This is a genomic window from Candidatus Methanoperedens sp. BLZ2, from assembly GCF_002487355.1.
Classification (GTDB): domain Archaea; phylum Halobacteriota; class Methanosarcinia; order Methanosarcinales; family Methanoperedenaceae; genus Methanoperedens.
On sequence record NZ_NTMG01000067.1, the window covers coordinates 1 to 84421 of the forward strand.

The 84421-nt window shown below is 38.8% G+C and carries 104 protein-coding genes and 2 tRNA genes; 50 read left to right on the forward strand and 56 right to left on the reverse strand.

Annotated features, from left to right (window positions below; all coding sequences use genetic code 11):
* Positions 1 to 64: 64 nt before the first annotated feature.
* The 6 genes from CL181_RS13105 to CL181_RS13130 all read left to right on the forward strand — a co-directional run bounded on the left by CL181_RS13105 (position 65) and on the right by CL181_RS13130 (position 3502).
* Positions 65 to 301: a hypothetical protein gene (locus CL181_RS13105; RefSeq protein ID WP_097299764.1), complete on the forward strand. Its 237-nt coding sequence runs from the start codon at positions 65 to 67 to the stop codon at positions 299 to 301.
* Between the two features lie 170 nt (positions 302 to 471).
* The gene (locus CL181_RS13110; RefSeq protein WP_097299765.1) at positions 472 to 801 is read left to right on the forward strand and encodes a DUF6516 family protein; all 330 of its coding nucleotides are present in this window, start codon (positions 472 to 474) and stop codon (positions 799 to 801) included.
* Positions 782 to 1162 carry an ArsR family transcriptional regulator gene (locus tag CL181_RS13115; RefSeq protein WP_097299766.1) on the forward strand — a complete coding sequence of 127 codons (381 nt, stop codon included), beginning with the start codon at positions 782 to 784 and terminating at the stop codon, positions 1160 to 1162. Before CL181_RS13110 ends, CL181_RS13115 begins: the two co-directional genes overlap by 20 nt.
* A 2-nt stretch (positions 1163 to 1164) precedes the next feature.
* Positions 1165 to 1380, forward strand: coding sequence for a DUF2283 domain-containing protein (locus tag CL181_RS13120; protein WP_097299767.1), 216 nt, complete (start codon positions 1165 to 1167; stop codon positions 1378 to 1380).
* A gap of 81 nt (positions 1381 to 1461) precedes the next feature.
* A complete protein-coding gene (cofE, locus tag CL181_RS13125; protein WP_176505222.1) occupies positions 1462 to 2259 on the forward strand; it encodes a coenzyme F420-0:L-glutamate ligase in 798 nt (265 codons plus the stop codon).
* Between the two features lie 58 nt (positions 2260 to 2317).
* Entirely contained in the window at positions 2318 to 3502 is a 1185-nt protein-coding gene (locus tag CL181_RS13130) for a class I fructose-bisphosphate aldolase (RefSeq protein WP_097299769.1), read from the forward strand.
* Between the two features lie 811 nt (positions 3503 to 4313).
* Here the strand turns inward: CL181_RS13130 and CL181_RS13135 are convergent.
* A complete protein-coding gene (locus CL181_RS13135; RefSeq protein WP_097299861.1) occupies positions 4314 to 4832 on the reverse strand; it encodes a nitroreductase family protein in 519 nt (172 codons plus the stop codon).
* 4 nt (positions 4833 to 4836) lie between these two features.
* A complete protein-coding gene (locus tag CL181_RS13140; protein WP_097299770.1) occupies positions 4837 to 5172 on the reverse strand; it encodes a hypothetical protein in 336 nt (111 codons plus the stop codon).
* A gap of 110 nt (positions 5173 to 5282) precedes the next feature.
* On the opposite strand from CL181_RS13140, the gene ruvC reads away from it, so the two are divergent.
* Positions 5283 to 5765: a crossover junction endodeoxyribonuclease RuvC gene (gene ruvC / locus CL181_RS13145; RefSeq protein ID WP_097299771.1), complete on the forward strand. Its 483-nt coding sequence runs from the start codon at positions 5283 to 5285 to the stop codon at positions 5763 to 5765.
* 238 nt (positions 5766 to 6003) lie between these two features.
* Here the strand turns inward: ruvC and CL181_RS13150 are convergent, their stop codons facing one another.
* From CL181_RS13150 to CL181_RS13165, 4 genes are all read right to left on the reverse strand, one after another.
* Positions 6004 to 6573, reverse strand: coding sequence for a hypothetical protein (locus CL181_RS13150; protein WP_097299772.1), 570 nt, complete (start codon positions 6571 to 6573; stop codon positions 6004 to 6006).
* A gap of 9 nt (positions 6574 to 6582) precedes the next feature.
* The gene (locus CL181_RS13155; RefSeq protein ID WP_097299773.1) at positions 6583 to 7047 is read right to left on the reverse strand and encodes a hypothetical protein; all 465 of its coding nucleotides are present in this window, start codon (positions 7045 to 7047) and stop codon (positions 6583 to 6585) included.
* 1 nt (position 7048) lies between these two features.
* Positions 7049 to 7345: a DUF3467 domain-containing protein gene (locus tag CL181_RS13160; protein WP_097299774.1), complete on the reverse strand. Its 297-nt coding sequence runs from the start codon at positions 7343 to 7345 to the stop codon at positions 7049 to 7051.
* A gap of 439 nt (positions 7346 to 7784) precedes the next feature.
* Entirely contained in the window at positions 7785 to 8249 is a 465-nt protein-coding gene (locus CL181_RS13165) for a hypothetical protein (RefSeq protein WP_097299775.1), read from the reverse strand.
* Positions 8250 to 8549: 300 nt separating this feature from the next.
* Here CL181_RS13165 and ruvA point away from each other — a divergent pair, with 300 nt between their 5' ends.
* From ruvA to ruvB, 4 genes are all read left to right on the forward strand, one after another.
* Entirely contained in the window at positions 8550 to 9128 is a 579-nt protein-coding gene (gene ruvA / locus CL181_RS13170; RefSeq protein WP_097299776.1) for a Holliday junction branch migration protein RuvA, read from the forward strand.
* Between the two features lie 36 nt (positions 9129 to 9164).
* Positions 9165 to 9491 carry a hypothetical protein gene (locus CL181_RS13175; protein ID WP_097299777.1) on the forward strand — a complete coding sequence of 109 codons (327 nt, stop codon included), beginning with the start codon at positions 9165 to 9167 and terminating at the stop codon, positions 9489 to 9491.
* Positions 9479 to 9685: a DUF2283 domain-containing protein gene (locus CL181_RS13180; RefSeq protein ID WP_097299778.1), complete on the forward strand. Its 207-nt coding sequence runs from the start codon at positions 9479 to 9481 to the stop codon at positions 9683 to 9685. Before CL181_RS13175 ends, CL181_RS13180 begins: the two co-directional genes overlap by 13 nt.
* 99 nt (positions 9686 to 9784) lie before the next feature.
* A complete protein-coding gene (gene ruvB / locus CL181_RS13185) occupies positions 9785 to 10771 on the forward strand; it encodes a Holliday junction branch migration DNA helicase RuvB (RefSeq protein WP_097299779.1) in 987 nt (328 codons plus the stop codon).
* A gap of 28 nt (positions 10772 to 10799) precedes the next feature.
* Here the strand turns inward: ruvB and CL181_RS13190 are convergent, their stop codons facing one another.
* Genes CL181_RS13190 through CL181_RS13205 form a run of 4 tightly spaced genes read right to left on the reverse strand, consistent with a single transcriptional unit; the run spans position 10800 to position 14608 of the window.
* Positions 10800 to 11369, reverse strand: a complete 570-nt coding sequence (locus tag CL181_RS13190; protein WP_097299780.1) for a DUF447 domain-containing protein — start codon at positions 11367 to 11369, stop codon at positions 10800 to 10802.
* Complete coding sequence (locus tag CL181_RS13195; RefSeq protein WP_097299781.1) at positions 11366 to 12226, reverse strand: triphosphoribosyl-dephospho-CoA synthase; 861 nt, start codon at positions 12224 to 12226, stop codon at positions 11366 to 11368. Before CL181_RS13195 ends, CL181_RS13190 begins: the two co-directional genes overlap by 4 nt.
* Positions 12227 to 12258: 32 nt before the next feature.
* The gene (locus tag CL181_RS13200) at positions 12259 to 14178 is read right to left on the reverse strand and encodes an AAA family ATPase (RefSeq protein WP_097299782.1); all 1920 of its coding nucleotides are present in this window, start codon (positions 14176 to 14178) and stop codon (positions 12259 to 12261) included.
* Complete coding sequence (locus tag CL181_RS13205; RefSeq protein WP_097299783.1) at positions 14162 to 14608, reverse strand: ATP-binding protein; 447 nt, start codon at positions 14606 to 14608, stop codon at positions 14162 to 14164. The genes CL181_RS13200 and CL181_RS13205 overlap by 17 nt, the downstream gene beginning before the upstream one ends.
* 388 nt (positions 14609 to 14996) lie before the next feature.
* Here CL181_RS13205 and CL181_RS21200 point away from each other — a divergent pair, with 388 nt between their 5' ends.
* The 4 genes from CL181_RS21200 (at position 14997) to CL181_RS13225 (ending at position 16496) form a co-directional block, all read left to right on the forward strand.
* Positions 14997 to 15128: a hypothetical protein gene (locus tag CL181_RS21200; protein WP_255251569.1), complete on the forward strand. Its 132-nt coding sequence runs from the start codon at positions 14997 to 14999 to the stop codon at positions 15126 to 15128.
* Between the two features lie 332 nt (positions 15129 to 15460).
* On the forward strand, positions 15461 to 15535 hold the full coding sequence (locus tag CL181_RS21435; RefSeq protein ID WP_217993176.1) for a tyrosine-type recombinase/integrase: 75 nt from the start codon (positions 15461 to 15463) through the stop codon (positions 15533 to 15535).
* A gap of 70 nt (positions 15536 to 15605) precedes the next feature.
* A complete protein-coding gene (locus CL181_RS13220) occupies positions 15606 to 16097 on the forward strand; it encodes a YecA family protein (protein ID WP_097299785.1) in 492 nt (163 codons plus the stop codon).
* A gap of 63 nt (positions 16098 to 16160) precedes the next feature.
* Complete coding sequence (locus CL181_RS13225) at positions 16161 to 16496, forward strand: hypothetical protein (RefSeq protein WP_097299786.1); 336 nt, start codon at positions 16161 to 16163, stop codon at positions 16494 to 16496.
* A 692-nt stretch (positions 16497 to 17188) separates the two neighbouring features.
* Here CL181_RS13225 and CL181_RS13230 read toward each other — a convergent pair.
* From CL181_RS13230 to CL181_RS13240, 3 genes are all read right to left on the reverse strand, one after another.
* Positions 17189 to 17261 (reverse strand) — tRNA-Gln (locus CL181_RS13230).
* A 61-nt stretch (positions 17262 to 17322) separates the two neighbouring features.
* Positions 17323 to 18354: a histone deacetylase gene (locus tag CL181_RS13235; RefSeq protein ID WP_255251570.1), complete on the reverse strand. Its 1032-nt coding sequence runs from the start codon at positions 18352 to 18354 to the stop codon at positions 17323 to 17325.
* 29 nt (positions 18355 to 18383) lie between these two features.
* Positions 18384 to 18782, reverse strand: coding sequence for a pyridoxamine 5'-phosphate oxidase family protein (locus tag CL181_RS13240; protein ID WP_097299787.1), 399 nt, complete (start codon positions 18780 to 18782; stop codon positions 18384 to 18386).
* Between the two features lie 126 nt (positions 18783 to 18908).
* Between CL181_RS13240 and CL181_RS13245 the strand changes: the two genes are divergently transcribed.
* Entirely contained in the window at positions 18909 to 20183 is a 1275-nt protein-coding gene (locus CL181_RS13245) for an isopropylmalate synthase (RefSeq protein ID WP_097299788.1), read from the forward strand.
* Positions 20184 to 20237: 54 nt separating this feature from the next.
* Here the strand turns inward: CL181_RS13245 and ftsZ are convergent, their stop codons facing one another.
* On the reverse strand, positions 20238 to 21269 hold the full coding sequence (gene ftsZ, locus CL181_RS13250; RefSeq protein WP_176505223.1) for a cell division protein FtsZ: 1032 nt from the start codon (positions 21267 to 21269) through the stop codon (positions 20238 to 20240).
* Between the two features lie 309 nt (positions 21270 to 21578).
* Between ftsZ and CL181_RS13255 the strand changes: the two genes are divergently transcribed.
* The 5 genes from CL181_RS13255 (at position 21579) to CL181_RS13275 (ending at position 27482) form a co-directional block, all read left to right on the forward strand.
* Positions 21579 to 21800, forward strand: a complete 222-nt coding sequence (locus tag CL181_RS13255) for a hypothetical protein (RefSeq protein WP_097299790.1) — start codon at positions 21579 to 21581, stop codon at positions 21798 to 21800.
* 24 nt (positions 21801 to 21824) lie between these two features.
* A complete protein-coding gene (locus tag CL181_RS13260; RefSeq protein WP_097299791.1) occupies positions 21825 to 23408 on the forward strand; it encodes a B12-binding domain-containing radical SAM protein in 1584 nt (527 codons plus the stop codon).
* Positions 23409 to 23570: 162 nt separating this feature from the next.
* The gene (locus CL181_RS13265) at positions 23571 to 24431 is read left to right on the forward strand and encodes a hypothetical protein (protein ID WP_097299792.1); all 861 of its coding nucleotides are present in this window, start codon (positions 23571 to 23573) and stop codon (positions 24429 to 24431) included.
* A gap of 12 nt (positions 24432 to 24443) precedes the next feature.
* Positions 24444 to 25547 carry a matrixin family metalloprotease gene (locus tag CL181_RS13270; RefSeq protein WP_097299793.1) on the forward strand — a complete coding sequence of 368 codons (1104 nt, stop codon included), beginning with the start codon at positions 24444 to 24446 and terminating at the stop codon, positions 25545 to 25547.
* 117 nt (positions 25548 to 25664) lie between these two features.
* Positions 25665 to 27482 (forward strand): VWA domain-containing protein, encoded by a 1818-nt coding sequence (locus CL181_RS13275; protein ID WP_141398911.1) that lies wholly within the window; start codon positions 25665 to 25667, stop codon positions 27480 to 27482.
* 309 nt (positions 27483 to 27791) lie between these two features.
* Here CL181_RS13275 and CL181_RS13280 read toward each other — a convergent pair whose 3' ends face one another.
* The 3 genes from CL181_RS13280 to CL181_RS13290 form a co-directional block, all read right to left on the reverse strand.
* Positions 27792 to 28349, reverse strand: a complete 558-nt coding sequence (locus tag CL181_RS13280) for a CBS domain-containing protein (RefSeq protein ID WP_097299795.1) — start codon at positions 28347 to 28349, stop codon at positions 27792 to 27794.
* An 82-nt stretch (positions 28350 to 28431) separates the two neighbouring features.
* Positions 28432 to 29331, reverse strand: a complete 900-nt coding sequence (locus CL181_RS13285; RefSeq protein ID WP_141398912.1) for a hypothetical protein — start codon at positions 29329 to 29331, stop codon at positions 28432 to 28434.
* Positions 29332 to 29447: 116 nt separating this feature from the next.
* Positions 29448 to 29696: a hypothetical protein gene (locus tag CL181_RS13290; RefSeq protein WP_097299797.1), complete on the reverse strand. Its 249-nt coding sequence runs from the start codon at positions 29694 to 29696 to the stop codon at positions 29448 to 29450.
* A gap of 99 nt (positions 29697 to 29795) precedes the next feature.
* Here CL181_RS13290 and CL181_RS13295 point away from each other — a divergent pair.
* From CL181_RS13295 to CL181_RS13310, 4 genes are all read left to right on the forward strand, one after another.
* Positions 29796 to 29869 (forward strand) — tRNA-Val (locus CL181_RS13295).
* 163 nt (positions 29870 to 30032) lie between these two features.
* Positions 30033 to 30212: a hypothetical protein gene (locus CL181_RS13300; protein ID WP_097299798.1), complete on the forward strand. Its 180-nt coding sequence runs from the start codon at positions 30033 to 30035 to the stop codon at positions 30210 to 30212.
* Positions 30209 to 31354, forward strand: a complete 1146-nt coding sequence (locus CL181_RS13305) for an RNA-guided endonuclease TnpB family protein (RefSeq protein WP_097299799.1) — start codon at positions 30209 to 30211, stop codon at positions 31352 to 31354. The genes CL181_RS13300 and CL181_RS13305 overlap by 4 nt, the downstream gene beginning before the upstream one ends.
* A 3-nt stretch (positions 31355 to 31357) precedes the next feature.
* Positions 31358 to 32014: a class I SAM-dependent methyltransferase gene (locus CL181_RS13310; protein WP_097299800.1), complete on the forward strand. Its 657-nt coding sequence runs from the start codon at positions 31358 to 31360 to the stop codon at positions 32012 to 32014.
* A 96-nt stretch (positions 32015 to 32110) separates the two neighbouring features.
* On the opposite strand, the gene CL181_RS13315 is transcribed toward CL181_RS13310, so the two are convergent.
* The 6 genes from CL181_RS13315 to CL181_RS13340 form a co-directional block, all read right to left on the reverse strand.
* Positions 32111 to 32359, reverse strand: a complete 249-nt coding sequence (locus tag CL181_RS13315; RefSeq protein ID WP_097299801.1) for a DUF5654 family protein — start codon at positions 32357 to 32359, stop codon at positions 32111 to 32113.
* Positions 32360 to 32463: 104 nt separating this feature from the next.
* On the reverse strand, positions 32464 to 33762 hold the full coding sequence (locus CL181_RS13320) for a DUF1015 family protein (RefSeq protein ID WP_097299802.1): 1299 nt from the start codon (positions 33760 to 33762) through the stop codon (positions 32464 to 32466).
* A gap of 100 nt (positions 33763 to 33862) precedes the next feature.
* Positions 33863 to 34612, reverse strand: a complete 750-nt coding sequence (locus CL181_RS13325) for a diadenylate cyclase (RefSeq protein WP_097299803.1) — start codon at positions 34610 to 34612, stop codon at positions 33863 to 33865.
* A 102-nt stretch (positions 34613 to 34714) separates the two neighbouring features.
* Positions 34715 to 35335, reverse strand: a complete 621-nt coding sequence (locus CL181_RS13330) for a DUF2953 domain-containing protein (RefSeq protein ID WP_097299804.1) — start codon at positions 35333 to 35335, stop codon at positions 34715 to 34717.
* 34 nt (positions 35336 to 35369) lie between these two features.
* A complete protein-coding gene (locus CL181_RS13335; protein WP_097299805.1) occupies positions 35370 to 35726 on the reverse strand; it encodes a GerW family sporulation protein in 357 nt (118 codons plus the stop codon).
* A 105-nt stretch (positions 35727 to 35831) separates the two neighbouring features.
* Positions 35832 to 36260, reverse strand: coding sequence for a hypothetical protein (locus CL181_RS13340; protein ID WP_097299806.1), 429 nt, complete (start codon positions 36258 to 36260; stop codon positions 35832 to 35834).
* Between the two features lie 201 nt (positions 36261 to 36461).
* Here CL181_RS13340 and CL181_RS13345 point away from each other — a divergent pair, with 201 nt between their 5' ends.
* The 5 genes from CL181_RS13345 to CL181_RS13365 are packed head-to-tail and all read left to right on the forward strand — an operon-like array spanning position 36462 to position 40760.
* The gene (locus CL181_RS13345; protein ID WP_176505224.1) at positions 36462 to 38021 is read left to right on the forward strand and encodes an ATP-binding protein; all 1560 of its coding nucleotides are present in this window, start codon (positions 36462 to 36464) and stop codon (positions 38019 to 38021) included.
* Positions 38022 to 38408 carry a response regulator gene (locus tag CL181_RS13350; RefSeq protein WP_255251571.1) on the forward strand — a complete coding sequence of 129 codons (387 nt, stop codon included), beginning with the start codon at positions 38022 to 38024 and terminating at the stop codon, positions 38406 to 38408.
* A 35-nt stretch (positions 38409 to 38443) separates the two neighbouring features.
* Positions 38444 to 39289: a response regulator gene (locus CL181_RS13355; protein WP_097299808.1), complete on the forward strand. Its 846-nt coding sequence runs from the start codon at positions 38444 to 38446 to the stop codon at positions 39287 to 39289.
* A 60-nt stretch (positions 39290 to 39349) separates the two neighbouring features.
* Complete coding sequence (locus CL181_RS13360; protein ID WP_176505225.1) at positions 39350 to 40057, forward strand: ATPase domain-containing protein; 708 nt, start codon at positions 39350 to 39352, stop codon at positions 40055 to 40057.
* A gap of 13 nt (positions 40058 to 40070) precedes the next feature.
* Positions 40071 to 40760, forward strand: coding sequence for an ATPase domain-containing protein (locus tag CL181_RS13365; RefSeq protein ID WP_097299810.1), 690 nt, complete (start codon positions 40071 to 40073; stop codon positions 40758 to 40760).
* A 19-nt stretch (positions 40761 to 40779) separates the two neighbouring features.
* Here CL181_RS13365 and CL181_RS13370 read toward each other — a convergent pair whose 3' ends face one another.
* The gene (locus CL181_RS13370; RefSeq protein ID WP_097299811.1) at positions 40780 to 41838 is read right to left on the reverse strand and encodes a DNA-binding protein; all 1059 of its coding nucleotides are present in this window, start codon (positions 41836 to 41838) and stop codon (positions 40780 to 40782) included.
* A gap of 1 nt (position 41839) precedes the next feature.
* Complete coding sequence (locus CL181_RS13375) at positions 41840 to 43105, reverse strand: hypothetical protein (protein ID WP_097299812.1); 1266 nt, start codon at positions 43103 to 43105, stop codon at positions 41840 to 41842.
* A gap of 111 nt (positions 43106 to 43216) precedes the next feature.
* Between CL181_RS13375 and CL181_RS13380 the strand changes: the two genes are divergently transcribed.
* From CL181_RS13380 to CL181_RS13390, 3 genes are all read left to right on the forward strand, one after another.
* Positions 43217 to 43513: a hypothetical protein gene (locus tag CL181_RS13380; RefSeq protein ID WP_097299813.1), complete on the forward strand. Its 297-nt coding sequence runs from the start codon at positions 43217 to 43219 to the stop codon at positions 43511 to 43513.
* Positions 43514 to 43575: 62 nt separating this feature from the next.
* Positions 43576 to 43923 carry a hypothetical protein gene (locus tag CL181_RS13385; protein WP_097299814.1) on the forward strand — a complete coding sequence of 116 codons (348 nt, stop codon included), beginning with the start codon at positions 43576 to 43578 and terminating at the stop codon, positions 43921 to 43923.
* A 185-nt stretch (positions 43924 to 44108) separates the two neighbouring features.
* Entirely contained in the window at positions 44109 to 44426 is a 318-nt protein-coding gene (locus CL181_RS13390; RefSeq protein ID WP_097299815.1) for a hypothetical protein, read from the forward strand.
* Here CL181_RS13390 and CL181_RS13395 read toward each other — a convergent pair.
* From CL181_RS13395 to CL181_RS13415, 5 genes are read right to left on the reverse strand one after another with little or no spacing between them, the layout of a single operon-like run.
* Entirely contained in the window at positions 44419 to 44844 is a 426-nt protein-coding gene (locus CL181_RS13395; protein WP_255251572.1) for a molybdopterin dinucleotide binding domain-containing protein, read from the reverse strand. The two genes, CL181_RS13390 and CL181_RS13395, sit on opposite strands and share 8 nt — an antisense overlap.
* Positions 44845 to 44849: 5 nt before the next feature.
* The gene (locus CL181_RS13400) at positions 44850 to 46061 is read right to left on the reverse strand and encodes a formylmethanofuran dehydrogenase subunit B (protein ID WP_097299816.1); all 1212 of its coding nucleotides are present in this window, start codon (positions 46059 to 46061) and stop codon (positions 44850 to 44852) included.
* 19 nt (positions 46062 to 46080) lie between these two features.
* Entirely contained in the window at positions 46081 to 46539 is a 459-nt protein-coding gene (locus CL181_RS13405; protein ID WP_097299817.1) for a (Fe-S)-binding protein, read from the reverse strand.
* A 51-nt stretch (positions 46540 to 46590) separates the two neighbouring features.
* On the reverse strand, positions 46591 to 47241 hold the full coding sequence (locus CL181_RS13410) for a hypothetical protein (RefSeq protein ID WP_097299818.1): 651 nt from the start codon (positions 47239 to 47241) through the stop codon (positions 46591 to 46593).
* An 18-nt stretch (positions 47242 to 47259) separates the two neighbouring features.
* Positions 47260 to 48777 carry an AMP phosphorylase gene (locus CL181_RS13415; protein WP_097299819.1) on the reverse strand — a complete coding sequence of 506 codons (1518 nt, stop codon included), beginning with the start codon at positions 48775 to 48777 and terminating at the stop codon, positions 47260 to 47262.
* 208 nt (positions 48778 to 48985) lie between these two features.
* On the opposite strand from CL181_RS13415, the gene CL181_RS13420 reads away from it, so the two are divergent.
* A complete protein-coding gene (locus CL181_RS13420) occupies positions 48986 to 49756 on the forward strand; it encodes a DUF5667 domain-containing protein (protein ID WP_097299820.1) in 771 nt (256 codons plus the stop codon).
* 129 nt (positions 49757 to 49885) lie between these two features.
* Positions 49886 to 50800: a transcriptional regulator gene (locus CL181_RS13425; protein ID WP_097299821.1), complete on the forward strand. Its 915-nt coding sequence runs from the start codon at positions 49886 to 49888 to the stop codon at positions 50798 to 50800.
* A gap of 22 nt (positions 50801 to 50822) precedes the next feature.
* Here the strand turns inward: CL181_RS13425 and CL181_RS13430 are convergent, their stop codons facing one another.
* The gene (locus CL181_RS13430) at positions 50823 to 51059 is read right to left on the reverse strand and encodes a hypothetical protein (protein ID WP_097299822.1); all 237 of its coding nucleotides are present in this window, start codon (positions 51057 to 51059) and stop codon (positions 50823 to 50825) included.
* Between the two features lie 396 nt (positions 51060 to 51455).
* Here CL181_RS13430 and CL181_RS13435 point away from each other — a divergent pair, with 396 nt between their 5' ends.
* On the forward strand, positions 51456 to 52502 hold the full coding sequence (locus CL181_RS13435) for a GNAT family N-acetyltransferase (protein ID WP_097299823.1): 1047 nt from the start codon (positions 51456 to 51458) through the stop codon (positions 52500 to 52502).
* Here the strand turns inward: CL181_RS13435 and aroD are convergent.
* Entirely contained in the window at positions 52489 to 53139 is a 651-nt protein-coding gene (aroD, locus tag CL181_RS13440) for a type I 3-dehydroquinate dehydratase (RefSeq protein ID WP_255251573.1), read from the reverse strand. The genes CL181_RS13435 and aroD overlap by 14 nt on opposite strands.
* 129 nt (positions 53140 to 53268) lie before the next feature.
* On the opposite strand from aroD, the gene CL181_RS13445 reads away from it, so the two are divergent.
* Genes CL181_RS13445 through CL181_RS13460 form a run of 4 tightly spaced genes read left to right on the forward strand, consistent with a single transcriptional unit; the run spans position 53269 to position 54997 of the window.
* Positions 53269 to 53541, forward strand: coding sequence for a hypothetical protein (locus CL181_RS13445; RefSeq protein WP_097299825.1), 273 nt, complete (start codon positions 53269 to 53271; stop codon positions 53539 to 53541).
* 35 nt (positions 53542 to 53576) lie between these two features.
* Positions 53577 to 54278 (forward strand): PspA/IM30 family protein, encoded by a 702-nt coding sequence (locus CL181_RS13450; protein ID WP_097299826.1) that lies wholly within the window; start codon positions 53577 to 53579, stop codon positions 54276 to 54278.
* Positions 54275 to 54553 (forward strand): PspA-associated protein PspAA, encoded by a 279-nt coding sequence (gene pspAA, locus CL181_RS13455; protein ID WP_097299827.1) that lies wholly within the window; start codon positions 54275 to 54277, stop codon positions 54551 to 54553. Before CL181_RS13450 ends, pspAA begins: the two co-directional genes overlap by 4 nt.
* A 33-nt stretch (positions 54554 to 54586) precedes the next feature.
* Positions 54587 to 54997, forward strand: coding sequence for a small multi-drug export protein (locus tag CL181_RS13460; protein WP_217993175.1), 411 nt, complete (start codon positions 54587 to 54589; stop codon positions 54995 to 54997).
* 22 nt (positions 54998 to 55019) lie between these two features.
* On the opposite strand, the gene CL181_RS13465 is transcribed toward CL181_RS13460, so the two are convergent.
* Positions 55020 to 55436 (reverse strand): cell wall metabolism sensor histidine kinase WalK, encoded by a 417-nt coding sequence (locus CL181_RS13465; protein WP_141398913.1) that lies wholly within the window; start codon positions 55434 to 55436, stop codon positions 55020 to 55022.
* Positions 55437 to 55705: 269 nt separating this feature from the next.
* Positions 55706 to 56563 carry a DMT family transporter gene (locus CL181_RS13470; RefSeq protein ID WP_097299830.1) on the reverse strand — a complete coding sequence of 286 codons (858 nt, stop codon included), beginning with the start codon at positions 56561 to 56563 and terminating at the stop codon, positions 55706 to 55708.
* Positions 56564 to 56732: 169 nt separating this feature from the next.
* Between CL181_RS13470 and CL181_RS13475 the strand changes: the two genes are divergently transcribed.
* Together CL181_RS13475 and CL181_RS13480 are read left to right on the forward strand one after the other, a co-directional pair.
* Complete coding sequence (locus CL181_RS13475; RefSeq protein WP_097299831.1) at positions 56733 to 58166, forward strand: histidine kinase dimerization/phosphoacceptor domain -containing protein; 1434 nt, start codon at positions 56733 to 56735, stop codon at positions 58164 to 58166.
* Entirely contained in the window at positions 58167 to 59006 is an 840-nt protein-coding gene (locus CL181_RS13480) for a response regulator (RefSeq protein ID WP_097299832.1), read from the forward strand.
* On the opposite strand, the gene CL181_RS13485 is transcribed toward CL181_RS13480, so the two are convergent.
* The 6 genes from CL181_RS13485 to cdhA all read right to left on the reverse strand — a co-directional run bounded on the left by CL181_RS13485 (position 59003) and on the right by cdhA (position 65165).
* Positions 59003 to 59752 (reverse strand): AAA family ATPase, encoded by a 750-nt coding sequence (locus CL181_RS13485; RefSeq protein WP_097299833.1) that lies wholly within the window; start codon positions 59750 to 59752, stop codon positions 59003 to 59005. The genes CL181_RS13480 and CL181_RS13485 overlap by 4 nt on opposite strands.
* Before the next feature lie 316 nt (positions 59753 to 60068).
* Positions 60069 to 60431 (reverse strand): type II toxin-antitoxin system PemK/MazF family toxin, encoded by a 363-nt coding sequence (locus CL181_RS13490; protein WP_176505227.1) that lies wholly within the window; start codon positions 60429 to 60431, stop codon positions 60069 to 60071.
* A complete protein-coding gene (locus CL181_RS13495) occupies positions 60421 to 60636 on the reverse strand; it encodes a DUF2281 domain-containing protein (protein ID WP_097299835.1) in 216 nt (71 codons plus the stop codon). Before CL181_RS13495 ends, CL181_RS13490 begins: the two co-directional genes overlap by 11 nt.
* Before the next feature lie 148 nt (positions 60637 to 60784).
* On the reverse strand, positions 60785 to 62191 hold the full coding sequence (cdhC, locus tag CL181_RS13500) for a CO dehydrogenase/CO-methylating acetyl-CoA synthase complex subunit beta (protein ID WP_097299836.1): 1407 nt from the start codon (positions 62189 to 62191) through the stop codon (positions 60785 to 60787).
* 41 nt (positions 62192 to 62232) lie between these two features.
* Positions 62233 to 62796, reverse strand: coding sequence for a CO dehydrogenase/acetyl-CoA synthase complex subunit epsilon (cdhB, locus tag CL181_RS13505; protein ID WP_097299837.1), 564 nt, complete (start codon positions 62794 to 62796; stop codon positions 62233 to 62235).
* Entirely contained in the window at positions 62793 to 65165 is a 2373-nt protein-coding gene (gene cdhA, locus CL181_RS13510) for a CO dehydrogenase/acetyl-CoA synthase complex subunit alpha (RefSeq protein ID WP_097299838.1), read from the reverse strand. The genes cdhB and cdhA overlap by 4 nt, the downstream gene beginning before the upstream one ends.
* A gap of 228 nt (positions 65166 to 65393) precedes the next feature.
* On the opposite strand from cdhA, the gene CL181_RS13515 reads away from it, so the two are divergent.
* Positions 65394 to 65978: a HemK2/MTQ2 family protein methyltransferase gene (locus tag CL181_RS13515; protein ID WP_097299839.1), complete on the forward strand. Its 585-nt coding sequence runs from the start codon at positions 65394 to 65396 to the stop codon at positions 65976 to 65978.
* A gap of 74 nt (positions 65979 to 66052) precedes the next feature.
* Here CL181_RS13515 and CL181_RS13520 read toward each other — a convergent pair whose 3' ends face one another.
* Complete coding sequence (locus CL181_RS13520; protein ID WP_097299840.1) at positions 66053 to 66334, reverse strand: DUF1699 family protein; 282 nt, start codon at positions 66332 to 66334, stop codon at positions 66053 to 66055.
* A 112-nt stretch (positions 66335 to 66446) separates the two neighbouring features.
* Here CL181_RS13520 and pyrF point away from each other — a divergent pair, with 112 nt between their 5' ends.
* From pyrF to CL181_RS13540, 4 genes are all read left to right on the forward strand, one after another.
* Positions 66447 to 67097 carry an orotidine-5'-phosphate decarboxylase gene (gene pyrF / locus CL181_RS13525; RefSeq protein ID WP_097299865.1) on the forward strand — a complete coding sequence of 217 codons (651 nt, stop codon included), beginning with the start codon at positions 66447 to 66449 and terminating at the stop codon, positions 67095 to 67097.
* A 469-nt stretch (positions 67098 to 67566) separates the two neighbouring features.
* Positions 67567 to 67875, forward strand: coding sequence for a hypothetical protein (locus tag CL181_RS13530; RefSeq protein WP_097299841.1), 309 nt, complete (start codon positions 67567 to 67569; stop codon positions 67873 to 67875).
* A 95-nt stretch (positions 67876 to 67970) separates the two neighbouring features.
* Positions 67971 to 68333 carry a nucleotidyltransferase family protein gene (locus CL181_RS13535; protein WP_255251574.1) on the forward strand — a complete coding sequence of 121 codons (363 nt, stop codon included), beginning with the start codon at positions 67971 to 67973 and terminating at the stop codon, positions 68331 to 68333.
* Positions 68334 to 68498: 165 nt separating this feature from the next.
* A complete protein-coding gene (locus CL181_RS13540) occupies positions 68499 to 68699 on the forward strand; it encodes a hypothetical protein (protein ID WP_097299842.1) in 201 nt (66 codons plus the stop codon).
* Between the two features lie 269 nt (positions 68700 to 68968).
* Here CL181_RS13540 and CL181_RS13545 read toward each other — a convergent pair whose 3' ends face one another.
* Positions 68969 to 69472, reverse strand: coding sequence for a hypothetical protein (locus tag CL181_RS13545; RefSeq protein WP_097299843.1), 504 nt, complete (start codon positions 69470 to 69472; stop codon positions 68969 to 68971).
* A complete protein-coding gene (locus CL181_RS13550; protein WP_097299844.1) occupies positions 69469 to 69774 on the reverse strand; it encodes a UPF0175 family protein in 306 nt (101 codons plus the stop codon). Before CL181_RS13550 ends, CL181_RS13545 begins: the two co-directional genes overlap by 4 nt.
* Positions 69775 to 69863: 89 nt before the next feature.
* Here CL181_RS13550 and CL181_RS20500 point away from each other — a divergent pair, with 89 nt between their 5' ends.
* The gene (locus CL181_RS20500) at positions 69864 to 70010 is read left to right on the forward strand and encodes a hypothetical protein (RefSeq protein WP_176505228.1); all 147 of its coding nucleotides are present in this window, start codon (positions 69864 to 69866) and stop codon (positions 70008 to 70010) included.
* Here the strand turns inward: CL181_RS20500 and CL181_RS13555 are convergent.
* Positions 70007 to 71206 carry an FprA family A-type flavoprotein gene (locus CL181_RS13555; protein ID WP_097299845.1) on the reverse strand — a complete coding sequence of 400 codons (1200 nt, stop codon included), beginning with the start codon at positions 71204 to 71206 and terminating at the stop codon, positions 70007 to 70009. The two genes, CL181_RS20500 and CL181_RS13555, sit on opposite strands and share 4 nt — an antisense overlap.
* Before the next feature lie 100 nt (positions 71207 to 71306).
* The gene (locus CL181_RS13560) at positions 71307 to 71726 is read right to left on the reverse strand and encodes a YkgJ family cysteine cluster protein (protein ID WP_097299846.1); all 420 of its coding nucleotides are present in this window, start codon (positions 71724 to 71726) and stop codon (positions 71307 to 71309) included.
* A 13-nt stretch (positions 71727 to 71739) separates the two neighbouring features.
* Between CL181_RS13560 and CL181_RS13565 the strand changes: the two genes are divergently transcribed.
* Positions 71740 to 72357 (forward strand): MBL fold metallo-hydrolase, encoded by a 618-nt coding sequence (locus CL181_RS13565; RefSeq protein ID WP_097299847.1) that lies wholly within the window; start codon positions 71740 to 71742, stop codon positions 72355 to 72357.
* Between the two features lie 3 nt (positions 72358 to 72360).
* On the opposite strand, the gene CL181_RS13570 is transcribed toward CL181_RS13565, so the two are convergent.
* The 4 genes from CL181_RS13570 to CL181_RS13590 all read right to left on the reverse strand — a co-directional run bounded on the left by CL181_RS13570 (position 72361) and on the right by CL181_RS13590 (position 76266).
* A complete protein-coding gene (locus tag CL181_RS13570) occupies positions 72361 to 72705 on the reverse strand; it encodes a hypothetical protein (protein ID WP_097299848.1) in 345 nt (114 codons plus the stop codon).
* Positions 72706 to 72797: 92 nt separating this feature from the next.
* Entirely contained in the window at positions 72798 to 73838 is a 1041-nt protein-coding gene (locus CL181_RS13575) for a hypothetical protein (protein WP_097299849.1), read from the reverse strand.
* A gap of 523 nt (positions 73839 to 74361) precedes the next feature.
* Positions 74362 to 75732 carry an MFS transporter gene (locus CL181_RS13585; protein WP_097299851.1) on the reverse strand — a complete coding sequence of 457 codons (1371 nt, stop codon included), beginning with the start codon at positions 75730 to 75732 and terminating at the stop codon, positions 74362 to 74364.
* The gene (locus CL181_RS13590; protein WP_097299852.1) at positions 75733 to 76266 is read right to left on the reverse strand and encodes a molybdenum cofactor biosynthesis protein B; all 534 of its coding nucleotides are present in this window, start codon (positions 76264 to 76266) and stop codon (positions 75733 to 75735) included.
* Between the two features lie 93 nt (positions 76267 to 76359).
* Here CL181_RS13590 and CL181_RS13595 point away from each other — a divergent pair, with 93 nt between their 5' ends.
* Positions 76360 to 76656 carry a hypothetical protein gene (locus tag CL181_RS13595; RefSeq protein WP_097299853.1) on the forward strand — a complete coding sequence of 99 codons (297 nt, stop codon included), beginning with the start codon at positions 76360 to 76362 and terminating at the stop codon, positions 76654 to 76656.
* Positions 76657 to 76666: 10 nt separating this feature from the next.
* On the opposite strand, the gene CL181_RS13600 is transcribed toward CL181_RS13595, so the two are convergent.
* The 7 genes from CL181_RS13600 to CL181_RS13630 all read right to left on the reverse strand — a co-directional run.
* Positions 76667 to 77119 (reverse strand): N-acetyltransferase, encoded by a 453-nt coding sequence (locus CL181_RS13600; RefSeq protein WP_097299854.1) that lies wholly within the window; start codon positions 77117 to 77119, stop codon positions 76667 to 76669.
* 13 nt (positions 77120 to 77132) lie between these two features.
* Positions 77133 to 78470: an adenylosuccinate lyase gene (gene purB / locus CL181_RS13605; protein WP_097299855.1), complete on the reverse strand. Its 1338-nt coding sequence runs from the start codon at positions 78468 to 78470 to the stop codon at positions 77133 to 77135.
* Between the two features lie 402 nt (positions 78471 to 78872).
* Positions 78873 to 80021, reverse strand: coding sequence for a dihydroorotate dehydrogenase (locus CL181_RS13610; RefSeq protein WP_097299856.1), 1149 nt, complete (start codon positions 80019 to 80021; stop codon positions 78873 to 78875).
* 62 nt (positions 80022 to 80083) lie between these two features.
* Positions 80084 to 81049 (reverse strand): hypothetical protein, encoded by a 966-nt coding sequence (locus tag CL181_RS13615; protein ID WP_097299857.1) that lies wholly within the window; start codon positions 81047 to 81049, stop codon positions 80084 to 80086.
* Positions 81042 to 82058 carry a hypothetical protein gene (locus CL181_RS13620; RefSeq protein WP_097299858.1) on the reverse strand — a complete coding sequence of 339 codons (1017 nt, stop codon included), beginning with the start codon at positions 82056 to 82058 and terminating at the stop codon, positions 81042 to 81044. The genes CL181_RS13615 and CL181_RS13620 overlap by 8 nt, the downstream gene beginning before the upstream one ends.
* Positions 82055 to 83356 carry an amidohydrolase gene (locus CL181_RS13625; protein ID WP_097299859.1) on the reverse strand — a complete coding sequence of 434 codons (1302 nt, stop codon included), beginning with the start codon at positions 83354 to 83356 and terminating at the stop codon, positions 82055 to 82057. Before CL181_RS13625 ends, CL181_RS13620 begins: the two co-directional genes overlap by 4 nt.
* Positions 83357 to 83407: 51 nt before the next feature.
* Positions 83408 to 84421, reverse strand: a 1014-nt coding sequence (locus tag CL181_RS13630) for a radical SAM/SPASM domain-containing protein (RefSeq protein ID WP_141398914.1), incomplete at its 5' end; no start/stop codon positions are given.

Consider the following 84421-nt stretch of genomic DNA (forward strand, 5'->3'; position numbering starts at 1 on the left):
AATGTAGAACTAGTGATTTTTTTTAAAAATAGGAAGTTTTGGGACAGCCTGTATTAAAGCTGAATTGAAAATTATCTGCAACAAAGAATTATTAAACACAATACATGATAGATGGATTATCTCTGAAAATATTTGTTATAATTTACCGCCAATAAATACAATATATCAAGGTCAATATGCAGAGATTAAACCCACTAAGAACAGTCCTCCTTTTGAAAATTGGTGGACAAACAGCCATGATATTTTATTAGAATGGGAAGAAATAAAGAAGCATTTAGTTGAAAAAAATAATTATAAATAAATTTGCATCAAAATATATGAGGTCTGTATGTAGCCTTTTTTCGGAAATTAGTATAACTAAACTTACGCATTTCCATCTTTCCATAAATGACATGGCACGCTAGGAAAGCTCAAATAAGTTATATGCTGCCACCATATAATTATATATAGGTTAAAAATCCTATTTATACTGTGCCAGAAAGAACCATCAGAGAGACAAGAATACTTGCTGAAGATGAGATCATTGACATCTCAGTGAAGCAGGTACCAATCTCGTCTGAAATCCCGCACGGTGTTAGATACAGTTTCAATTACCGTGTGAGAACCAGCCAAGGATGGAAGACTTTGATACGCTTTGATAATGCACATACAATAAAAGGACACAATAAACGAGATCACAGGCATACGTTTGAAAATGAGGCGCAGGAGATAGATTTTAACAGCCCAAAAAAATTAATTGAAGAGATAATGAGTTTTATAGACGCTAATCGGAGGGTAATCGATGAAATTAAAAGACGTTGAAATTATAGTTATGAGTGATGAGGAATACGGGGAGCACCTTGACCAGTTATTTGAAAGAGTGAAGCGCGGTGAGATTCGCGAACCAGAGCCGCATAAGATAGTGACTCGTACAGCAGAGGATATTGGAAAGATATTAACCCATGAGCGCCTGCGCCTGCTTCATATCATAAAAGAGAAGAAGCCTGAATCCATCAGTGAACTTGCAAGGATGCTAAAACGCAAAGAATCGAATGTGCATAATGATCTTACTTTCCTGGAGGGAATAGGTCTCCTGGAGCTTAAGGAAGGAAAAAATCACGTCAGGAAAGTGCCTGTTGTTGATTACGATGCGCTGCATATTACGGTTCCGTTGACGGCTTAGATATGAAAATCAGTTATAACAGAAAGAATGATATTCTAATTTATGAAGTAAGTGAAGAACCTATAGATTATGCGCAAGAAGTCGGTCCTATCATAGTTCACTTTTCAAAAAAAGGAAAACCTGTTTTAATGGAAATCCTGGATGCAAGCGAGTTCCTTGCAGAGACTTCAAAGATCACAATGAGAGCCTCAGATGAAACTCCTGTGGAAGCTTTATAATAAAACAACATTGAATATTCAGACAAGCTCTAAAATACCCAAACTGGTCAAATAAAACTAACAATAAAGGAAATTAATAACATGCAATTAATCGGGATAAAAACACCTCTTATAATACCGGGCGATGATATTGCAGTGGTGCTGTGCGATGCTATGGAAACAGCACGAATAACACCGCAGGAAAATGATATTTTCGTTCTTGCAGAATCAGCGGTAGCAACCGCAGAAGGTCGCGTTGTGAAGTTAGACACGGTAAAACCCTCTAAAAAAGCTATTGAACTCTCAAAGACATATCAAAATGACCCGCGGAAAATGGAGCTGATCATGAGGGAATCCGATGAGATCCTTGGAGGGATACCAGGTGTGGTTGTGACTATTACAAAAGGTGTGCTCTCACCAAGCGCAGGGATCGATAATTCAAATGCTCCTGAAGGTTATGTTGTGCTGCTTCCGGCTGATCCAGAGAAGAGCGCAATTGGGATACGCAAGAAGCTTATGAAAAAATACAATTGCAATATTGCAGTAATTGTGGGCGATAGCCGAACGCAGCCCCTGCGTCTTGGGTGTGTGGGTATTGCGCTTGGCTGTGCAGGTATCGAGCCGGTCGAGGATATTCGGGGGCGCAAAGACCTCTTCGGAAAACCGCTTTTAATTACAAGGCGCGCCACTGCGGATAACCTGGTTTCTGCAGCGCAAATAATCATGGGTGAAGCTGATGAGAGCACTCCGGCAGTGCTTATTCGGGATGCTCCTGCAGTATTCATAGATGGCAGCGCGGATATCCCGCAGATCCCCAGGGAAGAATGCCTTTATTTTGCCTGTTTTGACAGGACTGGAAATAGAATTTTTAACAAGCCCGGAATAAATGTAAAACAATAAATTTTTAATATCTTGAAACATTTAAGGAAGAAGAGAAAATATCTAAAATGAGGGAATTATGGCATTTGTTCAAACATTAATGAATTCTAAGAAACATATTGATGAAGCTGATCTTAAAATCGATATTGAGAAAAATGTGGCTTTGCGGCCAAGACTTGAGAAAATGCAGTTTTTGGAAAGCGGAGTTGAAGCAAACCTTTACCGCATGCTTTATTCCCATGGCCCTGGGAATGGTACAGCACTTTTCATGCCTTTTGACCAGAAAAGTTCCGAACATGGTCCTGGCCATGAATTCCTGTGGGAAAACGATGAGGCAGGCGCAGATGAAATAAATCTCAGGGGAAAAGGCTCGGCAGACATGCGATCTATTGCAGAATTGGTGAATTGCGGCAATTTTTCAGGATATGTCCTGCACCCTGGCAATGTAAGGCAGTTCAAGCACTTATTCAGGCCTGATATTCCTTTGATATACAAGATCGATGGACACATTTCGCAGCCGCAGAGCGCAGGATTTATGTCAACTGTGGGCACAATTGAAGAAGCGCTTAAATACGGTGCGTCAGCTATCGGTTTGACAATATATCCGGGGGGAGAACACATAAAAGCAGACCTTGAGAGGGCAGCAGAAATCATCAGAAAGGCTCATGATGCGGGTCTTGTTGCTGTGGTATGGGCTTATGCAAGGGGGCTGGGATTGGATGAGAAGACCGGATTCAAGGATAAAGAAGGTGAATTCCAGGGTGTGACGCAGGCTGATAGCCTGTACTGGACACATTATGCTGTTTCGATAGCTTCCGGATTACTGGGAGCAGATATTGTCAAGACCAAATATCCGGCAAAAGTAAAGCCTGACAACCGGAGAGCATACGATTCACATATAGAGGGTCTTGCAAAAAAGAACTCAAGCATGATCGCTTACAAATACCTTGAACCCAAAAATGCACAGACTTCATTGACAGCAGACCAGGAAATATTCAGGGCAAGCATTGTTGTGCAGGCCGCTCCTCATTCTATTGTTATTTTTTCAGGCGGGCCTAAACTGCCAGGTAATCCGACCGAGAGTCTCGTAAAACAAACGGAAATTGTCATGAAAGCAGGTGCAGAAGGCGGCATATATGGGCGAAACATCTGGGGTTTGCCTGTTAAAGACGGATTAGAAGCAGCCCGTGCGGTGAATGAAGTTATAAGCAAACCGGAATTTCATAGGAAGCTGATACAAGCGAGGTTTATGGGATACGAATAAATATTGTAGATAAAGTAAACGAAAAAAAGAAAGTTTAGATATGCAGATTCAATCCAGCAAGATTTTAGACTGCATATCCAAGACTTACATGCTTCTTTTAGTGTGTAAGTTCAAATAAAGTTTTCGTTGTGGTGAATGGAGATTATGATAGTGGAACTCTTCAAGTTTTTACTTAAATCAGAATATTAGTAAAAAATTCATAAATTGGAATTTATAGGAGATGACCATGGAAGAACTTATAGGAAAATTCGAATGGTGGATATTTAGGATAACATTTCTAATCTTTATGTTATATGAATGTTTTAGATTTCTGAAATTTATTTTCGCGCATAAGTGAAACTAACTTCATGATTATCTAAGCATATTTTCCAATCTAGAAATTGTTTATTACTTATTAAACTTTAATGTAACTACAAAAATTCGATACGAACTCGTGAGTTGGTTGTGAGTTCGTTGAATTAGTTGATTTGGGGGAAACCTATAGATTGCGAAAAAAGAATAACAAAAATGGTTTAAAATTAATAACCACTTTTGGAATAAAACCGCATTCCAAAATGTTCACACTGACCGGCTTCGCAATCCTCCTCTTGCCGCTTTTCACAATGTGAAATCGTTAGAAGTCTTATAGCCATATCATGTTTTTGGCAGTATGGTGAAACTATCATTTTATTCCTCCTTTTATGTCAGCGATTATTAATTAATCGTTAACAATATGTAAATAATTCCTATGGTATATATTATTAACCCATAATTATATAATTGTGATTATCATCATCATCATACGATAACAGTTGAATAAAAACGATAAGCTTTACCAGCTTTTTCCGAATTTTTCCCGGAAAATAAGTTGATCAAGTTCTTTCCTTTCTGAAAGCCTTTTCTTATCAACAGGATGCCCCAGGGCGACTACAGCCATTAATTCAAATGAATCCGGAGCTTCAAGGACTTTATTGACATTTTCCTTATTCTCCAGTATCTCGCCGAGCCATACTCCCCCAAGTCCCATGGAATGAATGGCAAGGAGCATATTCTGGATACATGCGCCTATTGATTGTACATCTTTTACATAATGGTACATGTGGTCTTTATCCAGGAAAACAACTATCAAAAGGGGTGCTTTTTTAATAGTAGGGCCATATTTGGTAAGATTTGATAATGCGACCTTTGTTCCGGACTCACGTACTGTAATAAATCGCCATGCCTGGTTGTTCAAACCCGACGGTGCCCATCTTCCGGCCTCCAGGATTTGTAATAATTTCTCATCACTCACATTTTCATCATTAAATCCACGAACACTGCGTCTTGATTTTATTGCTTCTATTGTATCCATTTTATCACCCATACATAAGAGGATCAGGAGGCGCCGTTTGCAGCATAGGAATAAGATTTTCAGCTGAGATCGGGAAAACTGCTTTAATTTCTTCACCGCATATTGGACATTTCCTTGATAAATTCAGGGGAGTTACCCGGATCATTTCCTCGTATATAGATTCGGAAATATATGTACTGACTGTCTGGGTGGTCTGTCCGATATCAAATTCCCCGCCTGATAGAAAATTATAATAAGTAATTTTTTCGGAAAATCCACATTTGCATTTTAACTCGATCTTATTTTTCAAAAAATTGTTTGTCCTGTTTTTTCGTGATAATGAAATAATTGTATCTTTCATCTATCCATAGATTCATTTCCATGTACTAAATTATTTCGTAGTGCTGGACTCAATCCAAAAATTAAATTGCATGGCAAAAGCACATAAAGGTTAAACACTTTTTAAATACCATGAATGTTATCGGAATCGACCCAGGGCTTGCAACTGTAGGCTTTGGAGTGATAAGGACAGAAAACGGGAACATTACTCCTATAAGCTACGGCTGTATCAGGACATCCGCAGATAAACAAACACCCGAGCGCCTTCTGGAGATATTTAACGAAATAACATCTCTTTTTGAAAAATACAAACCAGAGGTTATTGCAGTTGAAAAACTCTTTTTCAGTAAGAATGTCACTAATGGGTTGAGCGTAAGCGAGGCAAGAGGTGTAATTTTCCTTGCAGCACAGCAGCGCAATATCCCGATCTTTGAATATACCCCAAACCAGGTGAAGCAGGCAATAACGGGTTCGGGAAGGGCTGACAAGAAACAGGTACAGGAGATGATCAAGAGGCTCCTTGGCCTTGATGAGATACCAAAACCGGATGATGCTGCTGATGGCCTGTCGATTGCTTTATGTCATATAAACATGAAAAAATTTGCTTTAGATTAAATCGGTAATGGTTAACATGGGGGTTAATAAATCGTTTGTTTTAATCGTATTAGAATAACTGAAACCACATACTCTAACGGTCTGTTTCATAAGTTCGTTCGTACTGTTTATTTATTATTTAGAGTAGAACAACTCAACAACGCCCCAACATACCGATTTAAGGTTAGATTCAGGCGCAGATAAACAACTTGTAAGGATTTCTTTAAGTTAGGGAATATAAAAAATTTGCAAGACTTTGTCATACAACGTTTGGAGTAATGTTTATTTTGAATCTATCAAGCAAGTTTATTTTTGTATCATAAAAATTTACAATAATTATACCAATGATCTCATCTATTGTAATTGGAGATACTTTATAATGTGGTCCATTGTGGTCTAATAATTCTGGAACTTTTTGTATATGGGAGCTATATTCTTTTTTGACTCCAACATGCAAATGATACTGTGGTTTCTTAAGTTTATCAGATAGGCTACTTTTCTCTTTTTTCATCTCATCTATACCCTTTGCCAGCTTTGCAGTATCTGCTTTATCAGCGCTACTTTTTTCTTTTTCCATCTCATAAAAAAAGAAATAACCGGAGTTTCTCTTATACTCATATCCATAGTTCGTTTTTTTGATTTCATTATTATTTATTTCCAAATATTCAAAAGTTTCTAGAATGGATTCATCCTTAAAGACAACTATCCAATTTATAAAAAGATTTTTTGGATCATTTGATATTTCATCTTTTGCAGACTTAACAATTTCGCTAAGCTTTGATCGAAAAATTCCTTTCTGATTTGAATAATAGTCACCAAAAGCTGACATTTTTTCAACTTACATAAAATATTTTTGTTTCCACATCTCGTAATAAGTTGCCCATTTCAATGTATCTAAATTATCTATTGCCTTTCCTTGTTTCCAATCCGAATAAAACTTATCCGAAGTCTTATTATACTTCTTTTCAAAAGCAAGTAATTTGTTTCTTATATCGTTACGAGTGATTATTCTTGGAAGCACGTCTATTTGTCTTGAAGAAGTAGCCGAGGAAAAACGTTCAATTCTTTTTCTTGATAGTGCAGAGTTTGACAACAATATAAGACCTTCCTTTATAGGCATTCGTGAACCAATTTCTAGATGTTTTAAATCATTATTAGTTCTCCCAAAGGTTACAGAGGTAATCTCTTTGGAGTTTTTCCTAGAGATGTTTTCACTGTTTTTAATTTGAGTTGATTTAGGTAAATTATCCAACGTTTTCAAGGGAATTTTATATTTATTTAAAGATTCGATTAATACCGTCATATTATTCCTCACTTCCCGTTTCAACGGGTTCTTCTCCTTTTAATTGTAGTAATAAACTATCTGGAAGAAAAATCTCCTTAAATGTTTCATTATACGATTTTAAACTATTATTTAATAATATACTTAAAGCCAGTGCTTGCTGGGGACTCATTCGAACCCTTAAAATTTCCTTATCAGATGTTGTACCATCGTTTTGAGGGGTCTGTAACCTAAAGGAAATCAATAGCTCATAAACTGTACCACTAACAGTTAAGTTATTTGTATATATATCAGGTATTGAATCATTTTCTTCAGTCATAATTATTCATTCTATTATTTCAATGATATATTAAGCCTTACACTATTTTAAGATATGGTAATGATATTATCAGCTCTTGTTCGTTCCTGAGTACGTACTTTTTAAAAGGTTCTATATGGCTGGCATTGAAATCAAAGAATTGGATAATGTTTGGGTATAAATATAACTACAATTCATCATAACCTGTATAAATTATTCTTAATTTTGGCCACTTATTAAAACCAATATTTATTAAATAGATTTTAAATATCTCACTATTTTCATAACCGAAAGACATAAAAATCTATACGTCTTATTTCGGATTGTATTAAGGCAATCAAGTAAGAGGTGTTGCTGAATAAAGAGGAACGAGTAATTGTTCCTCTTTATTCAGCAACACCAATTTATAACACCATGTATTTCTTTTATTTGTTTATCAAGCGGAGAACATTTAGTTGTCTTAAAGTTTAAAAAGATGTACTAAATATTCATTAATATATTCATTAATAAACCCAACAGTAAACACAAATCCGAAGTTTATTATTATAAATTTTCGAATCTCAGATAATTGTGGACGTGATAAATATATCATTAGTGGACTTATAAGAATTGCTAAAACGAATAAACCACCAAAGGGAAGAATGTTTTCATTTAGAGATCCACCACCACTCATCGTTATATCTACATTCCATTTTATTGCAGCTATGTAATACCCTAACCAATATATAAAACCAAGAAATACTATTGATGCGCCCAGAATTGCTAAGATGTCTGTTACAGATTGTACATTATTTTTAATTTGATTTATTATTCTTTCGTGATTTCCAAAAAGCATATAATTTATGAAAATCAAAAAAACAGCTTCAATTAATATTGCATAACCTTTCAAACTTTCTAGATAAAATATTATACCATTGTGTACCATGATACGTATGATAGTTACAATACTATTTTAAACCTTTCAACATCGATAATTTACAAGTGAATAAAGTTTATATTAATTCCTAATAAAAACCTCTGGGTTAATCTGGATCCAAATAAAAGAGAGGAAATAAGACATACAATAATGGATATTATTATAAAATCATTTTTAAATATGTTAAGCTCCTCTAAACGAAGCTCTAAAATACATGTTTTGTCAATATCATATAAAAAAACAAGTATACTTAGATGACATAAATAATGACATAATTCCGAATTTAATATAAATATAATGAGATAATATATGATTTCCCATGTCTATGGTGATATCGCCCGGAGCGGCGAAGGATTTGTTGTGGTCGATGTCGGAGGGATCGGTTATCAGGTAAATGTGACAAAACCGATATTGAATGAACTCACAGGCAGGAAAGAAAAAGTAAAACTTTATACTTATCTTCATGTCAGGGAAGATGCCCATATACTCTATGGTTTTTTAAACCAGAGCGATCTTGAGATGTTCAAGCTCCTGATAAGTGTAACAAGGGTCGGGCCCCAGATCGCCATGAACATCCTTTCACAAATTAAAATTGAAGAGCTTGCTGCTGCAATAATCCATGAGGATGAAAAAGTCCTGACCCGCATCTCCGGGGTGGGCGCTAAGAATGCCAAGCGCCTGATACTGGAATTGAAGGATAAAATGACAAAGAAAATGGAAGGATTTACGCTTCCTGCCACGAGCAATGTCAATTATGATGCTGTGTCAGCGCTTGTTTCGCTTGGATTTGCGAGGCAGTCAGCTGAACGCGCGGTTGAGGCGGTTTCCGGGGGCGAACAGAAGGTTGAAACGATTATAAAGGCGGCGCTTTTGAAATTGAAGGAATGAGTCAACGGATGAAAAACACACTGAGGAACAAAAATCATGAACGAAAGTGAAGAACTTCTTTTTGAAGAAACCACACCACTTGGGTTTAAGGTTTCAGTCACAAAAAGCTACTGGGAGTACATTACAACCACCAAGCATCCACATTTAAAAGGTATGGAATCAGAATTGATTTTCACTTTGAAAAATCCCGACTTCATCCGCCAGAGCAGGGTTGATAAAGATGTATATCTAATTTATAGGGAAATCGTATACAACAATAAAAACTATCATATGTGTGTAGTGACAAATAAGAATAAAGGATCCGTAATTACAGCTTATATTACTGACAGAGTAAAAGAAGGTGTCCAGATATGGAAAAAATAAAAGTGATTATCAACCGTGAATCAAATACGCTTGATGTATGGTTTGATGATGCTGAAAAAGAATTCATCTGTGAAGAAACAGGCGAAGAAGTAATACTTAAAAAAGATAAAGATAATAAAGTCATCGGATTTGAGAAGCTGAACCTTTTCGCTGATACCAAGGTAAATATCCCAATAGAAGTAATGACTACTTAAGAAGTATATTAAGAGAAGATTTTTTGAGGGAGATTTTTTTAATGAAAACAGGATAAACAATAGTCTGCGCTCATATTTAAAGAAACATCAGGAATCAAAATGGAAGAGCGAATAATCACCCCGATCTCACAAAAAGATGATAAAGAAGAACTAACCATCCGCCCCAGCAGGCTTGATGATTTCATAGGGCAGCATGCGCTCAAGGAGTCTTTGAAAATCTTCATAGAAGCATCAAAGAAACGGGGGGAACCACTTGACCATATCCTGTTTTCAGGCCCGCCCGGCCTTGGGAAAACAACTCTTGCCCATATTATTGCACATGAGTTGGGCTCAAATATCAAAAGCACTTCCGGTCCCGTGCTTGAAAAACCAGGTGACCTTGCGGCGATCCTGACTGCTCTCAAGAAAGGTGATGTGCTTTTTATTGACGAAATACACCGCCTGAATTCAGTTATTGAAGAGATTCTCTATCCAGCAATGGAGGATTACGAGATCGATGTAATGATTGGTGAGGGCCCAAGCGCACGCTCCATAAAATTGACTCTTGATCGATTCACTCTCATTGGCGCCACAACAAAAGTGGGTCTCCTTGGTTCGCCATTTCGTGACAGGTTCGGTTTTATTTCCAGGCTTAACCTCTATTCCGTGGATGAGCTCGTAGAAGTTGTTTCCCGCAGCGCTTCCATCCTTAAAATCCCAATAACCAGGGACGGTTCCATTGAGATCGCAAAACGAAGCCGCGGGACACCGCGCATAGCAAACAGGCTGCTTCGGCGCGTATGGGATTTTGCCCTGGTGAGAGCAGAAGGGAACATCACGCAGGATGTTGCGGATAAAGCACTCACAATGCTTGGGATCGATAGGCTCGGACTTGATGAGCTTGACAGGCGCATACTTGGTATAATCTCAACGGATTTTGGAGGCGGACCTGTCGGGGCCAAGACCATTGCAATATCAGTAGGGGAAGAAGTCAGGACAATTGAAGAAGTTTATGAGCCATATCTTATCCAGATCGGGTTTATCAAAAGGACTCCACAGGGAAGAGAGACAACTGCTGCTGCTAAAAAACACATAAATCTTAAATAATCCTATATTTGCTAAATTGACTTTTCTCTCATAACCGTATCAAGTCATAAAGCAGCTTCATCGCTTCTTTTTCGCCGGGACCACCGCATTTCTGGACAATTGTGTTATAATGATCGATGTGATCAAGATATTTTTGTTCTTTTAACACAACATATCGTGTAGCATGGACTGCTGCCTCGATGACAGCATTGGAACCGCGATTTATGGGCTTGATCTTTCGCTGCAATATTTTTGACTTGACTGCCAGGAGTTCAACTACTGAAATATTTTCACCTTTCTTGATCCTGCAATCAAAGATGATCCACCCCATGGCCCTTTTAAGGACAGGGAATCCTTCAACAAAATCAAATTCCCGGGGTTCAATATCAGAAAGAGCAGACTGCACAAATAAAACCGGGTCATCAACGATATTTGCTGATGCTTTAGATGTCTCAATTATGTTATCCAGTGTCTTTGATTTGTATATCATGGCAAAAAGTCTTCCGTTCTTCATGTGCAAACCAACAGGCGCTGCATTTGGAGTTCCTTCAATTGACATACTTGTGAAAATAACCTCAGAAATCCCTTCCTGTATCCCGAATTCTTCGAGGTCTATCAAAATCTCATCCCCTCAAAAAGCAAAACAAATAGTCCTGCAATAATAATATCAGCAGTTGACCCCGGATTGACACCTTCATTCAGTAGCTCTTCGTCAAATTTGCAAATTCCATTCATAATTCTGTTCATATCGCCCTTTAAAATATTCCCTGCCCGCATTGAAATTTCTTCGGCTTTTTTTGTATCAAATTTTGTCTGGATGAAGGTGTCTTTGTTCCTTGATAGAATCTCCATGAATGTAAGAACCACAGCGTCATTTATCCCATTTTTCCTGATTTTATCTTTTATCATTGTGGCGCATTCAAATGTTTTCTCAAAACCATTTACCCATTCCTCTGCGATCATATCATAGCTTCCGGAAATCTCCATCATATCAAAAAGAGTCAATCCCTGTTCTTTTATTTTTTCAATGGAACCAGTATCAGAAAGGTCAAGGTCATCAACCGGTTTGACTTTCACTTTTGCTTTTGAAAAGGCCAGATAAAATTCAACTGCATCATTAACAGTCGTTTCCCTTACGATCTTTTGAGCCTGCTCTTTCAGGCACGTCGTATTTTCACACCTGCTTCCTGCCATCACAAGCGGAATAAGAAGAATAAATGCCCCAAAATGCGTGTTGCCGCCGCTTTGCCATTTACTGCTTTCTGTTACTGCTTTATGGATAAGCTCTCCAATTCCGGATTCTGAGGCAGCGGCCTTCTCAAGTATGGGATAAACCCCAACAGCGCTTGCCAGGAAGTGTTCAAAGCGGGTGTCGGTATAATTGTGATCGCGGTCGATGTTGCCAGGCTTCGGTGTGGCTGAGACCTCAAGGATCATGGCGAGCTGGGCGCACCGGGCAATGTGGGAGGGATTCATTTGAGGTAATGTTAATTTATTACAACATATATTTATTCAGCATCAATATAATCAGTTAAACGGCTTTCCTTTCTTCTAATTTCCTCCGGCAACAGTTCATCAGATTTAGTAATCCTTTTTACAATATCGCCTACTATCTCTCTTTCTTCTATCTGTAAATTATAATATTTTTGGATGTCTCTAGTTTCAACGATTTCTAATGCCTTAATTATAAATTTGATACGTTCCTCATACTTATTCCCATACAATTTTATAATCTCATCAAGTGCTACCTTAACAACTTGAATATCTCCTGAATCCGCGGCGTTTTTCAAGAAATTGATCGTCAACATGGCAACTTTATCTTCTTTTAGCTCTTTGCTAATTTCATGAACTACTTTCATGAATTTAGTTGAATTTCCACGGTTTCCAGTCGTTAATTCATCGAGGGCAAAATTGAAACAAATTTCTATAGTGCTTTCAATAAAGTCTTCATCTTTGGGGAAGTTCTCAACAGCATTTTTGTAAGCATCAATAGCTTTTTCATATCTTTTTTCGGAAATATGCAAGTTCCCCTCATGTAATGGAATTTTTCCTTCCAAGTCTTTATTCCCGAATTGAGCTGCGGTTTCCTTTAAACTCTGGATTTCATATGCCGCCTCTTCACGTTCCCCCAATTCTATTAGCTTGGGTGTAAGCTTAAGGCGAGCTTCAATTTTGGACTCCATCGGCAAAGTTTCTGTAATATAGCACAGATCCTTCAATGCATTTTTTTCTCCAGCTTCAAGCATCTCGAATTTTGTCCTGAATAGCTCTTTCCGTTCTTCAGAAGTGTACCAATATTGTAAAAACTCCAAAAGAATGGACACTCTTTTTCTTCCCAGAGGCTGCCTCATCTCCCTCCAAAGCCTGAATAGCCTCTCTCTTACTTCATATTTAGTAGATCTTCCCATTGGTCTTGAAATGACATATCCATCTTGTTCAAGTCTGCGAAGCTGGGTTGTGACTGTAGGGAGGTCTAATCTGGCAACTTCTGAAAGTTGTTTGGGTGTAATTGGCGCCTCAGAAGAAATAACAGCATCAAATATCTTTCTTCGTTGCCCTGTTAATAACTGGAATATCTCCTGGTAGTATGGTGTATGTTCATCGATGATCTTGAAAAAAGCATTCTCTATGTTTTCAAGTTCCCCTCTTGTGATCATCTCATAAAATAGTATTACAAGCCTTGGACTTCCCCCTGTAAGGTGCGACATGCCGTGAATTTTCGGTTCGTATTTTTTGAAATCATCAAGAAATTTCTTGTTATTCTCAGCTTCAGCAATTTTCTGTATCAGGTTTTTTATTTCCTCCAATGAAAATTCGCTGAGAAATTGAATTTGGAAAAAATTATAAAATGGTTCATCATGTTCAGATATACCCGGGAATATCATGGGTGCGGAGGCTACAACTGAGAAAAAATCATTCTTTTGAAAGATGGCTCTTAATTTCTGAAGTTCGTGGGTATCTAACTGTTTGAACAATTCATGCAGGTTTTCAATAAAAATAATGTATCTTTTACCATCCCTTTTTGATATAAGTTTAAGTTTTTCAATAGCAGCATGAAGTATCTCATCTTCATTCGCAAGCGAAAGGATTTCTTTAGTATTTTCTTTTTTTTCCTCAAGGATTCGCAGGAATAAGTCAGATGCTCGATAAACAGAATATTCTTCTTCCCTTAATTTTATTGGAATCAAGAAAGAACCAAATCTATTGTTTATTTCATGAAATAATAATACCAAAAAATGAGATTTTCCTATTCCTCTTGGCCCGACTATTAACAAGAACCTTGGGGTTTTTTTCCGTGCGGCATTTTCGATTTCTTTTACCATACTTTTGAGAAGTTTTTCCCTGCCTACAAAGAGCTTTCTAAGAATCTCCTGGGGCATGTTTTCAGGTGAATACCTGTAAAGAATTAAATCATTCGTTGTCGCCATAATACACTCTCCACCAATCTCTCAGCATTTTGGAGTAGAATTTGAGTCCTTTTTTGGGATCATACTCAATATAGAAATCATTGCCGAGGTCTGCTATCAAATCCATGAATTTTTCATAATCATCGTTTCCAGTTTCCTGCTTATAAATTCCAAATGCAAGATTTATTGGATAATAATCTACGCTACATATCCTTCTTAGTAAGGCTCTTGCAGCTTTTTCTTCCATGCCAGACATTCCTTTATAGAAAACGCAAATCTTATCCTCATCCAGGAGTTCTTTTTCTACCCTTTTCATAATGGAAGTTTTTCCAAATCTGCGGGGTGCAATTAAAAGAACGCTATCTTTTTTCAACGCTGAAAGGATGTATTCAACTTCTTTTTTGCGATCAATAAAATCTTCACCGATTGCCGGAGAACCTACTGGTAACATAATATCACGTTCCAATACATAACAATGTTGTTATATAACAATTTTGTTATATAAACTTATTGTTTAATATTAGATAATACCTTTGATATTTGTTTCATTTAATCATCTTTATATTTTGAACTCTCGAATCGTAATTCGTTACAATATTAAGTAATATAGATATTTTTTTCATTAATATAACCTTTAAAAAACTGTTAAAAACTAAAATAAAATTCATAATACCTTTAAAATCAAAAATAAACTCAAATAATTGTAGGATCATTTATATTATTATTAAACGTATTAGTTAAATGAGGAAGCCATGTCCATCCTATCCTATCCACGAAAAGCAACTAGTTTTCTTGGCTTCCTCGACCACCAAAATGCCAGATTAAGGAGAAAAAATAATATGAAAAGGAAAATTATGGCTCCAAATAAGAACGAAAAAATTGGAGAAAAGAATGAAAAATTGACTGATAGAAAGGAAAAGAATGGGGAGAGAAATGCAGGGTTTTTACCTATTTTTTTCTGGACCGACTGAGGTTATATAGATTAATTCATTTCTCCCATATGGATAGCAATGTTGCCGATCCTGGGCATTGCGAAACTTTAAGGATCATGGTGAGCTGGGCGCATCGGAAAATATGGGAAGGATCTTCAACAAACTAAAAAATAAAATGAGCAATACGATTTTTATTAATTAGTTGCTCTGTTGCTAAGCTGGTCCAATCGTCCTCATTTTTCGATAGTCAATACGTTACCAGCGACCCAACAAATGCCACACTTTTACCGCAGATCGCATCGGGCTTCCAGTAATGTTTCTGGACTGTCTATCGGACTTGAGAAACCACGCAATTTCACTCTTCCGACCGTATCGCTCACAGTCTAAGACATAGTTTTGCCACATATCTGTTAGAAAGTGGGGTGGATTTAAGGCATATACAATAACTATTAGGACATAAGAGCAGCAAGACTATAGAATATATACTCTCGTCAGCAATATGGATTTGAGAAAGAGATGGCAAGAATTGGTCGAAATCAACCATGCCCCTGCGGCAGTGGAAAAAAATATAAAAAGTGCTGTTATAAAAAAAATAACATAAGCCAAATACTTTTAGCAAATGGTTTTGGTAAAAATTTGCCTAAAGACATAGTTATAACTACTAATCCCCAAAAAGAAAAAATGTCAGAAATATTCCTTGAATTTGCAGAACCTTTAATCGATAAATGTGAAGATGACAAAACATTTTATAATGCACTCCAGATTTGTGCAATAGCCTGGAATTCTTCATTTTTATCTCCTGAAGAAAGAAATAAATTAATTGATGAGAGTTTTAATAAATATATAAACGATAATAACGAAAGAGAAATAGCAAAAGAAATTTTATCAAAAATGCTGGAGAGAAAAGAAAAGAAATTTCCAAATATAAAAAGAATGATATTGGATTTTGAAATTTCGTATAAGGATGGACAACAGCATTTAAATGTAATATCATCAACAAATGAGTAATAAGATGACTTCAGCTAACAGCGGATAAAAAGAAAATCAAAGATTTCGGGAGAAGGTTGAGATATGGCAGAATACGGGGAATGGAATCGCAAAGGGGCAACCCTCAGTGACGTAACGGCCCAAAAGGAATATGGAGTAAGTCGGGACTTCATTGTGGAGGGCATTAGAGCTGGCAAACTGGAATACAGAGAAGGGGCGATTTGGGGTAATCCGTATCTCAGGATATTGAGAAGTCAGCTTGAGCAGTATATCGTTGAGAAGCTTGGCGCAGACTGCTTATCCAGCAGCAAGAACCGGACAGAGCTGCGTAAGATCAAGAAGGAAAGGGCTGACCTGAAAAAAAGACTGGATGATCTTCAGGCTCGAAGAACGGAAATCGAAACGGCGATGAGGAAATAGAAGACCAAACCAGCCCTTCCAGCGTACTGCGCTGCCGCTGACCAACTCTGATTCAAACTTCCCGTTCTTGTACAGTTTCGAACTAACGAAGATAGGGTCAGTGGTCACGATTTTATCCCATGGGCTGCTTTTATTGGTGCGGTAAATCCCGGACAGCAGGTCGCTGCGGACGATTCTCGGATCAACATTCTAGGTATGTATTCTAATGAGCTTCTCAAGGTTTGATACATAGCCCTCGAACTGCCACATCCCATCTGGTGAGCTGCTGTACTTACATTCAGTAACCGAATGCCTCAGTATGAGAGACTTGTTCTTGACTGATTGTTCCGCTGACTCTAATTTCCAGGGCATCAGGTGATCTGCTTCTTTGAAGAGCAGTTTCTTGAGTGAATCACATTGATGCCGACATTTGAGTTCTTATATTGCTCAAGTTGAGCGACCAAATTCTGAAAAGAAGAAATAAGCAGGGGATAGACACAGAGAGCATTACAAAATCATCCTCTATCATCAGATCCCTGTTAATATAATATCTTGATATGATTTTGTTTGTTACGGCCTGATGTCGTGATTGAATTTAGTTATTGATTGAGAGAGCTTCAGATCAAATCCATGAATATCATCGGTATTTTCATTATACGCCATTAATGTCTCCTCTCATATATTGGCGCTTGGGATTATAACCATTTAGAAGATAGCCCGGCAAGGATTCGAACCTTGGTCGCAGGATCCAGAGTCCCGCATGATTGACCGCTACACTACCGGGCTTCAAACTGCGGCCTAAATAATAGCTTTTTACGTATTAATCTATCGATGGCTTCATTCATCTCTAAAGATCCCAGAATTTTTTCTGAATTTTTTTTACTTCATCTAATCGAGCCCTTACCTGGGGGCTTACTTCATACTGTTTTCTTTGCGCTTCTTTCCCCATGAATACATCCAGAACAGCCGCAACAGAGAGCGCAAGAAGATCAAGATCATAACCTCCTTCAAGAACTGCTGCAACTTTTCCGCCGCAGTTCTCTTTAGCTATCGATTTTACAATAGATGCAAGAACAGAAAAACCTTCCACGCTCATTCTCATATCTGCGAGGCCATCCTTATTGCATGCATCAAAACCTGCTGAAATCAACACGATATCAGGACGAAACTTATGCGCTGCCGGAACAAGTATTTCTTCAAATGCGGCGATGAACCCGGAATCATCTGTTCCTGCAGGCAGAGGAACATTGATGTTATATCCCTCCCCATCGCCCGTACCTGTTTCATCAAGCCATCCCGTTCCAGGATAATGAGGATACTGATGGGTTGAAAAATACAATACCGACGGATCATCGTAAAACGCATCCTGCGTGCCATTCCCGTGATGCACATCCCAGTCTACTATCAACACGCGCTTTTTACCTCTTTTCTGAGCATGGCGAGCCGCAATGGCTATATTGTTGAATATGCAAAATCCCATCCCCCATTCAGGGGTTGCGTGATGACCTGGCGGCCTTACCAGAGCGAATGAAGAATCGAATGCATCGATCACAGAATCAACAGCGGTTATCGCACCGCCTGCTGCAAGGAGTGCTACTTCATATGAATCACTGGATAAAACGGTATCAGGGTCAAGGGGCATCTCAAGTTCAGAATATCTTCTGGCTTTTTCGATATAATCTTCAGGATGGATATACCGGATTTCTTCAATCTTCGCGCTCTTTGGCTCGACCAATTCCAGCTTTTCCAGCATACCTGTTTCTTTCAGGTGGGCTATTATCGAAAGCAGACGCTCTTTTCTCTCAGGATGCAATCCTGTATTGTGTTTCAGGTAATCAGGATGATAAATAATGCCTGTTCTGGCCTTAATGTTTGACAATGGAGTAAAAAGAAAATGGAAAAATATATCTAAGCAAGTTTCTTCCCTGCATTTGGACCATATGTTGCGTCGTATATCTCTTTCACATGGAATACGAATGCGGACTTGCCGGGCAGTTTCTTGGAATCTGCCATCTCTTTGGCGCTTGAAAACCTTTCCCCTTTATTCTCTATATCCACAGTTCCCTTTATCTGGTAGGATTTCTTGGCATCACCATCGTAAGCAACAATCGCCATATTGGGATTTGCTTCAATGTTCTTTCGTGTCTTGTTGAAGAAATTATCCACAAATAATATTGTTTCATCATCCAGTATCTTCCACATTGTAACAAATACTACGTTGGGTTTCCCACTCTTATCTGCTGTCGCTATAGGCAATGGTTTTTGCTTTGCGACAATATCCTTTATATCAGAAGGCATTTTCACCATAAATTATCACCGTTATTCGTTTAGTTTGCATTTATCATAAAGTTTTTGATTTAATTTTGATCCCCCTGTCATTTGAAAGATGAAAAACCACAAGTAATATAAATCCTGATAACAATCAGTCATTCGATGAAAATCTACAGGTCATATGAAGATTTACCAAAGATCAAGCTGCCTATGGGACAGGATGTCTTTATAAGTGACAGTACGATCCGTGACGGCTCGCAGATGCCAGGAATTGTGATGAAAAAAAGGCATAAGACCGAAATATATGAATATCTTCATAAGATCGGGATCGAAAAACTTGAAACTTTTGTCTTTAATGACAGGGACAGGGAAGCTGTCAGGGAAATGCTAAACAGGGGATATGAGTTCCCTGAAGTGACAGGATGGGCAAGGGCAAATCCCAAGGATATCGATTTTGTCCTGAGCATGGACGGAATCAAGGAAACAGGTATATTGATGTCTGTTTCGGACTCACATGTCATTGACAAGATGGGTCTTAAGAGCAGGGAAGAAGCCGAAAAGAAATATACCGATGCATTACAGTATGCTGTTGATCATGGCCTCAAAACAAGAGCGCATATAGAGGACATGACACGTGCTGATAACGAAGGTTTCGTGTTCCCTCTTATCCAGAAACTCCTTGAGATCGATCCTGATTGCATCATCCGGCTTTGCGATACTGTTGGCTTCGGAATACCATTTCCGGGGGTAGATGAGCCATACGGTATTCCTCACATTACACAGCGCCTTTTAGAGATCGGAACGAAAAATATCGAAACCCATATCCACGATGACTTTGGGATGTCGGTAGCGTGTTCTATTGCAGGATACTGGTACGGTGCGAACTGGTCAAGCCTTACTTTCCTCGGAATAGGAGAGCGCGCAGGAAATGCTGAACTTGAAAAGATAGCTCTCTTCCTGATCCAGAGGGTAGAGGGATTCCAGAAATATGACTTAAAATCTATCACTGAATTTGCGCGATTCATGGAAAGGGAGATAGGGATACGAGTCCCGCGCAATAAATCGGTTGTCGGGAAGAATATTTTTGCGCACGAAAGCGGAATTCATGCTGCCGGGATCATCAAGAACCCATTCACATATGAACCTTATCCGCCAGAGATCGTTGGTGGAAAGAGGGAATTGATGATCGGTGATTCCTCAGGACTTGAGGTTATTCGTTTCAAGGTGGAAGAGGCTCTTAATGAATTAATGCACGTTGGTATCAAGATAGAAAAGGACGACACGCGTGTAAAGGCTATCCAGGCTGATATCCAGAAATTGTATAATGAGGAGAAACGCATATCAGCTATCTCTGATGAAGAACTGAAGAAATTTGTCGAGAAGTATTTCATGCTTGAATCGATCATTGATGAACATAGCCAGAACGAAAAAATGTAATATCAAAAAAAAAATAATTATATAAATATATCATGGAATTTTTGGAATAAGCGGTTATTTTGCATAATTGACCGTCAAGATTGGAAGATAATGATTCGTTATTCCATTGTCACTTGCTTTCAATGAGGTGCTTTTGATACCTGTGAGAACTGCCATGATGCGCACTCTGCCAGTAAGAGAGCTGTCCACCTTGGCACCCCATATAACTCGTTTGGTATTAGGCACTTTATCCACTATACGCTCGCCCGCAACTGCAACCTCTTCCAGTGTCATGTCTTCACCGCCCGCGATATGGATCAATAAACCATAAGTTTCTGAAATGTCCGAGATATCAAGCAGGGGAACTTCCATAGCCCAACTGACTGCTCTGGTAATACGGTCTTCACCGTCGCCCTCACCTATACCTATAGCACATATCCCTCCTTGCTCCATCACGGTTCTCAGATCGGTGAAGTCGATGTTGACAAGACTTGGCTGAGTAATGGTCTCGGTAATATTCCTGACAAAGTCCCCAACAAGGGCATTAGCAACTGACAGAGCATCGTTTAGAGGTAGGTCCCCTGCCACCTCACTGAGCTTGATGTTATCGATTACTATGGTAGAATCGCAACTTTCTACGATAGCTTTTATCGCCTCCCTTGCCTTTTCCCTCCGCGCCATCTCCAGCTTGAAAGGGATTGTTACACATGCGATGGTTAATATTCCAAGTTCCCTTGCAACTCCAGCAACTACAGGTATTGCGCCTGAACCTGTGCCTCCTCCCATTCCAGCTACCAGGAATAACAGATTTGCATCATGAAGGGCTGCCTTTATCTCAGGCAGATTTTCCTTAGTTGCCTCTGCTCCCATCTCAGGGGAGCCCCCGCATCCATACCCTTTGCATAATTTTTTTCCAAGTAAAATAAGCTTATCCGCCTTTCTTATCGTGGCAAGATGATTTATATCCGTATTAGCTGCTATGATCCTGCCACCTGCCATTCCCTTCTGTGCGATCCAGTTTATAATATTGCAGCCGGCACCTCCAAGACCTATTACCGCTATTGAGGGTTTTGCAGCTTTCACTATTTTCCTTAAGTCAACTGTCAAATCTGGTGCCTCTCTGTGAACTTGCAATGAGCAAAAATCGTTGCTACTCCCATATTGTCACCAATTTGTATCATGACGCATCCAGTACTAAAACTTTGTTATGCGATTCTTTTTCATTCTACAGAGGGGATTGAAGCAATATTAATACAAAAATATAAGCTCATGAAAATAGAGTGGCAGCACTCCCTGCTTAATTTTTATATTATGACATGAGATATCACATATCTGCTTTATCGATCAAAACTTATTTAAATCATAATTAATATATGTATAAATGTCTGTTTTTAACAGATAAAATGGGAGGTAGTTATGAAAGAGGAAGAAAAAATTTTAAGGCCATTTGAATTGGAGAAAAAATGGCATGGATTTCCATGGCCGCTTGACGGGGACCCTGTGGATATCCTGTGGAAAGATGGATTAATCGAAATAGAGGCTTTCAGGGAACTGGCAAGACTTCAACTCGATGTGCATATCCAGCAATTGAAAGGACGTCTTGAAATTGCCCAGAAAGTGCAGGAAATGTTGAAGTAAGTTCACATAAAGTTTACCCGGAATGTGAAAAATAACGCAACAGAAGGCTGTGAGGTTCTACTCATTGGTTATGAGGACGAGGAGAACCTTGGTCTTCGTTCAATTGCTGCCTACTTGATTGAGAATGGGGTTCGGGCAAAGATTGAACCGTATAATAATTCACAAAAAATCTTAGAACGTATTCTTGTTGAGAAGCCAAGACTCGTGGGTTTCTCATTGATATTTCAAAGGATGCTCTTCAATTTTGCAGACCTGATAGCATATCTTCGAAAAAATGGGATCACAGCTCACTTTACAATAGGCGGGCATTTTCCCACTCTGGAATACAGAATAACTTTAGAGTCAATACCAGGACTCGATACGGTCGTGCGTCATGAAGGTGAATTGACACTTCTGGAATTGTTCCATAATATTGACAGCCCGGATCATTGGAACATGATAAAAGGTCTTGCATATCGCAATAATGGGGAAATAGTGGTAACCCCTCCACGCCCCCTGATTTTTGACCTTGATTCACTTCCCTTCCCGATACGGAATAAAGAGGTGGTTACTTACAGGGGACTGGGAATTCACTCGTTACTTGCAAGCCGCGGGTGTCAATACAACTGTAGTTTTTGTAGTGTTCAACAGTTTTATCGCGGTGCTCCAGGTCGGAAAAGGCGTTCACGCTCACCTTCCAATGTAGTCAGGGAGATGGAAAAGCTTTACTCCGAAAACGGAACCCGCATCTTTCTCTTCAAAGATGATGACCTGGGTTTAAGAAATACCGGACAAAGGCAATGGGTAGAAGAGTTTATAGGGGAACTGAAGAGGAAAAATTTGTCCGATAAAATTGCATGGCGGGTCTCATGCAGGGTTGATGAAGTCGATGCCGAAATGATGAACAAATTGAGAGACAACGGCCTGGCATTTCTCTATCTGGGAATCGAATCCGGCAGCTCACATGGGCTCAAGACATTTAACAAAGGTTATTCGGTTGACCAGATTCGTCCCGCACTAAATATACTTCAAGAACTGGGAATAAAATTCGAATATGGTTTTATGATACTTGATCCCGACAGCACCATAGAGTCTATAAAAGAAAATATTACTTTCCTTGGCGACCTATCCAGAGACGGGAGGGCAGTAGTCCATTTCACAAAGATGTTCCCTTATATTGGAACCACGATTGCCCACCGATTAAAAACTGAAGGAAGGCTAAAGGGACCGATAGCCTCGCCTGATTATGATTTCAATGATCGCCGGCTGCATTTATTGGAACATTTCTTTTTTAAATTTGCCTTCGATTTGTATTTGATGGGGAACGGATTGGCTAACCAACTGGCAATGGCCAAGTTCGATACCGTAATACTTGATAAGTTCTTTTCCGATGAATTTGATACCCGGACTTATTCGATGGCAGTAAGCGAACTTATTCTCCAGAGCAACGATTCGGTTCTGCGTACGATGAATCGTGCAGTCGATTTTATGGAGAATCGCAGTTATGAAGAAATCATTTCTGATTGGGATGACCTTGAGACTATTGTGCGTGATAGTAAAATCATAGAACAGAATGTCACTGAAGCTCTGCGGAGATTGACGATCAATAACCGAAAGGTTTATACATGATGATGATTTATCATAAAACGGAAATGTGGTTGTGGGATAATTATAAAAATTCAGTAGTTTCCCTTAACTATGAAATTTCCTTTCTAAATAGGTGGTGCCGATCAGGGAGATTTAGCTAAACTTAATTTAGATATATTTCAGGAATATTTAGGGAGAGGAAATATGAGGAAAGATAAGTTAGGTGGGACTCAATCCAACAAGGAATGCATGGACATAGAAATTCCAAAGCCTCCAGCTGAAGAGCTGTCGGGTAATCGTGCACCACCACGCAAGAAAGCAAAAAAGGCATTACAAGCATCATCAGAAAAAAAAATAGCTTTAATAATAAATGACGACAATGATATTGATTTTGGAGATGATCAGAGTGTGCCCACATTTACGTCGGCATTTAAGTATATGGGGTATGATGTTAAATTGGAGAAAGCAAGTGAAACTGTATATACAACATGGCATAAATATGATATTGTAGTATGGAGCTGCGGGGATGATTATTCTGCCGTAAATACCATTAAATACAGACAGATGCTTGTAGAATACGTGGAGATGGGAAGGCATCTTTTACTTGAAAGTGGGAATGTTGCGGCATGGGCAAAAGAATTTGGAGGAGAGATATTCCCGAACCGCATGTTCCGTAAAAAGGTGTTGCATGTAACAGGAGACTGGGTCTATCATGATGTTGGGGATTTGAAATTAAAAACAAATCATCCTATTGCCACCACACCAAATGCACTTCCCAAAACTATTGGTTTTACCCCTACAAATCCGGGAGATAACTCAGGAGATGCCAACGCTGTCAGGATTTTATCTGATGCTACAGGCGTATATAGTTGGTCTTCTGTTTCCTACGAAAATATGCTTTTAAATGATAGTATAGCAGAAAAATCATACGGGCTTGTAGCATATGAATCCAGGGAAGGAAATGGCGGTCGAATAGTATATTTTGCCTTTGATATAGATGACATTGAAGATGCTGACATACAGCAGAAATTAATAGAAAACTCGGTAAATTGGCTTAAATCATAGGAGTGAGAAGAAATGTCAAAAATAAGTAAAGAAGAAAAATCAAAAATAAGCGGAGAAGGAAAGCATCAACGGTTATGTTCGATACCTATGGTGCCTGAACGCATCCTGCCAACGGACATCCACCCCACCCGCGCCAGACTAATCCAGATACTGGACAAAAAGTGGGTAAATGGAACAGTACTGCCCTATTGTTTCCTCAATGAACCAGCTAAGTTTAAAGGGGCTGAGGAGCAGAAGAAAGTTGTGCGTGACGGGTTCAACGTGTGGAAGAACGTGGGCATAGGTGTGAAGTTCGAAGAGGTCTCAAATCCTGATGATGCCCGGGTCCTCATAGGCTTCTTGCGGGACGATGGTACCTGGTCCCTCGTAGGTCGTGACATCCGGAATGAAGATTTTAGGAGAGAGTTAGAAGGGAGGACGATGAACTTCGGGTGGGATTTGATTAGGGAGGATCGCAGGGGGGTCGATACTGCGACTCATGAGATAGGTCACACTTTAGGATTTCCACATGAGCACCAGAACCCCAACGCTGGCATAGAATGGAATGAAGATGCAGTTTATGAGTTTATGCGCAGGACCCAGATCCCTCCTTGGGATAAGGATACAACTGATCATAATATCATAAACAAGATCCCACCAGATGAGGTGCAAGGATCGAGTTGGGATCCTAATTCGATCATGCATTATCCCTTCGCAGCCGGCTTAATCAATAAGCCTGCACAATATAAGAACGGCCTTAAACCTGCGGGCGGGCTATCCGAGAGAGATATTACCTGGGTTAAGACCTTTTATCCGCCTGACAAACCGGATATTGTGGATCTCACCATCGACACACCCGTTCCACTCTCCCTAAACCCAGGGGAGCAAAAGGACTTCAGCTTCAGGCCCGGGGAGACACGGATCTATCACATGGCAACAGAGGGGGACTCGGATACTGTGATGGTCCTGTTTGAGGAGAAGAATGGGGAAAGGACCCAGCTAGCAGCTAACGACGATAGCGCTACGGACATCAATGCCCATATTGAGCAGGAGTTGACCGAGGGAAACAAATATATACTGAGCATCCGGCTTTATTATGAGTGGGGACGTGGCGATACTAAGGTGAAGGTGTGGTAGACGATCGGCACATCAGATATTGAAATCGAGAAGGAAGGCCCAAAGTCTGGAAAAGATAATAAAAGCAGCCTCTGGATCACCGATTCATCAGCGAAGGAAAGAAGGACCTCCCTGGAGTTGCCCGCAGGGTCTTGGACAAGGCTGGAGTTGCAGCCTGCTACCGATGGAAATCTCCTTCTCCTATGCTGTTATCCAACAGGATCGATAGATACCATATTCAGCATCCCTGTGGAAAAAGGTTACATCTACAGAACATGGTATCAATCTGAGGCAGAAGGAAGTTATGAAATCTGGTATATTCTTGATGGATACGAAAGCAACACAGTCACATTTCATGTGATTCAGGGAATAGAAAAGACCCCATCAAGCCCGATCGGGTCTATTTCGATGCCTGCGGCCCGGTCGTTTGCACCATCCCGAAGTATCGGCTTCTCAGTTGGTGGGGCCAAGGACATCGGCAATTTCAGGGAGAACATAGAGGCTGGCTACCTGCCCCTGCCTACTGATGTGACATTCGAGGGTATAGCTTATGGATATTATTTCCAGACAGCCCAGGCCGGCGAGTGCAAGAAAATCTTCTGCCCATCCTACAGCTATGCCATATCAAAAGATCCTTTATCCGGGGAACTTCAGCACTACCTTTCTGTTGGCCTTAACTCTGGCATAACAGATTTTCACAGAAGCAAGTTGAATCTGGTTCTTGTGCTTGACCGCTCAGGTTCTATGAGGACAAACTTTGATCAATATTACTACGACCGCTTTGGAAACAAAAGGGAGGCAATGGGAAAGGTCGTAGATGTGACCAAGATGGAGATCGCCAGCCAAACAATAGTGAACCTTATAGAGCATCTGAAAGATGATGACCGCTTTGGGCTCCTCGTCTTTTCTGATAATGCATTGCTGGTGGAACCCATGATACCTGTGAAAGATAAAAACACAGAAAAGCTCGGTAAGAGAATCATGGAAATCGGGGCATACGGTGGCACCAATATGGAGGCAGGGATCAGGAAAGGGACTGAGCTCTTCTCCAGGGTTCGGGGGAAGGTTCCTGCAGGAAATAAGAAATCGGACCAGGAGCAGTACGCGGACAGGATAATCTTTCTAACTGATGCCATGCCCAATACAGGGGAGACAAAAGAAGAAGAGATGCTGAAAAGCTTCAGGGAGAATGCTGCCAACAGCATATATACAACCTTCATAGGTGTCGGGGTCGATTTCAACACAGAACTGGTAGAAAAAATGACCAGGATCCAGGGGGCTAATTATTACTCCATCCACTCTGCTGAGGAGTTCAGAAAGCGCATGGATGAGGAATTCGATTACATGGTCACGCCTCTGGTGTTCGATTTGCAGCTCTATCTGCATGCCTCAGGTTACAAAATCGAGAAGGTTTATGGATCTCCTGAAGCAGATGAAGCCACGGGGGAAATAATGAAGATCAGTACTCTATTCCCATCGAAGGTCGAGGAGAAAGAAATTAAAGGGGGAGTCGTGCTAATCAAGCTGAAAAAGATATCATCTGAGAGAAGTATGAGGCTAAAGGTTACATATAGGGACAAGGAGAATGCGCAGCATGTAGATGAAACCGAGGTGGAGACCACAGAAGAGGAATCCGAGTTCTATCAGGGACCTGGCGTTCGAAAGGCCATCCTCCTCTCAAGGTATGGCGATCTTCTCAAGAATTGGCTCATTGATGAGATAAAGGGGGCGAAGGGAAGAGAGAATGTTCAGCCAACTGTGACCCTGGAAACTGGCATAGTCGCGCCTGTGAAATTGGGGAAATGGGAACGCCAATCTATTCCCCTGCATGTCACAGATCAATACAAGAATATTTTTGAATTGTTCAGGGCCTACTTTGAGAAAGAGATGGAGGCCTTAGGGGATGAAGCCCTGAAACAGGAGCTGGCAGTTCTGGGGAAGCTCGCTGGAGATTAATTTTAGCATTTTGACAAATACTCACTATTCAAAGCAGTTTTGCTGTAACCTGACACTAACTCAGAGATCTCACCCATTGGCTATTGCCGTTGTCCGTCCCCGTTACCCTCGTGTCAGGTAATTTCGCGTGTACCGCGTTGGGGTTGTCTGTACGGTCATCGATTTGGCGTTGCCGTTCTCCCGCAAGGACCTATCAACACGATTTTCCAGATTTCGTAGGTCTGGAAGCTTATAATTGATTTTTAAGTATATAGGCTTATTGTCCAGCAAATCTGATCTCGCGCTATGCGCTGAAATAGAGTTTGAGTTTTACGCCCTTAACATCTTCATAATGTCGTGTTTTGTAACAACACCTATAACCTTCCCCATTTCCAATACCAGGACGGCGGGATTCTTCTCAAGTATCCTTGAAACCGTATTGGCATCTGTTGTTGGAGAGATCGTAGGAAAAGAGTCACCCATGATGTTTCGGACAAAAAGGTGTGACACTTTCCTGAGGTCGTGGTCTGTCATTGAGCGGACTATCTGATCAGATGATATACTCCCGACAGGAACACCATTGTCGATCACAGGCATCTGTGAAAAACTGTGTTCTTCCATGATCCTGGCAGCTTCCTCGACTGAACGATCTGAACTTGTATGAATAACAGAAGGATGCATAATTTTCCTGACATCGATCTTTTCTTTACGTGCTTCATCAAAAACATTGAATATTTTATGAAGCGTTGAAAGCCTGGGATCAACATCTCCCGATTCTATGCGGGCAATAAGAGGCTGGCTTACTCCTGCACGCGAAGCGAGTAGATGCTGGGTCAGGTTTAGTTCAAGCCTCAATTTCTTTATATCATCTGGAGTTGGAAGAAACATTATATTACTATGGGTAATAAGTGGTATATTAGGATTACTATTGATATCATAATTAGTATCCTACGATTTCAGACTCTAATAATTAATTTAATTCATTCGGGTGGGCGAGAAGATCATCGAAATAGAGCTTCCTGTTGGTTCTGGACATATAGAGGCGAACCCACCAGATAGTTGTCAGTGGCGAGATAATAATTAATGAAATTAAAAAGCTGATATACGGCCATATCATTAAGATTATCGGGATTTGTCCCATTATCTGATCAATTATAATGAAAACCAGTGTTATAACCAAAATAAATACGAATAATAGAAATACCTCACCCTTATTCTTTTTAAAAAATGATAGGCCAGTCGCCAGGCTTTCTAATGGCCCCAGATTATCCGCGACAAGGGCGAATCTGAAAACAGCCAACAAAATGCTTAAGATTATTAAATATAAGATCCATAATAAAAACCCACCTGCAAGTAATGCAAAGGCTCCCATATTTTCTGAAGTTAACATTTTAGAAATATCAATATTCATTGCTCCAGGCACAATGAAAATTATGCCCACAAGTGAAAGTAAGCTGAAAAGTAATTCTGCAAGGAACATATTTACAAGGTTCTTTTTCCCTGAATCCATCATTGCGGACAAGTTGGATTTTCCTGATTCAGTAGCCTGTATTGCCATTCCGATCGCCCCTGAAATAAAATATGCCTGGATAAACAAAACAGATAGGACAATTATCAAACCTATGATAGCGATTTCCATTATATTCTGTCCAATAAGTGGAAGCAGAATGGAAACAACTTCTTCAGGGCTTTTGGTATTCCCAATGTTCGATAAAGATGAACCAAAAATACCTGCAAATCCGAAACTTGCCAAAAGTACCACCAGCAGGATCGAAATAAAAAAATTGAGAATAAAAGGTATGCAGATATTAAGATTTTTTGTATATGTCTCAAAGCCGTTACTGATGATTTTTCCGATATCTTCCACCATATTCATTTATCCTTATCAGTTTTACTCAACTTCTTAGTTAAATATTCCTGACAATACTTTAACTATTTCTCATTCCAGATAAAATGACCCTCCCGGCTATGGCCGGGAATTTAATATCACTTTGGCTCTTCTTTCTTTTCTTCCTTTTCCATTTCTTTATCCATCTTGTAATCGTCATAACCCATCCATGCAACGATCAAACCCACAAAGAGAAGGACAAGGCCAATAGTAGCTTTCAATAGATCAAGAAGGTTCTGCCAATATCCGAGATATCCATATATTGAAGGGCCTGTATACCATATAATGCCAATGATCAAAATTACTATACCTATCAACATCTTAATTATATTATTTACCAGAGACATAATTTCACCCTGTTTACATTGTTTTATCTCATATTAAAGTTTTTTTATGAACTATAACTAAAAAACTATATACCCCAACCAACATCTAAGCATCGTGCAGGGCTCGTGGTCTAGTCGGCTATGATATCGCCTTTACATGGCGGGGATCCGGAGTTCGAATCTCCGCGGGCCCATATTATTTTTATGTGTAAGTAATGGAACAATTATATTATCTTAAAAAAAGATAATCACATCGTTGAGGTGCAGGGGTAGAGGAAGCCCCTGATTTATAATCAAGGGAGGAATCGTACCCCGCCTTCAAATAACTATATATACAGATTGAACATTTATATCAATATGAACAGCATTGCTAAAACACATTGGTACAACGAGAATACCCAATCTCCAATATGTGAATCGGCGGGAAATAGTTTTCAATTTGCTGACATTCCAGTAGATGTAACCTGTAAAAAATATTTAGAATTATTAATGGAAAATCGTGGGTTTGTATTAAAACATACTGGATATTTGATATGAAACAAACGCTTGTGGTTAAACTGGATACAAACAAGGAACAGCATAGTGCTATTCTTGAAACCATGCACAGGTTTAACGAAGCGTGTAATTATATTGCCGATATTGCTTTTGAACTGAAAACCGCAAACAAGAGGGAACTTCAAAAGGTTGTCTATTATGATGTCAGGGATAAATTTAAACTTTCTGCACAGCTTACCATAAGGGCTATTGCTAAGGTTTGTGAATCCTATAAACGGGATAAAACCATCAAACCGACATTCAAGCCTACCGGAGCTATCGTTTATGATCAAAGAATCCTGTCCTTCCGAAAGCTGGAAGCCATATCTATCCTTACCAACAGTGGAAGGCTGGCTGTTCCTATCCGTATGGGAGAATATCAAAAGGTTAGACTGGACAGAATCAGGGGTCAGGCTGACCTTATTCTCAGAAATGGAATATTCTACCTTATGGTTGTGGTTGAAGCCCCCGAAGCCTCCAAAGTTGATGCTGTTGGAACTCTTGGGGTTGATTTGGGAATCGTGTATCTTGCTACTGATAATGACGGGGAAACTTTCAGTGGTAAGCAGGTTGATAAGGTAAGAGAGAAAAACGCAGCTCTGCGAACTGACCTGCAAGAAGCTAACACCCCATCCGCAATGCGGCATCTCAAACGACTTTCCGATAGGGAAGCCCGTTTCCATCGTGACATTAATCATATCATTTCCAGGAAGATCGTGGCTAAAGCCAAAGACACAAGACAGGCGATAGCTCTTGAAGACCTCAAGGGTATTCGCAAGTCTGTAACGGTAAGAAGGACTCAGAGAAGCCGTCTTCATTCCTGGGCGTTCTGTCAGTTGAGAAGTTTCATTGAATATAAGGCCACTATTGCTGGTATTCCTGTTGTTCTTGTGAATCCAAGGGGAACTTCTCATATCTGTCCTGAATGTGGACATAACGAAAGAGCGAATAGACCAAATCGAGATACATTCAGATGTGTTCAGTGTGGTTTCTCTGGCAATGCTGATCATATAGCAGCGATTAATATCGCTGCAAGAGCCGTTGAAGTCAATCAGCGGATAGTAGCATGTAATGAAGTCAAAGCCATAACAGGAATTGAGATGGAGCATAGTTACAAGCCCCCGGTTTCAACCGGTGGTAATTGACTTATGGTCTCACCGAAAAAATGTATTCTCTGTAATAATTCCACTTTTTATCCCATAACATTTACAAAAGATTACAAAAGGCTGGGTAAACGAAGTTATTTCCGCTGCCATGAATGTGATCTAATCTTTGTACCTGATGAATTCCATCTTTCACCCAAAGATGAAGAAGAGCGATATTTGCTTCATAATAATACGCTTTCAAACAAAGGGTATGTGAATATGTTCCTGGAAAAAATAAAACTTATACAGCAATATTGTCCGGGCATAAGTTTGATACTTGATTACGGGTGTGGTGATGAACCTGTCCTGACTGAGTTACTGCAACGAGAGGCATATGATTGTGACGGCTATGACCTTTATTTCCATCCTGAGTTTCCAGTAAGATCATATGACCTGGTCATCTCTACAGAGGTTTTCGAACATTTCAGGGACGTCAGGAATGAGTTGACAAAAATACGTTCACTTCTAAAACAGGGAGGATTTCTTGCGGTAATGACATCACTTCATGATCCAGTAGATTTTGAAAATTGGTGGTACCACAGCGATCCGACACATATTTGTTTTTTCAGCACGAAAACGTTTGATTGGATCTCAAAGCAATTTGGATTTAAGATAATTTATTCTAATCAAAAAAATTTTATAATATTAAAATTAAAATAAATTTATTATAACATCTTTATATATTATAAAGATTCCAAAAAATTAAGACATAAGCTTTACTGGCGCTATAGACTTAAAGTAGATGAGGTGGGTATGTTATTGCTTTCCTCCCCATCTGCTCAGCATTATTATTGCGACAACACATATAATTGTTACAATCACAGCCGTGACAACAAAAAGTCCCCATTGACTCCAGGTTCCGCCTGTAGTAGTTAGAGGGATCCCGCCTGTAGCGAACGCTGAGAGTACAACCTGAGTCCAGACCATACCAATAACTATTCCAAATGCAGTACCCAAAGACGTTCCCATAGTCTTCCTGATTTCACTTTTACTCAACTCAACCATATTCCAACCTCAATTATTAGATGTATATAATTCTATATAAAGTAATTGTTTTCTTCAACATCAACCGCTTCAGTCTGTATTTTTCAAAAAATTAACGAAAATAATTAATTTTTTATTTTTCTCATAACGATCCCTTCCGCCACCTTGGGAAGGAAAAGCGTTGACTTCTGCGGGAAATTCTTTCCTTCTATAAATGCCTTTCTTTCAACGTCTTTTATTGAGAATGGATTTAAAAGAAAAGCAACTTTATATTCCTTTGAGTCCACTTTTGTTATGGCCTGCTCAGGACTTGCGTTAAAAGATACATCCTCTACAGGTTTTCCCTGTATGAAGGGATTGATCAGCCATTCATGAAGAACAATAAGATCCAGGCCAACAATCTCTTTTTTTTCTCTTGAAAGGTCATGCACAGCTTTTTCATCAGCTCTGAGGATTCTGAATTTTTTTCCATCGTACATGCCAAGCTTAATATCAAATTCACTTCTGCGTTTCCTGAGCCGGGAATAGAATTCCTCGTCGTTGGTATCGCTTTCCAAGTCTATTGAAAAATTCTCCCGTATTTTTTGTGCAAGTTCCTGTTCATTGAAATTGCGCACTGCCCTGTGCCATGGTAAAAGTAAAAGAGCCCTGTCCCCTCCTTCCATCATCATCATCATCGTATATTCAATACCGTCCCTTTCCCTCAGGAGATTTGAAGCTGTATACCTGTGGTGCCCGTCAAGTATGAGAAGCTTCAGTCCTTTTGTCAACTTCTTGATCTTCCGGATGAATTTTTCATCGGTTATCTCCCATAAAAAATGACGGCTGCCATTCAGGGTAACATCAACAACAGGAGGCTTACCCGGATCCGGCACAAAATCCGGGCGCTTAAAACCCAGGTATTCCTCGAAAAGGTTGTTCAAATCATGACCTGGCATGCTGTATTCAGCAGCGATCGGTGAAAAATTCATCATACTTCCTTTCATCAACCTGTAGCGTTCATTTGAATTTACTTCAAAAATATTCTCATGCCCCACGATATTTCCCTTCCCGAGTTCTTCAACTTTAACAAGTGATACAAGACCAAAAACAAAATACAGGCTTTTCCTGTCTTTTTCAGGAAGAAGGGGTAGTATCTCAGGGGTAAGAGAATACATAATCCCATAAATATAAAAAGCAGGTGTTTCTCTTTCTACGAGTACCTTTGATCTGGTGAAACGATCGAGTTCTTTTGTTGCATATTCAATAAATTCATCCCTATCCATGTCCTTCCTTCTGGTTGTAACATGGATTATGTTATTTTTCTCATGTGCGAATTTCTGGTAATTTGCAGCATCTATAGTATCATAAACCGGACAGATGAGTTTATCTATCTGCATCCGGGGATTAAGTATTGTTGCTTTAAAAGGCCGAATTTCTACCATTAGTGAGCATCCTTAAAGGTCTTTTTTTCGGTTCTCAAAGGTCAATATAGAACATGAATGTTTCGAGACTGTATTCAATGCCATTTGCGATTAGGTTTTTTTAAGGCTTCACGGTTGCAGCGATCTTACCCTGCCTGAAAATCCTTATTGTACCGCCGCTTTGTGAAATTACCACTCCTATTGAATCAGTCCTCTGGGTTATGGCTGCTACTGAAGAGTGGCGCGTGCCAAGACCTTTTTGCAGTTTTACCATTCCCGTATCTATAGTAATGTAACGGCCTGCAGATTCAACAACTCCATCTCCTGTTATCACAAAGACCCCATCCAGTTGTGCAAATTCTTTGATATTATCGCGTATATCCGGGTCTGTTATCAATTTTTCCTCTCTTTTATACCCCTGGAAAGGATTCATTATAAGCTGCCGGGATTTTGCCATGACGTTTTCCGAATCTCCCAACAGGAAAGCCGTACCAATGGAACGGCCTTCTCTTCCTTCTGTACTTATTTCAAGTGCAATTCTAATTACCGCCTCAAAGACCTTCTCATTTACCCCTGTTCCCTTTAATAACTCTGTTATATCATTTTGTGAGCTTTCATTTACCCGGGGTTTTTTGACTTCAATGGAGCCTAAATTACTTTGAAGCAAAGCTAAGCGGTTCTGATAATAACTTATAAGGCTCCTGATAACACTTATTTCACTAAAGTCATCGGTAATTTCAGCCGCATTCTTGAATCTTGCAATTGCCCTGATATATAATTCCCTGGCCAGCTCAAGATCACCTCTGTCATGTGCGCTTTCAGCCCTTTTTACAATATTTCGTCCATCATCGAGAAGAACGTTTTTGCCCAATTCAGATCACTTTAGTATCCATTCGATAATTTCGAGATGATAAGCGTTCTAATAATATAAGGCTAAAGGTCAAAATGAAAAAATACATTATTTATTATGAAATCAATTTCTGATAATTCTCAAACCCGATCTCAAAACCTGCCAATTAGTGATAAACTTTGCCAGATGTGGTAATATTTGAATTGGTGTGATGGCAGCTTCTGCTTTTACATCCCATTCCATGACCGGCCTTGTGAAGTCAGGATTCCAATTGATTGTATAGACTGTACAGGGCGCCCGCAAAGGAAAGAAGATCGAATGCAGGAATCCTGTTATAATGCCAGTATAGGCAGGGTCTTCCAACCCAAATGTGATATCGATATTAAGATATTTTATTCTGAAGGAATAAATTAAATCTTTAAAAAGTCGTAATAGTGGTCCTGAAAGATGAAAGATATCCTTTAAATGCCTTGATTTCTTTACTTTCGTCGATTTTTCTGTTTCTTTAGGCTCAGGGATTTTTTCTTTATTTATCAATCCACCTCCAGCTACCCGTCTTCCCAAAACAAGAATTTCTGTTTTCTTATCTTTTAATGTATATCTGAACAGGAACATTATCCAGCCAATGCTCAAAAATCCATCTATTTTTCCTCCTGCCCTTGCTGAATTGACACTGATATTCATCGGGGATAGCAGCATCGCCACTGCAATAACAGAAAGAATAATTATTATTGCACCGATCATCAAACACTTTTTAGGTTATGCTTTCCTGTGATTCTTAATCGTTGCACTCTTCTTTCATTGATTTACATTTTTCCATTATCTGTGGGATTATTTCAGATACCCGTTCGATCACACCTTTCTCTTTGATAGCGAATAATTGTACTTCTTCCTTTGATACTACAAGAAAAGCAATCGGCTGGACACAGGCTCCTGCGCCTCCTCCACTTCCTGAACCCTGGTCGCCTGATTTCCCTTTCCCTTCGCCAACACCGCTCCCAAATCCGAAACTTACTTTAGTAATGGGTATGATTGTGCGGCCTTCTATTATTATATGCTCACCGATAACGGTCTTTGTGGAAATCATATTGGCGATTTTTTCAGTTAAGACTTTAAGTGTTTCATCTAAATTCATCTGGTACACTCTCCAATTTATTAATTTTCTTTGTTTCTACTTAAAGCTAACCGGATAGGAGGCTTAAGGCTTGCTTTGCAATCCACAGACTTGCTATCGAATGTTTCATTCAAGTTCAAACTTGATAGTACACTCGCCCACTATCCCGGGCTTATCAACGCCTCTGGTGATAACGTTCCTTCCGATCTTCTTAACAGCCGCATATTTTGCTGCCTGGACTATAGGACATGCTGTTGCCATGCCTTCTCTCCTGAGGATCTCATTACCGTGACAAATTGCACATCCTTTGATATCAAGAGTATAATTATTTTCATCGCAGTTGACTTTCACATGTTTTGCGAATTCCAGATCCTTCTTGAGATAATCCTCAAAACTCTTTGCAAATTCATCGTTGCTTTTCAGGTCTCCTGCTTTATCTGCCCAGTTATCGGCAAATATTGAACCCACTTTTGCATTTACTTTTTTGGCATCCTCGCCAAGTGCTTTTATCACAGTGCTGTGATATTGTTTAAAGAAATTCAGACTTGTTGTCATGTTACCTCCGATTTTATGACTGTTTTGACAAAACTATACATAACCATAATCCGATATAAAGATTATGGTATTTCGGTAACCCGGTATTTTCAGGATCAAAAGTGTGACACCTTTTTCACACCTTTAGTTAATATATTGTTCATTCAAAGTGTTGTTTAAAATATCAGGCTTAATTGAATACATTTGATCATGCGATTCGATATGAATAATCCGGGAATTAACATAAAAGGGGCTTTGAAACACCTCCTGAAGTTAATATTGATAATAGTAACAGTTTTGTCCACTGGATATCTAATTGAAAATAGCCAATATATCCATGGGATTTTCAGTCCTTTTGATCTTTTAATCGAGTTCTTTTTTGTTTTTGTATCCTTATCCATTTTTGCTATGACATGGTTTGCATACAGCCAGAACCAGAATGATCATACGCTTTTCATGGGAGCCACTTTTTTAATAATAGGGATTTTTGAACTATTTCATATACTTTCTTACCCTTTCATACCTGATTTTTTTACCCCGAACTCAATCCAGAAAGCAAGGATTTTCAGTGATGTTGTCCAGGTAATTATCGCACCATTATTCCTGATAAGCGCATACCTGTTCAAGGATACTCTCAGGTTGCTCAACAGGAATATTCTTCTTATTTCGGCAGTTATCTTATCAATATTGCCATTTATAACAATGTATTATCTAAGGTTCCTGTTAAATGAATATCCGAAAATATATTCTTCCGAAGGCGGACCATCTGAATTAAGGGTATCATTGATCCTGTCAAGCATATTAATAACATTATATGCAAGTTACCTGTATGCAAAAAGACTTCAACTAAATAAAGATAAGGATATTATCAATCTCATTTATGGGTTTAATATCATAGTATTTAGCTACCTTATAATGAATATATTAGAATTTCCAGGGATCTTATTAAAAGGCGCAGGTTTCTATTTTGCATATCTTGCACTTCATCAATCGTATATAGAATTACCATATAAAAAATTAATGATAGCTGAAGAATCATTAAAAGTATCAAAGGAAGAAGCTGAGCGTGCAAACCAGATAAAATCCGAATTCCTGTCAACGATGAGCCATGAACTTCGCACACCTTTGAATTCCATAATTGGCTTTTCTGACTTGCTGAAACAAAAAATAACGGGGGATCTAAATGAGAAACAGGAACATTATATTGATAATATAGTCAAGAGCAGTAAACACCTTCTTGACCTGATCAACGATATTCTTGACCTGAGCAAGATAGAAGCGGGAAAAATAAATTTGAATGTTGAAAAAATTTCTTTATCCCCAATAATAAATGATACTACAGAACTTATAAAAGCTACAGCCGCAAAACATAATATTGCCTTGAAGAAAGAATTTGATCCCCGGATCGAATTCATTGAAGCTGATAAACAGAATTTTAAACAGATACTTTTCAACCTGCTAAGCAATGCAGTCAAATTCAGCAAGGCTGAAGGCGGGACTATAGTCATAACTACAAGGAAATATGGTGAAATGGTGCAAATTTCAGTATCAGACAGTGGTATTGGCATCAGGAAAGAAGATCTGGACAAACTCTTCAATAAGTTCCAGCAGATCGATTCCGGCACTTCCAGGAAATATGGTGGTACAGGCCTTGGTCTTGCTATTTCAAAGCAACTTGTGGAATTACACGGAGGCAGGATATGGGCCGAGAGTAAATACGGGCAGGGGAGTACTTTTATTTTTCAATTACCGCTAACAGTAAAAAAGAAGGTTGGGAATTAAATGGCACAAATGGCACAAATGAAAGTACTCATTGTAGAAGATAATCCTCTAAATATGGAACTTGTGATTGAGATTCTCAAATCATCAGGATTTTTCGTATCAGGGGCAATTAATGGGGAAGAAGCGATAAAAATGATTGAAAATGAATATGAACACTATGATTTGATCCTGATGGATATAGAGCTCCCCGGGATGGATGGCATATCTGCCATAAAGATCATAAAAAGCAAGCCCGGATATAATAATGTACCAAATATTGCTTTGACTGCTTTTGCTATGAAAGGGGACCGGGAAAAATTCCTGGCAGCAGGGTTTGATGATTATATAGCAAAACCAATTGATGTACCAGGTTTCATTAAAAAAATGCAGAAATATAAACAATCCTGATATGGAATTATATGTGATTTTTTAGGAGGTATTAAATGGTAAATCAAGATAATAGGGCAAAAGTCCTTGTGGTTGATGATGAACCTGCAAATGTAGAGCTTATTTTTGGCTATCTTGAAAATCATTATGACCTGATACCGGCATACAGCGGAAAAGAAGCTCTGGAAAAAGTGATCTCTGATAAACCTGATATTATCCTCCTGGATATTAAGATGCCCCGGATCAATGGATATGAAGTTTGTGAAAAAATAAAACAACAGGATTCTACAAGGTTCATTCCAGTAATAATGGTCACGGCATTGTCTGAAGTGGAAGATAAGATCAAGGCTATAGAAACCGGAGCCGACGACTTTCTTTCTAAACCGGTTAACGTGCTGGAGCTCCGTACCCGCGTAAAATCACTTCTGAAGATAAAGAATTATCATGATGAACTTATCAGGGCCAAGGAACAAATTGAGGCCCAAAATGATTTCAAAACTATTATGACAGACACACTTCCTCTTATTCTCCGGAGTATTCCCCCTGGAAAAATGACTGAAGTAATGACCCTTATGAGTGAACAGGTAGAAGATATTATCTGGGAAAAATATATTCATGAGATCCCCACAGAGAGCATACAAACAGCAAATATCACTTGCAGTATTTTGAATAAAATGGGCGGGAACTTTTCAGTAAAAGAAGTAAGTGAAAAAGGATACATCATAATAAATGATAAATGTCCATGGGGAGAAAATGGATTAAATCCGGTACTTTGCATGATGACAAAAGCGATCTTTGCCAGGATCGGTGTTCATATATATAAAGATATAAATGTAGATATTAAAAAAACCATAGCTGGAGGCGATGATTGTTGCCTGGTAGAATTATTTATGAGAGCCTGACCTGCAATTCAGGGATTGAATTTATTAACAATTAAAACATAATATAAATATAACATGATCATGGAACGAATACATACTGGAATTACAGGGCTTGATGAAATGATAGGGGGAGGATATCCTAAAGGCCGCACTATGTTAATTCTCGGGATGACAGGGTCTGGCAAAACCATACTGGGCTTGAGTTTTATTCATAAAGCCTGCACAGAAGGGCGAAAATCCCTTATAATCGCTAGCGAGGAATTGCCAGGAGATATTATTGCCCAGTCAGAATCGGTTGGTATGGATCTTGAGGAATTCAACAAAAATGGTTTACTGGCAATAGATAAAGTCTATGAAGAACGAACAGTGTATGCTAAGGAATTATTAGCTTACGAAATAACAGATACGGATAAACTGCAATCCAATATTATCGGGTTATTGGAAAGAATACCCAAAGATGTCGAGAGTGTTTTGATTGACAACATAGGTGTTTTTACACTTAATATGTCTGCAAATGAATTCAGGGCACAGATCGACTCATTGGTTGCGGGATTAATGAAAAGAAATATAACAGCCTTACTGATAATGGACCTGTCAGCGGACAACCGCACAGAAAGCATTGCTTCATATTCTGTTTATGGGGTTCTGCGGACTTCAATCAAGGATAATCCCTTTACAGGAGCAAGAGAACGCCTGTTCGAAATCCTGAAGATACGGAATACCAAAATCTCCTTAGCCCCCATCAGATTTGAAATTACTTCCAAAGGTATAGAATTTTTACAGAAATGAACTGGTAAGATCAATGACAAATAAATTATTACCTACAGGGCTTCCAACTCTCGATAAAGAACTGGACGGCGGCTTGCTTGCGGGTTCTTTAGTATATCTTACGGCCGATTCTATGACTATGGGAGAGATTTTCTTATACCAGTTCATCCAGCAAAGACCAAGCTTTTATGTAAATACCGAACGTAAACCTGAATATATATTAAATGATTTAAAACAATTCGGGTTTGATGTATCCGGTATAAAATTCATAGATATACATGAGAAATATCACGAAAATGTAAGCAAATTGCTGGACAGGGGAGAACTCAGGGATTACAGGATCATGGATTTTTTTATTAAACAGCTTGAAATTATCGAAGCTAAGGAAATAAATCTTATTGTTGATACTATAACATTTTTTCAGCATCTTGAAATAAAAAGGAACAAAACCAGGGAAATTATAGATAAACTTTATGATACTGTGAAACGAACAGAAGGGCTCGGATTCCTTTATGGGATCAAAAATGAGAAACGTTCTTTTATTGAAAATGAAGTAATAAATATCTGCGATGCGGTATTTGATATTTCACTTATTAAAAAAGCAGATAAAACAACTACTGAATTGACAATACCAAAAGCAAGAAACCGCCCGATACATGGAAATGTGCTTAAGTTCAAAATAGAGGGCGGAATTATAATGGATACCTCAAGAGAGATAGCATGAATAGACTGAAAAACAGGTATCAGACCTTCCTCAGCACCCCGATCTTTGGCTCGTAGCATCTTCCTTCATCCATAAGCTCTTTTAAGCATAATTCCACACTTTCTGCATTTATCCCTGCTTTCCCGGCAGTTTCAATGACTTTTAAAAAGGACGTGCCTTTCCCGGTATCAAGTTCATCGATTATGGTTGCAAGTATCTCTTTTGGCTTCAATCCAGGTGGTTCTTCTCTGGTATCGGATCTGGCAGGAATTTGTATATCTTCAATCGTTTCATTAATAGTTTCATTAATAGTTTCATTAATAGCTTCATTATTTTCTTCAATACCCATTTCCTCTAAATTTTGTTCATGGGTTTTGAATTCATCTATATTTTTGGGGACATCCTGTTCTTTTGTTAATTCCGGTTTTTGGGGCGGCTTTATGATCCCGCTATCAGATGCAACCGTATCAACTGCATGAATAAGCATTTTTTTAAGTTCCAGTATGGTTTTATCCAGGTTTTTATAATGCTTGATTGCAAGTATCACACCATTGAGAAGTGCGATGTTTGTCACTTTCTTAGAAAGAAATTCCTGCAATTCATTTCCCGAAAATCCCGACTTTAAAGCGTCTTCGATAATGTTGATGCGCTCCAGTGTTCTTTCTGCTGTTTCCAGCACCCACCTGTCCCTTTGCTTTTCATCAGAAGCATTTATTTCTTCAGGCCGCACAGATAAATAAACGGTGCCGTCTTCAGGTTCATATTTCCTGGCTTTGCCTACAAGTGCAACATAAGCGGGAACATGCAGGTCAGAAAAAAATATGGCGGCTTCTGGCTGGTACTGGCTGGCATATACAGTAAATACCCCTGTGGGATCGGCTATGCGCGCGCGCCAGAGATTATTATCCTTGCCGATATTTTCAACCTCAGTGACAACCCCGACAATAAAGAGCCGGTTGCATCTAACACCAGTCGGCGTAATTATATAATTTGGAGCCCGTTCATCGCCTTCACTGACATACAGGTTTGACATGTTGAATTCATGTGCGAAAATGCGCCACGCTATTTCCCTGTCCATTATTTTTTCTGTTTTTTCCATTTTAACCTGTGATCCTCCCGATGAGCTTTTGTGCTTGTTCCTGTATCGTTTGCGCAGGTTCCCAGGCATCGCTTGCTACGAGTGTGATCCCGAACTCACCTTTAGACATATTTCCTCTTGCAGCGAACCTTCTCCCCAGAATTTTCCTTTTAATATCATCTTCCACTGCTCTCTGGGACATATTTATTCTTGCGATCTTTTGAGCTTCTTCGATGTTAAGTCCGCATATCTTCTGGGTAAGCCTTGAATCAAGAACCAGCGTGAGTGCACCGGTTCCATCATCAATTATGGCTTTGATACGCATATCGCTCTTCTCATGGACTTTTTCGTGTACCCTGCACATGCCTTTCTGTATCACACGCGAACATTCGGAGCATCTGGCTATCAATCCCGAACCAGGCCTGATGGAAAGTATATTACCTTCGATCATTATATCATAAGCCCCGTCTTTCATGATCAAGTCCCCGATCTTTAATCCTTCTTTTTCCATGTATTCAATCTTATTTCCAAGCTTTGTTACAATGGTTGATTCATTGATGTTCAAGGTGGGAACACCCCGGAATGACCTTACATAAGCGTTTTTTACATCAATTGAATTGCCCACTTCAAGCGCCGGTGACAATACCCAGGCTGTGACCGGGAGTTTTGTATCCTCATCTGCCGCAATTGCGCCAAGTATCTTTTTTGAGCCATCCTTTGTATTGATTTCATGGATATCAATATTGAGGATAATGAATTGTGTATGAACATTTATATCCCCATCCCTCAGCTCTGCAAGTTTTTTAAGCTTGCAGTCCTCCATAACCTGGATTTTAGTGGTAAGCTTTGTGACTTTCGATCTGGGGCCAAAATTTATCTCAGGCCGTTCCTGCCAGTTCCTGACATAAGCCTGTGTGACTGAGATCACATCACCCGGATTGAGGTTAAAATCAGACCAGGCTGTGAAACTTCGTGATGATGTCTCATCGCAGATAACCCCGGAAAAAAGGATTTTTTCAGAATTTTTAATAGTGACAGTCTTCCTGGTTATTTCAACGACCTGTCCGGTTATCTCGATATTGTGTTCTCCTATCTGGATATCTTTTAGTTTTCTGACAGTACTTTTTTCAGATCCTCCGTATTTTTTTATCAGGCTTCGTTTTGCTTCATTTAATGGTACCCTGTATTCGAGCAGTTTTTTTAAATCCGCAATTATATTACTGTCTTCTATTTCGTTATCAAGCGCCCTTTTTATTTCTTCAACATGAGGCGCAAATTCAATCTGCATAAAGACTCCTTCCAATTAATGGGATACGGGTTATAGGATAATATAAGATAAAAAACCATCGCAGAACAATTTATCACCATTTATCACCATCCAGCTATTTGAGGATGAATTATGGAGTCTGTATATTTCTATGAAGAGGATGTCAGTAAAGATGTTTCAAAAATATTAGAGGATGATTTTTTTAAGCGCCTGGGGTACACGGTAAGGGAATGCAGCCTTCTGGGTTCCGAGCGCAAGGGATATTTTCTGTATATAAAGGCAAATTCAGAAGATATCGACCGTGCAGAAAAGAAATTTGAGGGAATCGGACTTAAAAAACTCATTGGAGAAGAGCTAAAAATAGTCACAGCCGCTTTCATAGCTGAGGAAGAGAATGCCGCCAGTGGGATGGGAATGATTTTCGGTTAAGCTTGCAGTTAAGATATATTTATATAGAAAGATAACATAAAAAGCATAATCGGAGGTACGATATGAGGCTGAGTAAACAAAGTTTAGTTCTGGCGACAATAGTCCCCTTAATATTTGGAATAGTAATACTGTGGAATTTCAAGAGTGCCATTGATATATTAGCACCATTGGGTCAATCCACAGCAAAAATCTATGATCAACTTATTTATATAGGTATTTTTGCATTCCTTGCACTTGCAGTGTACTGGAGCGTAATGGTTTACCTGATATATCTGTTACAGGAAAACCTGTCAACCCTTGATTCAAATCTTGATAAGGCTGCAGATATCGGAGCAAAGCACCTTTCAGATTCAAAGAACCTGTTGAACCAGGTTATAAATATCTTGAAGAGATACGAAACAAGTCAGTAATATGCGCAAAGCATATTACTGATTTATTTTCTCATTTTTTAACAAATAAAAAAGTATAAACACATTTCTCTATCTTGCGGCTGAATTTTATTCTGGAAATGTTTATCTGTGATAAAGCATACACGATATCATCACGATTAAACATTTGGAAATAATACGGTAAAATATATGTTAAGTGGTGTATAATGGTAGAAACAAGATTCTTAGAACTCGTGAATGCAACACTCGGATTGTCAATTCTTTTGATCACGTTTGTTCTGCTAAGAGATTTCAGGAGGCAGTTGCAAAGTAGAGATAATAAATTCAGGATACCTCTTATATTGCTGTCCACAGGCATAATGGTCTTTTCGGTCAGGGAATTTATCAAATACGGATTGACGCAAGGACGTGAAACGGTTCTTGACGAATTACTTGAAACCCTATACCTGTTGTTAACCCTGGGAGCTTTCTTTTACCTCCTGAGGATAAAGGAATTACCCTCAGACAAGATCATACCTAAATAGGCTTAGTGAACGCCTTCATTAGTTTGTCAAGCGTTGTAATTTCTTCTTTTGAAAGGGATATCCTGGCGTCGATGTTTTTGAACTCCGGGATCCCTTTTCCCCGGGTTTCATCTGACACAAGCGAGTTTGACCATGGGCTGTTAACCATGAAAGCCAATCCGCCAGGCTCATCTCTTTTAGATTCCTTTGCTTGAACCACAATGCTTGCAAAATTATTGGATATTTTTACCCTGTCCCCGGACTTTATACCCATTTTTTGCATATCGGTCTTACTCATAGATATTGCAGCAGAAAGCTTTTTGTATTCCTCCCCAAACCTGTCGCTCTCAAGCGCTTCAGCGTGGAAGATATCGCGATATGTGATGATCTTGATATCATATTCCGGGCTTTTAAGGAATTTTCCAAAATCCATATCCATATAAATTAAACCGCCTCCATCAATCGTTTCATGATCTCTTCATCAGTCAAATATTCACTTTCGATGATCTTTGATAATCCAATTACTTTTCCATCCATCCTTACCGCTGTCCCTGCCGATTCCAGTCCTGATGTAGCGCAGGGGATTGTTACTGCGGCAATTTTTGATGTCATGGTTACGCAGGGATCGATACAGATCACCGGTATTGATGCAAGTCGTGACAGTACAGGGCCGGGAAGACTTGAAACAGGATCAGAACCCACAACAACGATTGCATCCGCTGTTTTTTCATTAAGTGACTCCATAATTGAATATTTGATATCGTGAACCGCTTTTCCATTAAACTTTACTTTATTGACAAAACCTGTCTCTTTGAACATAGTTTCATTAAAGCCACGCATATTATAATGGCCAACCATAGGCATTATATTAAAATTAGGCAGTTTTTGTGTAAGTGCGGTCAATACGTCAAAATCATCTTTTATTGAATATGTAAGTCCGATACCCACAAAAATCGCCCCGAATCCGGCTTTTTTCAAAATGCCTGCAAGCTCAAGCATTTTTTTCGTGTCATACGCAGGTACTTTTCCGGATAGCGCTTCGATCAATGCCAGAATAAATTCCCGGTCTCCTTTTGGGGATATCCTGTAAAAATGTCCTTTGCAGATCTTTGCAGTATTTGATTCCCTTACATCTATGGCTATTGCTATCCTGTCTTCCTCATATCCGCGCTGTCGTAATTCTCCCCGCGGGAAATATGAGAACCTCGAAAGATGGCGGGGCTGTGAGTCCTGGGCATCAGATCCCCAGTAAACAAGTACATCGGCTTTGTTCCTTATATCATCAAGCGAGCATGTCCTGAACTTTTGCGCAAGCACCCTTTCGATAAGAATTCCCTGGCAAAATGAGGAGGTATCATCCAAAATTCCATTTATTTTTTTGGCAAATTGAATTCCTTTTACCTGGGCTTCACATGTTGAGTTATCCAATCCAAAAAGCATAGGCGCTTTTGAATTACGGATGATTTGCGCGGCTTTCTTTATGGAACTTTCAATATCGGTGGGTTTTTGATCTATGGAAGGAACAAGCCTGTTTGAACAACCTTTCATTCTTGCTGCGCCGCGCCTGCATGCGTTCTTTATCTCTTTTATCCTGTTATTCTCGACAATTGCTTCAATGTCATCACATAACAGCGCGCATCCTGTGCATGTAACCATATAAACCTCCTATACAAACTTATACAAACTCTATTGCGCCTGTTGGGCACGGGTCTATGCATGCATAACACAAAACCTTATTTTTCCCAAAGCGTCGGCATTCTTTGATATTTGAAGCCAGTACTTTTCCATCAACTACTTTGAAGATCACCTTATTATTTGTAGGAGCACAGCCCATACCTGCGCCATGCGGATCATTTGCTACGTCTACAGGGCATGCCACAACACAATTTCCACAACCTGTACATAATTCAGAATGCACAATCATTCCTGTTTCCTCAGCTCCGGCAGCTGGTAAAAGAAGTGATTCAAGTTTCTCTTTTTGCTTTTTGAAATTTGCTTCAAGAAGAGGTGTACATTCTGCCACGTTCTTTTTTCTTCCTAACATTGCAACCGCAAACGCCATGCAGGTGGATTCCCCGCATTTCTTGCAGTTGGTTCTGGGTAAGAGCTGGTATAGCTCCATAACTGTAACCATGACTGGTGAATTGATTCTAATAAGGGATATAATTTATGGAAATATTGTTTGTTATTCAAACGTGCTAAGTTTATCAATATCAGGTTTGGTTAGCCTGAATTCAGTGCTCCATCCTCCAGTAAGATCATTCGCCTGCGAAGGGTCATCAGCAATATAAATCCGGGTAGTATAAAAATCACTGGTCGTGCCGTACCAATTACCGCCGAAATAAACATCCTTTTCAAATATTACAACCCGGGGTACCGTGGATTCTATGAAATAATAGTCGACGCCCTTTACTGTCCAATTCAGGTACCTGTCGGTATCTCCTGCATCCTTGACACGGACCGCCAGCCATGCATGTTCCCTGTTTGGCGCAACGATTATTTTCGATGGGATCCTGTATTTTGTCCTTATATAGTCCCACATGAATGTGGTCATCCTTGAGCAGTCAAATTCGTTTGTTTCATAAAGCTTATCCCAGCCCTTTTCATTAAAATCCTTAAGATCACGTGAAATGTTATCTATCAGGAGATTTTCAGATATTCCAGGAGTTGGAGTGAGTGTGGGAGTCTGGATTTTGTCGTATTGAGGCTTATAAATAGTACTGGCAGGTTGCTCTTTATCCCCGGAAGGATCATTTACATTTACGGGTCTGCCGATACAACCTGAAAGCATGATTATTGCCAGTATTACACCAGTAATAACGATAGTATTTTTCATCCCTGCTTCACTAATGTTTTAGAATACCTTGTAGGTCTGTACCCTTTCAAGAAGCATACCTTCAACTATTATCGGATAATCCTTTTCTGCGCTTTTTAATGCATTTGTCAATTTCCAGCTCTTATCCGCAAAAATCGTTATCAGTGGCTCACCTTTCTTGACCATTTCACCCTTTTTCCTGTGTATCCAGACACCTGCACCATTATCAGCCGGAGCCCCTGCGATCCTTGCCAGCTCTACTATGCGCTTGTTATCGAACTCAATGACATAACCATCAGCCGGGGATTTAAGTTCTCCTCTGTGCTCCCCGGGTTTAATATCAGTATGAACGATATTCGGATTTCCGCCCTGGACTTCAATGATCTGTTTGAGTTTTTCAAATGCTTTCCCCGAGCGCAGCGTCTCCATGGCCATCTCCTTCCCCCGGCCTCTTGTCGCCACACCCCCCATTTCAAGAAGAATGCCAGCAAGCCCGGTACTCTTTTCAATAAGGCTGTTCGGACCCTGCATAGTTTCCAATACTTTCAAAGCTTCTCTTACTTCAATTGCCGGACCAATGGTTCTTCCAACCGGCGATGCACCGTATGTCATGGCACATTCCACGTTCATTCCCAGACGCTCCCCAAGATCGATCAGATCCCGTGCAAGTTTTTTTCCTTCTTCCATCGAGTGAATTTTTGTTCCGCTGCCAACAGGGATATCGATAACGACGCAATCCGCACCGACTGCACCTTTTTTAGCCATTATTGAAGCAAGAAGCTGGGAGCGCGGGTCTATTGAGAGGGGATATTCGGCGCGTATGAGCTTATCATCAGCCGGAGCTATATTTGTAGCTCCTCCCCATACAATCACACCTCCAACTTTCTCAGTCATGGTCTTTATCTCATCTGCTGTAAATTCCACGGGCGCAAGTACTTCCATCAGATCAGCCGTTCCTGCAGCGCCTGTTATCGCTCGTGAGCTGGTCTTGGGTATGAGCAGACCGTTTGCTGCAATAATCGGGACCACAAGCAGGGTTATCTTATTACCCGGAACTCCACCTATACTGTGTTTATCCATGATGGGGTGAGTATCAAATTCAATTTTTTCCCCAGTATCTATCATAGCCCTTGTCATCCATTCAATTTCATCATTAGTCATCCCGTGTATATAGGAACTTGTAACAAATGCAGACAGTTCTATCTCTGTAAGATTCTCCCTGACAATGTCCTGGATTATCTGGTGGACTTCTTCCTGCGTCAACTTCTGGTGGTCCATCATTTTCCTTATGAAACCTACTGAATTCGGTCTTGATGCGGGGACAAGATCAATCGTAAGAGGACATACTTTTCCGAGTTTTTCACAGCATTCCTGGTACACTCCCACAGTACCTTTCGGGATCATGTCGCCTGTTTCAACTATGGCAGTCAGATAACCGTGATTTTTTAACTGGACACGGTCACCGCCCCTGACACCCAGCTCTTTTGCATCCTGTGAATTGATGACCACTTTATACTTACCTGCTTTGATCTGAAGTTGTTGAACTTTAAGTTCCATATTATAGTACCTTCATAATTTTATTGTATTGATTAGTACTTACTATACTTTAGCATTATCGTTGATTGATCTGATGAATAAAGCTTTATTGAACATTCCTGGACTTCTACGGATTAAAAAGTACTTTAAAATTCTATTTATACTGTAAAAATGCTTATATTATAACACGTTAATTTAAATATAAGCAAAAAGATATCGAGGTACAAAAATGAATACTCTAAGAATATCGGTGACAGGAATAATCTTGATCGCATTTGCCATGAATATGATTGGCACTGCCCAGGATGACAAAATGTCACCGGATGAGCTTGTTGATGATATAGAGGAATATAATGGCTCAATGGGCCCAGATAATATATTTTATGGATTGAAACTTGCATTTGAGAGACTGGATGAAAGCTTCACATTTAATGAAACTGAAAAGCTTGATAAAAAAGTGTATCATTCAAAGCTTCGGATATCTGAGGCCAAGACCGAATTGAAAAAGGAGAACAATAAAGGCGCAAACAAGGCTTTTGAAAATTATAAAGAGAAGATAAATGAGACAGAAATATCTGTTTCAGGGATCATGGGAAATGATTCAGGAATTATCAATGCCCAGAAAATGATTGAAAAACACCAGTATGTGCTGGAGAGACTTCTTGAATCACATCCGAATAATACCGGATTAAAGAGTGCCTATAATAATAGTGTTGAACTTGAAGATAAATTTGAGGAAAAGACCCGGAGGAAACTTGAGCGTTTTCAGACGGAAGAAGGAAAACACTATCTAAGAGAAGGGAATCTGACAAAAGCGGACATCGTTGATGTTCTGGAAATAAAGACCATTGAGGATGAGGAAGATACAAATCAAGAAGAAATGAAAAAGAAAGTCGAAGAAAACAATACTGGATACGAAGAAAAGTCCGTAGAAAATATAGATAATAAATCAGAGGATCATGATGCAAGACAAGAACAAAGTGATAAGAGAGATGACTGAAACGATGTCCTGGGACAGTATCATAAAGAGGAAAGAAAATATAGGTTTTTGTCTATCTTTTCCTTGACAGATTAACAGTAAGAAGATTATTATTGGAAAAACAATATCAGTTCAATATCTGGAAATCTTATGTCATTGAAGGTCCTGTATATTGTAATTTTGTGTCTCATTTCTATTTCAATAGTTAGCGCTGCACCTGATAATTATAAAGTGACATATACGATAAATATCAAAGAAAATGGATCTGCTATATGGAACGTAGAATATCGCACCCTCCTTTCTACTAAAGAAGACTTTGATTCCTTTGAGAATTATTCTGCACAAATAAAATCTAAGTATCTTGTTGAGTTCAGGGAATTAATGCAAAGATCTGCCCAGGAAGCAGCCGTGGCGACAGCAAGGACTATGGTTGCCAGGGATTTTAATGGTGAAGCGATAATACAATCCACTCCCACGGGCAAGTATGGTGTGGTTCATTATACTTTTACCTGGACGAACTTTGCGAAGACAGGACAAAATATCAATGTGGGAGATGTATTCGTTGGAGGACTGTACCTTTCAAATGATAATACCCTTATAATCCGATATCCACAAGATTATACAGTGGAACAGGTCATACCAGGGCCGGACCAGAACAGGGATGGAATGATATGGTATGGTCTTCGTTCCTTCAGTGCTGGAGAACCACAGATAATCCTTGCAAAGCCATCATTCACATCGACAATAGTAGTTATACTGGTCATAATTGGACTTTTTATAGCTGGCGGCTTGTTGTTTGTAAAGCGTAAAAAAGAAGCAGAAGAAAAGATATCTCCGGAAATACATGAAACTAACATTCCGATCCCCGAAATTGAAATGCTGGATGTGGAAGACAGGATAATGAAAATACTTAAAGAAAGCGGGGGGACACTTTATCAATCCGAGATAGGAAGACAGCTCAATCTTCCTAAATCAACTGTCAGTTCAGCATTGAATGAATTGCATGGTAAGAATATTATCCAGAAGATCAGGAAAGGACGTGAGAACCTGATCCGGGTAATATGACTTTGGAGTATGAAGATAGTGTTTAGTATCTATCATTTTTCATATATATTAATCCGACAATACCAAGAGCTGAAAATATTGCAAACATTATTGTTTCAAACCAGCCTTCCCCATACTTCCATCCGGATTGATTATGAAGTGCATTAATATCAATTATCCCACCATACCATTTGATTGCACAGAAAAAGATTATAGTTATCCCTATCGTTGATGCAAGTAAGAGTATATACACAATTTGACAAAATACTAATTTATTCATGCCGGATTATTATCTTATCTTCTGAAATTCCCAACTCCAATTTCAACATTTGGATATACTCAAGCATATACTTTTCTGTGGGTTTTACTCGCATCTATTTAGGTATATCTGCCAGCGTATGCATTGATACTCATTAGAACACATTGTTCTGGTTATAATATTTTTGACTTGTGGGTTAATTGTTCGTGGTTTATGACTCATCCAGATCAAACTCAAAACAAATCTATTTATTAATGTATCAACAATAAGGATTTATATTTAATAGACTCAAATAGAGGAATAGAGGATTGGATGGATATGAATGGAGGAGTGAATGGATATAAAAGTAAAAATCAGTTTAAAATGTAATTTGTTGAGATATATAAATAAGAATAAAAAATTATATATGAGTTATCAATGAGCTATTATATTGAAGAATTGAATGATGTAAATTCAGCTGACTGGAAAAGATTATGTGAAGAAAGAGAAGACGGAAGTTTTTTCCACACCCTGCAATGGAAACAGATCTTAGAGCAATCGTATGGTTTCAAAACACATTGTTTTCTTTTATATAGAAATGACGAACCGGTTGCCCTTTGTCCGTTCTATGAAGGTACTATTAGTAGAATTCGGGGCTTGATATCGCTGCCCAACTCAGATTATAATCATATAATAATAACTGATGAAAATGATCCTTTAATAGCATATCACATATTGGAAAAATGTAAAGAGATTGCCAAAGAAAATAAGTTATTTTTTATCCTTATAACTACTTTAAGTGAATTAACAAAGGAGCATTTTAGTAAATATAACCCTCTTCCATATCCAATAGGCGGGGATATGACTCTTGATTTAGAAGAGTGCAGCCCGGACAAGATCTGGAAAGAAAAGTTGTCCAAGACACACAGGAAATATATAAAAAGATTCGATAATGATGGATTTATAATTAAGGAAATAAATTCAATGGAAGATATCAAAAAATTCTATAAGTATTATAAGAAAAATATCGAATTCAAAAAAGCCAACCCTTACGTATTTTCTCATTTTGAAGATTTATTAAATATATACTCATCAGAAGAAATGAAACTTACCCTTTTATACAAAGATGAACTCGTTGCAGGAGGACAATTAGCTTTTTTATATGATTCCAGAAAGACAATGTATTTAAGATATTTATCGCTTAATAGAGATTTACCAGCCAGATATCATCCAACATTGTATTTATATTGGGATTGTATAAAAAGAGCGTCAGAAATGGGATATAACAAAGTATGTTTTGGGAGGACACCTCCTTATCCGAATGATGTTCATTACAAAGTCAAAGATAGATTTGGATGTCATTACGAAAACGAATTCTCTCTTATCTTTTCCAGTTCATATTTATTTAAAATTTCATATAATATATATTATAATATTTACAATTATATGCAAAAGTATGTTCATAATAAATCTATGGATGAATAGAGAGAATTTCCAGCATTTTTCTCAGTTCGTCCACCCTTAACTGTCCCGGAGCTACTGGAATATCAACATATCCGTATGTCATCACAGAACCGTATAGAGGCGCCATGACACGGGAATGCTTTCCAATTTCACCCATTGCGATCGCGCATACCTGTCCGGATGAATGCAATGTGACATCAAGCAATCGCAATACATCATCGAGTGAATGAGGCATTACTGCAAGCTTGGCAATATCTGCGCCTTTTTCGAACGATTCACGGATAAAACCTGTCATGGTCTCACTATCCGGTGTATTCTGGAAATCATGAGTGGAAATTATAACTTTTTTTCCGGCTCGTCTTGCTTCGTTGATTACTAAATCCTTTTTTTCTGCACATAGTTCAATATCAACGGCGTCCGCATACGGAATTAAAGACATTAATTCATGGATGCGCTCTTCTTCGCTTCCTGACCATGCGCCGCCTTCTTTCTTCATTCGATTGGTAATAATAATTGGCAGTCCGAGTTCTTTAAGCTCCCTAAGTATTCTGTGAGGGTCTTCACTGATCAGGTCTATCCGCAGCTCCAGTATATTAGCGCCAAGCTCTTTTGCTCTGATCGATGTATTTATAGGATTTTTACTGATCGATGCTACCACTGATCTATTAGAGGGGAACTCCATGGCAGATATGATATCTTTAATATGTGATAAGGATTATGAAACCTGAAGCGGATGATATGGGGAAAACGAAAATATTTATATAGTTTGAGGGAATAAAACAAATAGATGAAGAGGGTATCTGGAAAAATCATAAGAGCTGCTACGAGCCTTCTTCTTCCGGTGAAAAAGACCCGCGCCGGAGAGTGTAAAAGGTGTGGAGAATGCTGTAAGTTCGTATTTAAATGTCCATTCCTGAAGTTTGAAAATCATGGATCTAGTAAATCCATGTGTACTATCCACAGTTTAAGACCCCCGCAATGCAGGAAATATCCAAGGGCTAAATGGGAAAAAGCGCATGAACCATGTGGATACCATTTTATTGAAGAAAAAAGTATTTAGGGCAAAACAAATAATTAAAAAGAGGAGGTAAAATCATGGGGCTAATAGAAAGAACAAGTACAATGATAAAAGCTAAGATCAATAAGATATTAGGAAAATTCGAAGATCCAAGAGAGACTCTTGATTATTCTTATGAAAAGCAGGTTGAACTCTTACAGAATGTTAAGCGGGGTGTGGCTGAGGTAACAACCTCAAAGAAGAGGCTTGAACTCCAGAAGTTAAAACTGGAAGAGAATGTCAAGAGACTGGATGACCAGGCGCGTGAAGCTGTAACAGCAGGACGCGAAGACCTTGCCAGGATAGCTCTTGAGAGAAAGAGCACATCACAGGCAGAAATTGTAAGTCTGACTTCCCAGATAGCGGATATCAAGAACCAGCAGGATAAACTCGTTGCAACAGAAAAGCGCCTGTCTGCAAAGATAGAATCATTCCGCTCCACAAAGGAAACAATAAAAGCACAATATAGCGCGGCTGAAGCCCAGGTCAAGATTACCGAATCCGTGAGCGGTATCAGTGAAGAAATGAGCGACGTAGGGATGGCGGTCCAGCGCGCGAAAGACAAGACTGAGAATATGAAAGCACGCGCCTCTGCTCTTGATGAACTTGTGGAAGCAGGAACGCTTGAAGATGTGACCGGCGGCACACAGGATGATATTGACCGCGAGCTTTCAAAGATAAAGTCAAAGGGTGATGTTGACACGCAGCTTGAAGCGCTGAAGAAGGAGATGGGAAAATGATCGTAAGATTAATGGGAGAAGGCCAGTACGAACTTGAAAAGAAGCATGTGGATGAAGTGAATAAGATCGACAATGACATTGTGAATATCGTCAAAAAAGGAGACGAAAAAGTTTTTAAGACCGAAATCAAGAAACTATCAGATTATGTCAAAAGGAATGGGAAAAAGATACCGGATGATGTGATCAAACCAAGTGAGTGCATCATACCGCCATCTGACCTGACACTTGATGAAGCAAAGAAGATCTTTGCAGGGGATGGACTTTTTCCAGATTGATCGATGGAATTATTAATAAAACTGCTTACCGTATTGGGATTGGGAGCAGTTGAGCTATCGGTAGCTGTCCCCGCAGGTTTTGCACTGAATCTCAGTCCGTCCGTGACAGCTATTACGGCAGCCTCCGGCGCTGTGCTTGGTCTGCTCATTATTTTGACCCTTGGTGAACGAATAAGGAGCAAGCTGTTAAAACGGGTTAATAATGAAGATAAGCAAAATAAGTTGATTAATCGGATCTGGGATCGTTACGGTGTAGCAGGTTTTGGTTTATTGGCCCCCCTGCTTATCGGGGCTCCCATTGGAACGGCGCTTGGTATTGCCATGGGTGTTCCGGGAAACCGCCTTTTTTTCTGGATGAGCATTGGGATCATCATTTGCGCTATTGCGTTAACAATCGTTGTTGAATTTGGTTGGATGGGTATTGAGTTTTTGGCTAATTCTTGAAAAAAAAATAATGGAACGTAGATTATTGTCGCCATGCATTTAGTAATATATATATTATGGCAAATCCAATGAAAATAAAGGATGTAACAAGTTTTGTAGAATCATTGACCTGTGTTTCTATATCATCCAGAGTATGATATACTTCAACAACTCCAACTGTTTCTGAACCCATTTTTATCGGGGCATAGATTTCCATAAGCGCTTTATATTCACGTTTTTCAAATATATTTTCCTCTTTATCCAGGTTTCGTTTAATCTCGACTTTAATTTCACCCGCTAAAGCTTCGTTTAACTCCTTGTTATCGGAAAATCTTTGACCGACAAGATCTTCAATATCAGAATAGATTATATTTCCGTTCGTGTCAAAAATCTTGATCCTTACTATCTCATTTGTCTTTACATCCTGATAATATTTTTCAAAAGTATCTTTATTTTTCATATAATCACTATTTGAAAAAAAATCACTGGTCAAATAATTCCCAGCGTTCTGTTGAGCATGATTCGCGGTTGTAATTATTGCTCTTTGTATCGTCAAATCTTCAATTTTTGCTGATAATGCGTAATTCATCACAAATCCTAATAAGATGAAAATTATTGCGCTATATATTGAGAATTTTGTAATTATTGATTTTTTTTGGATATTTAATTTCATAGATCAACCTTTTCTATATAATGATTATCATTATATTTAGTCTTTTTCCATTTTATCTAAAGTATGATCCATATACCCGATATAGTTGACACTATTCCAAGTAGCAGCGTCGCATTTAACTTTTCTTTTAAAGTAACAAATGCAAAAAGGCTTGAGAGGGCAGGAGTAATTGCTGCAAGACTTGTGGCTTTTGCTGCGCCGATCTTAGCGAGGCTTTCAAAGAAAAAGTAACTTCCAAAACCCATTCCGACTATCCCTCCAAGTCCAAGCAAAATATATGCTTCTTTCTTGAATTTAAATATAGTCTTTACTCCATTATTCCCTGAATAATAAAGGTATAATAATGCTAACGGCGCAGGCATACTGATAAGTGCGGACTGGAAAGGGTCAACATCTTTTAAACCTGTCTTTGTGGCAACAATGGAAAAAGCATACAAGAATGCTGCAAGTAATGCTAAAGAAACACCAAGTTTAATATTTTTCTCACCTTTTATATAATGGCCACGGCAGAGTATCCATATCCCTATTATTATCAAAAGAGTACCAATAACTACTTTAAAACGGATTTTCTCCTGTAGCAGAATTGCACTTAATAGGATAGTAATTAGCGGAAATGTGAAAAGGATGGGAATAAACCTTGATATAGATATATTCTCAATTCCTTTCATATATGCTGCTCCTCCGAGTATTAATCTGAACAGGCCACCAAGGTTCAGGAAAATAAATCCCATAAGTGTAAACTCAAAATGTCCGCCTCGTAATATCAAAAAAAGGATTAACAGAAAAAGCATTGCAAAAAAGGTGCGAATAAGTACAGCTGGAATTGCACCTGCTCCGATGCCCTTTTTATAGAACACAGCTGCCACTGACCAGCATATTGCAGCGGCTAATGCATAGAATTCTCCTGAAATCATAATGCTTATTACAACTAAGGTAATATTTATTTATGTTATGAAGTCATTTGAAAGATAAATATTTTAAAAATTTTAGTGATGATTAGTTTTATATATTTCCTCATGAGTATTATGATTATAATATTTATATATACATTTATTGTTCATCAAATATGCATAAAAAGGAAATATGAAAATAGTTTATAAGCTTACTTTAGGATTTGTGTTAATTTCACTATTGGTGGGATTTATAGCATATATTGGATACATAGGAGCTATTTCTGCGAAAACGCAGTATAATGAAATTACGTATGAAACCTTACCTATCATTGATGACCTTTATAATATAAAATTATCCATTATAAGTATAGTTGATCACACAAATGAAATACTCTTTACTTCATTAAATGACCCGGATAGAATGAGTAAAGAAAATATGGATGTTGTGTCTGCATTAGAAGCATATAACAAAACATTTGAACATTACGAATATATGACAAATAAGTATTTTCCAGAAGAAAAAGAAATTGTCAAAAAAATTAAAATCAATGGTGAGGATATCAAGAGATTAAGTTCGGAATTGATTTTTTTAAAAAATCAAGGCAATAATGAACTAAAAATTCGTGAAAAACAAACGGAATTTAACCGGATAGAAATAGAGTTTTTGAAAAATATAGATGATGGATTAAAACATGAAAAAAATGAGCTCAATGAAAGAACTGATAATGCTAATAATTTAATTCAAACAATCGTATTTCAAACAATAATGTTTGGTTTTATTTCATTTGTTGTGGCAATATTAATAGGTTTATTTATATCAAATCGTTTATCTTCACCCATTGTAAAATTGAAAAATGCCAGTAACGAAATCGGCAAGGGGAATCTGGAAACTATAATAGATATCAATACTAAAGATGAAATTGAAGATTTAAGTATTGCGTTTAACAAGATGACCCACGATTTGAAAACATCTCTTAATGAACAAAAAATTGCAAATGAACAAATTCAGAAATCCCTTCTGGAAAAAGAAGTCCTGCTCCGGGAAATTCATCATCGTGTAAAAAATAATATGCAAATAATTTCCAGTCTTCTCCTGCTTTCATCTCAAAATATTGAAGATAAAAAATTCATTGAAATACTGGCTGATAGTCAAAACCGAATAAATTCGATGGCGCTTATACATGAAAAACTTTACCAATCGGGAAATCTTGGACAAATTAATTTCAATGAATATATTAATGATATGGCCTCAAACCTCCTCAACTCTTATGGTAAGGGGAACGTTAAATTAGAACAGGACGTTGAAAATCATCCAATAAATATTGATTCTGGAGTAACATGTGGATTGATAATCAATGAGCTTATCACTAATTCCTTAAAATATGCATTTCCGGACGGAAGAAAAGGAACAATAAAAATTACATTTAAAAGTATAGGTTCCAATATATTCCACCTTTCAATAAGGGATGATGGAATAGGTATTCCAAAAGACCTGGATATTCGAAAAACAAAATCACTGGGTTTGCACCTGGTGACAGCACTTGCAGAAAACCAGCTTCACGGTGAAATCATTTTAATTAGAGAAAGAGGAACAGAATTTCAAATTAATTTTAAAGGTGTATAAATGACAGCAGATAAACAGATACTGGTTGTTGAAGATGAAGTAATTGTTGGAATTGATATACAAAGAAGATTAAAAAATTTAGGATATACTGTCCCTGTTGTAGTATCTTCGGGAAAAGAAGCTATTGCAAAGGTAAGAGAAAATAATCCTGACCTTGTATTAATGGATATAAACCTGTATGGTAAAATGGATGGGATTGAAGCCGCATCAAAGATACATTCTTTTTCCGATATTCCGGTAATATATCTTACTGCATATACGGATGATAAAACTCTCGAACGGGCAAAAATCACTGAGCCTTATGCATACATAATAAAACCATTCAAAGACAGGGAATTACAGATAAATCTTGAAATTGCTTTCTATAAAAGCAGAATGGAGAAGATGTTAAAAGAGAGCTATGAGAATTTAAGAAAGAGTAAACAATGGCTCGCTGCTGCTATTGATAGTATCGGGGATGCAGTCATCGCAACTGATGAAAAAGGAATAATTAAACTGATAAATCCGATAGCACAAATGATGACCGGCTGGAAGGAAGAAGATGCCCTGGGAAAAGACTTGATTACTGTTTTTAATATTGTAACTGAAGGAACAGGTGAACAAGTCGAAGATCCTGTTAAAAAAGTGATCCGGGAAGGAATCTTCTACGGTCTTGCAGATCATACGATATTGGTGACAAAAATAGGAAGTGAAATTCCTGTTGATATTATTGGTTCACCGATAAAAGATGAGGGGAATATTATCGGAGTTGTTCTGGTTTTCTATGATATTCTTGAGCGTAAAAAAATCGAGAGGGGACTTAAAAACTTAAAAATGCCTGAGAAAATAGTGAATTCTTAGAATCCCATTTTCTTTGCAATTTCTGCTGTTGCTATTATCGCTCTGGAATCCTCTGGCAATTCGGCAAGCGGCCTTCCCTCAAGATCAAATTCCGCAAGCATCTCATCAAAAGGCACAACCCCCACAAGGTCCATTTTCAATTCACGTGCATATTCCTCTATTTGCGCCTGGTTTTGCGGTGTAACCTTGTTCGCTATCACATGCATTTGCTTTACCTTCAGGTCAAGTGATTTTGCAAGCTCCCGTATACGTTGCGCCGTCTGAAGGCCGCGGCGTGAGCCGTCAGTGACCACAAGAAGTTCATCCACATCGCGGATGATCCTGCGAGAGAGGTGTTCAAGCCCTGCCGCAGTATCAATAATCGTGACATCATAATTCTTAAGAATTTTATCCATTATACCGCGAAGAAGATTATTTGCAAAGCAGTAACAACCTGAACCTTCAGGCCGCCCCATAACGAGAAGGTCATATCGCGGCATCTCACAGAGGACTTCATAAACCTTTGATTCAAGCAGGCTCTCTTTGTTTGTATCAGGAGGCAGCTTATCACGCTGCTGCAGCATGAATTCGCGCATGTCGCCTATGGTTTTTTCAACTTTTACACCCAGCACATCGGGTAGGTTTGAATCCGGGTCTGCGTCTATTGCAAGAAGGGTTTTATTCTTTTTTGAGATATGCCTGATCAGCATTCCTGCTACTGCTGTTTTTCCAGTTCCGCCTTTTCCTGTTATTGCAATTACTTTCATATTTATTCTATAGTCTCCATTTTATATAGGTCACATTGAAACATATTTTTAATTTGTTAAAGAAATATTTACATCAGATTATTTTAATATAAATCTATCAAAGATACTAATTCGAGAAAGACTCTTTTATTTCTTTAGTTTCAATTATCATGATTCTCATCCTTGCATTTGTTTACATTGATATATCAATTCTACGACTTAAAGCTCGCTAATAATTACCTGACACCGCTCATTTCAATGCACCTGCGCATTTAAAGATTTATCGAAAGCGCGGGTGGTGGATGAGTAAAGCTGATCTAAGAAATAGTGCAGATTTTTATCGCAAACCAAGACTCAATTTCAAGATTTTATCGATTTTATGCATATCTTGGCCAGATAATTTCCCTAATTTTCGTGCAATTATCTCTTCCGGAACTGTCATTAGATATTCGCATCTTACCACTGAAGTTTTAGCAAGACCTGATCGAATGAATTCATCAGTCCCCTCTTCAATTATAAATTCGGTCTGCTTAATATAATCAATTCTTTGGGAAGTTATTCCAGCAAGAATAACATCATTAAATCTTCTTTCGATACTATGATCCGAAACGATAAGAGCTGGTCTTGCTTTTTGCTGGACTCCATCAGTTGTAATAAATGGGAAAGGTAATATTACAACATCTCCTCGATCATAAATCATAAATATCTTCTTCTGGTGAGTCCCATATTTTGGATAAAGATCTTTGCTGCAAAAGAAGTGAACTTTCATCAATTTGTGATTTAGATGTATCAGGATGCTGACTTTTAAGATATTTTGCGAAATCAATTACTTCAATAATTTTGTCTTCCGGCAGCTTATTGACAACTTTTATCAGTTCCTTTTCATATTGTCTTAACTTTAGCATCTTATCTTCCTTTTTCTCAGGTAATATTATTAAACTCAGTCATATAAAGGCTTTGCCTATGAGTTAATGAAAATAACGAAAAAATCTAGATATATAGACTCACAATACTTAGGATCATGAGTCTAATCATTATTTAGCTTTTGATCTCTCATTTCTCTTTTTTGAACACAATGCGATCAATCGATATCTTCGCATTCTTGAAAGAGAGCTTCACTCCTCCATCCCCGCCGCCGAATTGCATCGGCATCATGGGCATCCCTGCTGGCATGGAAGGCGCAGGCATTGACCATCCGGATGCTGCCTGGGTCTGCGATGGCGCTTCTGCTTCGGGAGCAGCTTCCTCTGTTTTCCAGCGTTCCATTATCGGATGCTGGCTTTTCTCAAGGAACTCTTTTAAGGTCTTAAGATCAGTGGCATTTTCTTCAGTTGGTAATTTATCCACAAGTTCAGGAGGAATATCTGCTTTTATCTTCTCTTTCAGGTTCTTTGGCATCCACACGACCCGCTTCCATCCGCCATCAGGCTGAATGAATTTTGGCGAACGGAAATAATTCACGCCAACTCCAAGGAAACCTATGATCTGTTTACCGCCGCCGGTCTGTCCTGCCATTGTTGAGAAAGCAAGACCATTAGGTGCAATACCTGTGAAATCCCTGTCGACCCATCCTATTCCATCCACTTCTGGAATATAAAATCCAACTACCTCAAAGCATCCGCAGCTTGTGTGCGGGTATTCGAAGAAAGAATGTATCTTGATGCGTGAATATTCACCACCCGATAGCGCTACTGCCTTCTCATTCACGCCTGAATATTCTCCTCCTATCGGATCGATCACTTCGCCTTTTGGAATAGCGAACTGCGGCCCTTCAGGATCGACCTTGGCTGCGGCGCGGCCATCAAACCAGTTGATAGCCCCGCATAGGGATATCCTGTCCGGTGTAACAACGCATGCGTTTGTCGGGGCAAAACTCTGGCATAATGTGCAGCCGTAGAACACATCCACGTCCTCATCATGAAGGCCGCGGGTCCTTGCATCTCGTGCCTCATATATCTTTATTGCTTCTTCTCTTCGTTTTTCAACTTCATCAGGATCAGTTATATATGTTGCATCGATTTTCTCAATAAAAGATAATTCATTCTTAAAAAGCATCATTGTGGCTTTAGCTATCTGCTCGAAAGATGCAAGACCCTTCTTAATAGCATCCTTGTTTATCCTCACCCACACATCATACCGCTGGTTAAGGTGCATATAACCCTGGATATAATTCTGGAAATCATGGTTTCGCCTTTCCACGATCGCTTCAAGGTCAGGTTCCACAAGTTTTCCTGCAACCCGGTATATCATCGCATAAGGATGACGCGATCCTTCCTGCATCTGGGAGAGATCGGGGCCAATAAGAGTAAATTTTCCGTCCTCTATCTCATCTACTCCTGCTGCCCTTACAAGCTCAAATCCACGCGATTTTGGGCCTGCAAGTTCAACAAACATATCATCTTTCCGTACACGTTCACCCTCGAACATGGGTGAGATTTCAAAGGGAAATTCGTTTGCCATAATTATCGTCCTTTTCTGTTAATTTTATTTTATTTAATATATTATTTTGGTAACTGGGCTATAACTTCATCAAGTGCTGCAATGAATACGTCCTGCTTGAGATTACCGAATGACATATCTGCATTCGGATGATAGTATTTATCTATAGAAATTACTTTAATATTTGAGAAATTCTTAAGAGCAGATATGGCCTGGGAAGCATAATAGTAGGTTATTCCGAAAAATACAACAAGGTCATACCCTCCTTTTCCATCAAGTCCTGGCCATTGGGGGTCGCAAAGATATGATGCAAGCGCATGCATATTCATATAATGCGCATCAAGTCCCTTATCAGCGAGGTATTTATAAGAGTCGCCAACAGAAGCTATTTGTATTCCGGCTTTTCCCATTGCGACAACTCGTGCCAATACATCTTCAGAATCGATCTTTGAACCCACGATCAATAGAGGGCGTTTTGCCCTGGCAAGCATTTTTCCTGGAACTGCTGGCATCACTGCGCGAGCCATTTTGGGTCCGGGAATATTGCCTGTTTGATAAGGCACAGCCTGGCGGGTGGTGTCAATTACCTTTTCTTCCTGTTTCTCAGAAGGATTCTTCGCGTTCATTTCTTGACCTCCTTGCACAGGCGGGGAACATTGGTGGGCTGGAATGAAACATCAACTTTCCTGAGCGGCCCTTCAAGTATTTTCTTTTTCTCCCAATCGATCTTCCATCCTTTCTCTCCCAGCAATTTCATTAGTTGCTCCCTTTTAGCTACTGGAAGGTCTGCTTCATTTCGCACATAAATATGCCAGTCATCCGGTAACTTTTTCAGGTATTTTTCGCTCAATTCAATATAATGAGTGAGTTTTATTGCACGTCCAAGACTGTTATCGCTTGGCCTGAAACATAGCTTGGCAAGAAGCGGCATAAGTTCATCCTTTGTTTCTGCTGTTATCATCAGGTGCTCGGGTGCAGGTTCGATATTGATGACAGAACCGTCTCTTCCATCAAGAACATTCCAGGTCTCTTTCCTGTAAGGTTTGCCGATAAAAGCTCTCCTGTATTTGGTTCCATGAGGCCCTGTAACCACGGGAATGCCAAGCCTGTTGCAGCCTGTTCCGATAGCGAATGCTTTCTGGGAATAAGCTCCCCAGGCTATTCCTACGGCTCCAACCCTGTTCAGGACATAATCCGCAATTTCTTCCCAGTTGCCTTTTGTTTTTCGTCCTGCAAATATCGAAGCCACTTTTATTGTTGTGGCGGCTATGTGGGCATTTGAAACACAGGAACCTGTGTTAAGAAGGTTACCTTTGACGAATCTTCCGGGATAGCGCTCATAAAGGGTCTTACCATCTTTATCTTTGAACATTCCTACATCCATAGCAGAGCAGCCCGAAGTAATTATAATATAACTGCGCTGTATCATCTCTTCAACAATATCATAAACATCCTTCGTGCCGTCCGGATAATTGCCGCATCCTACAAAAGCAAGCACTCCCGGCGTTGTTCCAAGGACAAGATTGCGCCCCTCTTCACGTATCTCAGGGTCTCCGATCTGTCCTCTGCCGATCCGCATTTTACCTTTTTCTTCTCTTATCACCCGCTGTGAAGCTTTCTCTATAACATTCAAGACAGGTATGTCAGCAGGGCAGCTGTAATCACATCGTCCGCATCCAACACATTTATCATGCAGTATCTCAAAAAGCGAAAGGTCGCCGTTTACCGCAGCCGCCATAGCATCCGAAATTGGGAGGCTCTGTGGGCAGTCACGTGTGCACTGGAGACATTTTGTACATTTTGTAACAAGTTTCTTGAATTCCTCATCACCCGGAAGCGCAGTTAATCCTTTGGCTTTCCTTATTGGCCCCATCTTCATAGCAAGTTTCGGGACAAGTTCCCCGATCTTTTCAAAATCAAGAAGCACAACGCCTGGCTGTTTTCCACTCACAAGGTCATCGATGATCGCATCCACGCTGTCATTTGACCTGTCCGGTAATCCGTATGTGATTTTTTCATTCGTGGCAATTACAGGGATATGAAGCTTTTGTGCTTCCTTTAATATATCTGCCCTGACGCATTGTTCGTCAGTGACCAGAACATCGGGTATTCCGGACCTGATATATTTAAGTTCCTTGCTCATGGAACCGATGATCTTTGCAGTTTTGTTATAACGTGTCATGTCATGAGCCGTGCAGCACAATCCTGCGATCTCTATTTTATCGAATTGCCCGTTCTTATCCATATAATCAAGAATGTATGCAGGCGCCGCAATATTATGGCCCACGCAGATAACAACGGGTTTTTTGGGATCAAGTATTCCCATCCCGATCTCTGCCATCGGGGCTTTTTCATCAGATTTTGGGAATCCAAGGCATGAAATCTGGATGATATCTGCGACTTCCATACCAAGAAGATCAAGCATTCCTGCATGAAGGGCCTTGGATTCAAAGTCCCGCGCTGCCCCTTCCTGGCCTGTATTTGTAGTAGCAATGAGCTGCGTTAACTGCTCTTCCACATAATCAAGAACAGGACGGAAATCACCGATTGTTTTCGGTTGTATTCCCATTATTGTTTCAGTAAGAGGCGCCTGCAGGTTGCTTGGCCCGACGTCAATTTTAAAATCTTCCCCGTACTTCTTTATGAGATAATTCAGAAGATGTCTCCCGTGAGCTGAGTGGCACGCAGCACCCATAATACTTACCATCAGCGCCTGCCGCGCCGACTGTCCCTCCAGGTCTATTCCGCATGCTCCCTCCTTATTCCCTGTAAGATCACATTTACCGTATGTGCAGAAATCACATGTATCGCCTGTCGGTGTATAAACCGGATTATACCGGTCAATAATACGATAATCCCAGTCCCGAAGACCTATGATTTCTGGTCTGGGCGTGGGCCCTTGCGCAATTTCTTCTTCTTCTGCGCCCACTTTACCTATGTTTATCTGGACATTCTCCAATCCTTCAATTACAAAACTTCCTTTCTTTAGGGTCATTTATTTTCTCCGCTGATTACAAATATTTGAATGAACTTTTCTCCTATCCTCACTACCTCATACACTATTATAATTTACCAATGCTTTTTGAATCCTTCTACTTTTTTTAATAATTATATCATAAATCACATCATTATATTTATATTTTATCCTATTTTATCATTATCATCCATTATATTTTTTAAACATTAGTATTATCTGATAAAAAAAACAATCAGAATTCGCAAGATGAATATTCACTATAAAAATACAATTATCAAAACAGATCACCACGTCTATGAACCGGCAGAAGATTCTTTTCTGCTGGCAGAGGCAGCTTTAGACCAGATAAAAGGTTCGGAACGGATTTTAGAAGTCGGATGTGGAAGCGGTATAATCTCAGCTATTATTAAGAACAATACAGGTGCAAGGATCACAGGTGTCGATATAAACCCTTATGCTGCAGCATGCACAAGAGGTAATGGAGTTGAAGCAATAAGGGGGGACTTATTGAACTGTATAAAGGGGAAGTTTGATATAATAATATTCAATCCGCCTTATCTTCCTACTAATGAATCTGAACGGACGAAGGACTGGATAAATATTGCACTGGATGGAGGATACGATGGCAGGCAAATAATTAACCGGTTCCTTGAGGATGCCGGTTCTTATCTTGCTGATAATGGGCGGATCTTGATGCTTTTATCCTCATTCACCGGAATAGAAGAAGTAAAATCAAAGATGAAGGAACTGGGTTATGATGTAGAAGAAAAGAACACAGAGAGAATTAGTTTTGAGCAACTATTGGTCATAGCAGCAAGAAAGGTTAGATAATATATCTCAATCACGCCCTATTTTTGACCATAGTTAACACTGTAGTCAAAAATGAGTCCCTTCTTTCCCCGATTTTAGACTTCTATCTCTGCAAATCTGTCAATGTCTGTCCTGTGGCCCCAGATATCCCCGGTTAACAGTTTTATATTTTTCATATTTAAAAGCGTTTTTGTAGTATTTGATATTGTTTTCTGGTAAGACGACGGCAACTGTATTCTCTTTAATTTTGGTGCCTTGTTTACCAGTTCGAATATGTTTTTTTCAGATGGCCTGAAACAGAAATGTACGTTTTCTTCTTTTCCTTCAACGTCTTTGAGGTCTTCCTCGGAGCCAATAATTCTGAAAACTACTTTCATAAGATTATTATTAGTGATTCATACTATTTATATTTTTTACTTTCGAAAATTCATCCGCACGGATATGGGAATATTAATGGGCTTAAAAGACGTTGGTACTTACATGGAGTCGCTGCGCAGGAACACTCAGTTGATCATGGCACTGGATGTCACTGATAAGAAAAAAGCCCGGGCCATATCAAAAGAGACTGCCCAACATGTTGATGCAATTAAGATCGGCTATCCACTTGTGCTGGGTGCAGGATTGGAGATAATCAATGATATATGTGAATTTGCACCTGTAATTGCCGATTTTAAAGTCGCTGATATTCCGAATACTGACGGGCTGATATGCAGCCAAACTTTTGAGGCCGGTGCAAGCGCGGTTATCGTTCATGGTTTTACAGGGCATGACAGCGTTCTGGAATGCGTTAAAACAGCGAAAGATTTCCAGGCAGATATATTTGTAGTCACGGAAATGAGCCATCCGGGCGCTGTCGAATTCATGCAGCCAAAAGCCCTCGAACTTGCCTCACTTGCCGTAGAATGCAAAGCTTCCGGTGTTGTAGCTCCTGCCACGCGTCCTGAAAGATTAAGAAAGATACGGGATGTTGTTGGCGGCCTTACGATCATCTCACCTGGTGTTGGAGCGCAGGGAGGAAGCGCAGCCGATGCGATAAAAGCAGGCGCTGATTATGTTATTGTGGGCAGGAGCATTTATAATTCCAGGAATCCGGGAATTGAAGCTGAAAGGATCGTGAAAGAAATAGAAAAGTGCCGATGATGAGAAAAATTATGGCTGAACTGTGATGAGCCCTATGAGTACTGAGGCATTTATCTACATGTAGATAGGTCAGTTGATATTGATTTTTTTGAAGACTATTTTTCAGCTTTTTTTCCGTTAAAATGATGAGTTTCCAGAAAGATTAATAAATAATTCTTTATATATACAAATCAATTTGCTTCAACGGTTGACAAGACATATCATCTTTGCTTTAAGAATTAAAAAAGGAAACAGGGTATATAAATGGCAAAAACAAACGGAAAAGGTGAGAAAGTAAAACTATGAAAAGCTGGATGACTGCTTATTTGGGCGATTATGAGAAAATTGAAAAGAAATTAAATGAAATAAAAACAGTAGAGAAATAAGTCATACCGCAAAAGTCAAGCGTATGTTACTTATTACTGCAACTCATTTTAAGGTTTTATAAAATAATTAAATATTGAGAACAACTTGAATTGGAAATAAAATTATGGTTAACAATAAAATAATTGTAGACGGTAAGAAAATTGGTGAAAACACAATTTTGTGGTACGCTCTTGTAACTTTTAAGAATAATCCAAAAATAAACAGACTCACAGGGTACGAGTGGAAAAAACTGGTAAGAGCTATGAAGCCGACACTAATAAACCCAAGAACAGGAAAACCGCAAACTGATCAATCTATTAGAGTAGTTTTTATAGAATTAAGCAGAACCCGCGATGAAGGCGGCAAATCACATATAAATCAACTTTGTTTTGCCAGACATGATCGAGAAACGGACACATTTATACGAAGATAATGATAATTGCGACATGCATCGAATCGGTGTGAAAATCAAATGTATACCAAATTTTCAGACATGCTCTTAGAAGAGCTAAATGAGGTGCTTGCAGTATGAGAAAGAAGAATACTATGGTTGAAAGAGAAAGTTCCAGTAAAATTTTTCAAAAATTGGCAGATTATCTGCTGATAGATGAAACTAAAGAAAAATCAATAATAAGAGCTTGCAAAAAGAATGACATATATTTTCTTGGTTTGTTCGGCTCTTATGCCAGAGGAGAGCAGAAAGAGGATAGAGATGTAGATTTTTTGGCGAGTTTCAATAGAAGAAAGAGCCTGCTTGATCTTGTTAGAATTGAAAGGGACCTGTCAGAGATACTTGGCATTAAGGTTGATCTTGTAACTGAAAAATCTATCAGCACTTATTTGATAGAACGAATAAAATCCGAGGTGAAGCCCATCTATCATGAAGGATGATGCTGTTTTTTTGAAACATATCCTTGATTCGATTAATCAGATCGACCTGCCAGATTTGAAAAAAAAGTCAAAAAGATTCTGGGCGAAACATGAAGAATGACAGGCGATGCAGTTTTACTATTTGAATAGTTAACTACTTGATATTATAAATTAAAATATTCCCTTATGAATATAGAGATCTCACCTGAGTTGGAAAAGGCTTTTAAAAAATATGTTCTTGAAAAACATGGAGAATTAGGCGGGAAATTAGGGGAAGAGATGGAAAAAGCAATATCACTGTACTTGATCCATGATAGCGCCATGAAAGCATATGTTAAAAAGAAGAAAAACAAGTTAGAGGCGTACAGGAGCGAACAGATCGCATGAGCAATCCCCAAGAGGTGATATCATGAAGCTAACAGGACAAATAGCGCAGAATTGGTGGAAAAACAGCAGTATATAAAAATCACAATCTTCCAGTAGTATTTGCATCATATCTCATCTCCCTCCCCTCGCCGAACAACGCCGCATCGTTGCCAAGGTCGAACGCCGCCTCTCAATGGCTGACATGGTTGAAAAAACAGTATGGATGAGCATAATTTTTGATACGATTGTATCAAAAAAATTACACTATTAACCTCATAAAAAGGTCAATATCATATAAATCCATCAATAATCTTCCGTGCGTCCTCATAAACATCAATACTGAGCCACATCACCCTCCCAAGTTTTTCCAGCGCTTCCAATGCCTCGCTTTTTGAGATCGTTTTTACTCTCGCACACCTCATCAGAACACCGATAGAACCAATGACCTCAAGCCCCAATCCGGCAGCGAATCTGCGCACTGCAAGGTCATCAATAAGTACCGGACATTTTTTTCTTCTTGCAAGCATTATAGCAGCCGCCTCTCCTATGTCTATTCCCGCGCTCTCTGCAATATCCCTGACTTTATTGTTACTGCTTTTTTCTGTCACGATCCAGCCATTTTCAATTTCGCTCTCTATCAAAAAGGCATCAGCCATTCCTTCTTCCTTTCCTCTATCAACAACCTCGATCCTGACCTCAGGAGGAATAATTATCTCTGCGAACAGCTCTTTAAGAAGGTTCAACCTGTCGATTCTGGCAAGATGTATGAGCGGACCTGAATTGCTTACTATCATTTCTCTGCCATCGCCCATTTGATGTCAGAAGTCAGGTCTTGTTTGTCATATCTGAAAGGAATATTTCGCCTCTTTATCTCCTCAAGCGCTCCCCTGTATGTCAATCCAGCCATCCTTGCTGCTTTCCATAGAGAGATTTTCCCATCAGCATAGAGGCAAAATGCTTGTTTGATATGATATTCCCGCAGCGCTTCGCCTATGAGTTTACGAAGCATTGTGCCTTTATCAAGAACTTCCTGTTTGCATGCCTCCTCTATCTCATGCAGATATTGCTCAGGTAATCGAACTGATATCGTTTTCATATGTTATTACATTTTATTATAACGTATACTTATATCTTTTGTAGAACCGAAACAAATAATACTAATCCCGGTATCATTATATTCCAGATATGCCAAATGATAAATGCAATTTCTTCTCAGATGAAAAATGCACGGCCTGTGACCTTGAACCATGCGATTTCAAAGAGGATAATTTCGAGAAATGCCTTCGCTACAAGCTTCATTTCTTAAGGCCCCAGCTCATGCAGCTGCGTTAACTTGCTTTTACCATCGAAGCAATTTTCTGCCCCAGAGCATAGCACTTCTCTATATCCTGCTCATCCGGCCTGAAAATCACTTCTATTGATTCGACAGATTCGTATCCACCCGATTTTAGTTTCTCGTTGACAGCCTTGACCGCCCCGCCAGCCCAGCCGTAGGAGCCGAAGGTCGCCCAGAGCTTATTCCTGGGGCGCAATCCCATGAGGTATGTCAAAAATCCACCTACAGTGGGGAACATGCCATTATTCAAAGTGGGGGAGCCGATTAGAATGGCCTTTGATTCGAGAACCTCCTTGACTATTTCGCTCCATTCAGTTTTTCGCAGATGAAATAATGATACTTCTACCCCTGAATCCGAAACTCCTCTTAAGATGTCATTTGCCATCGTTTCCGTGCTGTTCCACATAGTATCATAAATGACAAGGACCTTCTGTTTTGACTCGCCTTTTGCCCATTGAAGATAAGCATTTATTATTTTCCCGGGGTCTGTCCATATCATACCATGTGAAGGTGCGATCATCTTTATTTCAATCCCAAGTTTCTGGATTTCCTCGATTTTCTTAAGGATAACTCCGCCAAATGGCATGAGGATATTGGCATAATATTTTGCAGCCTCATCCATTACAATATCGCAATCATACCCTGTAAGACTGCAAACATCTTCATCAAACCTGAATGATGAGGCAAGATGCTGGCCGAAACCATCATTGGAGAGAAGTATTTTATCCTCTTTGAGATATGTGAACATATTGTCAGGCCAGTGAAGCATTGGCGCAGTAATAAATGAAAGGGTTTTATTGCCAAGTTTTAACTCATCCCCGGTTTTGACCGCCCTGAAATTCCACTTCCCCCTGAAATGCCTGATCAGTCCTTCCTTTCCTTTTTCGGTGCAAATCACTTCCGCATTCGGGACAATTCCCATAATATCGGAAAGGGAGCCGGAATGATCCATCTCCACATGGTTTGAAATTACATAATCGATCTTTACAGGGTCAATGATTTCCCTTATCCTGCCCAGCATCTCATCTGCAAAACCGTGTTTTACAGTATCAACAAGCGCAATTTTGTCATCAACGATAAGGTATGCGTTGTAAGTTCCTCCGCGTGGGGTTGTATATCCATGGAAATCCCGAAGATTCCAGTCAATAGCGCCAACCCAGTAAACTCCTGTTGCTAATTCGATTTTTGTCATTGATCTCTCCCGTTAAATCCTGAGTTATACTTCTTTATCTTATTGAAGTAATTTATTGAAGTAATAGTTTTTGGTTCGTTTGAAGATTTGAAAATCAAGATCAAACAAACAGGAACGTCTGCTCAGCTTTAATATCTTCATCGACCTCTTCTGCATACCTTCTCTTCAAGCCAATAATCGCATCAGGGGGCAAATCCTTTGCTATCGGGCATAGCTCATCCACCTTACCTGTATCGATAACAGGATATAATTTACATAATGTGGGGCGGCATAAATAAATGCGGCAGCGGTTCTCCTTATTTAAAAAGATGCACCGTCCTTTGATCATTTTAATAGCATAATATATACCCCGTTCCCCTCTTACCTTCCTGAAAAACTTTTTGGGTTCAAGTTCCAATGAATATTCTTTATTGACATTTGTGATCAATTCGGAAACTTCAGCTTTTGTCAGGACAGCGCAGTTGCGGCAGCAAAGTGATTTGCACAGTCCAATATCACAAGCCTTAAATGAAATTTGCATTATATGGCTAATTATGCAAGTTGTTAAAATAAATAATTCTCCCTATGATGCCAATGCATACCTTGTAAACGGGACAATACTCATAGATGTGGGCATGGATAGCAGCGAAATCATTTCTGAACTTGAGAAACATATAGCCCTGGATGACCTGGAAATGATCTTCCTTACACATTGCCATTACGACCATTCAGGCGGGGCCCCGGGTGTTGCCAGAGCAACGGGTGCTAAAATTGCAGTTCATAAAAATGATGCATCGCTTCTTGGTAATCCGGATGCGAGCGCTTCACGCTTATTCGGTAAAAAATCTCCCATTATCGTGCCTGATATCCTTCTTTCCGGGGGTGAGAAATTCGGGGAGCTTGAAATAATCCATACGCCAGGCCATACACCCGGAGGGATCTGTCTTTATGATCCGGTATCCGGAATCCTTTTTTCAGGTGACACAGTTTTCCAGGATGGAAGTTTCGGGCGCACCGACCTTTATGGCGGGAACTCTTCCCAATTGATCGAATCAATAAGAAAGCTGACACTCCTTGATGTTAATATCATGTACCCGGGTCATGGAGAAACTGTGATGAACAATGCAAATGAACAGATCAAATTGTCATTGTTGATGGCATCACAATTTTGAATATCATCTACTTTTGATAAATATGGCAATTGAGATGACCAGTGTCAATATCAGTACTGGCACAATAACATTTTTCATCAGCCCGTAAATTATATTTACACTTGAATTAAGGCGATTTATCGAATCTACAACAGGCTCCAGATTGACTGGCTTAGCAACAGGTGTTATCCTTTCGATCTGAGGTTGAGGTTCTTCGTGCTGGTATCTTTCTACAGGCTGGGCTGCAGGAGATGGTCCTGGTACCTCTTTTCTTGGAACACTTTGCGCAACCGGAGGTTTCGGAGGCTGCTGTGGTGGTTTGTTTTTTAACAGCGCTTTAAATAACGCATCTTCGCTCATATTTGCCATTCTTGTACCCTTCTGCTTCTAATTTTTCCAAAGAAGCAAAGTTTAATTTACTTATTTCTATTTAAATCATTTGCATGAATTGAATTGCTTGATCAATGTTGTATTTCCCCGGCAACTATCAATTGAGCATTATTTAAGACAGGACTCATCACGATCAGGTTTTCCGAACACCGCGATTCATACCTGGTGCCATGTGAATTCAGGACATTCAGGAGGATTTTTTCAATTGCACTTATTGCACGTTTATCTGTATTCCCGTGATAAATATACAATGTGTTTTCATTAACATCGATCCGCTCAACTATCCCCATGTACTCATACACTGATTTCATAGTCGGGATCAAGACATCAAGGGGAATATCCCTTATCGGGATCTTATGGATAGCTTCAATGGGCGCAGTAAGATAACTCGGGGCCTCTTTTCCGATCAATAATTCTTGATAGTAATTCTTGGGAATCGTGACCATATTGTAATTAGTCTGTTTGTAAAGATTTACAATACATTTCCAGAAATCCAGCTTTTTTGTTATCTCTGTTGAGATATCTTCCATATCCCCAAAGTAATTAATAAGTGATTGTTTTGCAAAATTTGCATTAATCTGCTTTCTGAAACTCACGGTAATTTTATTGGACATCTTCTTTAAAGAAACGATCTCCTGTTTCTTGTGCGATACTAAGAATGATGAGATCAAACCTCCAAGAAATTCAAGTTTATAATTACTATTTCCTGAAAGTGTGAGTGTTAGATATGATGGATTTACATTATCATCATAGTCCTCTATTCTAATATTTGTCTGCCAGCTTGCTCCATTTGTCATTTCACCCATATACTTTTCAAGATCGGAAAGCATCACTATCTTTACAGGGTCAATAATACTGTTAAGATGCTCAGGATCGATAATCCTTCCTCGTGCCTGTTTGATCAGCCAGAAAATGACGTTTTCAGTCAAATTGTAGTCTGTTTTCAATCCATCTATGAGGTTATTAATAGCTTCAGGATCCCTTGTCATCGTGTCGATAAGATCTATTATTTCACGCATCGCTGCGCTAAAATTCCCTTTATGTTTAAGAACAAGTGGCTCCAGTTTTCTTAAATGTCCTTTTTCTAATGAGATATTTTTTCTTACTGACATAAAAACGTCCTGATAGCGCTAAACCAATAAATGGTTCACCTGAATATAAACGGAGTTGTGAAAAATGTGTGAATAGTTTTTTTTGTGAAGAATATATATGTTATTTTAAAATATATTTTTACTATAAATACAATAAAAATAAGTAATATAACTTGTAATTGTTAAATTTTATATATTTTTGTTTTGTTTTAAAAATTAGCTAATACAGATATCTAAAATCTCAAAATGGTAGTTATTAGCGTGGGGATTGAAAAATTACTATCACACTATTTTTCACAACGTTTGTTTTATCATTGAGAAACAATTACAATTATAATAGAGACTGAATATGGTATCAAAAAGCGTAACAATTCTTAGTTTTTTATTGCCAATAGCCATGGTAATAGGAACAAGTATTGCGATTTATTTCTATGAATACTCTTCTACGGTACTGCTTATATTAATTGCACTCGGCGGACTGATGGTCTGTGTATATGTGTTAATTCTCAAATCGCAGAAACACAGATCTGCCAGGTAGCTATAGTTATCCGGTTTTCGATTTGCTGCGTACAAGCGAAACAAGCATCGCAATCCCGCAAATAATGGCAGAAACGATATACGTATCCCTGAAAGCAGGTAAGAACGAACTCTCATTGTTCCCATAAAAGACAAACCTGTTTGAGAATACTGCCCCTGAAACAGCTATGCCTATGACCATACCCATATTCCTCATTGTTCCCATTACCCCTGCTGCAATGCCTAACTGTTCTTTTGGAAGCGAACCCATGATTATGCTATTGTTCGGAGGCTGGAAAAGCCCCATGCCAAGACCAAGGAAGGAAAGGCGAAGAGCTACATCGGTGAAACTTGAATCAAGTGTCAAGTAACCCATTGAAAGAATCGATACTGCTGCAATACCGATACCCAGTGAACTCAGGACATACGAATTTGTCCGGTCAGATAGCCAGCCGGATAGAGGCGAGACAACAGACATTACAAGCGGAACTGCCATGAAAACAAATCCCATTTTCTCTGTTGAATATCCAAGTTCATCCTGTAGATAAAATGGCATCAACAGTATGATACTGAACATTGCCATGAAACTTATAAGAGCACTGATGTTCGCAGCTGCAAATTGCCTGTTCTTGAAATGCCCAAGATCAAGCACTGGCTGTTTTGCTGTGGTTTCAATCCTGACAAATATTATGAAAAATACAATGGATGATATAAATAAGGATATAATGAAATCTGATCCCCAGCCCTTTTCCTGGCCTTCGCTTAAGGCAAGGAGTAATGATATCAAACTTATAAATAATGTAAGTCCGCCGGGAATATCAAATGTCTGGCCTTTATTATTAGTCTCATCTTTTTGAAGGATTTTTAGAGCCATCACAGTCCCGATTATACCGACAGGTAAATTTATGTAAAAAATCGATTGCCATCCAACCCTCTGGATCAGGAAACCACCCATCACCGGACCTACCATTGAACCAATTGAAACAACCGTTCCAATTAATCCCATTGCTTTTCCCCTTTCACGCGGGGGAAATGCGTGAGTTACTATTGCAACTCCTGTAGCCATCAACAATGCTGCCCCGATACCCTGGATTACCCTGAAAAGGATAAGCTGTCCTTCTGTTGCTGATATCGCGCATAACCCCGAGCCGATCGTGAATATAGCCAGTCCACCTGCGAAAATGATTTTCCTGCCCACCATGTCCGAAATCCTACCAAGGCTGAGAAGAAGGCTTGTTATGGTCAAAAGATATGCCATCACGACCCATTCTATAGTTGTAATATCTGTGTTGAAGAATGCTGTGAGCGTTGGAAGAGCGACATTCACTATGCTTCCGTCAAGGGTAGCCATGAAGATGCCTATCCAGACCACACCCATCGCTTTCCACTTATATTCCATTTATTGTCCCTTTACATGTTTCAGGATGTGTCCCATTTCAGGCAGGATGAGTTCAAGTGCAAGTTTTACAGCATTTGGCGATCCCGGAAGGCAAAATATGACTTTTTCGCGAGCAACACCTGCGATCGCCCTTGTAAGCATTATAGAATTCCCTACCTGTTCTATGCTTTTTAACCTGAACAGCTCCCCGAAGCCTGGCATTTCCTTCTCGATGAACGGAGTCACCGCTTCAATGGTCACATCAGCCGGGGAAAGACCTGTGCCGCCGCTTGATATTATCACATCGGCATCTGAATATAAGTTCTTTTTGAAGGCATCCCTTATCATTTCCATATTATCCGGGATCAATTCGTAATTTACAATTCTACTGCCCTTGACCTGCAGCATTCCCCAGATCAGTTTTCCGGATACGTCCTCTGCGCGCTCAGGGCGGTCTGTTTTCCCATATTTTTCGTATCGGGATGTACTTATGGTCAATATTGCACAGTTGTAATTTCCCGGTGCATTTTCCTTGTGAAGCAGCGAGGTGTCCATGGAGGTTCATATATTTATATGGATATATGAAGGATTCTATCAGAGATACAATTAATAGGTAAGTGGACAATCTAATAATTGGGGTCAGGATTTATGACAGACGAGATTGAATCTATTCCGCAAGAACCCGATGCTTGTGAGATGAAAACGCCTAATGACCACAGGATCATGTTCAGGGCGCTTGAGAACCCGCAGAGGAGAAAGATAGTAAAATCCATCGGTGCTTTCGGGAAAACAAAAAATGAAATAATGAACGAACTGAAGATATCCGAATCACAGTTAAAATTCCAGCTCGATTTTCTCATTAAAGAGTGCTATGCACAGGTGGATGGGGATAAATACAGGCTTAATTCGAAGGGATTACAGGAGCTGCTGGCGAATATAAAGTGACAAAATAAACTCAAATAATCTTCTTCACAAGCGGTATCTCATCGCATTCCGGGAACTTGGGACATTTTATGCACATGCTCCATATTTTATGCGGAAGCGTGCTTTTTTTTACTCTCACGAATCCATGAGCCTCAAAAAATTCAGGTATATAGGTAAGAGTTATAAGCTTATTTAACCCAAGCATTCTTGCCTCTTCTTCACATGCTTTAAGTATATTTGAACCAATTCCCTGCCTGACCATTTCAGGTTCAACTGCAAGAGACAGTATCTCACCATAATCTTCCCATGTAATATGAAGCGCCCCGCAGCCCAGGAGTTTATTATCCCCGATAACTACATAAAAATCCCTGAGATTTTCATATAGTTCGCTCAATGAACGCGGAAGCATAATACGTTTATCTGCGTAGCTGTTCACAAGTTTCCAGATCTTTTCCACATCTTTGATTGTTGCTTTTCTTAACAATTATGTGCCTTCTTTATTTTCGTTTTTTCAGTTTTGAAGCAAGAGAATCTACCTGTTCTACTGCCGTACCTATATAATTATCCGGGTCCATTATCTTGATTATCTCACTTTCGGTCAGGTATTTTGATACCGTATCATTCTTTAACAGAGCATCTTTCATATGAATCCCGGATTCCCGGGCAGACATGGCGCACTGGCGTACGATCTCATGGGCTTCCTGGCGTCCAACGCCTTTCTTACTGAGTTCTATCATGACGGCTTCTCCCATATTCAGCCCGTTAAGAAGTGCGAGATTTTTCCTGATATTCTCAGGGTAAAAGCGTAGATTCTGGATAATTGTTGTTGTAAGGCGTATAACATGGTCTGTTAACACGCAGGATTCCGGGAATACTATGCGTTCGCATGACGAGTTCGTAAGGTCCCTCTCGTCCCACAACGTATTGTTCCTGAGTTCAGGTTCTACCATAGCCCTTACTATCCTTGCAAGTCCGCAGACCTGTTCTGATTTTATGGGGTTGCGTTTGTGGGGCATCGTGGATGACCCCACCTGGTTCTTGCCAAAGCTTTCTTCAACTTCTGCAATTTCGCTTCTTGCAAGACTTCGTATTTCAATGCATATTTTATCAAGAGTAGTAACGGTATTTGCCATCCACATCACGAATTCAGCATGCCTGTCCCGCTGGATCACCTGGTTTGAAACGTCAGCAGCTTCGATGCCAAGATATTCCATGGTCTCTTTTTGTATCTCGATACCCTTTTTTCCGAATGCGGCCTGCGTGCCAACTGCCCCGCTCATTTTTCCAACAGTGGCGCGTGGAGTTAACTGGTCAAGCCTTTCTATGTGTCTGTCGATCTCTGAGGCCCATATCGCAAACTTCAGGCCGAAGGTCGTGGGAACTCCGATCTGACCGTGAGTGCGGCCTGCACATACGGTATTTTTATGCGACAGGGCGCTTTCGATAAGAACCTGGCGTAATTTTGCGGTTTCTTTTCGTAATATCAGGAGTGCATCTTTTATCTGGAGAGCTGTCGCGGTATCTAATATATCATTGGAGGTTGCGCCAAAATGCACCCATTTTCCCGCATCATCGGATTGCTCGGCAAGTGCAAGCACAACAGCCATGACATCATGATGGATCTCATCTTCTATTTCCTTGACACGGTCAAGTGTTACTTTATTTGCTCCAAGGGATATTTTTTCATCCATTCCTCCGGGGATATAATTAAGATGCGCCTGGGCTTTTGCCAGGGCCGCTTCAACAGAGAGCATTTTGGATAGACGCGTGTGCTCATTCCATACAGCTTTCATTTCAGCGTGGCCGTAGCGGTATTCAATAGGATGGATTGCCATGGGAACTCCTATTAGTCCTGTGGTTAAAAGAAACTATCGATGGTTAAATATTTCAATTGTATAACATAGTTATTTATGCCAAAATACAATATCTTTTTACTGATACATTTTTTTTAAATATGCCATTGACCTCGGACTCCGCTTCGCTAAAAGTTCGATACATCAACAGAGTGCATGAAGTTTCCCATCGCTTATTGGTTGTTTTGGCCATTGTCAATAGGAACGGGGGCACAGAATAGAATATGAGTAATCGATCTCATGTGCTTCTTTTATCATGAATAGTTTTGATATATAATTGGTAAAATGCATATGAAATCAATGAGTTTGGCTTTTGATTTCATACACCCGGCATACAACTATGACCTTAACTAATTTCTTAACACAAATGAGACATCTATTCTCTCAGTCTGAGGCAATATGTCTATTAAAGTATTCTGCTAATTTTCTATTAATTTCAGGAATCACATACATATTTTGCCCTACCGCTGTTGCCATTTCAAAAAGATTTGCGCCTGCAGCACTTCCCATCAAAACATCTTCTGCTGTTTCAACCCCGCCGCACATTGAAATTGGAAGATGGTCATATTTATTCCTTATCTTTTGAATAAGTTCTAAAGCACGCGGTTTACATTTTTTTCCACTCAAACCTCCTTTTCTTATTGATATTTTACTGCATGCTTTTGCAATATTATTATCAAAATTAAACTCATCTACGGGTATTGTATTTGCAAGAGTCATACCAACTTTTTCATGAGATGCACATATCTCAGCAACTTCAAGAATTTTCTTATCCGATTCTTCATTGCCCGTACCAAACGGATAAGGAGGTGTTTTAATTAAAAGCGGGACATCAGAATCGATATCACGAATATTATCTATCAACTTTCTAAATTCCAACGGAAATCTACACATATTTTGGCCAGTTTCGACATTGGGACATCCAATATTTGGCTGAATAAAAATCCTTTTTTTCTGTTTAGCCAATCTAATTTTTGTTGAATCCAATAATTTCTGAAGAACATAAAGATACTCGTCTACATTTTGGCCGCCAATACTTAAGCCCAAAGGAATATCTGATTCAAGCAATCCAGAATTTTCAAGAAGTATCATTTCATCATAAACACCTTTGCTTGGAAGGCCGTAAGAATTAACATGATTTTCATGACCATCTTCATCTTTAAAAATTATATGTCTTGGTCGTTTATTCCCCAATTGCTTGTCAGGCATTATCGTTTTAGTTATCGCACCCCCAAGACCTAATTTTACCCATTGGTTAATTACCTTATAGTCTCCTTTGAATGCTGCAAGTATAAGTGGCGACCTAAATATCATATCTAAAAATTCTGTTTTCAATCCTTCTGGAATATCATAATTTAAAAATTTATCTGGCATGTATCTAATCAATATTTCACCGAGTCTGACTACGGTTTCGTAATCCTCCGGTTGTCTAACGATTTTTCTGGAATAATTGTTTATTCCTGAAAGAACGCTTCTAACAAAAGAATAATTTATTTTCGAAACTGTAAGTCGTAAATCACTTGGAGAACACATAGCAACAGAACCTTTAGCTAATAACTATTTTCATAGACATTAATTTTCTCAATAATATCTCATTATCTCGTATCGTTAGCCTTAAAAATATATTGTTTTAAAGATACATACAAAAATGTAATAAGAATAAAAATAATAATAGATATCACCACAGAAATTATGAGAGCATTGGAAATATCTTTCTCATCTAATAAAACACTAAGATTCCAACCTATATAAGCAGCAATTGTACCCGAAACGGCCATAGCATCTAAAAATTTTACTATTTCATCCGGTCTAAATCTATAATTTAATATCATCATTTTTATACATGATAAGATACATTTAATTGAATTCCGATAATTATTTTTCTTCAACGGGCAGTTCTCTTCTTTTGGTTGGGGGTCAATATTTTCATTTAAAGCGATATTATATTCTTCACATTTTTCAGTTTTGCTGATAATAATATTTGCTAAATAGAATTCATCTGGAATGGTAGATTTTTCATTAATATCTTTTAGATTTGTTTCCTCCATATTGATAATACACAGCTTGATCTTTTTAGATTTGCCTTTTTGCATAGCTTTATCTAAATTTTCGATAGTCTTGTGGTGCATCGAGATACCAATAATACCAAGTGCATTATAATCAGCTTCTATTGGGTATAGGTCATAAAGATCATCTGCTTTTTGCCTGACGTAAGAAAATTCAATTTTATTATTTGGATTTAATGCATTAATTTCATCAATTAAATCTCTAATAATGCTATCTATCGCATATAGTTGATAATCTCTAAAATTATTATATGAAGTTGTAGTAAATACTATCATTTTAATTTTATTGTTATTTATTAAAGTTCTTAGCAGCTTCCTTAAGCAATCCTTAAACACTTCTTTTTGTGAAAATAATTGTATATTAAATTCTCTAAGATCAAGCCAATAATCATTCGCGCTAAAATTCTTATCTGAATGAATGAAGAAACCTTCTAACATCGATTTATGAATGCAATCTTTCAAAATTTCTTTTTGGTCTTTTTGGCTTTCAGTCATACGCTTTCGTCTTCTTTACCAAGTTATGCCTTAAATTTCTATTATTCGATATTTCATCTATGGAAATTACTTCATGGATTTTATTTAATATTTCATCAGGCAAATTTATTTTTTCTTTGATACTATGCGCTAGTCCCAAGACAAGTATAATGCCAATTAAGTTTTCTTCTATTTTGTCTATTATTTCAGGTCTGTAATTTATTGCAAAAATTATCGTGTTATCTTGTATATTGATGTTTTCATATGTATCACATTTAACATCTTTTAGATCACAAATATCAGTAATTTTTGCAATGATTTTTTTGTGGGCATTCGAATCTCCTAATATTTTGGCCATTGGATAAGAAGACGGTATATATGGAGAAAATATTATATTATTATATTTATTATTTTGTTGTATAAATTTTACCAATGCCAGAGACTTCTCACAAACAACATCGCACATTTTCGTGTATTTTGATTCATTTGTTAAACATTTCTGAAATTCTCCATCCTTTTTAACAAGACTCTTTGGATGGAATATTATGTTTGTGAATAATGATGTATTATCACTCTTTTTGCCAATCTCAATAATATCAGAAAATTGAGTTGATCCTTCAAGAATCCTTATGCACCGCTGATCGATAAGTTTCTCATAGTATTTCTCATATTTATTCATACTACCCGAGAAAATTTCTTCGATTAATCTACGATTTTTTCTTATTGTATCATCCATATCACTACTTTCAATTTTATTGCTAGATTGAATTATATCATATGGTTTAATACAGTCATCATAAAAATCTTTTTTCAAAAGGATAGTGTTTAGTTCATCAATAATTTTAAATTTGATAGGATCTGTTTTCTTATCTTCATTCCAAGCATTAATAAATTCTTGAGTTTCTTTCGAAAAATGCTTCCAAATGCATTTAGTAGGACTATCAGAATTTACTTGTGATTTAATATGTTTTAAAAATTTTGACCAATCTTCAACATCACATTTAGAAAATAGCCAGATACCCGTTGTCATAATATATTAGTCTCACTTGGCAAACTTCTTATTGCTTCATTAATTATTTTTTTCTCGTCTACACACAAAATTTTTTGGTTTTTTAATAATATTTCTCCATTTACAATGACGTCACTTACATTACGGTCATTGCATCCATAAATAACATGGAACGCTACATTCTCCCATGGAATCATATTTGGGGCCTTGAGGTCAATTAAAACAATATCCGCTTTGTTTCCAATTTTTAAACTTCCCATATCATTGATTCCCATACTTTTGGCATTATTTATGGTAGCCATATCCAAAGCTTTGTGTGATGGAAATTTATTCTTTTTTACCCTCTGTAAAAGAACTGCAAATTTCATTTCCCATAACATACTTTGAGAACCGTTACTGGCAGGCCCATCAGTCCCTAAACCTACATTAATACCCATTTCAAGCATTTGGGAAATTGGAGCTATTCCATCTCCTGATTTAGAATTGCTTGTTGGACAATGTATTATAGATGCATCTGCAGATTTAATTTTATGCAAATCATTATCTTTCACATGAATGCAATGAACGAGAGAAGTTGTTTTTTTTAATAGACCTATGGATTTTAGCACTTCTACTTCACTCATTTTATATTTTTTTTTGATGGCTATAGCTCCTTCTTTTGTTTCACCCAAATGTATATGAACCCTATTATTTCTTGTAATACTTGCCTCACTTACTTCTTTTAATAGCTCACTTGAACAATTATATAAGCTCATAGGCCCATAAACAACTTTGAGCCTATTTCTGCTGTTTTCACAAATTTTCTCTAATTCATCGAAATTTTTAAATGTTTTATAGGATGCAGAGAGAAGTTTATCTGGGACAGCCCCTTTATCTATAATAATTGGAGCAAAGACTCCTCGTATCCCAAATTTGCCACAAGCTTTCATAGCTTCTTGTATATAAATAGGATTTTGTTGTGAAACAAAGGCTGTTGTTCCGGATTTAATTAATTCCAGACAAATAAGATTGGTATATACCTTGATATCACTCTTTTTTACATTAGAACGGTACTTATTTATCTTTTCTAACCAAGAATTTAGGGCGATATTGTCGGCTGTCCCTCTCAAAGAACCATGACAAAAATGCGTATGTCCATTAATTAATCCGGGTAGTGCCAGTTTACTCTTTCCATCCAATGCATATTCTAATTTATACCTTTTTCCCGCAATTTCGTTAGAACCAATGTATTGAATATTTCCAAAATCTATTACTATTGTTTTGTTCCTAACTAAATCCCCGTTTATTAACAGATTGACATTTGTGATTCCCCAAGGCATAAAAAGACACCATTGTATTTATTTTGAAATCTCTTGAGGAAGTATTCTTATCTATACAATCAGATTTTGCATAACCCCAACTGTTATGCGGGGCATTTTTATACGAGCCACGTTTTTATATTCAACAACTAAAGCTGGCGGGTCATGCCAGCACATAGGATCTTCTGCAAGACAATCACCGGCTTGTGCATAAGCAGCGGCTCTACATCCTCCGCAAGAACTCCTGTAGTCACAGATACCGCAACGTCCATATAGATTTTTTCTATTGCGAAGGTTCGCTAGAATCTCTGAAGATTCCCAAATTGTTTGAAGATTAGACTCTCTGATATTTCCAATATCAATTCCTAATGATGGGCAAGGTCTTACTATTCCAGTTGGGCCTATTACACATAATGCAATCCCAGCTGAACATCCACCATGGATATTCTTGTCATGACCTAGGATTGTTCCATCGCATAAAACCTGAAATGGGGCTTGTTCCATATTTATTTTAACCTTATTTCTTGATTCTGTCTTTAATCTCTGATATTTTTCAACAGTGTTTTTTACTTCATCAGGAGTCAGATCCAAAGTATTAATATTGTCCAAACCACGTCCACTAGCTATAAATCTGCGAAGTTTTAATGTCTTAACATTTAGCTTTTCTGCCAATGAAATAATTTTTGGAATTTCCTTGATATTCAATTTTGTACATGTGAATGAAATACTAACGCCAACACCATATCTCTTACAAAGAGTTATCCCATTTATTGCATTAACAAATGCATCTTTACTTCCCCTAAATTTGTCGTGAACTGAGGATAATCCATCAATGCTTATTTGAACAAAAACATTTTTCAGTTTTGATAAAAAGTCTGCTTTTTTATCGTCTAGAAGAGTTCCGTTAGTCGCCAACAAAGTTCTGAGTCCTATTTGACTGGAATATTCTAATATTTCAAAAACATCAGCCCTTAATAGCGGCTCACCACCCGTAAATATAATAAATTTAGTGCCATTGATTGAACAATCACTTAACAGGCTGTCCCAAAACTTCCTATTTTTAAAAAAAATCACTAGTTCTACATT

What these genes read in the sequence shown, in the direction of transcription:
- CL181_RS21200 (WP_255251569.1), top strand. Translation starts at nt 14,997, where the DNA reads ATGAAAAGGAAAATTATGGCTCCAAATAAGAACGAAAAAATTGGAGAA.
- CL181_RS13300 (WP_097299798.1), top strand. Translation starts at nt 30,033, where the DNA reads ATGAACAGCATTGCTAAAACACATTGGTACAACGAGAATACCCAATCT.
- CL181_RS13335 (WP_097299805.1), bottom strand. Translation starts at nt 35,726, where the DNA reads ATGAATTTAGATGAAACACTTAAAGTCTTAACTGAAAAAATCGCCAAT.
- CL181_RS13180 (WP_097299778.1), top strand. Translation starts at nt 9,479, where the DNA reads ATGGAAAAAATAAAAGTGATTATCAACCGTGAATCAAATACGCTTGAT.
- CL181_RS13310 (WP_097299800.1), top strand. Translation starts at nt 31,358, where the DNA reads ATGGTCTCACCGAAAAAATGTATTCTCTGTAATAATTCCACTTTTTAT.
- CL181_RS13530 (WP_097299841.1), top strand. Translation starts at nt 67,567, where the DNA reads ATGGTTAACAATAAAATAATTGTAGACGGTAAGAAAATTGGTGAAAAC.
- CL181_RS13305 (WP_097299799.1), top strand. Translation starts at nt 30,209, where the DNA reads ATGAAACAAACGCTTGTGGTTAAACTGGATACAAACAAGGAACAGCAT.
- CL181_RS13370 (WP_097299811.1), bottom strand. Translation starts at nt 41,838, where the DNA reads ATGGAAAAAACAGAAAAAATAATGGACAGGGAAATAGCGTGGCGCATT.
- cdhC (WP_097299836.1), bottom strand. Translation starts at nt 62,191, where the DNA reads ATGGCAAACGAATTTCCCTTTGAAATCTCACCCATGTTCGAGGGTGAA.
- CL181_RS13205 (WP_097299783.1), bottom strand. Translation starts at nt 14,608, where the DNA reads ATGTTACCAGTAGGTTCTCCGGCAATCGGTGAAGATTTTATTGATCGC.
- ruvA (WP_097299776.1), top strand. Translation starts at nt 8,550, where the DNA reads ATGATTTCCCATGTCTATGGTGATATCGCCCGGAGCGGCGAAGGATTT.
- CL181_RS13535 (WP_255251574.1), top strand. Translation starts at nt 67,971, where the DNA reads ATGAGAAAGAAGAATACTATGGTTGAAAGAGAAAGTTCCAGTAAAATT.
- CL181_RS13165 (WP_097299775.1), bottom strand. Translation starts at nt 8,249, where the DNA reads ATGGTACACAATGGTATAATATTTTATCTAGAAAGTTTGAAAGGTTAT.
- CL181_RS13385 (WP_097299814.1), top strand. Translation starts at nt 43,576, where the DNA reads ATGAGGCTGAGTAAACAAAGTTTAGTTCTGGCGACAATAGTCCCCTTA.
- pspAA (WP_097299827.1), top strand. Translation starts at nt 54,275, where the DNA reads ATGATCGTAAGATTAATGGGAGAAGGCCAGTACGAACTTGAAAAGAAG.
- CL181_RS13610 (WP_097299856.1), bottom strand. Translation starts at nt 80,021, where the DNA reads ATGTGTTCTCCAAGTGATTTACGACTTACAGTTTCGAAAATAAATTAT.
- CL181_RS13120 (WP_097299767.1), top strand. Translation starts at nt 1,165, where the DNA reads ATGAAAATCAGTTATAACAGAAAGAATGATATTCTAATTTATGAAGTA.
- CL181_RS13360 (WP_176505225.1), top strand. Translation starts at nt 39,350, where the DNA reads ATGGAACGAATACATACTGGAATTACAGGGCTTGATGAAATGATAGGG.
- CL181_RS13135 (WP_097299861.1), bottom strand. Translation starts at nt 4,832, where the DNA reads ATGGATACAATAGAAGCAATAAAATCAAGACGCAGTGTTCGTGGATTT.
- CL181_RS13515 (WP_097299839.1), top strand. Translation starts at nt 65,394, where the DNA reads ATGAATATTCACTATAAAAATACAATTATCAAAACAGATCACCACGTC.
- CL181_RS13615 (WP_097299857.1), bottom strand. Translation starts at nt 81,049, where the DNA reads ATGACTGAAAGCCAAAAAGACCAAAAAGAAATTTTGAAAGATTGCATT.
- CL181_RS13570 (WP_097299848.1), bottom strand. Translation starts at nt 72,705, where the DNA reads ATGGCAAATATGAGCGAAGATGCGTTATTTAAAGCGCTGTTAAAAAAC.
- CL181_RS13345 (WP_176505224.1), top strand. Translation starts at nt 36,462, where the DNA reads ATGAATAATCCGGGAATTAACATAAAAGGGGCTTTGAAACACCTCCTG.
- CL181_RS13485 (WP_097299833.1), bottom strand. Translation starts at nt 59,752, where the DNA reads ATGAAAGTAATTGCAATAACAGGAAAAGGCGGAACTGGAAAAACAGCA.
- CL181_RS13550 (WP_097299844.1), bottom strand. Translation starts at nt 69,774, where the DNA reads ATGAAAACGATATCAGTTCGATTACCTGAGCAATATCTGCATGAGATA.
- CL181_RS13245 (WP_097299788.1), top strand. Translation starts at nt 18,909, where the DNA reads ATGAAAATCTACAGGTCATATGAAGATTTACCAAAGATCAAGCTGCCT.
- cofE (WP_176505222.1), top strand. Translation starts at nt 1,462, where the DNA reads ATGCAATTAATCGGGATAAAAACACCTCTTATAATACCGGGCGATGAT.
- CL181_RS13240 (WP_097299787.1), bottom strand. Translation starts at nt 18,782, where the DNA reads ATGGTGAAAATGCCTTCTGATATAAAGGATATTGTCGCAAAGCAAAAA.
- CL181_RS13405 (WP_097299817.1), bottom strand. Translation starts at nt 46,539, where the DNA reads ATGGTTACAGTTATGGAGCTATACCAGCTCTTACCCAGAACCAACTGC.
- CL181_RS13395 (WP_255251572.1), bottom strand. Translation starts at nt 44,844, where the DNA reads ATGGATATGGATTTTGGAAAATTCCTTAAAAGCCCGGAATATGATATC.
- CL181_RS13175 (WP_097299777.1), top strand. Translation starts at nt 9,165, where the DNA reads ATGAACGAAAGTGAAGAACTTCTTTTTGAAGAAACCACACCACTTGGG.
- CL181_RS13220 (WP_097299785.1), top strand. Translation starts at nt 15,606, where the DNA reads ATGGCAAGAATTGGTCGAAATCAACCATGCCCCTGCGGCAGTGGAAAA.
- CL181_RS13495 (WP_097299835.1), bottom strand. Translation starts at nt 60,636, where the DNA reads ATGCTAAAGTTAAGACAATATGAAAAGGAACTGATAAAAGTTGTCAAT.
- CL181_RS13565 (WP_097299847.1), top strand. Translation starts at nt 71,740, where the DNA reads ATGCAAGTTGTTAAAATAAATAATTCTCCCTATGATGCCAATGCATAC.
- CL181_RS13620 (WP_097299858.1), bottom strand. Translation starts at nt 82,058, where the DNA reads ATGACAACGGGTATCTGGCTATTTTCTAAATGTGATGTTGAAGATTGG.
- CL181_RS13435 (WP_097299823.1), top strand. Translation starts at nt 51,456, where the DNA reads ATGAGCTATTATATTGAAGAATTGAATGATGTAAATTCAGCTGACTGG.
- CL181_RS13425 (WP_097299821.1), top strand. Translation starts at nt 49,886, where the DNA reads ATGTCATTGAAGGTCCTGTATATTGTAATTTTGTGTCTCATTTCTATT.
- CL181_RS13445 (WP_097299825.1), top strand. Translation starts at nt 53,269, where the DNA reads ATGAAGAGGGTATCTGGAAAAATCATAAGAGCTGCTACGAGCCTTCTT.
- CL181_RS13540 (WP_097299842.1), top strand. Translation starts at nt 68,499, where the DNA reads ATGAATATAGAGATCTCACCTGAGTTGGAAAAGGCTTTTAAAAAATAT.
- CL181_RS13280 (WP_097299795.1), bottom strand. Translation starts at nt 28,349, where the DNA reads ATGTTTCTTCCAACTCCAGATGATATAAAGAAATTGAGGCTTGAACTA.
- CL181_RS13355 (WP_097299808.1), top strand. Translation starts at nt 38,444, where the DNA reads ATGGTAAATCAAGATAATAGGGCAAAAGTCCTTGTGGTTGATGATGAA.
- CL181_RS13575 (WP_097299849.1), bottom strand. Translation starts at nt 73,838, where the DNA reads ATGTCAGTAAGAAAAAATATCTCATTAGAAAAAGGACATTTAAGAAAA.
- CL181_RS13315 (WP_097299801.1), bottom strand. Translation starts at nt 32,359, where the DNA reads ATGGTTGAGTTGAGTAAAAGTGAAATCAGGAAGACTATGGGAACGTCT.
- CL181_RS13400 (WP_097299816.1), bottom strand. Translation starts at nt 46,061, where the DNA reads ATGGTTACATGCACAGGATGCGCGCTGTTATGTGATGACATTGAAGCA.
- CL181_RS13475 (WP_097299831.1), top strand. Translation starts at nt 56,733, where the DNA reads ATGAAAATAGTTTATAAGCTTACTTTAGGATTTGTGTTAATTTCACTA.
- CL181_RS13140 (WP_097299770.1), bottom strand. Translation starts at nt 5,172, where the DNA reads ATGAAAGATACAATTATTTCATTATCACGAAAAAACAGGACAAACAAT.
- CL181_RS13480 (WP_097299832.1), top strand. Translation starts at nt 58,167, where the DNA reads ATGACAGCAGATAAACAGATACTGGTTGTTGAAGATGAAGTAATTGTT.
- CL181_RS13450 (WP_097299826.1), top strand. Translation starts at nt 53,577, where the DNA reads ATGGGGCTAATAGAAAGAACAAGTACAATGATAAAAGCTAAGATCAAT.
- ruvC (WP_097299771.1), top strand. Translation starts at nt 5,283, where the DNA reads ATGAATGTTATCGGAATCGACCCAGGGCTTGCAACTGTAGGCTTTGGA.
- CL181_RS13490 (WP_176505227.1), bottom strand. Translation starts at nt 60,431, where the DNA reads ATGATTTATGATCGAGGAGATGTTGTAATATTACCTTTCCCATTTATT.
- CL181_RS13160 (WP_097299774.1), bottom strand. Translation starts at nt 7,345, where the DNA reads ATGACTGAAGAAAATGATTCAATACCTGATATATATACAAATAACTTA.
- CL181_RS13560 (WP_097299846.1), bottom strand. Translation starts at nt 71,726, where the DNA reads ATGCAAATTTCATTTAAGGCTTGTGATATTGGACTGTGCAAATCACTT.
- CL181_RS13340 (WP_097299806.1), bottom strand. Translation starts at nt 36,260, where the DNA reads ATGACAACAAGTCTGAATTTCTTTAAACAATATCACAGCACTGTGATA.
- CL181_RS13555 (WP_097299845.1), bottom strand. Translation starts at nt 71,206, where the DNA reads ATGACAAAAATCGAATTAGCAACAGGAGTTTACTGGGTTGGCGCTATT.
- CL181_RS13225 (WP_097299786.1), top strand. Translation starts at nt 16,161, where the DNA reads ATGGCAGAATACGGGGAATGGAATCGCAAAGGGGCAACCCTCAGTGAC.
- CL181_RS13195 (WP_097299781.1), bottom strand. Translation starts at nt 12,226, where the DNA reads ATGAATCCCTCCCACATTGCCCGGTGCGCCCAGCTCGCCATGATCCTT.
- CL181_RS13155 (WP_097299773.1), bottom strand. Translation starts at nt 7,047, where the DNA reads ATGACGGTATTAATCGAATCTTTAAATAAATATAAAATTCCCTTGAAA.
- CL181_RS20500 (WP_176505228.1), top strand. Translation starts at nt 69,864, where the DNA reads ATGCCAAATGATAAATGCAATTTCTTCTCAGATGAAAAATGCACGGCC.
- CL181_RS13430 (WP_097299822.1), bottom strand. Translation starts at nt 51,059, where the DNA reads ATGAATAAATTAGTATTTTGTCAAATTGTGTATATACTCTTACTTGCA.
- CL181_RS13410 (WP_097299818.1), bottom strand. Translation starts at nt 47,241, where the DNA reads ATGAAAAATACTATCGTTATTACTGGTGTAATACTGGCAATAATCATG.
- CL181_RS13625 (WP_097299859.1), bottom strand. Translation starts at nt 83,356, where the DNA reads ATGCCTTGGGGAATCACAAATGTCAATCTGTTAATAAACGGGGATTTA.
- CL181_RS13415 (WP_097299819.1), bottom strand. Translation starts at nt 48,777, where the DNA reads ATGGAACTTAAAGTTCAACAACTTCAGATCAAAGCAGGTAAGTATAAA.
- CL181_RS13130 (WP_097299769.1), top strand. Translation starts at nt 2,318, where the DNA reads ATGGCATTTGTTCAAACATTAATGAATTCTAAGAAACATATTGATGAA.
- CL181_RS13420 (WP_097299820.1), top strand. Translation starts at nt 48,986, where the DNA reads ATGAATACTCTAAGAATATCGGTGACAGGAATAATCTTGATCGCATTT.
- CL181_RS13350 (WP_255251571.1), top strand. Translation starts at nt 38,022, where the DNA reads ATGGCACAAATGGCACAAATGAAAGTACTCATTGTAGAAGATAATCCT.
- CL181_RS13380 (WP_097299813.1), top strand. Translation starts at nt 43,217, where the DNA reads ATGGAGTCTGTATATTTCTATGAAGAGGATGTCAGTAAAGATGTTTCA.
- purB (WP_097299855.1), bottom strand. Translation starts at nt 78,470, where the DNA reads ATGGCAATCCATCCTATTGAATACCGCTACGGCCACGCTGAAATGAAA.
- CL181_RS13270 (WP_097299793.1), top strand. Translation starts at nt 24,444, where the DNA reads ATGTCAAAAATAAGTAAAGAAGAAAAATCAAAAATAAGCGGAGAAGGA.
- CL181_RS13200 (WP_097299782.1), bottom strand. Translation starts at nt 14,178, where the DNA reads ATGGCGACAACGAATGATTTAATTCTTTACAGGTATTCACCTGAAAAC.
- CL181_RS13590 (WP_097299852.1), bottom strand. Translation starts at nt 76,266, where the DNA reads ATGGACACCTCGCTGCTTCACAAGGAAAATGCACCGGGAAATTACAAC.
- CL181_RS13585 (WP_097299851.1), bottom strand. Translation starts at nt 75,732, where the DNA reads ATGGAATATAAGTGGAAAGCGATGGGTGTGGTCTGGATAGGCATCTTC.
- CL181_RS13290 (WP_097299797.1), bottom strand. Translation starts at nt 29,696, where the DNA reads ATGTCTCTGGTAAATAATATAATTAAGATGTTGATAGGTATAGTAATT.
- CL181_RS13255 (WP_097299790.1), top strand. Translation starts at nt 21,579, where the DNA reads ATGAAAGAGGAAGAAAAAATTTTAAGGCCATTTGAATTGGAGAAAAAA.
- CL181_RS13470 (WP_097299830.1), bottom strand. Translation starts at nt 56,563, where the DNA reads ATGATTTCAGGAGAATTCTATGCATTAGCCGCTGCAATATGCTGGTCA.
- CL181_RS13545 (WP_097299843.1), bottom strand. Translation starts at nt 69,472, where the DNA reads ATGATAGTAAGCAATTCAGGTCCGCTCATACATCTTGCCAGAATCGAC.
- CL181_RS13465 (WP_141398913.1), bottom strand. Translation starts at nt 55,436, where the DNA reads ATGAAAAATAAAGATACTTTTGAAAAATATTATCAGGATGTAAAGACA.
- CL181_RS13330 (WP_097299804.1), bottom strand. Translation starts at nt 35,335, where the DNA reads ATGATCGGTGCAATAATAATTATTCTTTCTGTTATTGCAGTGGCGATG.
- CL181_RS13320 (WP_097299802.1), bottom strand. Translation starts at nt 33,762, where the DNA reads ATGGTAGAAATTCGGCCTTTTAAAGCAACAATACTTAATCCCCGGATG.
- cdhA (WP_097299838.1), bottom strand. Translation starts at nt 65,165, where the DNA reads ATGACCCTAAAGAAAGGAAGTTTTGTAATTGAAGGATTGGAGAATGTC.
- cdhB (WP_097299837.1), bottom strand. Translation starts at nt 62,796, where the DNA reads ATGAACGCGAAGAATCCTTCTGAGAAACAGGAAGAAAAGGTAATTGAC.
- CL181_RS13390 (WP_097299815.1), top strand. Translation starts at nt 44,109, where the DNA reads ATGGTAGAAACAAGATTCTTAGAACTCGTGAATGCAACACTCGGATTG.
- CL181_RS13150 (WP_097299772.1), bottom strand. Translation starts at nt 6,573, where the DNA reads ATGTCAGCTTTTGGTGACTATTATTCAAATCAGAAAGGAATTTTTCGA.
- ruvB (WP_097299779.1), top strand. Translation starts at nt 9,785, where the DNA reads ATGGAAGAGCGAATAATCACCCCGATCTCACAAAAAGATGATAAAGAA.
- CL181_RS13520 (WP_097299840.1), bottom strand. Translation starts at nt 66,334, where the DNA reads ATGAAAGTAGTTTTCAGAATTATTGGCTCCGAGGAAGACCTCAAAGAC.
- CL181_RS13365 (WP_097299810.1), top strand. Translation starts at nt 40,071, where the DNA reads ATGACAAATAAATTATTACCTACAGGGCTTCCAACTCTCGATAAAGAA.
- CL181_RS13285 (WP_141398912.1), bottom strand. Translation starts at nt 29,331, where the DNA reads ATGGTGGAAGATATCGGAAAAATCATCAGTAACGGCTTTGAGACATAT.
- CL181_RS13375 (WP_097299812.1), bottom strand. Translation starts at nt 43,105, where the DNA reads ATGCAGATTGAATTTGCGCCTCATGTTGAAGAAATAAAAAGGGCGCTT.
- CL181_RS13595 (WP_097299853.1), top strand. Translation starts at nt 76,360, where the DNA reads ATGACAGACGAGATTGAATCTATTCCGCAAGAACCCGATGCTTGTGAG.
- CL181_RS13265 (WP_097299792.1), top strand. Translation starts at nt 23,571, where the DNA reads ATGAGGAAAGATAAGTTAGGTGGGACTCAATCCAACAAGGAATGCATG.
- CL181_RS13115 (WP_097299766.1), top strand. Translation starts at nt 782, where the DNA reads ATGAAATTAAAAGACGTTGAAATTATAGTTATGAGTGATGAGGAATAC.